Annotated in this window: 84 protein-coding genes, 1 riboswitch and 2 other annotated features; of the genes, 15 read left to right on the forward strand and 69 right to left on the reverse strand. The window is 29.3% G+C overall.

Annotation, left to right across the window (positions count from 1 at the left end):
- From PNO30_RS07675 to lysS, 11 genes are all read right to left on the reverse strand, one after another.
- On the reverse strand, positions 1-2,502 hold a 2,502-nt coding region (locus tag PNO30_RS07675), incomplete at its 3' end, for a Rib/alpha-like domain-containing protein (protein WP_271987808.1).
- Between the two features lie 377 nt (positions 2,503-2,879).
- Complete coding sequence (gene yajC / locus PNO30_RS07680; RefSeq protein WP_271965065.1) at positions 2,880-3,143, reverse strand: preprotein translocase subunit YajC; 264 nt, start codon at positions 3,141-3,143, stop codon at positions 2,880-2,882.
- A 90-nt stretch (positions 3,144-3,233) separates the two neighbouring features.
- Positions 3,234-4,388 carry a tRNA guanosine(34) transglycosylase Tgt gene (tgt, locus tag PNO30_RS07685; RefSeq protein ID WP_271965064.1) on the reverse strand — a complete coding sequence of 385 codons (1,155 nt, stop codon included), beginning with the start codon at positions 4,386-4,388 and terminating at the stop codon, positions 3,234-3,236.
- A 21-nt stretch (positions 4,389-4,409) separates the two neighbouring features.
- The gene (gene queA, locus PNO30_RS07690; RefSeq protein WP_271987810.1) at positions 4,410-5,438 is read right to left on the reverse strand and encodes a tRNA preQ1(34) S-adenosylmethionine ribosyltransferase-isomerase QueA; all 1,029 of its coding nucleotides are present in this window, start codon (positions 5,436-5,438) and stop codon (positions 4,410-4,412) included.
- A 319-nt stretch (positions 5,439-5,757) separates the two neighbouring features.
- Entirely contained in the window at positions 5,758-6,972 is a 1,215-nt protein-coding gene (locus PNO30_RS07695; RefSeq protein WP_271987811.1) for an FtsW/RodA/SpoVE family cell cycle protein, read from the reverse strand.
- A gap of 1 nt (position 6,973) precedes the next feature.
- The gene (locus PNO30_RS07700) at positions 6,974-7,258 is read right to left on the reverse strand and encodes a DUF1507 family protein (RefSeq protein ID WP_271965060.1); all 285 of its coding nucleotides are present in this window, start codon (positions 7,256-7,258) and stop codon (positions 6,974-6,976) included.
- A 10-nt stretch (positions 7,259-7,268) separates the two neighbouring features.
- Positions 7,269-7,469 (reverse strand): YqgQ family protein, encoded by a 201-nt coding sequence (locus PNO30_RS07705; RefSeq protein ID WP_003146438.1) that lies wholly within the window; start codon positions 7,467-7,469, stop codon positions 7,269-7,271.
- Between the two features lie 10 nt (positions 7,470-7,479).
- Positions 7,480-8,916, reverse strand: a complete 1,437-nt coding sequence (locus tag PNO30_RS07710) for a hypothetical protein (RefSeq protein WP_271987814.1) — start codon at positions 8,914-8,916, stop codon at positions 7,480-7,482.
- 39 nt (positions 8,917-8,955) lie between these two features.
- The gene (locus PNO30_RS07715) at positions 8,956-9,459 is read right to left on the reverse strand and encodes a PTS sugar transporter subunit IIA (protein ID WP_271965058.1); all 504 of its coding nucleotides are present in this window, start codon (positions 9,457-9,459) and stop codon (positions 8,956-8,958) included.
- A 282-nt stretch (positions 9,460-9,741) separates the two neighbouring features.
- Positions 9,742-10,806 (reverse strand): signal recognition particle-docking protein FtsY, encoded by a 1,065-nt coding sequence (gene ftsY, locus PNO30_RS07720; RefSeq protein ID WP_271987816.1) that lies wholly within the window; start codon positions 10,804-10,806, stop codon positions 9,742-9,744.
- Positions 10,807-10,956: 150 nt separating this feature from the next.
- The gene (lysS, locus tag PNO30_RS07725; RefSeq protein WP_271987820.1) at positions 10,957-12,456 is read right to left on the reverse strand and encodes a lysine--tRNA ligase; all 1,500 of its coding nucleotides are present in this window, start codon (positions 12,454-12,456) and stop codon (positions 10,957-10,959) included.
- A 358-nt stretch (positions 12,457-12,814) separates the two neighbouring features.
- Between lysS and PNO30_RS07730 the strand changes: the two genes are divergently transcribed.
- The gene (locus PNO30_RS07730; RefSeq protein WP_271987824.1) at positions 12,815-14,131 is read left to right on the forward strand and encodes an APC family permease; all 1,317 of its coding nucleotides are present in this window, start codon (positions 12,815-12,817) and stop codon (positions 14,129-14,131) included.
- Positions 14,132-15,316: 1,185 nt separating this feature from the next.
- Here PNO30_RS07730 and PNO30_RS07735 read toward each other — a convergent pair.
- Positions 15,317-15,964, reverse strand: a complete 648-nt coding sequence (locus PNO30_RS07735; protein WP_271965054.1) for a GDSL-type esterase/lipase family protein — start codon at positions 15,962-15,964, stop codon at positions 15,317-15,319.
- A 170-nt stretch (positions 15,965-16,134) separates the two neighbouring features.
- On the opposite strand from PNO30_RS07735, the gene PNO30_RS07740 reads away from it, so the two are divergent.
- Positions 16,135-17,040, forward strand: coding sequence for a cation diffusion facilitator family transporter (locus PNO30_RS07740; protein ID WP_271987826.1), 906 nt, complete (start codon positions 16,135-16,137; stop codon positions 17,038-17,040).
- 43 nt (positions 17,041-17,083) lie between these two features.
- On the opposite strand, the gene PNO30_RS07745 is transcribed toward PNO30_RS07740, so the two are convergent.
- The 21 genes from PNO30_RS07745 to PNO30_RS07845 all read right to left on the reverse strand — a co-directional run bounded on the left by PNO30_RS07745 (position 17,084) and on the right by PNO30_RS07845 (position 47,981).
- Positions 17,084-17,767, reverse strand: coding sequence for a YjjG family noncanonical pyrimidine nucleotidase (locus tag PNO30_RS07745; RefSeq protein WP_271987828.1), 684 nt, complete (start codon positions 17,765-17,767; stop codon positions 17,084-17,086).
- A gap of 86 nt (positions 17,768-17,853) precedes the next feature.
- The gene (locus PNO30_RS07750; RefSeq protein WP_271987830.1) at positions 17,854-18,900 is read right to left on the reverse strand and encodes an LLM class flavin-dependent oxidoreductase; all 1,047 of its coding nucleotides are present in this window, start codon (positions 18,898-18,900) and stop codon (positions 17,854-17,856) included.
- A gap of 62 nt (positions 18,901-18,962) precedes the next feature.
- Positions 18,963-19,370: a MarR family winged helix-turn-helix transcriptional regulator gene (locus PNO30_RS07755; protein WP_271987832.1), complete on the reverse strand. Its 408-nt coding sequence runs from the start codon at positions 19,368-19,370 to the stop codon at positions 18,963-18,965.
- A gap of 139 nt (positions 19,371-19,509) precedes the next feature.
- Positions 19,510-21,300, reverse strand: coding sequence for an ABC transporter ATP-binding protein (locus PNO30_RS07760; protein WP_271987835.1), 1,791 nt, complete (start codon positions 21,298-21,300; stop codon positions 19,510-19,512).
- Complete coding sequence (locus PNO30_RS07765; RefSeq protein WP_271987837.1) at positions 21,293-23,446, reverse strand: ABC transporter ATP-binding protein; 2,154 nt, start codon at positions 23,444-23,446, stop codon at positions 21,293-21,295. Before PNO30_RS07765 ends, PNO30_RS07760 begins: the two co-directional genes overlap by 8 nt.
- A complete protein-coding gene (locus PNO30_RS07770; RefSeq protein ID WP_271965047.1) occupies positions 23,433-23,897 on the reverse strand; it encodes a MarR family winged helix-turn-helix transcriptional regulator in 465 nt (154 codons plus the stop codon). Before PNO30_RS07770 ends, PNO30_RS07765 begins: the two co-directional genes overlap by 14 nt.
- A 156-nt stretch (positions 23,898-24,053) precedes the next feature.
- A complete protein-coding gene (locus PNO30_RS07775) occupies positions 24,054-25,499 on the reverse strand; it encodes an N-acetylmuramoyl-L-alanine amidase (RefSeq protein WP_271987839.1) in 1,446 nt (481 codons plus the stop codon).
- A gap of 1 nt (position 25,500) precedes the next feature.
- Complete coding sequence (dtd, locus tag PNO30_RS07780; protein ID WP_271965045.1) at positions 25,501-25,953, reverse strand: D-aminoacyl-tRNA deacylase; 453 nt, start codon at positions 25,951-25,953, stop codon at positions 25,501-25,503.
- An 8-nt stretch (positions 25,954-25,961) separates the two neighbouring features.
- The gene (locus tag PNO30_RS07785) at positions 25,962-28,139 is read right to left on the reverse strand and encodes a RelA/SpoT family protein (RefSeq protein ID WP_271987841.1); all 2,178 of its coding nucleotides are present in this window, start codon (positions 28,137-28,139) and stop codon (positions 25,962-25,964) included.
- A gap of 239 nt (positions 28,140-28,378) precedes the next feature.
- On the reverse strand, positions 28,379-29,875 hold the full coding sequence (locus tag PNO30_RS07790; protein ID WP_271965043.1) for an amino acid permease: 1,497 nt from the start codon (positions 29,873-29,875) through the stop codon (positions 28,379-28,381).
- Between the two features lie 86 nt (positions 29,876-29,961).
- Positions 29,962-30,140, reverse strand: a riboswitch (Lysine riboswitch).
- Positions 30,141-30,350: 210 nt separating this feature from the next.
- Positions 30,351-32,294: a fructose-1,6-bisphosphatase gene (locus tag PNO30_RS07795; RefSeq protein ID WP_271987843.1), complete on the reverse strand. Its 1,944-nt coding sequence runs from the start codon at positions 32,292-32,294 to the stop codon at positions 30,351-30,353.
- Positions 32,295-32,469: 175 nt separating this feature from the next.
- Positions 32,470-33,633: an ATP-grasp domain-containing protein gene (locus tag PNO30_RS07800; protein ID WP_271987846.1), complete on the reverse strand. Its 1,164-nt coding sequence runs from the start codon at positions 33,631-33,633 to the stop codon at positions 32,470-32,472.
- A gap of 21 nt (positions 33,634-33,654) precedes the next feature.
- Entirely contained in the window at positions 33,655-34,395 is a 741-nt protein-coding gene (locus PNO30_RS07805) for an esterase family protein (RefSeq protein WP_048803431.1), read from the reverse strand.
- A 32-nt stretch (positions 34,396-34,427) separates the two neighbouring features.
- Positions 34,428-35,258, reverse strand: a complete 831-nt coding sequence (locus PNO30_RS07810) for an alpha/beta hydrolase (protein WP_271987850.1) — start codon at positions 35,256-35,258, stop codon at positions 34,428-34,430.
- A gap of 350 nt (positions 35,259-35,608) precedes the next feature.
- The gene (dltD, locus tag PNO30_RS07815) at positions 35,609-36,775 is read right to left on the reverse strand and encodes a D-alanyl-lipoteichoic acid biosynthesis protein DltD (protein WP_271987852.1); all 1,167 of its coding nucleotides are present in this window, start codon (positions 36,773-36,775) and stop codon (positions 35,609-35,611) included.
- A gap of 2 nt (positions 36,776-36,777) precedes the next feature.
- Positions 36,778-37,011, reverse strand: coding sequence for a D-alanine--poly(phosphoribitol) ligase subunit DltC (dltC, locus tag PNO30_RS07820; protein WP_003145008.1), 234 nt, complete (start codon positions 37,009-37,011; stop codon positions 36,778-36,780).
- Between the two features lie 21 nt (positions 37,012-37,032).
- Positions 37,033-38,190, reverse strand: coding sequence for a D-alanyl-lipoteichoic acid biosynthesis protein DltB (gene dltB, locus PNO30_RS07825; RefSeq protein ID WP_271987855.1), 1,158 nt, complete (start codon positions 38,188-38,190; stop codon positions 37,033-37,035).
- 1 nt (position 38,191) lies between these two features.
- Entirely contained in the window at positions 38,192-39,694 is a 1,503-nt protein-coding gene (gene dltA, locus PNO30_RS07830) for a D-alanine--poly(phosphoribitol) ligase subunit DltA (protein ID WP_271987858.1), read from the reverse strand.
- A gap of 263 nt (positions 39,695-39,957) precedes the next feature.
- Positions 39,958-43,800 carry a PD-(D/E)XK nuclease family protein gene (locus tag PNO30_RS07835; RefSeq protein ID WP_271987861.1) on the reverse strand — a complete coding sequence of 1,281 codons (3,843 nt, stop codon included), beginning with the start codon at positions 43,798-43,800 and terminating at the stop codon, positions 39,958-39,960.
- 28 nt (positions 43,801-43,828) lie between these two features.
- Entirely contained in the window at positions 43,829-46,855 is a 3,027-nt protein-coding gene (locus PNO30_RS07840) for an SbcC/MukB-like Walker B domain-containing protein (protein WP_271987863.1), read from the reverse strand.
- The gene (locus PNO30_RS07845; RefSeq protein WP_271965033.1) at positions 46,842-47,981 is read right to left on the reverse strand and encodes an exonuclease SbcCD subunit D; all 1,140 of its coding nucleotides are present in this window, start codon (positions 47,979-47,981) and stop codon (positions 46,842-46,844) included. The genes PNO30_RS07840 and PNO30_RS07845 overlap by 14 nt, the downstream gene beginning before the upstream one ends.
- A 533-nt stretch (positions 47,982-48,514) precedes the next feature.
- Between PNO30_RS07845 and PNO30_RS07850 the strand changes: the two genes are divergently transcribed.
- Positions 48,515-49,138: a hypothetical protein gene (locus PNO30_RS07850; protein ID WP_271965032.1), complete on the forward strand. Its 624-nt coding sequence runs from the start codon at positions 48,515-48,517 to the stop codon at positions 49,136-49,138.
- A gap of 625 nt (positions 49,139-49,763) precedes the next feature.
- Here PNO30_RS07850 and rseP read toward each other — a convergent pair.
- The 3 genes from rseP to PNO30_RS07865 are packed head-to-tail and all read right to left on the reverse strand — an operon-like array spanning position 49,764 to position 52,604.
- Positions 49,764-51,056 carry an RIP metalloprotease RseP gene (gene rseP, locus PNO30_RS07855; protein WP_271987865.1) on the reverse strand — a complete coding sequence of 431 codons (1,293 nt, stop codon included), beginning with the start codon at positions 51,054-51,056 and terminating at the stop codon, positions 49,764-49,766.
- Between the two features lie 20 nt (positions 51,057-51,076).
- Positions 51,077-51,850, reverse strand: coding sequence for a phosphatidate cytidylyltransferase (locus PNO30_RS07860; protein ID WP_048803440.1), 774 nt, complete (start codon positions 51,848-51,850; stop codon positions 51,077-51,079).
- Positions 51,840-52,604, reverse strand: coding sequence for an isoprenyl transferase (locus PNO30_RS07865; protein ID WP_271987869.1), 765 nt, complete (start codon positions 52,602-52,604; stop codon positions 51,840-51,842). Before PNO30_RS07865 ends, PNO30_RS07860 begins: the two co-directional genes overlap by 11 nt.
- 257 nt (positions 52,605-52,861) lie before the next feature.
- Positions 52,862-53,075, forward strand: a binding site (T-box leader).
- Between the two features lie 44 nt (positions 53,076-53,119).
- Here PNO30_RS07865 and PNO30_RS07870 point away from each other — a divergent pair.
- The 5 genes from PNO30_RS07870 to PNO30_RS07890 all read left to right on the forward strand — a co-directional run bounded on the left by PNO30_RS07870 (position 53,120) and on the right by PNO30_RS07890 (position 58,183).
- The gene (locus PNO30_RS07870; protein WP_271987871.1) at positions 53,120-54,139 is read left to right on the forward strand and encodes a methionine ABC transporter ATP-binding protein; all 1,020 of its coding nucleotides are present in this window, start codon (positions 53,120-53,122) and stop codon (positions 54,137-54,139) included.
- Positions 54,129-54,809, forward strand: a complete 681-nt coding sequence (locus PNO30_RS07875; protein ID WP_271987873.1) for a methionine ABC transporter permease — start codon at positions 54,129-54,131, stop codon at positions 54,807-54,809. Before PNO30_RS07870 ends, PNO30_RS07875 begins: the two co-directional genes overlap by 11 nt.
- A gap of 20 nt (positions 54,810-54,829) precedes the next feature.
- Complete coding sequence (locus PNO30_RS07880; RefSeq protein WP_271987875.1) at positions 54,830-55,657, forward strand: MetQ/NlpA family ABC transporter substrate-binding protein; 828 nt, start codon at positions 54,830-54,832, stop codon at positions 55,655-55,657.
- 21 nt (positions 55,658-55,678) lie between these two features.
- The gene (locus PNO30_RS07885) at positions 55,679-56,860 is read left to right on the forward strand and encodes an aminotransferase class I/II-fold pyridoxal phosphate-dependent enzyme (RefSeq protein WP_271987877.1); all 1,182 of its coding nucleotides are present in this window, start codon (positions 55,679-55,681) and stop codon (positions 56,858-56,860) included.
- Positions 56,861-56,971: 111 nt separating this feature from the next.
- Positions 56,972-58,183 carry an OFA family MFS transporter gene (locus PNO30_RS07890; RefSeq protein WP_271987879.1) on the forward strand — a complete coding sequence of 404 codons (1,212 nt, stop codon included), beginning with the start codon at positions 56,972-56,974 and terminating at the stop codon, positions 58,181-58,183.
- 42 nt (positions 58,184-58,225) lie between these two features.
- Here PNO30_RS07890 and PNO30_RS07895 read toward each other — a convergent pair whose 3' ends face one another.
- From PNO30_RS07895 to PNO30_RS07965, 15 genes are all read right to left on the reverse strand, one after another.
- Positions 58,226-58,714 carry a LysM peptidoglycan-binding domain-containing protein gene (locus tag PNO30_RS07895; protein WP_271987881.1) on the reverse strand — a complete coding sequence of 163 codons (489 nt, stop codon included), beginning with the start codon at positions 58,712-58,714 and terminating at the stop codon, positions 58,226-58,228.
- Between the two features lie 16 nt (positions 58,715-58,730).
- Positions 58,731-58,907, reverse strand: coding sequence for a DUF6501 family protein (locus PNO30_RS07900; protein ID WP_003146501.1), 177 nt, complete (start codon positions 58,905-58,907; stop codon positions 58,731-58,733).
- Between the two features lie 45 nt (positions 58,908-58,952).
- A complete protein-coding gene (gene panF / locus PNO30_RS07905; RefSeq protein ID WP_271987883.1) occupies positions 58,953-60,407 on the reverse strand; it encodes a sodium/pantothenate symporter in 1,455 nt (484 codons plus the stop codon).
- Positions 60,407-60,652, reverse strand: coding sequence for a DUF997 family protein (locus PNO30_RS07910; protein WP_271987884.1), 246 nt, complete (start codon positions 60,650-60,652; stop codon positions 60,407-60,409). Before PNO30_RS07910 ends, panF begins: the two co-directional genes overlap by 1 nt.
- A complete protein-coding gene (locus tag PNO30_RS07915) occupies positions 60,645-61,247 on the reverse strand; it encodes a phosphatase PAP2 family protein (RefSeq protein ID WP_271987886.1) in 603 nt (200 codons plus the stop codon). The genes PNO30_RS07910 and PNO30_RS07915 overlap by 8 nt, the downstream gene beginning before the upstream one ends.
- A 1-nt stretch (position 61,248) precedes the next feature.
- Positions 61,249-62,331: an undecaprenyldiphospho-muramoylpentapeptide beta-N-acetylglucosaminyltransferase gene (locus PNO30_RS07920; RefSeq protein WP_271987888.1), complete on the reverse strand. Its 1,083-nt coding sequence runs from the start codon at positions 62,329-62,331 to the stop codon at positions 61,249-61,251.
- 2 nt (positions 62,332-62,333) lie between these two features.
- Positions 62,334-62,825 (reverse strand): pantetheine-phosphate adenylyltransferase, encoded by a 492-nt coding sequence (gene coaD / locus PNO30_RS07925; RefSeq protein ID WP_271987890.1) that lies wholly within the window; start codon positions 62,823-62,825, stop codon positions 62,334-62,336.
- Position 62,826: 1 nt separating this feature from the next.
- Positions 62,827-63,381 (reverse strand): 16S rRNA (guanine(966)-N(2))-methyltransferase RsmD, encoded by a 555-nt coding sequence (gene rsmD / locus PNO30_RS07930; protein WP_271987892.1) that lies wholly within the window; start codon positions 63,379-63,381, stop codon positions 62,827-62,829.
- Positions 63,382-63,473: 92 nt separating this feature from the next.
- Positions 63,474-63,740: a DUF2129 domain-containing protein gene (locus PNO30_RS07935; RefSeq protein WP_003146512.1), complete on the reverse strand. Its 267-nt coding sequence runs from the start codon at positions 63,738-63,740 to the stop codon at positions 63,474-63,476.
- 9 nt (positions 63,741-63,749) lie between these two features.
- Positions 63,750-65,837 (reverse strand): polyribonucleotide nucleotidyltransferase, encoded by a 2,088-nt coding sequence (pnp, locus tag PNO30_RS07940; RefSeq protein WP_271965016.1) that lies wholly within the window; start codon positions 65,835-65,837, stop codon positions 63,750-63,752.
- A 238-nt stretch (positions 65,838-66,075) separates the two neighbouring features.
- Positions 66,076-67,710, reverse strand: coding sequence for a Na/Pi cotransporter family protein (locus PNO30_RS07945; RefSeq protein WP_271965015.1), 1,635 nt, complete (start codon positions 67,708-67,710; stop codon positions 66,076-66,078).
- A gap of 217 nt (positions 67,711-67,927) precedes the next feature.
- Entirely contained in the window at positions 67,928-68,209 is a 282-nt protein-coding gene (gene rpmA, locus PNO30_RS07950; protein WP_003145565.1) for a 50S ribosomal protein L27, read from the reverse strand.
- The gene (locus PNO30_RS07955; RefSeq protein WP_271965014.1) at positions 68,209-68,544 is read right to left on the reverse strand and encodes a ribosomal-processing cysteine protease Prp; all 336 of its coding nucleotides are present in this window, start codon (positions 68,542-68,544) and stop codon (positions 68,209-68,211) included. The genes rpmA and PNO30_RS07955 overlap by 1 nt, the downstream gene beginning before the upstream one ends.
- A 2-nt stretch (positions 68,545-68,546) precedes the next feature.
- Complete coding sequence (gene rplU / locus PNO30_RS07960) at positions 68,547-68,855, reverse strand: 50S ribosomal protein L21 (protein ID WP_003144981.1); 309 nt, start codon at positions 68,853-68,855, stop codon at positions 68,547-68,549.
- A gap of 19 nt (positions 68,856-68,874) precedes the next feature.
- Positions 68,875-68,946 (reverse strand) — a sequence feature (ribosomal protein L21 leader region).
- A 136-nt stretch (positions 68,947-69,082) separates the two neighbouring features.
- Positions 69,083-69,976: a YidC/Oxa1 family membrane protein insertase gene (locus tag PNO30_RS07965; protein WP_271965013.1), complete on the reverse strand. Its 894-nt coding sequence runs from the start codon at positions 69,974-69,976 to the stop codon at positions 69,083-69,085.
- Between the two features lie 351 nt (positions 69,977-70,327).
- On the opposite strand from PNO30_RS07965, the gene PNO30_RS07970 reads away from it, so the two are divergent.
- Positions 70,328-70,624: a hypothetical protein gene (locus tag PNO30_RS07970; RefSeq protein WP_271987937.1), complete on the forward strand. Its 297-nt coding sequence runs from the start codon at positions 70,328-70,330 to the stop codon at positions 70,622-70,624.
- A gap of 71 nt (positions 70,625-70,695) precedes the next feature.
- The gene (locus tag PNO30_RS07975; RefSeq protein WP_271987894.1) at positions 70,696-71,928 is read left to right on the forward strand and encodes an MFS transporter; all 1,233 of its coding nucleotides are present in this window, start codon (positions 70,696-70,698) and stop codon (positions 71,926-71,928) included.
- A 99-nt stretch (positions 71,929-72,027) separates the two neighbouring features.
- On the opposite strand, the gene PNO30_RS07980 is transcribed toward PNO30_RS07975, so the two are convergent.
- The 14 genes from PNO30_RS07980 to PNO30_RS08045 form a co-directional block, all read right to left on the reverse strand.
- Positions 72,028-73,308, reverse strand: a complete 1,281-nt coding sequence (locus tag PNO30_RS07980; RefSeq protein ID WP_271965010.1) for a solute carrier family 23 protein — start codon at positions 73,306-73,308, stop codon at positions 72,028-72,030.
- Between the two features lie 254 nt (positions 73,309-73,562).
- On the reverse strand, positions 73,563-74,147 hold the full coding sequence (locus PNO30_RS07985; RefSeq protein ID WP_271987896.1) for a peptidylprolyl isomerase: 585 nt from the start codon (positions 74,145-74,147) through the stop codon (positions 73,563-73,565).
- A gap of 57 nt (positions 74,148-74,204) precedes the next feature.
- The gene (gene thrS, locus PNO30_RS07990; protein ID WP_271987898.1) at positions 74,205-76,148 is read right to left on the reverse strand and encodes a threonine--tRNA ligase; all 1,944 of its coding nucleotides are present in this window, start codon (positions 76,146-76,148) and stop codon (positions 74,205-74,207) included.
- A 339-nt stretch (positions 76,149-76,487) separates the two neighbouring features.
- Positions 76,488-77,687 (reverse strand): leucine-rich repeat domain-containing protein, encoded by a 1,200-nt coding sequence (locus tag PNO30_RS07995; protein ID WP_271987900.1) that lies wholly within the window; start codon positions 77,685-77,687, stop codon positions 76,488-76,490.
- Positions 77,668-79,236, reverse strand: a complete 1,569-nt coding sequence (locus tag PNO30_RS08000) for a hypothetical protein (protein ID WP_271987902.1) — start codon at positions 79,234-79,236, stop codon at positions 77,668-77,670. The genes PNO30_RS07995 and PNO30_RS08000 overlap by 20 nt, the downstream gene beginning before the upstream one ends.
- A 6-nt stretch (positions 79,237-79,242) precedes the next feature.
- Positions 79,243-80,205, reverse strand: a complete 963-nt coding sequence (locus tag PNO30_RS08005; RefSeq protein WP_048803463.1) for a glycosyltransferase family 2 protein — start codon at positions 80,203-80,205, stop codon at positions 79,243-79,245.
- A gap of 15 nt (positions 80,206-80,220) precedes the next feature.
- Positions 80,221-81,252 (reverse strand): L-threonylcarbamoyladenylate synthase, encoded by a 1,032-nt coding sequence (locus PNO30_RS08010; RefSeq protein WP_271987904.1) that lies wholly within the window; start codon positions 81,250-81,252, stop codon positions 80,221-80,223.
- A 25-nt stretch (positions 81,253-81,277) separates the two neighbouring features.
- Complete coding sequence (locus tag PNO30_RS08015; protein ID WP_271987906.1) at positions 81,278-82,063, reverse strand: energy-coupling factor transporter transmembrane component T family protein; 786 nt, start codon at positions 82,061-82,063, stop codon at positions 81,278-81,280.
- Complete coding sequence (locus tag PNO30_RS08020) at positions 82,056-82,943, reverse strand: energy-coupling factor transporter ATPase (RefSeq protein WP_271987909.1); 888 nt, start codon at positions 82,941-82,943, stop codon at positions 82,056-82,058. The genes PNO30_RS08015 and PNO30_RS08020 overlap by 8 nt, the downstream gene beginning before the upstream one ends.
- Positions 82,928-83,749 carry an energy-coupling factor transporter ATPase gene (locus tag PNO30_RS08025; RefSeq protein WP_271987911.1) on the reverse strand — a complete coding sequence of 274 codons (822 nt, stop codon included), beginning with the start codon at positions 83,747-83,749 and terminating at the stop codon, positions 82,928-82,930. Before PNO30_RS08025 ends, PNO30_RS08020 begins: the two co-directional genes overlap by 16 nt.
- 100 nt (positions 83,750-83,849) lie before the next feature.
- A complete protein-coding gene (truA, locus tag PNO30_RS08030) occupies positions 83,850-84,647 on the reverse strand; it encodes a tRNA pseudouridine(38-40) synthase TruA (RefSeq protein WP_271987913.1) in 798 nt (265 codons plus the stop codon).
- A 24-nt stretch (positions 84,648-84,671) separates the two neighbouring features.
- Positions 84,672-85,361, reverse strand: a complete 690-nt coding sequence (locus PNO30_RS08035) for a pentapeptide repeat-containing protein (protein ID WP_271987916.1) — start codon at positions 85,359-85,361, stop codon at positions 84,672-84,674.
- A gap of 156 nt (positions 85,362-85,517) precedes the next feature.
- Entirely contained in the window at positions 85,518-86,612 is a 1,095-nt protein-coding gene (locus tag PNO30_RS08040; protein ID WP_271987918.1) for an MGDG synthase family glycosyltransferase, read from the reverse strand.
- 11 nt (positions 86,613-86,623) lie between these two features.
- A complete protein-coding gene (locus PNO30_RS08045) occupies positions 86,624-87,226 on the reverse strand; it encodes a phosphatase PAP2 family protein (protein ID WP_271987920.1) in 603 nt (200 codons plus the stop codon).
- Between the two features lie 363 nt (positions 87,227-87,589).
- On the opposite strand from PNO30_RS08045, the gene PNO30_RS08050 reads away from it, so the two are divergent.
- The 5 genes from PNO30_RS08050 to PNO30_RS08070 all read left to right on the forward strand — a co-directional run bounded on the left by PNO30_RS08050 (position 87,590) and on the right by PNO30_RS08070 (position 91,546).
- On the forward strand, positions 87,590-88,681 hold the full coding sequence (locus tag PNO30_RS08050; RefSeq protein WP_271987921.1) for a serine hydrolase: 1,092 nt from the start codon (positions 87,590-87,592) through the stop codon (positions 88,679-88,681).
- 155 nt (positions 88,682-88,836) lie between these two features.
- Positions 88,837-89,493 (forward strand): LexA family transcriptional regulator, encoded by a 657-nt coding sequence (locus PNO30_RS08055; protein WP_271964995.1) that lies wholly within the window; start codon positions 88,837-88,839, stop codon positions 89,491-89,493.
- A 4-nt stretch (positions 89,494-89,497) separates the two neighbouring features.
- Positions 89,498-90,910 (forward strand): Y-family DNA polymerase, encoded by a 1,413-nt coding sequence (locus tag PNO30_RS08060; protein ID WP_271987924.1) that lies wholly within the window; start codon positions 89,498-89,500, stop codon positions 90,908-90,910.
- Positions 90,907-91,263: a hypothetical protein gene (locus PNO30_RS08065; protein WP_271987926.1), complete on the forward strand. Its 357-nt coding sequence runs from the start codon at positions 90,907-90,909 to the stop codon at positions 91,261-91,263. The genes PNO30_RS08060 and PNO30_RS08065 overlap by 4 nt, the downstream gene beginning before the upstream one ends.
- A complete protein-coding gene (locus PNO30_RS08070) occupies positions 91,256-91,546 on the forward strand; it encodes a DUF5960 family protein (RefSeq protein WP_271987927.1) in 291 nt (96 codons plus the stop codon). The genes PNO30_RS08065 and PNO30_RS08070 overlap by 8 nt, the downstream gene beginning before the upstream one ends.
- Positions 91,547-91,615: 69 nt before the next feature.
- On the opposite strand, the gene PNO30_RS08075 is transcribed toward PNO30_RS08070, so the two are convergent.
- From PNO30_RS08075 to PNO30_RS08090, 4 genes are all read right to left on the reverse strand, one after another.
- On the reverse strand, positions 91,616-93,208 hold the full coding sequence (locus tag PNO30_RS08075; RefSeq protein WP_271987929.1) for a YSIRK-type signal peptide-containing protein: 1,593 nt from the start codon (positions 93,206-93,208) through the stop codon (positions 91,616-91,618).
- A 207-nt stretch (positions 93,209-93,415) separates the two neighbouring features.
- Positions 93,416-93,727 carry a hypothetical protein gene (locus PNO30_RS08080; protein WP_271987931.1) on the reverse strand — a complete coding sequence of 104 codons (312 nt, stop codon included), beginning with the start codon at positions 93,725-93,727 and terminating at the stop codon, positions 93,416-93,418.
- A gap of 313 nt (positions 93,728-94,040) precedes the next feature.
- Positions 94,041-94,805 (reverse strand): class I SAM-dependent methyltransferase, encoded by a 765-nt coding sequence (locus PNO30_RS08085; protein ID WP_271987933.1) that lies wholly within the window; start codon positions 94,803-94,805, stop codon positions 94,041-94,043.
- Between the two features lie 61 nt (positions 94,806-94,866).
- The gene (locus PNO30_RS08090; protein WP_271987935.1) at positions 94,867-95,484 is read right to left on the reverse strand and encodes an SAP domain-containing protein; all 618 of its coding nucleotides are present in this window, start codon (positions 95,482-95,484) and stop codon (positions 94,867-94,869) included.
- Positions 95,485-96,005 lie beyond the last annotated feature (521 nt).

The raw sequence follows: 96,005 nt of genomic DNA on the forward strand, positions 1-96,005 counted from the left end.
TAGTTCTGGTTTCTCCTCTTGTACTAGTGGCTCACCTTTCTCACTTATTACTAGTTCTGGTTTCTCCTCTTGTACTAGTGGCTCACCTTTTTCACTTATTACTAGTTCTGGTTTCTCCTCTTGTACTACTGGTTCGCCTTTAGAATCTGTATATACTCTAATAGGTACATTAACTATGTCATTTGAACCATCAGAATATGTTATTCTTACCCTTGCATTGACATCTCCTAATTCTCCAAAATCTGTAGAATTTAATATTTCATAGTTTATATTTTGTGGGATATTATCTTTAACTATCTTATTAATTACTTCATTTACATTTAAACTACTTCCTTGATGTAATAATATCTTTTCATCATTTAAAAGTTTTGGTTCATATTTTCCTGCTTCTGTTAGTTCTAAGGCAGCACGTGAATTTATAACATCCAGTCCTAAGCTAGCTATTTCTCTAGTAATATTATTAATAGCAAGTTGTGGAGAAAGTGTATTCGAAATTGTAGCTTCCGCTTCTTTCAATTTTTCTGTTAAAGTTGATTTTGATAAATTATAATTTTCAGCTGATTTTTTAGTCTTATCTGATAAATCTACAACTGACTCTACTAATTTTTGAGCAGCATTGACTACAGATATCAGCTCTTTTTTATCTGCTTCATTTACTGATATAGGAATATTGATGTCATTACTACTATTATCATCTAAATATGCAACTCTTACTGTAGCATATTTCATACCCAAAGATGTTAATTCATCTTTATAAACTAATGATAACTTAGTATTAACTGGTAATAAATTTCTATTAACTTTACTGATTATATCCTTATCTTTAAGTTTGTCTCCTATCATTATAGATACTGGTTTATCATCTACTAAAGTTGGTAAAAACGTCTTACTCAATGTTCCATTTTCTGGATCAATTATACTTAAATTATTTATATTTTCATCACGATATCCAACTCCATCCATTCCTTGACGTTTTCCAAAATTAAAATCTGGATTTGAATTTACTCTATTTTCAAAATAAGACGTTGATGAATGAGCTCCTGCACTTTTACCTATGCTTATTTTATTATTAGGCTGAAGATTTCCAGGGATTATATTATCATTATCAGTATAATAATTTTTTATCTTCCCAGTTTTTGCAAGCTCTTCAGAAATTCTTACATCATCCTTAGGAACTCCCCATAACCAACCACTCTTAACTTTTGGAGCGTTAAACGTATAAGTTTGTTTATACTTCCCAAATTTTTCCTTTTCAGCCGTTGCCGTAGCTCTTAATGATAAATATCCACCTAATGAGTGTCCAGTGATATATAAATTTGTAATTGTACTATCATTTTTTATTTTTTTCATTAATTGAATAGCTGCTTCACTCTGATTTGATTCATTACCAAAGAATAATGCTAAATCGGCTTTTAAATCCCCTGCTTGCGCAACATTTGTGCCTGCAAAAGCAAGAACTTGGATATTATCACCTTTTAAAAATGGAAAATTATTAGTTGTTTCAAATAATACCGCGTCTAGACCATTATCCTGATGAAATGTTTCTTTTACTCTCCAATATGGTCCAAGCTCATTATTAGTCATCTTTTGAATATTGTTTGAAAGAGTACCTGCTGGAGCTTGTTTTTTAAGAATATCATCTATTTTTTTATCATTCTCATAAACTAAATTTATAAACATGGCCATATCTCTTGCTGATACATTCCAGATTAATTTATCTTTATCTTCTTTATCGTTTAATCCATCTCCATCAGTATCGGCAAGTCTTGGATGAATATCATACCCAAGATAAGTACGTCCGTCTTTTTTATAAATATATAATTCATCTTTATTTGCTATACCATCTCCATCATCATCTCCATCAGGATTTAATATTGCCTTTTTATAAATTAAACTATCGTACTTACCTCCCTCTAATCCTATATAACCTTTTGCTATATCTTCAGCATATTTGCTAGTAAGTCTAGAAATGATTTTTGTTCCTTTTTCTACAGGTTCTACAGTATTTTCTACTTCCTCAGTTGTAACTTTATTTTCTTCTAAGTTTTTATTAATTATCTTCGTCAGTAGATTAGCAATATCACTACTATCATCTATTCGTTTATCTAGAACATTTAAATTATAATTTGAAGAACTTGAGTTTGTTGTAACATCTTTTTTTTCAGGTTTTGCATTTACTGTAGTAGTTAAAGTTGAATCTGTAGCTAAATTCTTATTTTCTATATTATTTTCACTTACTGAGGATTTCGTATTATCATTAGAAATATTATTACTTTCTTTAGCAGTTTTATTTTCCAAATTATTAGTAGTTTCAGAATTTTTCTCTAAAATTTTAAGTTTTTCATGTACTGTGTTACCATCTTCATTTAAACTATTTTCATCATGGGCACTTGCTGAACCACCTAAAAATACTAATGTACCTATTGCAACTGATACTATTCCTAAACTAAGTTTCTTTATTCCATATTTTACTATTTTTTTATCAATATTATTTTTAAACATATTCCCTCCAAGATTCCATCTTAAATATATGTATTTAGAATTTAATTAACATTATTTTAAGTTAACTAATTACTCTATATTGTTTAAGTATACATGAAAATATCAAATATAACAAACTTAAATTCAATAGTATTTTTATATTAATTCACTTTTTAGAAGTGACGTAATTCTTACCTATCTAATTTATTTATTACAATTTTTATTTAGTTTTTATCTTTTCTTTATAATATTGCATTTATATACTAACAAATATACTTATAGAAATAATAACATTTCAAAATAATTAATACACTATGTACTTAACAAAACTCCCATAAAATTAAAAAATTTTTCCAAAAAAATAAGCGGATTATTAATATAATCCGCTTAAATATTTATTATTTTGCAGCTAAGCTACGAATAGCATTACGATCTATTTCGATTTCTACTTTTGGTGCAATTCTTACTTTTACTGTTACTGTCCCTACTTCAACGATATCTCCGTAAATTCCAGCGAAAGTTACGATTCTATCTCCTTCTTTTAATGAATCTTGTAGAAGTTTTAATTCTTTATTTCTTTTAGATTGTGGTCTAATAATCATGAAGTACATGAATCCAAAAAGAAATACTATCATAATAATATTAATATATGAACCTTGCATGTTTTACCTCCGTTTATTTATAATATATGTTTATTCTACTATATAAGAAGTAAAAAATAAACCTTTTATCATATTTTTTTTACTAGATTATTAGAAATTCTTAGGATTTTCTTGATTTAATCCATATTTTTCAAAGAATTCTTCTTTGAAATCTAGTAATCTATCTTCTCTAATAGCTTGACGAATATCTTTCATCATATTAATTAAGAAATGAATATTATGAGTAGTCGCTAGTCTAGCACCAAATATTTCATCAGCTTTAAATAAATGACGAAGATATGCTTTTGTATAATTTTTACAGCAATAGCATGAACATTCTGGATCAAGTGGTGTAAAGTCCTCCGCATACTTAGCATTCTTAACTACAACACGTCCAGCAGAAGTCATACATGTTCCATTACGTGCAATACGCGTAGGTAATACACAGTCAAACATATCTACTCCTCTAAGTACTCCTTCAAATAGTGCATCAGGTGATCCTACCCCCATTAAATATCTTGCTTTATTAGCTGGTAATAATGGCGTAACATGCTCTAAAACTCTGTACATTTCATGTTTTGGTTCACCAACCGATAAACCTCCGATAGCATAACCTGGAAAATCCATACTTACTAAATCTTTAGCACTTTGTTCACGCAAATCATTAAATCCTGCTCCTTGAACTATACCAAAAATACTTTGTGTTTTTGGATTTTTATGTGCTTCTAGACATCTCTCAGCCCAACGACTAGTTCTTTCTACTGATTGACGAATATATTTATAGTCATGATTATAGTCTGGACATTCATCAAAAGCCATCATTATATCTGAACCTAAAGCATTTTGAATATGCATTGCTTTTTCAGGTGACAAGAATAATTTTTCTCCCGACAGATGATTTTTAAAATGAACTCCCTCTTCCTCAATTTTTCTCATTTCACTAAGAGAAAATACTTGGAATCCACCTGAGTCTGTTAGGATGCTTCCATCCCAATTCATAAATTTGTGAAGTCCACCTGCTTTTTCAACAATTTCTTCACCAGGGCGTAACCAAAGGTGATATGTATTAGATAAAATAATATCAGCACCCATTCCTTTTACTTCTTCTGGTGACATTGCTTTTACTGTAGCTTGTGTTCCAACCGGCATAAATACTGGTGTTTCGAAGCTACCGTGTGGAGTATGAACAATACCTAATCTTGCACCTGACTGCTTACATGTCTTTATATGCTCATACCAAACTGCATTTTCTTTAACATCTCTCATTTAAAAATTTCCTTTCAATAACTATATTATTATCATCGCGTCTCCAAAACTGAAGAAACGATATTTGTTTTCAACTGCTATATTATATAATTCTAAAACTTTTTCTCTATCATAAAATGCACTAACAAGCATTATTAATGATGATTTTGGTAGATGAAAGTTAGTGATTAATCCATCAACACATTTAAATTCAAATCCCGGATAGATGAAAATATTTGTCCAACCTGATGCTGCAACTATTTTTCCATTATTGTCTCGAGCAATTGTTTCTAATGTTCTTGTTGAAGTGGTACCTACAGAAAATACTCTTCCTCCATTTTCTTTTGTTTTATTAATAAGTTCCGCTGTTTTTTCATCTAGAGTATAATATTCTGAATGCATATCGTGATCTTCTATATTCTCTACAGCAACTGGTCTAAATGTCCCTAACCCCACATGAAGAGTTAAATACGCAATATTTACGCCTTTTTCCTTAATTCGATCTAATAATTCATTTGTAAAGTGAAGGCCAGCAGTTGGAGCAGCTGAACTTCCTACTTCTTTAGAATAAACTGTTTGATATCTTTCTTTATCAGTTAATCTTTCTTTTATATACGGGGGTAAAGGCATTGTACCTAGTTCATCTAGTCTTTCTTGGAATATTCCTTCGTAAACAAATTCAAAATGTCTAAATCCATCATCAAGTACCTTTGTACACACCGCCTCCATTATTCCATCACCAAAAGATACAATATTTCCCTCTTTTATTCTTTTGGCTGGCTTAACTAGACATTCCCAATCATTATGTCCCAAGTTTTTTAATAATAATACTTCTATCGCAGCACCTGTATCTTTTTTTGCCCCATATAAACGTGCCGGCATTACTCTAGTATTATTTAATACCAAAGTGTCACCAGGATTAAAATATTCTATAATATCTGAAAAAACTCTATGTTCATGTGTAGCATTTTTTCTATCTACACACAGTAATTTACTAGTATCTCTTTTTAAAAGAGGAGTTTGTGCAATAAGTTCCTCTGGTAAATAAAAATCAAATTGTTCTAATTTCATCTATAATCTCCTTTAAAAGTTACCTTTACTATTATAGCTTGATTATTATAAGTTAGCAAGTCTCATCATAATAAAATATAAATTTTTCAATTTTAGGGGCTGACCCAAAAGTCCTAAAATTTTAACAAAGCTCGTATAAGAACTCATAGACGCAGTGGTTTATTGATATCTAAATTCGTTTTATAAAAGCTATTTAGATGTCTAATAAACTGTGCGGGAGTGACTCAACAAAATCGATTTCTACAAAATCATGATTTTCGAGTCACTCCCAATCAAAAAATCGGACCAATATTTAAAATATTAATCCGATTTATCATCATTATTTTTTATTACTTCTTAAGTATTTAACATGGGATAAAATATTAGTAGCTATTCCTAATCCAATACTTAATACAAGAATTGAACTACCACCATTACTTATAAATGGTAGTGGAACTCCAGTCATCGGGATAGAAGCCGTAACTCCACCAATATTTACTACTCCCTGTACTACTAATAGACTTGCGAATCCTAATGAGTACATAGCTGAAAAAGTATTTCTTGATTTTGTACCAGAAAATATTACTTTTCCAATGATAATTAATAATAAAGTAACTACGAATAAAACTCCTATAAAACCTAACTCCTCAGCTATAATAGCAAGTATAAAGTCTGTATGTGCTTCTGGTAAATAACCTAGTTTTTGGATAGAATTTCCTAATCCTCTACCGAATAATCCACCATTACCAAACGCAACATATGAATTTATTACCTGATCTGCTGCTGCAGCTAAGTCATCTGAAAATGGATTAAGAAAAACCTTAAGTCGATTTGTTCTATACGAAGTTCCGCTACTGAACAATGCACTCTTCAACATAAATAACATCAATACTGCCACACCTGCCACTATCGCTAGTGATAATATTTTTTTTATGTTTTGAGAATGCATATTAGAACATAAAGTCATAATCCCCATAACTGACAACGTGATAAGTATCATACCAGTATCATTTTGTAGAGCTATTATAGTAACTAATCCTAGCGGTATACCAAACATTTTTAGTAATTCTGAACTCGTACAAATTTGTCTTAATTTAACTTTTCTTGTCTCTAAAATATATGCCATATACATAATGATAAATAACTGTGCTAAAGTTGATGGCTGAAAACTGAACGCACCTATTCTTATCCAAGATCTAGCACCATTTATTGATGGCATAAATAAAGGTACAAATAGTAGAAACGCTATTACTAGATATCCATTCATTAAAAAGCTTTTATTTTTAAAAACTTCAAAAGGTATTGCAACAGAGAATACTAGAAACGCTATATAAGCTAGTACTGCCCACATCGCTTGTCTTCGTAAGAAATATGTTTCACCTACTGGAATACCTGATGTAAAGGTACCATATTTATTCCCTATCATACTAGCACTATAGACCATCATGCAACTTAAGATTAACAATACTAAAAGAGTTAATGCTACTACCCAATCTAATCTTACATGTCTACGCTCATGCTTAATTGATCTATGTATTCTTCTTACAAAATTCATATTAATTTGCTTTACTTTCTTCTTCTATATTAGAGTACATTTCACTAGCTTTATTTTCTAAATCAGCTAGAATTATGCGCCCAGCTTCTTGTGAAATACAACCTATTTCTACTGCTAAGTTTATTTCTTTAGTAAGACCATATATTTGAGTATCAATAACATCTTGATAAAGTGGACATTTTCTCTGACCTTTTACCGATACACAAGCATTAATCATTTCTTCAATCTTCACAACATCTTCTTCTATTCTTCTACGAACCTTAATAAATATTAGGTTATTTTCCATCTCTTATCACCTATCCTTTTGATAATTCATAATTAACTTCATGTCTTATTATAGCAATTGCTCTTATAAAATCTTCTTTTGAAATTAATTCTAATCGTCTTAATTCTCTCACTTCATATTCTACCATACTTAATGTATGTTTTCTATCCTTCATATATATAATTATACCAAATGATTTCAAAAATTGTTGTAAATCATAAAAATTTTTCATTTATATCACCTTAAAAATTACTCAATTCATCAACTAGGTTTTTATTAGTTTCTCTACCGTCTAATTCATAAGCTCTTTTTGCATACTCTTTTGCTTTTGAATAGTTACCTTCTTGGCGTTCAATTATTGCTAAATTATAATAAAGCGGTGCAAAAGAATCATCAAAATTTATTCCCTCAAGAAAAACTTTTTTAGCATCTTGTTTAGTTGCAGTCGTCATCTTCACCATACCTAACTCATAATAAGTTAAAGCTGATTTATTCTTAGAGTTTAATTCTGTTTCTAAATTAAATATATCTTCATCACTATATGTTTTTAGCAACCTACTATCAACCCTCGAAACTCTAAATCTGTTAATTGTACTTTTCGTATTAACACCTGCGAATAACAATATTTCACCAAGCAAACAAAAGACTACCATGCAAACTAGTGCTATATAAACTCTTTTCTTAACTAAGAATAATTCTATAAATACTCCTAATACAAAAGAAAAAATATATAAAACTATATAAGTATCAAATAATATTGAAACCAAGGCTAGATAGACAATTGAGATCGCACCAGAATACATGAATTTCAAATTATCATTCTTTTTACTAAGCTGTCCCATAAAAATAGAACCTAAAAGCGCAATATTTGAAACCAGGGCAATATCTAGCGTTCCTGAATATCCAAATATCAACAGGAGATTTAATACTAAAGAAACTATTAATAATATTCCAATGCTTTTTAATATGTTAAGAGACTTATTAAATAGTATTGAACTCACCCCGAGTGTTGCCAATATTACTAACAATTTCATAGAGTTATCTACTGTAAAAACACTGGTAAATACTCTATAAAATTGACCGCTTATAATTTTCTGATAACTATACTCGATATATTGGTATGCAGAGCTATGTCTATTCGATAAATAAATTATAAAATAATTTATTAAGAATAAAATTAAATAAAGACCTGATAAGATATTATACTTTACATTAAATACACTTCTATCTAAAGTCTGTCTCTTATATAATTCAACCACTCTATTTTTATATCTTAAAGTGTCAGGCGTTCCTTCAATAAAACTCTTATCTTTTTCTTTTAAAAACAACTTACTGTTTTTCTCATTATATAAAATACGTTCAATAATTAGGCTATTTGATATTCTATACTTTTTGTAATCTTCTATAAAATCATCAAATTCAGGAGAAACGTATAGGATTTTCATTTTTAAACTACTCAGTTTAAACATTTTTTTCAGTCTAACTTCATTTCTAATAACATTAGAAACAATACTGTCAATTTCTGTTGATTTAAAACTATCTCCGTATATAAATCTTATTAATTCATTATCTTCATTAATAAGCCATACATCTTTTTTTTCTGGACGATAATACAATATACTATAATTATATTTCGTTATGTACAGATATATAATCTTCCAAAATTTTTTATCATTCATAATTTCGCCACTAATAGTAAAACTTAAATAGACCTGGGTCTATTTAAGTTTTACTTTTGCTACTTCTTGTGAGAAATCAACAGTTTCATTAAATTTTAATACTTCGATATTTTCCACTGCATCCATGTTTGTGATAACACAAGGAGTAATAATGTCTTTAGCTTTTTCTTTAACTAACTCTAAGTCATAAGTTAATAAAGTTTGACCTACTTCAACTCTATCTCCTGCAGATACTGCTACATCGAAACCTTCACCTTTCATAGCAACCGTTTCTAATCCAACGTGAATAAGAATTTCTACATCTCCTGATTTAATTCCAAAAGCATGTTTTGTTGGGAATACTTGGATAATTTCTCCAGCTACTGGTGAAATAAGTTTCCCTTCTTCAGGAATAATAGCAAATCCATCTCCCATCATTTTTTGAGCAAATACTGGGTCCGGTACTTCTGTAATATCTACTACTTTACCTTTCATGTATGAGCTTAAGACAACCTCATTTACTTGCTCTTCTTTTTTTCCGAATAATTTAGATAAAAATCCCATCTCAATCCTCCATATATATTTACCTTCTTAATATATATATTATATACTTTTATTACAATTTTTTCAATTAATTTTCGGAAATAATTTCAAATTTAATACTAAAATATTTCTATTTAATTATTAATTTAAAATTAATACAAAAAAGAGAGATTTTCCAAATATGATTTTGAAAATCAAATTTATGAAAAATCTCACTTAACTATTTATTAAAGCTGAAAATTTAAAAAATCTTATAACTTTTTAGTTTTTTAAAATTTCATTAATCAAACTATTTCTTAATTACTATTCTGCGTCCAATTGTTCTTCAGTTTTCTCAGAGTTTTCTTGATAAAATAGTCCATAAATATATTGTTCAGGATCAAACACTTCTAAATCATCGATATTTTCCCCTAAACCTACAAGTTTAACTGGAATACCTAGTTCTTTCTTAATAGCGATAACTATACCACCTTTAGCTGTTCCATCAAGTTTAGTAAGGATTACACCTGTTACATCACTTACTTCTTTAAATGTTTTCGCTTGTAGTATACCGTTTTGGCCTGTTGTCGCATCTATTGTTAAAAGTACTTCCTGTGGTCCTTCTGGAACTTCTTTTTTAATTACACGGACAATTTTTTCAAGCTCTTTCATAAGATGATCTTTATTTTGCAGACGACCTGCTGTATCACAAAGTAATACATCATAACCTTTTGCTTTAGCAGATTGAATAGCATCAAAGATAATCGCTGCTGAATCAGCTCCCTCATGTGATTTCACAATATCTGCACCACTACGTTTTGCCCAAACATCAAGTTGATCAATAGCCCCTGCTCTAAATGTATCTCCAGCTGCTATAAGTACTTTTTTTCCTTCTTTCTTAAGGTTATAAGCTAACTTACCGATAGATGTAGTTTTTCCTACTCCATTTACCCCCACGAATAAGAACACTGAAAGTTCTTTTTCTGGTGCATAGTTTAATTCAGATTTTACAGTTCCTTCCATGTAAACATCTACCAACTTCTCAATAATCATACTTTGAAGCTCACTTGGTTCTTTTAGATTTTGTCGTTGTGATTCAACTTTTAAATAATCAACTAATTCTAATACGGTATTATAACTAACATCCGATTGAATAAGTAATTCCTCTAAATCTTCAAAAAACTCTTCGTTAATTTCTCTATATGAGCTAATTAAATTATTAAGTGCATTAGAGAAGTTATCACGAGATTTTTTTAATCCTTTTTTAAATTTTTCAGTTACAAACTGACTCTCGACGAACTCTTCATATTCGTCAAGTGAAATCAGTTCCTCATTTAATTCTTCCTTAGCAGAAAATTTTTCTTTTAATTTTTCAAAAAAGCTTGCCATTGGATACTCCTTATATATCTTTTTTATATAATAAAAGGGAGACTAAGCTCCCTTTAATTCCTATTAAAGCTTCCTAAATTTTAGGGAGTTTTAATTTTTGTTATTTCGAATAATATTCTTCTAATCAGATTTTAATAAATCAATATCGACTTATTTGTGCTTCATGTATGGGAATAACAGCACGTCACGGATTGAAGCTGAGTTAGTTAATAACATAACTAATCTATCAATTCCGATTCCTAATCCACCTGTTGGTGGCATACCATATTCTAATGCTTCTACGAAGTCTTCATCCATTTCATAAACTTCTTCGTTACCAGCATCTTTTTCATCCATTTGTGCTAAGAATCTCTCTTTTTGATCGATTGGGTCGTTTAACTCACTAAATGCATTAGCATGTTCACGTCTAACGATAAACAATTCGAAACGATCAGTAAACCTTTTGTCTTCTGCATTAGTTTTAGCTAATGGAGATACTTCTACTGGATGACCGTAAACGAATGTTGGTTGAACTAATGTTTCTTCTACAAATGTTTCGAAGAATTCATTAATAATGTGTCCAACTTTCATATCTTTTCTAACTGGAACATTGTGCTCTTTAGCTAATGCATGAGCTTGTTCATCTGTCATTTCTGGCCAGAAGTCAACACCTGTTACTTCTTTAATAGCATCAACCATGTGTACGCGACGCCATTTTGGAGTTAAATCAATTTCATCTTCTCCGTACATAATTTTTGTAGTACCGTGAATTTCATTACAGATATACGCAATCATAGATTCTGTTAAGTCCATAATATCATTGTAATCTGCATAAGCTTCATATAATTCAATCATTGTGAATTCTGGATTATGTCTTGTAGACACACCTTCGTTACGGAATGCACGACCGATTTCATATACTTTTTCTAATCCACCAACGATTAAACGTTTTAAAGGTAATTCAAGTGCGATACGCATGAATAATTGCATATCAAGTGCATTGTGGTGAGTCACGAATGGACGAGCAGCAGCTCCACCAGCAACTGAGTGCATCATAGGAGTTTCCACTTCTAAGTATCCACGTTCATTTAAGTAGCTACGCATAATTTGAATAATTTTAGAACGTAAGATAAATGTTTCTTTGCTTTCTTCATTCATAATTAAGTCTACGTATCTTCTTCTATAACGTTCTTCAACATCTTTAAGTCCATGGAATTTGTCTGGTAGTGGACGTAATGCTTTTGTTAAAATTTCGAATTTATCAGCTTTTACAGATAATTCACCTACATTAGTTTTGAACAATACTCCTGTTACACCAACGATATCTCCAAGGTCAAGAGTTTTGAAATATTCATAAGAATCTCCAACTCTATCCTGACGAACGTAAATTTGAACTTGACCACCTAAGTCTTGAACATGAGCAAATCCTGCTTTACCTTTACCACGTTTAGTCATAATACGTCCTGCAATTGTTACAGAAATATTTTTTTCTTCTAATTCTTCTTTACTAAATTTATCATATTCTGCTACGATTTGATCTGAAAGATGTGTTCTTTCAAATTTAGTTCCAAATGGATCTAAACCACTTTCTCTCATAGCTTCCATTTTTTCACGACGAACAAGCATTTGATCATTTAAATCTTGTACATCTACTTTAATTTCTTCTGTCATGTTAAATTCCTTTCTAGTATAATCTAGTAATTTTATTCAGATACTTCCTATTATAACACATTTTAATCCGTTTTGTTAAATCTTTAGAAAGAATTTTTCTAAATTTTTTAACATTTAATATTTGTACTATTAATTAAAATGTCCTAATTTCAATCTTTGATTTAATATAATATCATAAATAAATATAATGTAAAATTTTCTGACATAATTTGTTAAATTTTTCTTCTAAAACTATTGTTTAGGTATGAAAAATAAGATATAATAAGTACGCCTAGAAATTAATAGAAAAAACAACTATAAAAATTTTAAAAATTAAATATTATTTAAAAATATTCCATATTATAAGGGGGGATTCTTTTTGGAAAACTTAAAAAAAGAGATTGGATTTTTTGGAGCATTCTCTACAGTAGTTGGTGTAGTTATTGGATCTGGGGTATTTTTCAAAGCAGCCGTTATATATAAGACTACAGGAAATGTCAGCCTTGGATTACTTGCTTGGATTCTTGCAGGAATTATAAGTATTTGTGCAGGATTAACTACTGCTGAGCTTGCTGCTGCTATACCGGAAACCGGTGGTATGATAGTTTGGGTTGAAAAAGCTTATGGTAAAACAATATCATACTTACTTGGTTGGGCTCAAGCTGTAATATACTATCCTGCCAGTATAGCTGCCGCCGCCGCTATTTTTTCAACACAATTTCTAAATCTTTTTGGGGTAGATAAAAAATACTCAATACTTGTCGGGGCATGTGCTGCTACTACAGTAACAGGATTAAACTTACTTGGTAGTAAGGCTAGTGGTCGTATTCAAACTGTTGCAACTATTTGTAAACTTATACCTATTATTTCAATTATTGTTTTCGGGTTATTACAACCTAATCCTACAACAATTGAACTTTTTCCTACTAGTTCATCATCAACTAGTTCAACTCCTCTAGCCGCTCTTGGTACTGCAATGTTAGCTGCCATGTATGGTTATGACGGTTGGAGTAATGTTGGAACTATTGCTGGTGAAATGAAAAATCCAAAAAAAGATTTACCACGAGCAATTTTATATGGTTTACTTGTAATAACTGCAATTTATCTACTTATCAATGTAGCTTACTTACTTACTATGCCTATGGAACAAATAGCAGGTAACAGTAATGTTCCTAATGATGTAGCTACTAAATTATTTGGACCAAACGGTGGAAAAATAATAACTATTGGTATTATGATTAGTGTTTACGGTACTATGAATGGATTTACTATGACCGCTATTCGCGTTCCTTATGCAATGGCAATGAAAGATCAAATTCCATTTAAGAATTTTTGGATTAAATTAAATAGATTCTCAATTCCATATTTCTCAGCCTTAGTAACTTTAGTTTTAACTATTGCGATGATGTTTACAGGAGAATTTGATACTCTAACAGATTTTCTTTTATTTACAATTTGGATTTTCTTTATAGCGACATTTTTCGCTGTATTTGTCCTTAGAAAAAGAGAACCTAATATGCCACGTCCATACAAAGTACCACTATATCCTATAGTTCCTTGGATTTCTATAATAGGTGGAGCTTATATAGTACTAGCTGCTATTATAACTCAATTTACGTTAGCTATAAGTGGAGTTATTATTACATTACTCGGTTTAGTGTTTTACACAGAAACTCATAAAAAATTCAAAAAATAACTATTCTAAATAAAATATATCAATTTAAAACTCAACTAGAAATGGATCTTAAAAATCTTTCTTTAATAATGAAAGTCTTTTGAGGTCCATTCATTTTATTGATATTCAATTTTTTTTTTGATAAAATATGATTATAACTTCTTTCATTTTGTAAAGAGGGTTGAAGTTATCCCCCTAGCATTTTGTTACGGATAACTTCAATATTTTTTTGTGAAATTTTTTGAAGTTAAATAAGAATAAGGAGAGAGATTTATTTTGAATTTTATTCTAAAAAGAGAAACAATACTAACTACTTTTTATACAATCTCATTGTCTTTATTAATAAGTAAATTCTCAATAGAATATTTATATATGAATAAGTCAATATATGGATTCATTCATTTTTTATTGGTATTTATAATTTTCTTTAATAGTTGGTTACTGGAAGTAGTTCATTTAAATAGATATGGTAAAGATAGTTTTCTAAATTATTTCTTTTTAATTTCTCAAACTTTTGTTGTCTTAAATTTATTAATAAGAAATACATTTGATATTAAATTCATTCTTGCAACGTTAGTGCATTTATCCGTGATATTGAGTGTTCAACACATCACAGAGTACATCCTCACAGATAATAAACAATTAATGATAAAAAAGCTTACTGAACCATTTTGTTACATTCACACTGGACGAACATTAGCCCTCTTTTTAGGTTTAATATTCATTGATTATTGTTATTGGTTCATACTTCTTGCCTTTACGATAAGTCAGTTATTCCCTAGTTTTATATCTAGAAGTATTCATGTTCGAGATATTAATTTTAGTCATTTAACTAGTCATTTATTTATTATGACTAACTTTATTACTTTTTCTTTGGTATTAAGTGATTTATATCTTAATATTCCACCGGATAGATATTGGTTAATTAGTGTTATTTTTATTATTTTACTAAATATCTATTATAGAATTTTTAAAACTATCGATCGAACTTTAACTAAGCAATCTGGTAATACATACATAATCGGAATATATTTTACAATACTTAGCATAACTTTTACTAATCAATTTATTATTTCAGAATTCAATTTGATATATATGCTTCTAGCTATTTTAACTATATATATAAGTAAAATATCTTTTAAACAATATAAAAAACAAATCCGATGATAATCTTTCATATCTAGAAAGTTTATCATCGGATTCTTCTTATCTTGCTTCTTCGTAATCTAACACTTCAGATACTTTACTAGCAATATACTTCGCTAATTTTTCATGATTTTTTTCATCTAAGTGAATACAGTCAATTAATGAAGTCTCGGCTACACGCCCCGCATTTAAAAAGTCTACTTCATATTTATCACTTACCTCTTTAAATGTTTGAGCTAAGAATTTTGATTGTTTTAAACTGTTTTCGTCAAATTCCCCAAATAAGCTTTGTCTTTCTACTATTTCATCACGTAAAGGAACTGGTGAAACGATAAGAATTTTCGGAATTTTATATCCCGCGATTAAGTGTGGATTTCTTATATATTTAATATATTCTTCGACTCCTCTTGCTATATGTTTTGCACTCGGATTAAATTGTTTTTTCAAATCATTAGTACCTAACATGATTATTACCAAGTCCACAGGTACATGACTTAACATTAAAATTGGTAATGTATCAATACCACATCTAACCGGTACAATTGTATCTTTTGCAGTAACTGTTCTTCCGCAAAGAGCTTCTTCTATAATAGTATCATTAGGACGAAATTCTGCTAGTAATTTAGTCCAACGTTTGTCAGTTCTTACTCCATCCTCACCTGGGACATATCCCCAAGTGTTGCTATCCCCAATACATAAAATACGCATAATTTTCTCCACCTTTTTTCTTCTAAATTCTTCTTAATTTTATCAAACTAATATAAAAAATGCAATAGAGCCAGATGATAAAAGTACTAATAATTGTTATCAGTGCAGTATTTTTGTAATATCCTCTCTCTTAAATTATAATAACAATATTATAATTTAAGGAGGACAAAATGATACAAACAAATTTCCATCATAAAAAACATTATAAAATTCAAGCATACTCAAAAAAAGTACTTTATACAACATTAATTTTAACAATAAGTTTTGCATTATTAGAATATATCGGAGGGCTTCTATCTAATTCATTAGCGTTATTAGGCGATTCATTTCATATGTTTTCTGATGTTATTGCATTAGGATTCAGTTTAATAGCCTTACTATTCAGTTCAAAAAAGCCAAACAAAAAATACACTTTTGGTTTTGTGAGATTAGAAGTACTAGCAGCCTTTATTAATGGTTTAATGCTACTAGGTATTTCAATTTATTTAGTTTTCGAAGGATTTATGAGATTCTTCAATCCGAGAGATATTGATTTCAAATCTATGCTGATAATTTCAACAATAGGTTTAATCTTCAATATTGTAGTAACGATAATTTTAACAAAAAGTTTAAAAGAAGAAGATAATCTTAATATTCAAAGTGCTTTATGGCATTTCCTTGGTGATTTAATCAGTTCAATCGGAATTATAATTTCATCAACAATTATTTACTTTACAAACTATCAAATCGTTGACGTTATTATGAGTATTATTATCAGTATAATATTATTTAAAGGTGGATATAAAATTACTAAATCATCATTTGTAATTTTAATGGAAGCCACTACTTTAGATACCGAAGAAATTTACAATAAGATTAAAGAGATAGAAGGTATTGCAGATATTCATGAATTCCACATTTGGCATACTGATACTAATGAAATTAACGCAGCAATGCATATCCTTTTAAATGAGTATAATACTGCTAAAGATTATATAATAGTAGAAAATGTAAAAATTCTTCTAAAAGAACAATACGATATTGAACACTGTTTTATTGCTTTAGAAAATATTAAATACAATGATCATAGTTTATAAAAGGAGGAGTCTAAGTTGAATAAATATCAACTTAGACTCCTTTTTATAATTCCAATAAATCTATAGTTTTCGCTATTTTATACGTAGGTACTATCTCTGGATTAGAAGTTTTATGAATATCTACTAAACAACTATCTATTCCAACATTGTTAGCACCTAGTATATCAGATGTAAGAGTATCCCCTATCATTAAAACTTCATCCTTATTTTCTACATCTATTTCTTTTAAGATAATATCAAAAAATTCTTTATCTGGCTTTTTGCTACCAATTTCTTCGGAAATAAAAATTTTCTCAAAGTATTTATTAAGATTATTATTTTTTAGTCTTGTATGTTGAGTAATTCCAATTCCATTAGAAGCTACATATAATTTATGAGTTGATGTTAACTTCTCTAACATTTCAATTATTCCATCAAAAAGTTGATTCCCTTCAGCAAGATATCCTCTATATCTAATATCTACTTCATTACCATCAACTTTTCTATCAAACAACTTAAAAAATCTTATAAATCTCTCACTTGTAACTTCTTTATTTGATATTTCTCCACGTTCAAAACTTCTCCATAGAAATTTATTTATCGTTTCATATTGTTCAAATAACTCATCATTATATTCTATATTCTCATCTTCTAATAATTTTCTAAAAGCTAAAACTTGTGCTTTACCAAAATCTAACAATGTATCATCTAAATCAAATAATAAATACTTATACTTATCTAAAATCATCGTTTCACTCCATTTATGTATTATTTAATCATTATAACACAGAGAATACTCTTTTGAAAAATATAGCTTAATTTATCTCATAAAATTTATTTTTTATTCTTAAAATATTCTCGAACTCGTGGAGCTACTTCTTCTCCAAATAGTTTTATAGCTTTCATTATATCTTCATGTGGCATAGACCCAAGAGGTAGATGTAGCATAAATCTATCTAATCCTAATGTTTCTATCATATCAATAAGTTTATTGGCAACTGTTTCTGGACTACCTACCAACATAGATCCATCTGGCCCTACGCTATTTAAATATTGCTCGAAAGTAAGAGGTCTCCAAAATGGTCTATCTTTTGAAATTGCATCAACTACTTGTTTTGTTGGATGAAAATATTTTTTAATCGCTTCTTCATCCGTATCAGCTACGAATCCCCAAGAATGTGAAGCGACTTTTAACTTATCGTTACTATGACCTGCATTACGTCCTATAGCTCTATAATAATCTATTAAACCTTTGAAAGCTTTATATTGACCTCCTATTATTGCATAAGCTATAGGTAATCCTTTTTGAGCTATTTTAATAGTAGACTCCGTATTTCCTCCTGTCGCTACCCAAATTGGAAAATCTTCTTGAACACTTCTCGGATACACTCCCTTATTTTCTACCTTTTGTGTATATTTTCCTTCCCATGTTAACATTTCATTATCTTTAATTTTCTCTAACATCGCTAATTTTTCATCAAACAGTTCTTCATAATCACCTAAATCATAACCGAACAACGGAAATGATTCTGTAAAAGAACCGCGACCTACCATTACTTCTGCTCTACCTTTAGAAATAGCATCGATTGTTGCATATTGTTGATAAACTCTTACTGGGTCCGATGATGATAATACTGTTACTGCTGAACTTAATTTTATATTTTTTGTAACAGCCGCACCAGCTGCTAATAAAATTTCTGGTGCTGATACTGCAAAATCTTCTCTATGATGCTCACCAATTGCGTAAAGATCTAAACCAACTTCATCTGCAAGTTTCATTTCTTCTATCATATCTCTAATACGTTCATCATGTGCAGGTGTTATTCCTGTTCCTTCAATTTCTGTAGTTTCACCAAATGTACTAATTCCTAACTCTATCATTTTATGTCCTCCTATATTATCTCAATTTCAAGATATTTATTTATTAAAAAAGGCATAAGCCTCTAGTTTATTTTTTTTAAGATTTCTTTTAATATTACTAACTCTTTGTCATTTATTTTTTCAAAAATTTTCTTAGTATTTTTTTTATGCGTTGGAAATATGTCATCTATTAATTTCATTCCTGTTTCAGTCAATCCTATATAAGTTACTCTTTTATCCTTTTGGGAAATCTTTCTAATAACATATCCTTTTTTTTCAAGGTTATCTACAACATAGGTTGCACTGCCACTAGCAAGTAATATTCTATCCCGTATTTCTTGAATACTCTTCTCACCTTTACTATATAAAAATTCCATAACAGCAAATTCAGTCGCATTAATTGGATAATTCTTTAAAGTTCTCTTTAAATCATCTACTAATAAATTACTAGCCCTCATAATTCCAATAACGGCTTTAAACTCATTATTCATAAGGATTCTCCTATCTTATTTACACATATTCACATCATAATTATCTCGAATATGAGATAATTATACTTTATTAACTTTATATTGTCAAAGAAATAATATTAAAAGACATCTAGAGAGAGATCTCTAAATGCCTTTAATTTTATTCTGCAAATTGACTTTGATATAATTCTGAATAGAAACCTTTTTGTTCTAGTAATTCGTTATGGTTACCTTGTTCGATAATATCTCCATCTTTTAATACCAGTATTTTGTCTGCATTTCTAATTGTTGATAAGCGGTGGGCTATTACGAATGTAGTACGACCTTCCATAAGTTTATTCATTGCTTTTTGAATTAGTACTTCTGTACGTGTATCTACACTTGAAGTTGCTTCATCAAGAATTAATATAGGTTTATCAGCAAGTATTGCACGAGCAATTGTTAATAATTGTTTCTGTCCTTGCGAGATATTTGAAGCATCTTCATTTAATTCCATATCATATCCACCCGGTAAAGTTTTAATAAAGTGATGAATGTGAGCTGCTTTAGCCGCTTCTATTACTTCTTCATCTGTAGCATCCAAACGACCATAGCGAAGGTTTTCCATTATTGTTCCTTTAAATAACCATGTATCTTGTAGTACCATTGTAAAGTAAGAACGAAGCTCAGCTCTATCTAATTTAGAAATATCTTTCCCATCAATATAAATATTTCCACCGTTGATATCATAGAATCTCAAAAGTAATTTAACCATTGTTGTTTTACCTGCTCCTGTAGGTCCTACAATAGCAATCATTTCACCTTTTTTAACATCACTAGTAAAGTTTTTAATAATAATCTGATCTTCTACATAGCCGAATTTAACTTTATCAAATACAACATTACCCTCTTTATTAGTAACTGTTTCAAGTACTTCTGCATCTTCTTCATCTTTAGCATCTAAGAACTCAAAAACTCTTTCTCCAGCCGCAGCCATCTTTTGAATTTCTGACATAGACTGTGCTATTTGACCAATTGGCTGAGTGAAGTTTCTTATATATTGGATAAAGGCTTGAATATCACCTACACCAATTGTTCCTTTAGAAACTAATAATCCACCTGAGAAAACAATACCAACATAACCTAGGTTACCAACAAAGTTAATCACAGGGAACATTAATCCTGAGAAGAAGTTTGCTTTCCATGATGATGTATATAATTGTTTATTTTTATCGTTGAACTCTTTTACACTTTTTTCTTTATAGTTGAATGCTGCAATAATATTCTGACCTGAGAAACTTTCTTCTACTTGCCCATTCACATCAGAAAGCATTTTTTGTTGGCTTCTGAAATATTTTTGACTCCATTTTGTTATAACGCCTAATAGGATTCCCGAAACAGGGATTAAAGCTAACGCAATAAGCGTCATTAAAGGACTTATTGTAAACATCATTACCAATACCCCTAAAACTGTTGCAGTATTAGAAATTATTTGTGTAAAACTTTGGTTAAGTGATTGACCTAATGTGTCCACGTCATTTGTTACACGTGATAAAGTTTCACCTACTGTACGTTGTTCAAAGTATCCAACAGGTAAAGTATTTATTTTCTTACTTATATCTTTACGAATGTCATAAGTCATTTGTTGAGAAATATTACTCATCAACCAACCTTGAATAAACATGAATAATGATGAAAGTATATATAAACCTAATACAGTAAGTAAAATTCCTGCTATTTTCTCAAAGTTGATACTACCTTCATTACTAATCTTAGCTACTAAGCCTTCAAAAAGTTCAGTAGTTGCTTTCCCCATAATCTTAGGCCCTACTATACCAAATACAGTACTAGCTAATGCAAAGAATACAATCAATATGCTTGAGAGTTTATACTGTGTAAACATCAGTTTGATAATTCTTTTTAATGTTCCAGAAAAGTTATTAGCTTTTTCTATTTTTTGATCTTTAGCCATGATGTTTACCTCCTTTTTGTAATTCTTCTTCACTAAGTTGGCTTTCTGCAATTTCTAAATATGTTGGACAAGTTTCTAGAAGTTCTTGGTGTTTTCCGATTCCAACTATTTTACCTTCATTCATTACGATAATCTTATCTGCATTTAAAATTGTTGCAATACGTTGGGCAACTATTATAGTAGTTACACCAGCCATTTCTTCTCTTAAAGTTTTCCTTAATTTAACATCTGTTTTATAGTCTAGTGCTGAAAAACTATCATCGAAAAGAAGTATCTTAGGATTTTTCGCTAACGCACGAGCAATTGAAAGACGTTGTTTCTGTCCACCAGAAACATTTGATCCACCTTGTGAAATCTCACTATTAAATTTATCTTCTTTTTCATTGATAAATTCTATTGCTTGAGCAATTTCAGCAGCTTTTCTCATTTGCTCATCAGAAATATTTTCATCAGCAAATTTAATATTTGATTCAATATTACCACTAAATAATACTCCTTTTTGAGGAACAAATCCTAAAGTGTCTCTTAATTTACTTAAACTTATATCTCTAATATTGACTCCATCAATTGAAATTTCACCTTCACTAGCATCGAAATATCTAGGAATCAAATGAAGCAATGTAGATTTACCACTACCCGTACTTCCTATAATTGCTGTAGTTTTTCCTGCTTCTGCTTCAAAGCTAATGTTACTTAATACTGGACTATCAGCACCATCAAATGTAAAGCTAACATTATCAAATTTTAATGTACCCTTCACATCTTGAAGCTTACTATCATCAATATGTTTACTATCTACGACAGTAACCTCTGTTTCCAGTACTTCATTAATACGGCCTGCTGCAACTTCTGCACGAGGTAATTGCATCATTAAGAATGTGAAGAATAAGAATGACATTACTATTTGCATTGTATATGTAATAAATGCCATCATATCTCCAACTTGAATACTACCAGAATCTATATTTTTTCCACCAACCCAAATTATTAATAATGCAATTCCATTCATTATTAATATAATCATTGGCATAAGCGCTGACAATGTTCTATTGATAAAAAGTTGTTCATTTTTAAGAACAGTATTTTCTTTATCAAATCTTTCTTCTTCGTATTTTTCACGTCCAAAAACTCGGATTACAGAAATACCAGTTAATGCTTCGCGAGTCACTAAGTTAACTCTATCTATTAATTTCTGCATAATTTTGAATTTAGGCATTACTAAGAATGAGATTATTCCTATTGTTAACCCTAGAATACCTACACCTAATGCGATTATCCAAGTCATACCTGTATCTGTTTGTGTAACTTTGTAAACTCCGTATACTGCCATCATAGGTGCATAAATCGCAATAAATAACATCATATTTAAAGCATTTTGGATTTGTTGAATATCATTTGTACTTCTTGTAATTAATGAAGCAGTTGAAAATTTATCGATATCTTGTTTAGAAAATGATAGTACCTTGTTATACAATTTCTCACGCAAGTTATATGCTATTTCCGAAGAAATTCTACTAGCAATAAAATTCGAAATAATACTACCAATACCTGAAATAAATGTCACGATTATCATCATGATTCCTACTTCTTTAAGGTAATTTTTTCTAATTTCGTTAGTGTCGATACCTACATTATTTCTATATTCTTCTTTTACATAACGAATACCAGCCTGTTTTGTAATCATATCTGCTGAATTTCCTAAGTCACTAATTGATTTATTCTTTTGTTCAATTAAGCTATCTTTTTTAACTAAACCTAGTTTTACTCCTTCTGCAACCTTTGCTAAGTCTAGGTTTTCAGATTTTGCACCAGATACTACAGTCATAGTATTTTTTAATATATCATTTAATTCACTACGTTCTTGCTCATTAATGCTATCAAGTTTATAAACATCACCGTCTTTTGTATATTTAGATGTTACTTTCTTGATTTCATCGTCTGTCATGAATAATTCTAATTCATTTAATGACTTTTTGCTGATTTTTTCAGGAACGGAATCTTCAATACCACTTTGTTGAATACCTTTATCCACAATATTACTTGTATAGGTTGGTAATGCAAGCTCTGCGACAACACGAACTCCTAATATCGCAACTAAAAATATCATCGGTACTAAGAAACCTTTTAAATATTTAATTAGTTTCATTTTTTTCCTCCTTTTCTTGTAGTTCTTCTCTTAATACTAGATTTGTTTTTGTTAGCAATATATTAAATGCTTCCTTTTCTCGAGCATCAAATTTATTCCACATAGATTCGAACCAAGCTTCATAAGCTCTTCTATGTGATTCTATGCATGCGGCTCCTTTTTCAGATAAACTAAGATATTTTTTCCTTTTATCTTTTTCATCTGTACTTTGAACAACAAAATCTTTTTCTAGTAATTCACTTACAAGTGCTGTAACTCTAGGTTTTGTCACATGTAGTTCTTCACCTAACTCCTGCATAGTAATTTTCCCTTTACAAGATAAAAATAACATTGCTTGAAATTCAGGTTTTCTATACGGTGTATCACTTTTCTTATGAAATCTTTTCATTATCAATCTAAATTCTTCCATCATATCCATTGCTACGTGATATGATATTTCATTTCCACTCATTTTCTACCTCCTTTAATTTTATAAATTAGTTCACAACATTAACTAATTAGTTAACCTTGTTAACTATTATATTTTATTTTATACTATTAGTCAATAAAAATTTTGATTTTAAATAAAAAAGATTAACCTAGAAGTTATCTAAGTTAATCTTTATTTTTATTTACTAAATACCCAAGCTTGAGCAATATTATTTTTTAGATCATTTTCTGTAAAGCCATTATAACTTGTAAGTTTTACATCATCATCATTTGGATCATTTATATAGAATTTGTCATCTTCAAAGCCTCTAATAACTTTGTACGTCACTCTATCACCAAATACACCAGATTTTAATCTAACAAGAACTGGCTTATTATCTTTTATGGCACTTTCTATATTTTCGATTAATTTGTCCGTCTCAACTCTTTCAACCTTAAGATTATATTTATCTGCGAAAGCTGAAACAATTGTAGGTTGTGTCCCTTGATTTTTAATATAGTATTTATTTCCTGCCCAAGACGCAAGTTCTTCTACAGTTGCTTCATCTTTACCTATATACTTCGCAATCATAGCAAGTGAAATAATAGCATCTCCATTGGTTTCGATTGTTTTCTTACTATCTAATCCATATGAAATATTTTTATATGCATCTTGTTTCATATAATACATAGGAACAGAAAGACCTTTTTGAGGTAAGTTTAGTAACTGTTCTTTTCTCTTAGCATTATAATTATCGACATTTATTAGATAATATAAGTAGCCTTCGATTCCCTCTTTTAATGAATCTATATACTGTTTATTCACAGTTTCATTATTTAATAAGTCAACATCAACTTTTTTATCTAAATTTGCTGATATTACTTTTACTTGTGGTAATTTATCACTAAGTTGAGAAAAATTCCCTTGTTTTTCAGAAGATGATACTTTTGATAAATAGTGATCTGAAAGATTTTTCTCGATGCTTCTTGCTACTATTGAAGACTGTTGAGTTCCGTAGTATATCTTCACTCCAAAAGTATCTTTATTACTAGTGTTTGTAGTATCTATATCCATTAACAATTCTACTGAATTTTCAGCAGCAATTTTTGTTATTTCTTCCTTTGTAGGCGAAATATCATCATTATCTCTAGTTAAAATCACTTTTATACCATCTTTTTCTAACAACTCTTTTAGTTGTTTAGCTACTTTTAGATTATAAGACTTAGAGTGTACTCCTTTATAATCTACATCCTCATCTTGTTTCGTTACTGGATTTAATAATATTGAATAAGATTTTAACTTTTCTTTATTCTGATCTTCAGGGCTCTTCTGTCCACTTCCCAAAATGCTCCATCCTGGCACCCATCCAACAAAACTATCATTTGTTTTAATCTCATACCAAGTATCCGACTTACTTAGCATTTCAACATTATCCCCAGCAGTTACTTTTTTTAATACTGGATATGTATCATCCGGACCTGTTCTCAGCTCTATTTCTTTAGAAATAGTAATATTATTCTGAGCATCAGCCGAAGGATTCATCTTTTCTCCAATGAAGTTTATAAGCCCTCCTATTACTAATAATAATAGTAGCGCAAAAATTACTAATAATACTCCATTTCTATTTCTTCTTTTTATTCTCATATTAATTTCCTGCTGATAGTTTTTCGTAAACAATAGTTACTGGACCATCATTAACAATATTCACTTCCATCATTGTTTGGAAAATTCCAGTCTCTACCTTTACACCTTCTTCTCTTAGATATTCATTAAATTTTTCATATAACTCATTAGCTTTTTCTGCACCTGCAGCACTGGTAAAACTAGGTCTATTACCTTTCTTAGTATCTGCATATAAAGTAAATTGTGAAACTGATAATATACTTCCACCTACATCTTTTAGACTTAGGTTAATTTTATCATTTTCATCTTCAAATAAACGAGCTTGTGAAATTTTTTTAGCTAAATACTTTGCATCTTCTTCAGTAGACTCCTTATGTACTCCTACTAGAAGACAGTATCCTTTATCAATACTTCCCACAATTTTATTGTCTACACTAACGCTAGCTTTTTTAACCTTCTGCAATACAATTTTCATATTTTCACCTATTTAACTATTCTTTCTACACTATAAACATCTGGAATCTGTCTAAGTTTTTTAATCATAAATTCACATTCACTAACATTTTTCACATATATTCCAATAGTTATTACACACGTTTTATCAACTTTAGATTCAGAATTTAATTTTTTAATTTCTACTCTACTCTCACTCAATGTTAATAGTACATTTTGTAGTAATAAATCTCTATCAAAAGCATGTATTTGTAATGTAACACTATAACGACGAGCGTTTAAGCTTTCAACCCATTCAACTTCAAGTAGTCTAGCTTTGTCCTCTTCTGTTAAATTAGGACAGTTATGTCTGTGAACAGTAACCCCACGTCCTTTGGTAATAAATCCAACTATCTCATCTCCAGGTATAGGCTGACAACATTTTGATAATCTAACAAGAATATTATCAACACCTTTTACATAAACACCTGTTTCAGTCACTATTTTTTTAGTTTCTTCTGCATTGAAAAGTTTCTCAATTTTTTCTTGAGTCATCTTTTCTTTTCTAATTTTCTCAGTCAATCTAGCAAATACTTTATTAGCCGTAATTCCACCATAACCAATAGCAACATACATTTCTTCAAGATTAGCAAATTTATATTTATTAAGTGCAACTGCAATATTTTCATCTGTTAACACTTCATCAATATCAAAGTTATTTGCTTTAATCTCATCTTTTAATAATATTTCACCTTTAACTAAATTTTCTTCACGAGCAGCTTTTTTGAAGAATGCTTTAATTTTTGATTTAGTTTGTGATGATGTAGCTATTTCTAACCAAGAGCGTTTTGGCCCTGTAGAATTTTTACTAGTACGAATATCACAAATTTCACCAGTAGATAATACATAATCAAATGGTTCTATTTTATCATTTACTGTTGCCCCTACCATTTTATTACCTACTTCCGAGTGAATCGCATAGGCAAAGTCCACAATACATGATCCTTTTGGTAATTCTATAATATCACTATTTGGTGTGAATACATAGATTTTATCACTTAATAAATCTACTTTTAATGATTCCATAAAGCTTTCTGCTGTTGCTTCAGTTTCGTCATTTTCAGCGATTTTTTGGAACCAATTTAATTTTTCATAAAAGTTATTATTTTTATTTACTTTCTTACCTTCTTTATATGCCCAGTGTGCAGCAATCCCTTTTTCAGCAATTTCATGCATTTCATAAGTTCTAATTTGAACTTCTAAGGTTTGGCCATCCGGAGCAATTACCGTAGTATGTAGTGATTGGTACATATTAGGTTTTGGCATAGCAATATAGTCCTTGATTCTTCCTGGAATAGGAACCCAAAGATTATTTACCAACCCCAAAGTAGCATAACAATCAGCCACACTATCAACTAACACACGAACAGCTAATAGATCATAAATTTGGTCAAAAGTTTTATTTTGTTTAACCATTTTTTTATAAATACTATAAATATGTTTTGGTCTACCAGTAACTTGGGCTTTAATGTTGTTTTCAGCTAAAATCGAGGTAATACTTGAACATGCATCTTTTATGCTTTCTTCCCTAGCACTTCTTTTCTGTTTCATCATTCCTACTATTGAGAAATATTGAGATGGATGTAAATATCTAAGTGAAGTATCTTCTAGTTCCCATTTCACCGCACTAATCCCTAATCTATGAGCTAAAGGCGCATAAATTTCAAGTGTCTCACTAGAAATTTCACGTTGTTTTTCCTCTCTCATATATTTCATAGTTCTCATATTATGTAGCCTATCTGCTAACTTAACGAAAATTACACGCAAGTCCTTTGCTATAGATACAAATAGTTTTCTATGATTTTCTGCTTGTGATTGTTTTTTAGAGCGGAATTTTACTTTATCTAATTTTGTAACACCATCAACTATTACAGCTATATCTTCACCAAATGTTTCTTTAATATCATCAAATGTATACTTAGTATCTTCCACAACATCATGTAAAAATCCTGCACAAATTGTTGCATAATCTAATTTAAGCTCAGTTAAAATTCCTGCAACTTGAACTGGGTGTAATATGTATGGTTCCCCTGATTTTCTAAATTGTCCTTCATGAGCAACTTTTGCAAATTCATAAGCTTTTCTTATTATTTTTATTTGCTCTTCTGATAAATATTTACTCGCCATATCTTCTACATTTTCATAACTATATGGATATTCAAGATTCACAGAAATTCCTCCTTTATCAAAATTTAATCTACCCTTTATAATACCACAAATTAAGGAAAATTTCCCGTGATTTAACTAAAAATATTACAATTTTAAAGTATTTTCATAATTTACTTAATTAGCTATTAAAAACTATATTAGCAATTCAATTGATAGATATTCTCGACAATAAAATTATAATGTATCTTTTTACTTTATAATAAAAAAATTCTAGTTCAACACGAACTAGAACTTTTTTATTATTTAGTATCTACATCTTGAGATAAATCAACTTTATCTAAAGGAATTACTTTTGTTTTATATCTAATTTTGTGGTAAAGATAGAAGAATAAGAAGATTGGAACTCCCATATATGTTGTTAACATTCCACTCCAGTTTACCACACCTTTAGTAATAAGTTCTGTATCTTGTCCAATAATAACGATGATACATAATACTAAAGCGATAATTGGACCTGCTGGGAACCATTTAGCTCTATATTTAAGATCATTTAAATCTTTACCTTGAGTAACATATGCTCTTCTAAATCTATAGTGACTTAGCGCTATACCTAGCCAAGCGATAAATCCAGTTAATCCACTAGCAGCTACGATATAAGTATATGCATTAGCATTTGTAAGTTGGATTAAGAAAATAAAGAATACTACCGCTGCTGTTGCGATTAACGAAATAACTGGCGTTCCGTATTTAGTAACACGACCAAAAATTGGGAATGCTAATTTTTCTTTACTCATCGCATAAAGCATTCTTGTTGATGCATACATTCCTGAGTTACCAGCTGATAAAATTGATGTTAAAATTACTGCATTCATAACACTTGCTGCTAAAGCAAATCCTGCATTTTTGAAGACAATTGTAAATGGTGATTTAGCAATTTCTTCAGAGCTTGCAGCTCCTAATAAATCTGGTGAAGTATAAGGAATTAATAATCCAATAACTAAGATAGCTAGTACGTAGAAGATTAAAATTCTCCAGAATACTTGTTTTACAGCTTTTGGAATACTTTTCTCAGGATTTTCACTTTCACCAGCAGTAATACCGATTAACTCAGTACCTTGGAATGAATATCCAGCAATTAAGAATACTCCAAGTGTAGCAAGGATTTGGCTTGATAATGAAGTATCTTCTCCGATAAATGGTGCATCACCAATTGTTAAGTTTTTGAATCCAATATATTCTCCACCTAAAATACCAAAGATAGTTAAACATCCAACTACTAGGAAGATGATTACTACTACTACTTTGATAAGTGCGAACCAGTATTCACTTTCACCATAAACTTTAACACTAAGTGAGTTTAAAGCGATAATAATAACTAGGAATAATAAACTCCAAGCCCAGTGAGGAAGTACTCGCATAGGCTCCCAGTAACTAATTGCTAATGCAGATAACTCTACGTCAGCTGCTACTGTAATTACCCAGTTAAACCAATAGTTCCATCCTAAAGCAAATCCTAATGATGGATCCACATAACGTGTTGCATATGTACTAAACGATCCTGATGTAGGAAGATATGTTGCCATTTCCCCTAATGATGTCATTAAGAAGTACACCATAAGTCCAATACATAGATAAGCTACTATAGCTCCTCCAGGTCCTGCACTTTGAATTGCTTGACCACTTGTCATGAATAATCCACTACCGATACATCCACCGATAGCAATCATACTAATATGACGTGATCGTAAATTTCTTTTTACTTCTGTTGCATTATTGTTATTGCTGTTGTTTGTCATAATAAAAACCTCCTTGATAAAATAAAAAAGCATAACTTCTACCATATTTGCACGGAGTTATACTTCACATTATCTCTCCAAAACAAGATATTAGTAGCGCAACATAGCCTCACGACTATGACAGTCCTATACTTAGTTCAATATAGGCCCAACAATATTAACATAGGATTAATATCATTTCGGCGACGTTTCCTTTCAAGTAATCTCATCAAGCCCTACACTTTCAACTACCCTACTAATAAAAATCGCAACCTCTACCTCACTTATTTTGTGAGGTACATATTCAATTAACTAAAAAATAGTATAATATAATTTACTTATATTGTCAACAAAAAATTTTATTTTTTTAATATTTCCAATCAAATACATAATATACCTCACTAAAAATAGGAAACTCCCAAAATTTTTTATTAGATATTTTCTAATATTTTTATAAATACAATTAAAAGGAGATTAGAACCTCCTTTTAATTAACTTATCTCTCACAAATCATACCTTGTCTATATTCTTCTAACAAGATTTTTAACAATTCAATTTGTTTAAGTATCTTAACACCACTATCAGTATCAACAACTTTTTTACGACAAAGTTTATCTACAACTCTCTTTGTTGAAATAATATCCGTCTCATTTTTTATCGATTCTTCTTTACTTTTGAATATATCGTGACTCATTATCTGTAATCCATAAGAGTTATAAGTTAGAGTATATCCACCGTGCCCTGTTGTTTTATGGTATGCTCTAGACATTCCACCATCAATAACAATCGTTCTACCATTAGCTTTTATTGGATTTTCTCCTTTTGTTTCTTTAACTGGTGTATGTCCATTTATTATATGCCCCTCACTAGTTAGACCAAACTCATTTAATAACTTAATGCAAAATTCTTCATTATCTCTAAGTTTGTAATAAGCATTTTTCACTTCCTCATGAGTAGCCTTATCCTCGATAAAATATCTCTCGAAAGTTGTCATATCACATTTCCCAAATAGTGGAGAATATTGTCCTTGCCAAAGATAGAAGAATAAACCATTATCTTCTCTACAATCACAATAAAAAATACTACGAATTTTCTTATCAAAAAAGTCTAATAATTTTTTTCCAGAATATTTATGACCTCCATAAGAAAATTCCTGGAAGTTACCTTTCTCGTCAACTGGCATACAACCATGTAACAGAAGGTTTCCATTATAGCAACAATACATGCCACCTTTGTTAATGAATAATTCAACATGTTTTTTTAATTTTTCACTTGTTATGAATGATTCTTTTAATCTATTAATAATCTTCTCTTCTTCGTCAGTTAATAGATATGGATTTTTTTCATCAACCGTTGGAAAATAACATGAAGTTAATGGGTATTCTTTACCATTTATCTTTACTGTTTGTTTTTTGAAGTTTATCTTATCTAGTAATGCACGTCTTTGTAATTTAAATTCTGGATGTTTGTCGATAATTTGTTTTTCTAGTTTAAATTGAATTATCGCCATAGCTTTATGCATTCTTGCTATTTGCATAATTTCATGTTCACTATATTTTAACTCATCATTTTTAGATAGTTTTGGTAAAAACTCTTTACAATTATCATCTTTATAATGTGTTTCACTAAAATTTAATAAATTTCTAAGTGGAATTCCGTATCTATCTTCAATAATGTCCAAATTATCATATCTCGCACATATTCTTATAACATTTGCTAATGATATTCTATCTCCAAGATAAGCCCCTATCCATAGCATATCATGATTTCCCCATTGAATATCAAGCGAATGATAATTCAGCAATCTATCCATAATTTTATCTGGAAACGGACCTCTATCATAAATATCACCTACAATATGTAAATGATCTATGATTAACTTATGAATACTTAATGATAATTCAATAATGAATTTATCACCAGCACCTAATTCAATTATATTTTCAAGAATTCTATCATAGTAGTCATTTTTATCACTACTTTGCATTTTGTAAAGTAATTCTTCAATAATATACTTAAAATCTTTCGGCAAGATTTTTCTTACTTTAGATCTTGTGTACTTCCTTGCGGCTACCTGTGTTACTTCTAATAAACGAAGAAGAATAATTTTTTGAAATTCTTTATAATCACATACATCATATTCTTTTCTTAAAAGATTTAATTTTTCATCTGGATAATAGATTATAGTAGCCAGTAAATTCAAATCTTTTTTAGGTAGTCTGTTTCCAAACACTTCTTTAAGTTTTTCTTTAATAATACCTGAGCCATTTCTCAAAATATGATCAAAGGCCTCGTATTCTCCGTGAATATCACTTAAAAAGTGTTCTGTTCCTTTTGGCAATGTTAATATTGCTTCTAAGTTTATTATCTCCTTTGTAGTTTCATCAATATTTTTAAAATTTTGAGATAATAATTCTAAATGTTCCCTAGATATATTCATGTTGGTCTCCTTTTTTTAACTTTTTTCAGTTAAAGCTTAACATACTTCCAAATATAATTCAAGTATTATTACACGTTATTTCGTAATTTAAAACTTAATAATGTATATTAATAGAATAGTTTTACAAAAAAATAGAAATCAACTTCGAGTTAATTTCTATTTTATATATTTTACTCTATTTTAACTTCCCTACAAATCTTTCCATTTCTTTCATTTCTTCAAGTGTATCAGCTACAAGAACATACATTGTGTTTCCTTGAAGTTCAGCAAAGGCTTCTGGCATTCTTAGAACAGCTTTCAGTTTATCTTGATATTTTTCTCTAATTTCTTCATCAGAGTGTACATAATCTTTATAATCACGACGTGTTGAAGCTAACCCATATTTTTCATCAACATTAAAACCATTAAATGTTCCATTAGCCACCTCAGCATATACTCTGAAATAATCTGTTGAATGTGCAAAGTTATAAACATCTACAGCAAACGCTCCTGCTGGACGGTTATTATACTCTATTGCAATATAATCATCTTTAGTTTTAAAGAATTCAATATGGAAGAAACGTTCTTTCATTCCAAAGGCTTTAACAGAATTTTTACCATACTCTACTAATTTTGGATCTAAATCTTTATCAATGTAATATACCCAATCTAGAGTATTGTTATTCAGTAAATCTAATGGAGTGTGATAGTAAACAATACTTGTATAAAATACGATATTTCCTTTAGCATCTACTAATCCATCAAAAGTTACAATGTCAGAATTATCAACGAAAGGTTCTAAGAAGTAGTGCGTAGTACCATCCCATTCTTTTTTAAAGTTTTCTACATCTTTCTTATCTTTAAGTTTATAAGTTGCAGAAGCTCCTACTCCATTATCAGGCTTAGCAATTAATGGAAGTTTCAATTTTTTTACACCTTTTTCGATGTCTCCTTCTTTTTTCACTAAGAAACCTGGTACAACAGGAACTCCAGCTTTTTCAAAGTATTTTTTCATCTCTGATTTGTGTTTTGTTTTCTTAAGATCGTGTTCTTTTAAACCAAATACATTAAACTGAGTTCGTAAAGCAGCATCAAGTTCCATCCAGTGCTCATTTTGCGATTCTATTCTATCAATATGACCATGTTTGTGATATAAAAACGCCACTGCACGTTTAACTTCATCAGCATCATCTAAGCTATTAACTCTAAAATATTCAGTTAGAGCTTCTTTTAGTCTTTGATCAAGTTGTTCGTACGGTTCTTCTCCAATTCCTAGTACATTTATTCCTTGATTCTTTAATTCTATAGAAAACTTTTGAAAATTGTGTGGGTAATATGGTGATATAACTATATAATTCATAAATACTTTCTCCTCTTATTATTATAAATTTAATTTATCTAAAAAGTATGGCATTTGGATTCTCCACCAAGGCCAGTCGTGTGCAACATCATCGCCCCAAACATCAAACCATGCTGGAATATTTTTTTCTTCAAATGCTTTTTTTAAACTGTAAAATGATGGCAGTCCATCTTGTTCCCATGGCCCTAAACCAGTACAAACAATAATATCTGCATTTCTATAGTGATCTATAAACCATCCATCATTTTGATTCCAAATATTATCACTAGGTGAATTTCTGTAGATTAACTCATCATTACCATATTCACCTACGAAAAATCTAGCATCATAAACTCCACTTAGAGCAATGACTTTTCCAAATACATCTGGATGCTGTAAGAAGATATTAAACGAATGATATCCCCCCATACTACAACCTGTAGCCATCATTTGACCAAACCAACCTGTTTTATGCTTAATAAATGGTATGGCTTCTTCAATTACATACTTTTCATATTGTGTATGTGCTAATGCTCTATCATGACCATTTTTCCAATCACATAGCCATGATTCGCTATCGACACTTGATAATGTGAAAAATTGTACTTTCCCTTCATTGATAAATCTTTCACAAGCATGTATCATACCAAAATCATAATACTCATTGTGTGTTCCCCCAGATGATGGAAAAACAACAATCGGCAATCCTGCATGACCATATCTATTAAGAACCATTTCTCTTCCTAAATTTCCACTATAATGACTTAGATTCTCTATATTCAAATTAAATAACCTCCATTTTCTATAAAATACTTTTACCAGTTTTCACTAATAAACCTTAAACATTCCGGTAAATATTTAGCCCAACATTCTTCACTATGTCCACCATTAGCTACTACATTTAACTTAAGCTCACTAGTTGATAAACCAGCATCAATTAGTTGTCTATAGTAATCTAAACTTGCATCTATATATAGTTGTTTTAAATTACCATTTGCCAATTGTTTATCTGTATCATCACCTTCATTTGTTCCTACTTCAATATATACTCTCTGATCAGAAACTTTATGTTTTGATATATATCTATCAAATTCAGGTTTATTTAACCAGTTTGCTGATGAAAATACTCCTAGACATCCTACTACATCTTTGTGTTCTAATCCTATATATTGTGAAATATTAGCTCCTAAAGAACTACCAATCATCGCTGTGTATTCACGCTGTGGTTTTGTACGATATGTACTATCAATAAATGGTTTAACAACATTTACAAAAAAGTCTGCATACTCAGATCCTAATCCACCTAATGTTAAACCAAAATTTAATATAGGTAAACTTGAGAATTTCCAAGGTGCATATTCATTCATTCTTCCTTCATTATCATTATCAATACCAACTATTATCATTTTTGGCATATCTGGGTTTCTTTTTATCGCCGGAATTACTTTCCATGAGTGTCCACTAAAAGATTCTCCACTATAAAAAACATTTTGACCATCATTCATATAAACTACTGGATAATGTTTATGTTCATCTTGAGCATACCCTTTTGGCAAAAGAACTCTAATACGACGATTTTTCCCCGTATAAGGAACTTTTAACTCATGCTCCTTCATCTCTAAATAAAAATACGCATCTCTATTCATTAATTTTTTCCTTTTAAATTATTATTATAGCTATAATTCTACAATATTTCTCATATAAAATCAATCAATTGAGTGTTATTTTCTGTAATTTTTCTGAAAAATTAATTTTAACATATTATTTTCATAATAAATCATAACAGAATATGCATTTTAAATATAAATTTATTATAAATTGCTAAATAAAACAAAAACGGATTGCATAAAACAACCCGTTATTTTCACCTTAAAATTCACTGTATACATATTCTTGAACATTAGAAAAATCCGTGACAAATGAATATATTATTATTCCCATTATTATAATATAAAAGAAAAATATCCATATCATTAATTTCTGATTTTCATTCATTCTATTTTTTAAGCTTGTAAAGATCTCTTTCAAAATCAATCCATCCTCTCCAACCTAAATGCATTGCATCGTACATATAATATTCCTCATATTCTTTACTAGAATAATCCATTACTTCTATATTATTCTTTTTAGCAATTTCTTTCAAGTTATTATACGCAACCCGTCTTTTTTCACTATCTATTCCTATATAATCACTCCACTTACCATTAGCAGGAAGTATAGCGAATTTCATATTTAGATTCAAGTCTTTAACTATTGATAAAAGTATATCTAAATCATCATATTCCTTAGACTCATCATATTTTGTATTTTTAGAACTATTTTTCAATTGATCATATTTTGTTTTAATATACTTATCATAATAAGTATTATCAATTTGATAATCGTTGTTATTAGTTCTTTCTTTAGCTTGTTCAGTTACCTTTTCATCTAACTCTTTCCAGTTATAATCAGGTGTTTTTTCACCACTTAAGGGATAATTTTCCCTTCCTTTATTTTTGAAAAACTCATACTTATTCCTCAATTTGTAAAAGTAATTATCTAGTTTTAAAAATTCCCCTGTGATAAAGTTCCCTTGTTCCTCTACAAAATATTTTTTATAACTCCTATATTTCTTATTAAGAACTTTATTAGTTGATGAAAGTTCAATTACTCTATTGATAAATTTTTCTTTCGTTTCTTTACTAATTTTATCATTAGCCATAGTGTTATAAACATGCTCACTAGAAATTCTTGATAAAAATGCATCTTTTAAAATACCATTTTTATTATCGAACCACTGAATTGATTGAATCATGACAATTTCATTATTTCTTATATCATTTCCTATAGAACCAATCGTTGCTGCATGTATAATATTTTGAGAATTACCTACTCCTATTTGCATAATGTTAAAATCTTCATAGTTAAAGATTTTCTTTGGATGATAGTCTTCATTTATTGTTGTAGTTAATTCTGATGAACCTAATAATACTAATGTTTTAGGAGTAATATTCTCAAGGATTATATCCTTACTCTTATATTTCTCAAAAGCAGTACTATATCTAACACTATTATCATTTACTTTATAATAGTCTTCTATCTTTTTTATATACGTCTTATTTAAAATTACAAGTGTAATTAATACCAATAGTATTGATATTAAAAATGCTTTTAATCTTATCATCGTTACTTCCTATTTTCTATGTAAGAAATCACTTTATTTGGTGTATCGATTTCTTCGTATGTTACTTCAGTCGGTGCTATACTTAGTCCAAATATTTCTTCAATTTTAACCAACATTTCTACAAAAGCTAATGAGTCCATTAGACCTTCTTCTTTCATATTTATGTCTAAATCTTCTCTTACAACTTCATCTTCACAAATTTCTTCTAACATTTCTAATACTTGTTCTTTTATCACGCTTGTTCTCCTAACTCTATATTATTTTTTTAATACATGGCTTATTAGTTTATATGGTTCTCCTGAAAAGATATATAATCCTATTATTACTAGATTTATCGTTACGAACCAACTAAGAACTTTATACCATGTTTCATTTTTATTCTTCTTGTAAAATTTACTTTTCTTTTGGTAATATTCAAATCCTGCCATTAATAAACCGTGGTAGAATCCATATATTATATAACTTATAGTTAGACCATGCCAGAATCCCATAAGCACCATATTCACCATGTAAGCATACATCGCTGTATTTAGTCTCTTCTTAAATCTTTTCTTCTTTGTTGCTTCCATAAAGACTCTTGAGAATACGAAGTCTCTTAACCATGTTGATAGTGTTATGTGCCATCTATTCCAGAAATCTTTTATGTCTATACTTAAAAATGGTTTATCAAAGTTCATAGGTGTTTTTATCCCTAAGATATTACTACTTCCTACTGCCATTAAACTGTATCCTGCAAAGTCGAAGAATAGATAAAGTGTATATAGATACATGTATTTTATCGAATACATAAAGGCACCGTGGTTTGTTAAACCTACTAGATAATGATAACTCAGTGTTGAGAATACTACTTTATATAGTAACCCCAATATTAATCTATATATTCCTTCTCCTGCTAGTTCTAAGTATTCAGCTCTTGGCATCTTTTCTTTTATATCACTCATGAATCTTCTACTTCTATCTATCGGACCCGAGCTTACTGTTGGGAAGAATAATAGGAATTGTACATATTCTACAGCATTGATTTTTTCTTTTATTAAACCATCTGATATTTCTATCATAATTTGTATTGTCTTAAATGACATATATGATATTCCAATAAAAGCTAATAAATGTAAATGCGTTATCGCAAATATTTTATTTATTACTAGTGGTAATATTGATAACATCACTAATATTTTTAAGGATTTTTTACTTTCTGTTTTTTGTGCTATTAATACCAATATGTATTCATATAGGATAAAACCTATTAGGTACACTATCATTATTGTACTTTTTCCATATATAACTACGGCAAAGATAATCGACAACGCTAAGATGTAATACTCTATTCTTCTACCTAAATAGTTTATTATAAATCCTATAATTAGTGCTATAGCTAAGAAAAAGAAGAATTCTATTCCTTCAAAGTAGCTCATTTTATACTAACTCCTTTAACTTTTTCTTATCTATTTTCCCATTATTGTTTAGTGGCATTTCTTCTAGAAATACTATTTTTTTAGGTATCATATATTCCGGTACTAATTTTTTTAGTTCTTGTTTTATCTGTTTAGTTACTTCGAAGCGTTTTTCTATCTCTTCGTTATATACTATAAATGATATTAGTGATTTTACTTTTCCATCTTCATAACTTGGTACCGTCGCCGCTTGTCGTATTTTTTTGTTTTTAAGTAGATTGTTGTCTATATCTTCAAGTTCTATTCTATGCCCATGAAGTTTTACTTGGAAGTCTATGCGTCCTTCACAAAACAGCATACCATCTTTGAAATATCCTAAATCACCAGTAAGATAACTTCGTTCTTCTTTTCCATCTACTTCTCCTACGCCAAATTTTTCATTTGTTATAGCATCATTTTTGAAATAACCTTTTGCGACAGTATTTCCTGTAATTACTATCTCACCTTTACCTTCTTTATCAGGATCAGCTAAATGTACTTTGGTCCCCCATTTCACTTCTCCAACCGGTAGGTTCTCATAGTATTTTTTATTCACTTCTTTTGTTATTTCTACCCATGTGACCATTACAGTAGATTCTGTTGGTCCATATGTATTTATAACTTGAGCATTTTCAAAGTTTTCATGGATTTTTTCTACTGTTGTACTAAATAGTTTTTCTCCACAAAATACAAATTGTTTTACTTTTGGCATTAAACTTTGATTGAAGTTTTTATCTATAAAACACATTTCTATAAATGATGGTGTTGAAATCCATATTGTAGCATTTGATTTATTTAGTTCTTCAAACATTAATTTGAAGTTTTCTTGATGTTTTTTATCTATTTGTACTAAAGATGCTCCTAAATAAATACTTGGCCACAATGACATTACCGATAGATCAAATGAGAATGGTGGATGTCCTAAAAATACTAGTTCTTCTTTTTCATCATAATATCCTGTATACCAATGTAAGAAATTATTCAAGTTATTGTATGTAATACACACACCTTTTGGCTTTCCTGTACTTCCTGATGTAAATATAATATAGAACAAATCTTCATCTTTTACGTAGTGTTCTTTTGAAATAGTATTTTGAGTACTCGAGATTATTTCTTTAGCTGACTTAACATCTAGCATTTTTCTAGTCAGTTCTATTTTTTCCGTGACAAGTACTAGTTTTGATTCTACTGTTTCTACTATTTCTTCCACTCTGTCTTTAGGTGTGTTTATATCTACTGGGCAAAATGCTCTTCCTGATTTCACACACGCTAAAAAGTACACTAACATAAACGGATGTTTATGCCCATACACTACTATAGGATTTTTATCTTCTCCTAGTTTTTCTTCTAGATAAAACGCAAGTTTATCCGAATATTCTATTAAATTTTTGTATGTTAAATTTTCATCCTGATATATATTATTAATATATACTTCTTTAGAACTATTTTGATACTGTTCTAATTTTTCAAAAAAAGTTAATTTCATATTTATCTTATCCTTGCCTTTATCGTTATTATTTATTATCTAATACAATCTCTTACTTCTACGAAAACATATATGAAAAGAAGCTACTATTTCACTTATACTATTATAATATAAATCTTATCAAATGTAATTAAAATTTAATAAAAAAATAAAAAAAAAATAGAGATAATCCAATTAATGCATGTATTTTAGTAAACATTTTATCGAATTATCTCTAATATAATATTTTTTTCTTTAAAAGATTCTAATAATCGATTAAAAATCTATTCTTTCAACAACTTTTCTTTTAATTCTTTTGGTTTAAGACTAACCTTATTTTTATAATCTAATCTTGTATCGCTATTAGATGCAAATTTAAATAAAGTTTGTTTTTCAGAAAGATACTGATTATCTACTTCATAATTTTTTAGTGAGTAATCAAATGAAAATATCTTCTCTAATAAACACATCACATTGTGAAGATTTTTATTAACCAATCTTTCTAATTCTGGACTAGTATATGCTTTGTGTGCATCTGCTCCATGAATAGCGCCTTTCTTCGTAGTTCTAACATACATAACTTCTGGTGCAATTTCTAAAAAGTCTTCTTTTAATATTAAATCACTATTTGCTAAACCTCTTAACCTATATGTTTTTAAATCCTTTCCTAACTTGGCAATTTCTCTATAAAAAATTCCAAGAATATCCTCAGATTTTTTATCAAACATCAATTCACATGCTAACGAGTATGTTAAAATTTGAGAAATAAATCCTAGTTCTATACTATCTAGTGTAAAATCTGTTTGACTACTCTTATAGTCAATTATAGAAATATTTTTATCCAGAACATCAACCCTATCTATTACACCGACAAATCTAATAGGTGGAATATTATATTGTTGAAGTAACTCTTTCTTATTAATCTCACCAGTTTCAATATTTTCACACGTAATAATATTGTCTTCTATCTCTAAAACAAATGATTTTTCTAAGAATGTCGGCATAAATTTTGTTAAAGCAAAATATTTTATTTCGATTGCTATAGCTATTTCTAACCTTTGAAGCATATTAATTAATAGATATTTATAAGTATTTAATAATTCTATTAATTTTAGAGTTTCTAATATATCTTTATTGTCACTATTATAAACAACTTCTCTTACAATTTCTTTTATTTTAAATCTCCTTGCAATATCTTCATCTTCTTGAATGTCTATATCAATCTTACTTCCACATTCAGCAATAAAATTAACAATTCTTTCATCTGCCATCACTGCATGGAAGAATCTTCCTGAAACAAGATTATCAATATCTATATCTCTTTCTTCTGCTATTCCAAGAACTCGCTTAATAAAGAACTGATATGGATTTCTCTCAAAATCAGAAATTTTAGAAATACTAAACTTAGAGAAAGTCTCTTTTTTTTCTTCTAAAAATTCATTAACTGTTTTTGAATTAAGTTCAAACTTGTAATCTCTAATTATTTTAGCTAAATAATTTTTAATACTATTATCCTTAGAAAAGAATATTCTGTCATTTAACTCATCAAGTACTTCATAGCTTTCAAAATTTTCTGAAGGAAGAGACATTTGATAATTTTCTAAAAATTTAATCATTAACTCTACTAACACTTCTACTTCTTTAGTCTTACTATCTTTTACTTCCATAAATCTTCGATAGACTTTTGAAAACAAGTAATTAAATTCTTTCTCCGAAACAATTTCTGAGAAATTTTCTAAATAATAACTATAATCTGAAATAGAAAATTCTAATATTTTTGAAGTTTGTTTTTCTTCTAATTGTGGAAACAATGATTTTACTGTACTCAAATATGGAGAAGCAAAGTTTTCTTTAAAACTTTTATCCAATAAACTATAACATATAAATGTTTTCTCTTTAGCACGAGTTAAAGCCACATATGCTACAAATTCTTCATCAATAAGAGCCGCTTCTTTAGTTGGAGATAAGAAGATATCCCTTAAAATTAGTTCTTCCTTATCTTTATCGTCTATTAATCCTGTACTCTTCGATACTGGTAATACATCTTTGTTAAATCCAATAACAAAAACAACTTTTTTATTTTCCACCTTAGCTAAATCCATTGTAGACATAATTATAGAATTATTTATCTCAGGTATAGAACGGTACTTAATAGTAGTTAATCCAGCATTAAATAGTGTTACAAACTTTTGATATTCAAACTTATCATTACCAAAATTCTCATTTATATCATTTATATATTCCAAGATTTTTTTATAAACCTGTCTATCGATACTGTCGACTTTCAACTCTTCTATATCATCATATTCCCCATCTTCTTTATCTAGATACATTCTGATTTTACAATAATCAAATACATCAACTAGTTTTTTCACATAACGTTTAACTTGTAGACTATCTTTCATAGATACTTCAGAAACCTTAACAGTGAGTTCTAATAGTACCTCTTTACAAATTCGTAGTTGCTCTGTTGAATATTTAATTGTTTTTTCAACAAAATAATCTTTTAAAATATCATTAGAAGAATTTACCAATTTCTCATTTAGTATATTTTCAACATCATCTACAGAAATTACTCTAACTTTTTCTAACAAATCATTATAACTAAACTTATTAGTTGATGATATAATTAGGTTACTCTTAGAAATTCTTTCTTTGATCGTATCCACGTCTAATTCTGTTATTAACTTTTCCAATTGTTTTTCATTAACGCTTGTATCATCTAATAGTATATAAGAAATAACTTTTTGACGATAAATATTCTCAAAGTTTGTTAACCTAGTTTTTAGTAAGTTTAATAATCTAGTTTTAAAGTTTCCATCATTGAAATTTAGTACTTCCTGAATAAATTTAACTAAACGATGATTACTTGTCTCTATATTTTTATCTAAATGGACCTCTAGATTATAATCTTTAAATATATTTATATAGTTTTCATATGTATTATCACGATAAAGAATTGCTATATCATTATGATCAACACTTTTTTCTTCTTTTAATTTCACTATTTCACGCGCTACTTGTTTAACTTCTAATTCTTTATTCTTAGCACAAATAATTTCAATGCTATCATCAGTCTCATATTGTGCAGTAAAATTTTTATAATATTTCTCAGCAAGAATACTATTAGAAATCCCCGTGAATCGTCCATTTTTATCTTCTAGTATACTATAATTCTCTACTATACTATCCTTTATATCAAATTTTAATACACTAACATCTTTATTTTTGATAAAGGCTACTAATGAAAAATTAACATCTTTGTTGTTTTTCACGATTTCATTCATACTAGCAATAATTTCATGAGACTTTCTGAATATATCTAGTTTATATTTTTCTTTACTAAATAAATCTGAAAGATAAAAACTATTATATTTCATTTTTTCTAATTCATATCCTTGAATCAACTGCAAAAGGTCGAAGTTAAAATATCTATTTGCATCACTAATTACACTTATTATTAATTTTTTAGATTTCTTAGCTAATTTCTCTATATAATTATACTCTTGAGCTGTAAAGTTATAATAAGCATCCACATAAAATATATAATCACTTAAGTCAACATATTCTATATATAATAACAATTCAGTTATATAATCTACTTTATCAAATGTACTTTGTTCTTTTAATAACCTTGTGTATTCTACATATATTTCTAAAATTGCCTCTAGTTTTTCACGATGACTCTTTTCTAGAAGAGTATTTTTTTCTAAATACTCTTCTAAAGTATTTATACTTACAGTATATTCCTTTAACTCATTTATAATCTCTTCTACAACTTCTATAAAACTCACATCTTGTAGAATTCTTTTCACTAAAAAATTCTCACTATTATCTAAGTTTTTTGCAGCTCTATAGAAATAAAATGGTTTAATATTGTCACCTAATCTCTTAAGATTGTCGATTCCTAGTTGTTTAGCTAACCTTCTAGTTAAACTTGAGAAATTCATAACATCAATATTAAACGTTCCTCCGAATTTATCACATAAGATTTTTTCGAAATTAAAACTGTTCTGTTCCGGAGTCAATACTATTATTTTATTGTCTTTTCTATTTAAATCTATATCCTCTAATATATAGTTAGTTTTTCCAACACCACTTGGTCCTACTAATAATTCTAAATTCATCGTTTCTCCTTTCTTATATTATTTCAACTTATATTCCAGTCATTTTGACTTTTGCATAATTATCTTTGGTGTATACCTCAATTTTTGGTCTAATTCGTTCTTTAAGTTCACTAACATGAGATATTATACCTATATTTCTTCCATAAGACTGAAGATCTATTAATGTTGTTAATGCAATATCTAAAGTTTCAGCATCCAATGAACCAAATCCTTCATCGATAAAAATAGTCTCTAGAGAGATTCCACCACTCTCATTTTGTATTACTTCAGCTAAACCTAGTGCCAATGCTAACGAAGCTAAGAATAATTCTCCTCCAGATAAAGAACTTATAATACGTGTACTATTTAGATAAATGTCATGTATCTCTATTTCTAGACCTTGCAATCCTCCACCTTTAGATTTTTCTTCACGTCTAATAAATCTGTAACGATCATTTGTCATTTGTAGCAATCTTTTCGTTCCAGCAACAAGTATCAAGTCTAAATAATATCCTTGAACATACGTTTCTAATGATTTTCTATTTTCTGTTTTTCCACTAACAACATCACTTAATGCTATTATTTCTCGTGCATCTTTAGACGTTTCTAATAATTTAAGATACTCACTATGAATTTTTTCGTATAATTTTTTATTATTAGATAATCTCGTTGTAAGAATTGCCATTTTTTCTATAAAATTAGAAACCTCATCTTCTATATTTTGCAATTTCTCGTGTTCTTCTTCTAAATCAGGTTTTACTACGTTCATTAATTCTTCTTCAAGTTGTTTTAAAGAACTTAGTAATATCTTCTTAGTATCTTCAAATTCATCAATTTGAGTTTGATATTGTTCTAATTTTTCTAATTCTGTAATATTTTCTTTAGCCTGTTCTAAAGAACTATAGTATTTACTAAGTTTAGAATTCATAAAATTCGATATTATAAATTCAATCCCTTTTGTAACTTCTAATAAATTATCTGAATTATTCTTCTGCTCAGTTTCTATTTTTGTTTTCCTGATTTGCAACTCGTTATTATTTTCCTGGAATTTATTATAATTATTATCAAATTCATTAATTTGAACTATTTTATTTTCATAATAATCTTTAAAGTCTTCTAACTCAATATTTACATTATTTTCAAATTGATCAATTTTATTTTTGGCTTCCAATTGTTTTTGTTTTAACTGATCCTCATCTTTTAATAAAATTGACAGATTTTCTATCTCTTTTTCAAAGTTTTTTATTTTAACTTCCGATTTTTTTAACCCGTCAACCACTTCTGTTAAATTGATAGTTTCATGTTTTAATTCAGCTTCTAATTCAGTTAATTGTTCTAAGGCTTTTAAATTAATAAAATCTCCTAAATCCTTTACTGTTGTCGTTAGCTTTTGAATATCTTGTTCATCTTTTTGTAAAAGAGTTTCTAATTTTATTACTTTTTCAGTAATATCTTGTAGTGATTTTTCTATATTATCATCTACTTCTACAAGTGTAGTTATCTCAGGAAGATGCTCGATCTTCTGTTTACAAAGTGGGCAGTCGTCACCCTCATGCAACTTCACTAAAAAGATATTCAATACTTCTTGTTCTTTATTACTTTTTAGTAATAACACATCTCTTTCAATTTCTTCTTTAGTTACCTGCAACTCTTCTAAATGTTTTTTTGAAGCTTCATAATTAAGCTTTTTATCATTTAATTCGAATGATTTTTTTTCAAATTCTTTTAGTTTTTCTACTTCTTGTTCTTTCTTCAAAATTTCTAATTTTAACTTTCCTATACTACCATCAAGAATATTCTTTTCTTCATTCGATTCAAAATAGTTTTCTTTTTCAATTTTTAAACTACCTTCTATTTCTTTTATTGATTCTTTTTTTAGATTTAGTTCTTCAAGTTTCTTAGTAAATATATTTATATCACTTTTAGCCACTATCAATTCATCAATATTGTTATAAAAGAATTTTAAATCTGTTGTTTCTTTTCTAATTGATTCAATTTTGTCTTTCATTGAAGTAAGTTTAGTTTCTAGCTCAGTATTCGCAGCTAAATCTTTCTTATATCGCTCTTTTTCATCTAGCAGAGATTTTCCCTGTTTTGTTAATTGAAGTTGTTTATCTAATAAACTTACATATTCTGTTATTTTATCTTTACTTTTTTGCAACTCCGTTAATTTTTCTACCTCCGCTTTTAGTTTACTGAAGTAATCGTCTTTATTATTTAATTCATCAATTTTCACCTTATTATCTTCAAGATTTAAAAATTTATCGTTCAGTTTGCTTAATTCTATAAAATTCTCTTTTGATTTTATAAGATTTTTTTCTAATTTAGCTAATTCTTTTTTTTCTGTTTCTATCTCGTTTTCTTGAGATAAAATTATTTCATTAATCTCTTTAAAATTCTCATCTTTTAAAAACTCAAACTTTGTTAATTCTCCATCTATATCAAACTGTTCAAATCTTGTAATTAATTCTTTTTCTTTTTGTTTGTTATTACTATCTAATTTTTTTGCTTGTTCTTGTAATTGATCTACAAATTTTTGATAAAAATAAGTATTAAATAACGACCTTAAAGTTTCTTTCTTCTCACTTGATTTTGATAATAGGAATTCTTTAAACTTACCTTGAGGTAATATGATAATTTGACAAAATTGTTTATCATCTAAACCTATTAACTCTTCTACTTTTTCTTTAACTTCTTGCTCTTTTGTTGCAATAACTTCTAATTCTTCATCATTATATTTCATTAAAGCAACTTTTCCGGAAGTTAAATTTTTATTACCAGTCTTCAGATAAGCTAAAGTTCTTTCAATTCTGTATCTCTTTCCACTTAACTCAAAGTCAAAGTTCACCTGTGTTTTATCTTTATCGCTAGCGGTTTTCGTCCTTAAAGAAGATACATCTTTACCACCTGTTGTCTTATTGTATAATGCATAAGTAATAGCATCAAAAAGTGTAGATTTTCCCGAACCTGTTTTTCCTGTTATTAAAAATATAGGTTCATTTATTATTCTATCCCATTCTATTATTTCATCTTTATATGGACCAAATTCTTTTAATTCTAATCTAATTGGTTTCATCTTGATTCACCTTGTCTATAATATTTACCAGCACTCGTTTTTGCCCTACCGTTAACTCGCTTCCTGTTTGTTCATTATAAAATCCTTCTATCAATTCTAGTGGACTTTTAGTCAACATTTCTTTATCAAATTTAATTTCACTATCACTATTATCATTTCTTTTTTGTTTAAGTATCAAAGTATTTGGATAATACTCTTTAATTCGTGGTAAAGGATCTGTTACACCTTCCATGCCACTTAATTCCATACTGAAATAATCATTTTTACAATCAAAATTTTGTTGAAATACTTTTGTAAATACCTCTTCATATGTTGCACTAATATTATGTAATTTACGTTTTTGTTCCAAGGAAATAAACTCTTCAGTAAAAATTTCTTTTGTTAATTCTACTAACCTCATACCTTTTGTCTGTGTTGCTTCAGAGAATGAATAAGCCATTGGACTACCACTATATTTTATACGTTCTTCTTTTATAGCATTCGGATTATGAAGATGACCTAGAGCTACATAATCAAATTTTTCAAAAATTTCAACTGCTACATTTTCAACAGTTCCTACAGAAATTTCTCTTTCAGAATCAGTTTCTAGCCCTCCAGATACAAAAGTATGAGCTACTAAAATATTAGTTTTACTCATATCTATATTTTTATAAATTTCATCAATTACTCTTTTTGTCGCAGAATTATGAGTTGTAAGTGTAGCATCCTCAAAATATTCTCTTGCTTCAAAAGGTTCAAAATATGGTAATAAATATATATCCGTATCTTCAAAAGTAATCTTATCAAAACTTTGATCTAATCTTGTGTGAAGATAAAATTTATGCTTGCTAAACCAAGCTTCTCCTATAGCTAATCTCTCTCTACTATCATGATTACCACTAATTGCAAAAATTGGTATATTGCATTCTATGTTAATTTTTACTAGGAGTTCCTGTAAAAGTGTTGTAGCTTCTTTACTAGGAACACTTCTATCATATAAATCACCTGCAATTATTAAAAAGTCAGGTTTAGTCTCATCAATTTTACTGATCAAATTATTCATTACATATTGTTGATCTTCTAATAAATCTTTTCCTTGTAATTTTCTTCCAATATGCCAATCTGCAGTATGTAAAAACTTAACCATATAATCACCTTTTTTCTATAAATTATCTCTATTATATTATAGCTTAAAACGAAATAAAATAATAGAGAACAATTAACTAGGAATGACTTATAGTGTTACAATTAATGTGAGACAAAATATAAAAAAAGAAGAGTAAATCCTATATAATGAAATTAAGACAAATCAAAAAAAGGAATTTACTCATATGAACATTATAATACAAATTTTTATCAAAAACATAGAAAATACTTTAAAAATTTTTTCAGAGGATATCTTATCTTCCATCCATACCTATGTAAACAGAAGTCTAAGATATAATAAAGTAATAGTTTCTCTTTTTTATTATAACTAAAATAATTGGAATAAAAAACTCTAACCACTTTATTATATCATACTTTTAACGTATTTTTTAGAAAATATATTATCATTAATTTCATATTGTTTCCATCAAATTTTCATAGTATATTTAGGATAAATGTAAGTATATACTTATTAAATTAATATGTAGTTGCAAATACATATTTAAGTTTTATTTCATAAAGGAGGTTATTCTTATGAAAAACAAAAAATTAAAAACAGCTACTTCAATTATGTCTTTAGCAATATTAATTACTCCTATCTCTACTTTAACTAATAATTCTAATATTGCTAATGCTAAAACAAAAATACAAAATAAAAATATAAAAGAAAACAATACATTTACAATAACAATAGACTTATCTAAGATTAATGTCGAAAATGAATTACTTAAAGCTAAACAATTACTGAAAGAAAAAAAAATAACACAAGAAGAATATAAAATAATTAAATCAATATTAAAACCTGAAATTAATAATATAAACAGTCAAGATAAATTTAGAGCAGCTCCACGTGCTTACGGACCTTATTATCCAGCTAGAAAAGTTGCATATATAAATAATTGGGGTGTAAAAGAAATGTATAATAATGCACTACGTAAATCTAAAGGTTTAGGTACAATAATTAGTTTCATTACGGATAGACTAATTGGAGGCCCTTATGGTTGGGGATTAGGAGCTTTAGGATTAATTCAATCTTTCAGTAGTCCAAGTGCATTTGAACAAGCTATACAACATGCATATTGGCAAGGTAAAGGTATTGACGTATATTATCATATAAGTAGAAGTATAATGAGCTTAATATCTTATGTTGTGATTTAATCATGAATAATAAATATTACGATATAATATTTTTAATAATTTTTCCTATTTTATACTTTTCTTATATAAAAAACACATTAAAGATAAACATAGACCAAGAACATATAAAAACCTTTGTTATACTATACTCAATAATAATCCTAACTATAATTATTCAAAATTCATATGAAAAAATTAAAAATAAAAAAAATAAAAAAAATAAAAAGAATAAATAGATTGAAAAAAGACGACTAATTGGTCGTCTTTCTTACAGGCTATTGACTCATGCATATTTTACATTTATCAACAACCTGATAAAGAAGCTACCCAAAAGTCCTAAATTTCAACAAAGTGCATATGAGAACTCATAGACGCAGTGGTTTATTGATATCTAAATTAGCTCTATAAAAACTTTTTAGCTATCAAATAAACTTTGCGGGGGTGACTCGACAAAATCTTGTTTTCTCCAAAATCACGATTTTTGAGTCACTCCCTTTATATACAAATAGTTTAATAGGTATTTAATACCTATCGATATTATATATTAAATTTATTAAAATTAAAAGCGATTTCCTATTACTAAATCTCTTTTATCAATATAATAAAAAACGAAGAGGAGTCAATCTAAACTCCTCTTCATATCTATCTATTTTCCAAATAATCTTTGAACATCGTTCCACGTTACAGCTAACATTAATACTACCATTAATAATCCGAATGCCACAGTTAAGTAATATTGGGCTTTTTTATTAATTGGTTTTTTGAAGATTGCTTCATAAATTACGAATATGATACGTCCCCCATCAAGAACTGGAATAGGAATTAGGTTCATAAGACCTAAGTTAACACTTAAAATTCCTGTCCATTTTAAGGTTGTTAGTAATCCACTTTGTGCAGCAGCAGAAGACATTTCGTAAATCGCTACAGGTCCACCCAGTTGATTTAAGCTAAATCCACCACTGAATAATGAAGCAAATAAATTAACAATTCCCATAAAAATCATTGTTCCGTAGAAAAGAGTTTGTTCAAAACCATTCTTAATAGAACCTACTAAGTCTTTTTCATAAGCTTGATTTATACCAAGTTTATAAGTTTTAACTTCTTTTCCTTTTTTTACTGAAATCTCTCCTTTTGGAGTTACTTTAATCTCTTGTTGCGAACCATCACGAGAAACTTTTAATGTAAGTTCAGAACCATTAGAACCAACGATTTCTTTAGTCATTTCATTCCATGTACTTACACTCTTACCATTTACTTGCTCAACTACATCACCTTCTTTTAATCCAGATGAGTAAGCTGGGTAATTGGCCGCTATTTCTCCTAAACGAGTAGTATTTGATGGAACACCACTATAGATTGAAATACCTAAGAAAATAGCTAAAGCTAAAATAAAGTTCATCAATGGTCCCGCGAATAATGTCCAGAATTTTTTCCCCCATGAATGTGAAGAAAACATTCTTTCAACTGGAGCAATTTGTTCTTCCATACCACCAAATGCAACACATGCATCTTTTCTTACTTCATAACGTTCTATCTTATCTCCAACGAATCCTTCAACAAAAAGTTTTTCTGTTAAATCAAATTCATTCAATTCTAATGGAAGTAAATCCATATCATTAGTTTTATCTAAAACAATTTTTTCTACTTTATCATTTTCATCTAGTTTTAAACTAACTTTCATTCCTTTTTTAAGATCATATACTGACATATCATTGTTAAAATCAAAAACATTGTCAGGCATTTTTACATATCCACCAACAGGTAGAAGTCTAATAGTAAAATTAGTTTCTCCTATTTTTTTATGGAAGATTTTGGGTCCCATTCCTATTGCGAATTCCTGGCATAATATTCCAGATCTTTTTGCAACTATAAAATGTCCAAATTCATGAATAGTTACTACTACAAAAAATATTAATATAAATGCTATAATACCTTGCATCTAATACCCCTTTCTATATTCTAAAATAAACTAAGTAATAATATTAAACATGGAGCTGATAATATTACAGAATCAAATCTGTCAAATATACCACCATGACCTGGTAATAAATTACTACTATCTTTAACTTGATATTCTCTCTTATATGCTGATTCAATTAAATCACCAAATTGTCCGATTACACTTACTATTAATGTTACAACAATTGCAACTAATAAATTTGAAAAGATATTTGTTGTAAAAAAGAATAATAATGCTATTGCTATTGATGATACACTTCCTATAACTGAACCTTCAATTGATTTATTCGGGCTTATATTCGGAGAAAGTTTATTTTTCCCGAATTTCATACCGCCAAAGTATGCAAAACTATCTGTGAACCAAATTGTAAGTAATAAATAAGCTACATGGCTTAAACTTAAATTTCTCAACATAAATAAACAATAAAACCCTACAAATATATAGGCAGTCACGAATATAATCGAACCAATTTCAACTAATTTAATCTTGTGTCCAGTCATAACAACAGTACCTAACATACCAATTAATATTAAATAAATTATAGAATACTGTACCAATGTTGAAACTTCATTATGTAAAAATAATAGTGCTCCCGCTAATGATGATAAACTTAAAACTACGATGTTAGTTTTCTTAAAAGTCATTCTAACAATTTCATACATAGCCATCACACCAAGTGCAAAAGTCGTAAATTTGAAATAATCTCCACCTAAAAATAATAAAGGTAAGAAAACAATTAATGCTACTATAGCCGTTATTATCCTAGTCTTCATTTAAACCTCCAAACCTTCTATCTCTACTTTGATATTCTAATAAAGCGTGATAGAATTCATCTTCATTAAAATCAGGCCAAGCTACTTTTGTGAATAAAAACTCACTATAAGCAATTTGCCACAGTAAAAAGTTTGAAATTCTTTGTTCTCCAGACGTTCTTATTAATAAATCAGGATCTGGTGTATTAGAAGTAAATAGATTTGCACTAACATGCTCTTCAGAAATTTCTTCTGCACTATATTTATTATCTTGAACATCTTTTGCAATTTGTTTAATTGCCCTTAACATTTCGTCTTTAGAACCATAATTCAAGGCAAAAATTAATTTTAATCCTGTATTATTTTTTGTTTGTTCAATTGCATCATTAACAGCTTTTCTAGTATTTTCTGGAAGTTTTTCTACCACACCTATAACTTCAACTTTTACGTTATTTTCCATAAGTTCTGGCATAAAACTACTAAACATCTTCTCTGGAAGATCCATTAAATAACTAACTTCTTCCTTCGGTCTAGCCCAGTTTTCCGTAGAAAATGCATATAACGTCAAATATTTAACACCTAATTTTGAAGCATACTTTGTGATTTTTTTTACAGTTTGCATTCCTTCATAGTGTCCTTTAATTCTAGGCATATTTCTTTTTTTAGCCCAACGTCCATTACCATCCATTATTATAGCAACGTGTGTCGGAATTTTTTTTAATTGTTGTTTTTCAGTTTTTTGTACTTGTTCAGTTTTTCTAAAAAATTTAAACATAATTCCTCCTATGTAACATCCTTCATTATATCATAAAAGACCTAATGCAACAAACTTTTAATAGAATATGAATTTTAAAATATTGCATCCATTTATTAGTTAATATATGATATTAATCTTTTAAAACAGTTAAAATCAGTTTTATTTTTTTTAGTTAGAGATAGTTATTATCCCGAAAATTAACATTCTTTATGTAAGCTTTTGAATTTTTTTGTTGCATTGTCAGAAAATTTATGCTAGAATATATTCATTAACAATTTTATGCGTTGATAAGTAGAATCTTACAATCTACTTTTAGAGAGTTCTCGGTTGGTGAAAGAGAATAGTTAGATGTAAGAGAAATGGACTTTGAGCATATAGTTTTTACTACGGTATTGCCCGTTATAGCAAAAGTTATGTTTGTAACTTACTGAGGTACAATAAGTGATTATTGTATAAATAAAGGTGGTAACACGTTAAGACGTCCTTTAGCAAAAGCTAGAGTACGTCTTTTTATTATAAGAAAGGAGAAATATATGATTAATCTAAATAATGTTAGCAAAACCTTTTATCAAAAAGGTAAAGAAATTAAGGCGTTAAAACCTACTAATCTTCATGTAAAAGCTGGTGAAATTTTTGGAATTATCGGTTACTCAGGTGCTGGAAAAAGTACCCTTCTACGATGTCTTAACCTATTAGAAACTCCTTCTGAAGGAGAAGTAATTGTAGATAACCAAGTTGTTAACAAACTAAACAGAAAGGATTTACGATCATACAGGCAAAAAATTGGAATGATATTCCAACAATTTAATCTTCTTAGTTCTAAAACTGTAGGTGAAAATATTGCATTCAACTTGAAGGCTGGAGATGTTGATCCAAAAGATATTCCTAAAAGAATAGATGAATTGTTAGAACTTGTAGGACTTTCTGATAAAAAGAATGTTTATCCAAGTCAACTTTCTGGTGGTCAAAAACAACGTGTCGGTATTGCAAAAGCCCTTGCAAATAATCCAAAATTATTACTTTGTGATGAAGCAACAAGTGCATTAGACCCTGTTACAACTAAACAAATATTGTCTTTATTAAAAGAAATTAATCGTAAATTAGGAATCACAATTATTCTTGTTACTCATGAAATGGAAGTAATAAAACAAATTTGTGATAATGTAGCAGTAATGGAAAATGGTGAAATTATCGAATTAAATTCTGTTTACGAGATTTTTTCAAATCCAAAAACAAAATTGATGCAAGAATTTATAGCTAATCTACACAATGATGAAGATTTTGAAGAACATCTAGCTGAACATTATAAAAATGAAACTGTAATAAGGGTTATTTTTAAAGGTGAAGCAACTAAAGAGCCTTTGATTCAGACATTAGCAAATAAATATAATGTTACTACTAACATACTTGCTGGTCGAATTGAATACATTCAAAACAAACAATTAGGAAGCTTAACTTTTTCAGTAGTTGGTGAACCTGATAACACAGAGAAATTTGTAAATTACTTAATTGATCAAGTTAATGATGTGGAGGTGAATGTATATGGAAAATAATCTAAGTCTAATAGAACAATGGAAAAATCTTCAACCAGAATTAATTAAATCATTTGCCGATTCATTATACATGATAAGTGTTTCAATAATAATTACAGTAATTGTCGGATTATTTTTAGGAGTAGTTTTATTCTTAACTAGTAATAGACTTCTGTTCAAAAATGTTATTATTTATAAAACGGTAGATTTTCTAGTTAATACAATTCGTTCTATTCCATTTATTATTCTTTTAGTATTCTTGATACCATTTACTCTATTTTTATTAGGAAAGTCAACTGGACCTACTGGAGCAATAGTTCCACTTACAGTTGCAGCTATACCTCTATTTACGAGATTAGTTGATACTTCACTAAATGAAATAGACTATGGTGTTATCGAGTCAGCAGTTGCTTCTGGAGCTTCTCTAAAATTAATAGTTAAAGAAGTTTTAATACCTGAAGCTATGTTCGGAATTATCCAATCTATTACACTAACTTTAATCAACCTAATTGCTTTTTCAGCAATGGCTGGTGTTGTTGGTGGCGGTGGAATTGGAGACCTTGCGATTAGATATGGTTATTATCGTTTTGATAATTTCACAATGTGGATTACAGTAATTCTATTAATTATCTTAGTCCAAATTACACAATATATAGGAAATTCAATTTCAAAAAAATTCAAAAAAAATTAATTTAAAGGAGATTTATATTTATGAACAAACTAAAAAAATTATTAACGGTTGTTTTTACAGCGTTTTTAGCTATTACTCTAGCTGCTTGTGGAGCTACAAGCTCAAGCAATAAAGGTGGTGGAGAGAAAAAAGAAGTAAAAATAGGTGCAACATCTGGTCCTTATGCTGATATGGTAAACAAAGCACTTAAACCTCTTCTTGAGAAAAAAGGATATACAGTTAAAGTAACTGAATTCTCAGATTACATCCAACCTAACAAAGCTTTAAACAGCGGTGAATTAGATGCAAACTTATTCCAACACAAAATTTACATGAAAAAATTTGCTGAACAAAATGGAATGGACTTAACAGCACTTGTTCCTGTTCCAACTGCACCAATGGGATTATATTCTGATAAAGTTAAAGATCTTAAAGATTTACCAGAAGGTGCTGAAGTAACTCTTCCAAATGATCCTTCAAACGCTGCTCGTGCTTATGCATTATTAGCTGCTGCTGATTTAATCAAAATCAAACCTAACACTGATGTACTAAAAATCACTAAAAACGATGTAGTAGAAAATCCTAAAAAACTTAAATTTACAGAATTAGAAGCTGGTCAACTTGCTAGATCATTAAGTAGTACTACACTTGCTGCAGTACCAGGAAACTTCGCACTTGCTGCTAAATTTGACTTAACAAAAGCATTAATCTTAGAAAAAATGAACGAAAATAACCGTAACAATGTTGTTGTAACTACTGCAAACAAAGACAAACAATTTGCTAAAGATTTAGTAGAAATCGTTCAATCTAAAGAATTTGATGAAATCATCAATAAAGATTTCAAAGGATTTGACAAACCTGGAAAATAATTAACAAGGACGTGATTAATTATGAAAATTGAATTATCAAATACACTTAAAAATATTCCTGAAAATGTATTCTACCCTATTTTCAAATTAATCTCTGAGGAAAGTTCAAATGGTAATCCATTATTAAATGCGGGTATCGGAGTTCCAGACTCTGATACCCCTGAACTTTTACTTAAAGAATTAGAAACAGCTGTAAGAAAACCTGAAAATATGCGATATGGAGCATTTGATGGGAAAGTGATATTATTAAATGAAATATCTCAGTGGTTAAAAGAAAACTATAATATTGACGCAGATCCTAAAAGTGAAATTGCTTTAGTGTTTGGTACTAAATCTGGATTATCAAGTATTCCTTCAGTACTACTAAATCCAAATGATACGGTGTTATTACCAGTACCAAGTTATCCCGACTATATTCAAGGAATTGCATTAGCCCAAGCTAAATATGAAGAAATAGAATTGAAACAAGAAAATAATTATTTACTAGATTATTCTGATATTTCTGAAGAAGTGCTTAGAGATGCTAAACTTATATTTTTAAACTATCCTTCTAATCCCATTGGAGCAGTAGCTACGAAAGAGTTTTACGAAGAAACAGTGAAATGGGCAGAAGAAAATAATATAGTAGTTCTTCAAGATCATGCATATTCTGATTTCTATTATAAAGAAGGATATTCTCCAGCATTTATGCAAACTGAAGGAGCTAAAGAAGTAGGAATTGAATTTTTCTCATTTTCTAAGAACTTCTCAATTTCAGGTCTAAGAATTGGTTTTGCTGTTGGGAATAAAGAAATTATTCGTGGCCTAAAAGAATATAATACAATTTTTCACGCTAATATCTATGGAGCAATTCAGGATACAGTTATAACTGCGTTAAAAAATTATAAAACCTTAACTAGTCATATAAAAGAAACTTATTCAAAAAGAATAGATAAAATAACTTCTAAACTTGATGAATTAGGATATTCATATTTTAAGCCAGAAGGTGGAATTTTTATTTGGTTAAAAGTTAAGAATGGATATGACAGCCAAAGTTTCTTTGAATTATTACTAAAAAAATATAGAATTGTTACTATGCCTGGACATGTATTTGGTCAAGGTGGTGAAAACTATATTAGATTAAGTCTGAGTCTTTCAGATGAACAAATTGACATATTAATAAAAAAATTAGAAACACTAAATAATGATTTCAAGAATAATTAGAAATATTGATATCATTATTAAATTTCATTAATATTCGACTAATCTATTGATTAGCCGAATTTTTAATGTTCACTTTTAAGTTTACATAAATATTTTTTAAAGGATGATTAAATGAAAAATAATGCGAGATGGACTGTCTTATTCGCCTCAATGGCAATTTTGTTATGTGCAGGATCACTATATTCTTTTAGTGTTTTTGCAAAACCTCTAAGTGTTTCAAAAGGATGGAGTATGCCAGATGTTATGTTAGCATTTACTATTAATGCTGCTATCGCTCCTATCCCTACTATTCTTGGAGGTTTTATTACAGATAAAGGAAAAGCAAATATTTCTATAATTCTAGGAGGAATACTATTTGCTGTGGGATTTATTCTTACTGGATTTGCTACTACAAAAGGAATGCTATATTTTAGCTATGGAGTATTATCAGGTGTTGGACAAGCATTCGCCTATTCTGGATGTATAAGTAACGCTCTTAGATTCTTCCCAGATAAAAGAGGATTAGCTGCAGGTCTAATAACTGGTGCTATGGGTGGTGCTAGTGTTATTGCTGCCCCAATAGCTCATAGTCTTATAGCAAATTTTGGGGTTCATAGTGCATTTATTTACTTAGGAACAGCATACTTATTAATTATTATCGTTGCTCTATTCTTTATTAAAGTTGCTCCTGCAAATTATCAACCTGAAGGTTGGGTTCAACCTGTGGCTGAAATTAAGCAAGAAGCTGTTAATAAAAACTGGAAACAGATGCTAATGAGTTTATCATTTTACTTCATAATCTCAATGTTTGCTATCGGTGCATTCTCTGGTCTTATGGTAGCATCAAATGCATCAGTTATTAGTCAAACTATGTTTGGACTAACTGCTTCTGTTGCTGCAACATTTGTTAGTATATATGCATTATCAAACTGTTTAGGACGTATCGTCTGGGGAATAGTTTCGGATAAAATAGGTCATGAAAAAACTCTTATTGCTATCTACTCAGTAATCGCTATATCTTTATTAATTCTAGTTAATATAAGAACTACTCTTGGTCTTACAGTCGGACTTGTTCTCCTTGGTTTATGTTTTGGAGGAACTATGGGAGTCTTCGCACCATTAGTAATGAAAACATTTGGTCCAATTAACCAAGGGGTAAACTATGGAATTGTATTTATAGGATTCTCTACTGCTGCATTTTTTGCTCCAAAATACGCTGCAGGAATTGCAACAAAGCATAACGGTGACTTTACAGATGCATTTTATGTAGCAATAGCTCTAGTTCTTGTTGGATTAGTGATTAGTGTGATATATTCTATTTTTTCAAAACGCAAAGCATTTTAACAAAAAGAAATCATCTCAAAAATTAATGAGATGATTTCTTTTTTATATTTTCGGTATTTGAATTTTTTGCCCAGCTGCAATATTATTATTACTAATATTATTAGCTTCTTTTATTTTTTCTACACCATTTTGAGCATTCGCTTCTCCATATGCTTTAGAGGCGATAACAAATAATGAATCACCTGATTTGATCACATAATCTTGACCTGCTACAGGAGTTGTACTTACTACACCTGAAGATTCACTCTTTTCAGTATTAGTATCAGTATTATTATTATTATTTGTTGACTCTTTTTTAGAAGTAGTTCCTTCTGTTACTTTAGAATTACTAGCCTTAGGTATATTATTATTACTTTCAGCTTTAGTTTCTTCTGGAACTTTAGCCGTTTGTTGTTCTGTAGTTTGAACTACCTTATCTTTAGATTTTCCACCAAGTGAATTTCCTACGGTTGTTACCCCTACAAGAATAAGTGGTGCTAATATTATAAATAAAACAACTAGAACTGTATTCTTTATAGTATTATTTTTCATAATATTACCCCTTATATTATTTTACTTCTTCGAAATAATCGTGGTAATAACCACCAACTTTACCGCTGTTATCTACTACAAATACATATTCTTCTGTTTCATTTACTACTTCATATTCTTTTCCTACAGTAAGCATATTACTTACAGTAAATTTTTCAGCATCTGTATGTTTTACAATAACTTTTTTTGACATTGTCCTACCTCCTTACTCTATCATTTTTATTTTATTACAATATAACTATTTTTTCAATTGTTTTTTACCAGCTATTAATGAAACCATCATAAATACCACAAGTGAGATTAATAATGATATCACAACAGGTTCAATAAATTTAATTACATAAACTGTTTTTATTAGTATATAACTAAGTAGACCTACTACTATCGAACTTAATGCTCCATATTTTTCAGCTTTTTTCCAGTATAATCCTAATAATATAGGCCATAAGAATGTCGCTTCTAATCCACCAAATGCAAATAGATTTACATTAACTATTAGACTAGGTGGTCTCATACTTAATAACATTATAAGTAAAATTACTAAAATATTTACCCCATAAACAAATATAGGAACTTTTTTACCAGTAATTTTTTCTTTTATAGACTTGTTATTAAATAATAAATCCTTTATCAAGGCCGATGATATTAATAAGAATTGAGCATTTACTGTTGTTATTATAGCTGCCATAGGTGCTGCAAGTACTAACGCAGCAAGATACCATGGAAGTACTTTTAATGTAATTATTGGGATTACTGAATCATAGTCTTTTATGTCTGGGAAAACTCCTCTAGCCATAACTCCAATTAGATGAACTCCAAACATTACGATAAATATTACTATTGATCCAACGATAATAGATTGTTTTAAACTTCTTTTATTCTTATATAACATTGAATTGATAGCAATCTGCGGGATACCTATAACCCCAACTCCAACTAATACCCAAAACGAACTAACATAACTAGGTGTTAAACTTCCATTAGCTCCAAAAGGAGTTAATATCTTTTCATTAATATTAACCAAGTTCGCTGTAATCTGATCAATTCCTCCACCATAATTAATTACTGCAAATAGTAGAATTATTGTAGAAAATATCATTATTAAACCTTGAATCATATCGGTAATTAAAATATTCTTTAATCCACCGAATACTACACAAAATATAATAATTACTGAGATTAGAACTATACCGGTTTTATATTCAATCCCCATAAATGCTGCTAATAATTTTGCTCCTCCAACCCATTGGGCACTCATCGCAGCAATTAGAAATACTATCATAGCTAAAGTAGAAATAAACGCAACTAATTTTGAATTATATCTATTTCTTAAATAATCGCTTATAGTTATCGCATTAATTTTTTGTGCAGCATTTTTAAATTTTTTCGCCAAGACTAATAGTACAAAATAGCCAGTTACAACTTGGATTACAGCTAGAAGAACCCAACCATAACCAAGTTTATACGCTACTCCTGGACCACCTAAAAACGTTGAAGCTGATCCGTATGTTGACATTAATGTTATCGCAAGTACTATTCCACTTACTTTTCTATCTGCTAAATAGTACTTTTCGAAAAAACCACCATGTTGTTCTGCTTTACTCATACGGTTCATCATTAGCGGTAATAAAATTATCGCTAAAAATATTATTGCAAATAAAATTAGTATTTTGTAATCTAATGTATTCGTCATTATTTTTCCTCCTCTTTTATTTCATCATTAAGTAAAAGATTTGTACAAATAATAACTACTAGTATTATTAAAATACTTACTACTATCGAACTGTAAAAAAACCATTCTGGTAATCCTAAAATATACTTATAAGATTTCACATTGTTTACATCAAATCTGACATATGCGAAATAATACCATAGAGCAAAATGAATTATTGCAATAATGATTGCAACTATACCCTCTTTATTTTTTAATCTATTCATTTGTTTTTCCTAAAACCCTCATTATTAATTCATAAATATTTACATAATAAACTTTCATAAAGTCTACTACTAAACTTCCAAGTAATAATCCTGCAATAACATCACTTAAAAAGTGTGCACCTAAAACCATTCTTGAAATTGGTATTGCAATTATTGCAAAAGTAGCAATTACTTTTAAAATTTCTTTTTTATTTATTACAAAGAGTAATGCTAAGAAAAATAATGCTACAAAAGTAGAATGTCCACTTGGGAAACTAAAACCATCATGGATCTCAGGAAGAGGTCTAACCCTTTGGATGCTATATTTTAATGCAGATAAGAAGAATCCACCTAATCCAGCACTAAAGAAAATAAACACAGCTTTTTTCAGTTCTTTTATCCATACTAGAAATACTGATAAAAGAACCATTATTAATAATAATAGTTTATCATTAAAAACTAATGAGATTATTTTCGCTAATGTTGCCAATGATTTAACTTCAATTAAATCAGCGATAATTCTATCTATATCGTTATTCGGGAATTTAATTGCTACAAATGCTAAAAGAATCAAAATCAGAAGTTTCAAGTAAAAAGTAATTTTTAATCTGTTCATACTATTTTTCACCTCCTATTTTTTCAATTATTTTATTATAAAATTCACTTACGTCATTAATAACACGTTTTTCCTTTTTATACTCTTTCATTGAATTTTTATAATCATCAAGTTTATCATAAAAATCAAAGATTTGATCAACAGGTAAATTGGTAAAATCTTCTTCAGCAACAACTTTTGCGAAACCATTTTTTTCAAAGAATTTCGCATTTTCTATTTGATCTCCTCTACTCTGATTAGTTCCAAGTGGCACTAAGATTGGAGGTAAATCTAAAGCTAAAAATTCATACAAGGCATTAGCTCCAGCTCTCGAAACTGCAAAATCTGTAATTTTCAGTACATCAAATAGTTCTTTAGCTAAAAATTCATATTGCTTATAACCTTCTTTTTCAACACTATCATTTAATAATCCTTTACCTACAAGGTGAACTATCTGATACTTTTTAGTAAGGTCATCAATATTATTCCAAATATAATCATTTAGAACTTTCGATCCTAATGATCCACCCATAACAAGCATCACAGGTTTTTCTGATGTAAATCCAGTTAGTTCATAAGCTAGATTAGCATCACCAGTATAAATATCATCTCTTACAATAGCACCTATTAGGCTAGCCTTCCCTTTGGGTAAGAACTTTTGTGTATCTTCGAATGTTGTAAATATATGATTACAGAACTTTATGTTTATTTTGTTTGCAAGTCCTGGAGTAAGATCCGACTCATGTAATACGACTGGGATTTTAAGTAATCTAGCTGCAATACAAACTGGAACACTCACAAATCCACCTTTTGAAAATACAAAATTTGGTTTCTCTTTTTTTAAAACTAATAAAGAATCTACTATTCCTTTTAGTACTTTAAATGGATCAATAAAATTCTCCCATGAAAAATATCTTCGTAACTTTCCTGAACTTATTTTATAATACTTTACCTCTGGAATTTTACCAATCATCTCATTTTCTATACCAGTTTTGCTACCGATATACGAGATTTCATATCCATTTTTTTTGAATTCTGGAATTAAGGCAACATTAACAGATACATGACCTGCTGAACCCCCTCCAGTAAACAGGATTTTTTTCACCTTTATCCTCTCTCTTTCGTCTTTTTTTCTAAGCGTTCTTCAACATGTTTAGGTACAAATTTCGACAAATCTGCACCAAAACCTGAAACACCTTTTACAATACTAGAACTAATAAATGAATATTGTTTATTAGCCATCATATAAAATGTTTCAATATTTTCGTCTAACGCCTTATTCATAAACGTTAACTGCATCTCATACTCAAAATCAGATACCGCCCTTAATCCTCTAACAATGACATTTGAGCCTACCTGCTTTGCATAATTTACTAATAATCCTGAGAATGAATCAACCTTAACGTTTGGAATTTCTTTAATTGTTTCATTTATCATCTCCACTCTCTCATCAAGTGAAAATAAATATTTCTTGTCAGGATTTACCAAAATAGCTACTATTACTTCATCAAATAATTTAGCACTTCTGTTTATTATATCAATATGCCCATAGGTAATAGGATCAAAACTACCAGGTACAATCGCTATTTTTCTTTTCATTTTATTTCTCCATATATTCAAAAATTACTATGTCTGTAATTCCATACTGTTTTTCTTTTATTACTTCGATATTTTCATTTATAATGGTGATTTCTTCTGTATTACTCTTCTCACAGACAATTAAAGCACCATCATGACATAATTGATTATCAAAAATATTTTTCAATGCATCATCTATTAATCCTTTATCATATGGTGGATCAAGAAAAATCAAATCAAATTTTTCTTCCTTCTTCCCGAAAATCTTCAAAGCACGTTTGAAATCATTTCTATATAAAGAATAATCATCATTACTAATTCTACATTTTTCAATATTACTTTTAATAACCTTAATCGCATTATTACTACCGTCAATGAAAGTAGCATGTTTAGCACCACGACTTAAAGCCTCAATTCCTAAACCACCAGTTCCACCGAAAAGATCTAGTACTTTACAATCATAGCAATCTATCATATTAAATAAATTTTCTTTTATTTTATCTGTCGTTGGCCTTGTATTCATACCGTCAACAGCATTTAATTTTATAGATCTATATTTTCCTGCTATAACTCTCATGTTTCCTCACAATAAATATATAATATATTACTTATTAATGATTTCTTTAAAATAAGGGAGAATATGGCTTTCGCCTCCCCCTTATTATAATATTATTGTTTTGTTTGTAAATTACTATCTAAATGCTCAAAACATAAATGTAAATTTGACATTTCTGATAATTCTACTTTTTTTACGAATTTCTTCTTCTTAAGGTCTGCTACAATACTTTCTATTCTAGTTTCATCCACATAAATGCATGCATACCTACCTCTTTTAGAATAAGAAATAAAGTTCCCATATTTTTCTAATTTATTTAAGTCTTTAAAACTTTTAAAATAGACATAGATTCCACGTCTTTCTTTTTCAAATAACTCCATAAGTTTCTCCTAGAAATGAGCTGCTGCGTCTACGCGACCTTTCTCATCAATTTTAATTACTTTAACTTTAAGAGTGTCTCCAACTTTTACAACATCTTCAACTTTATTTACTCTTTCTTCAGCTAATTTAGAAATATGTACTAAAGCATCTACTCCTGGGAATAATTCAACGAATGCACCAAATTTTTCAATACGTTTAACTTCAGCAAGATAGATTTCACCAACTTCTGCTTCACGTGTGATGTTTTCGATAATTTCGATAGCTTTATTAATTCCTTCGATTTCAGGTGAAGAGATAAATACATCTCCATTTTGTTCGATATCAATTTTAACACCAGTTTTTTCAATGATTTCATTGATAACTTTACCCCCTGAACCAATAACATCTTTAATTTTTTCAGGTTTAATTTTAATGATTTTAATTTTCGGTGCAAATGTAGAAACTTCTTGGCGAGGTTCAGAGATAATACTGTTCATATGCTCTAAAATTTGTAATCTACCAACACGTGCTTGTTCTAATGATTCTTTTAAGATTTGTTCACTTAAACCATCAATTTTAATATCCATTTGAAGAGCTGTAATACCTTCAGATGTACCTGCAACTTTGAAGTCCATATCCCCAAGGTGATCTTCCATACCTTGAATATCAGTTAAAATAGTATAGTGTTCATCTTTTTTAACTAATCCCATTGCAATACCAGCTACTTGAGCTTTAATTGGAACTCCTGCTGCCATAAGAGCCATTGATCCAGAACAAATTGTAGCTTGTGAACTTGATCCATTAGATTCTAAAATTTCTGATACAATACGGATTGTATATGGGAAATCTTCTTTAGATGGGATTACTTGTGCTAATGCACGCTCACCTAATGCACCGTGACCAATTTCACGACGTCCTGGCGCACGACTAAATCCAACTTCACCAACTGAGAATGCTGGGAAATTATAGTGTAACATAAATCTTTTGTTTTCTTCTTGAGTTAAATCATCAATGATTTGTTCATCTGATAAGTTACCTAATGTTACAACACCTAAAGACTGAGTTTGTCCACGAGTGAATAGTGCAGATCCATGCGTTCTTGGTAATACATCAACTCTTGAAGCTAATGGTCTAATTTCTGTTAAAGCACGTCCATCTGGTCTGATTTTATCTTCAGTGATTTCACGACGAACTTCATCTTTTACAATTTTATCTAGTGATAATTTTGCTTCTTTTACAATATCAAGTTCATCTTCATCAGTTGCTTTTTCTTCAAATACTTCAAGAACTTTTTCTTTAACAGCTGAAATAGCTTCATCACGTTCTTGTTTGTCTTTAATAGCAATAGCTTCTTTCATTTGAGATAATGCCATTGAAAGAACTTCGTTATAGATTGTTTCATCAATAACTTTTAATTCAACAGCCATTTTTTCTTGACCAATTTCATCAACAATTTGTTGTTGGAATGAAATTAAGCGTTTGATTTCTTCGTGTCCGAACATAATTGCATTTAACATAATTTCTTCAGACACTTCTTTTGCACCTGCTTCAACCATGTTAATAGCATCAATTGTTCCAGCAACTTTTAAGTCAACTGTAGAACGTTCCATTTGTTCAACTGTTGGGTTAATTACGTATTCTCCATCAACATATCCTACAGTAACACCAGCAATTGGTCCTTTGAATGGAATATTTGATACTGATAATGATAGTGAGCTTCCTAGCATTGCTGCCATTACCGGATCACAATCATATTCAACTGATAATACAGTTGAAATAACTTGTACTTCATTTCTGAATCCATCTTCGAATAATGGTCTAATCGGTCTATCGATAAGACGAGCAGCTAGAGTAGCTTCAGTTCCTGGACGTCCTTCTCTACGTAAGAATCCTCCTGGTATTTTCCCTACTGCGTACATTTTTTCTTCATAGTTAACTGTTAGCGGGAAGAAATCTACATCTTTTGCTTCTTTTGAAGCAACTGCAGTTGTTAATACAACAGTATCTCCATATTTTACTACTACTGCTGCATTAGCTTGGCGAGCCATTTCACCTAATTCAACTGTTAATGTTTTTCCAGCCCATTGCGTTGTATAAACTTTTTTATCTTGAAACATGTTTATTTCCTTTCAATATTTTTCTTAAACTTTATATAAATCGACTACCTTATTATATCACGAATACTAGCATTTACAAAGAAAAAAACGAAAACATAGTAGAAATAACATTGATTTCTCTACATTTTCGTTTATAATTTTTATCCTAATTGTATTTGATATAATTTATATAAAACTAATATTATTAATAACATAATAATAAATAGAATTATAAGTATTTTTTGTTTATTAGACATGATTACATATGACCTTGAATTTCTTTTTCAAGAATGTTTCTTGTGTGCTCACAAACACGAGTAAAGTGTTGAATTAAGTCCATATAAACTACTCCAGCTGGGATTTCACAATCCCCATCTTTCATACGTTGAGTATGTTTTTTACGGGCAGCTTTCTCAAGTGCATATATGTTTTCACATGCCGCTAACGCAGCTCCAGCTAAAGCTATATTGTTTTCTTCTAATGATTTAATAGTTTTTAAAATTATATCATTACAAAGATCAAACATCTCTTGTACTTCTTCTTTTGCACCATCAGAGAATTTCAATTTTTTTCTAATTTGATAATCTACTGATAAAACAATATCTCTAGCGTGGTCACCGATTCTTTCAACATCACGAGTTCCATCTAATAATGTTGAAGCAATTAGACCTTCTTTAGGACTTAATTTTTCCCTAAATAATAAAGTTAGGTAATCAGTCATTTGTTCATCAAAATTATTTATCGCATCTTCGTAAGTTTCACCTTTTTCTCGTAGTTGCTCTTCACGATTCATGAAGTACTCTACAGAGTTGCGTAAACTTTTCTTAGATAATATTAACATTTCTACAAATTCTTTTTGAACTTGACCTAAAGCTACTGCTGGCGCACTTGTAATAAGTGATTTGTCAAGGTATTGTGTACTGTATTTGATTTGTTCATCTTCTCCCGGAATAAGTTTCGTTACTACGACAACTAATAAACTAATAAATGGGAATTGTAATATTGTATTTAGTATGTTAAATGTACCATGTGCTGATGCAATTGTCATCTTAGGTTCTAGACCTAACGTAGTTTCTAAATACTGAATAAATGCTCCGTAAGGAACTAAAGCAATTAAACAGATTATAGTACCGATAACATTAAACAATACGTGTGATGCAGCAACACGTTTTGCTGCAATATTACTTCCTATCATCGCTAATGCTGCAGTCGTAATCGCTGTTCCGATATTATCCCCGAATAACACAGGTAGAGCACCTGTTAAACTTAAAGCTCCATCTGCGTATAAGTTTTGTAAAATAGCTATAGTTGCTGCAGAAGATTGAATTAATACTGTTAAGAATGTACCTACTCCTACCCCAACTACTGCACTATCATTAATATGCTCTAATACATTTTGGAACCAAGACATATCTTTCATAGGCCCCATAGCTGTAGCCATCATTTTAAGTGCATAAAAAATTCCACCAAAACCAAATATTACACGACCTATATTATTTACTAATTTAGCACGAGTAAAGAATAAAAACGCTGCTCCTAAGAAAATTAAAGGAAGTGCATATTTAGAAATATTAAACCCGATAATGAACGATGTTAATGTAGTTCCGATATTAGAACCCATAACAATAGCAATTGCTTGTTTCGTTTTTAATAATCCTGCTCCTACTAAACTGATAGTAATTACGATAGTTCCTGTACTTGATTGAATAAGTATCGTAACAATAATCCCGGCTAAGACAGCCATAAGTGGTTTAGATGTGTATTTATCTAAAACATATCGCATTTTCTCCCCGGCTATTAATTGAAGTCCGTCCCCCATGTACTTAATACTGAATAGGAATAATCCCAGACCTCCTAAAAAAGAAAATAAAATTTCTTGCCAAAGTGCTGACACTTTTTTGTCCTCCTAGTATATGTTGCGTGTATCTTTAAACACACAAATAAATTTTACCATATAAATTTTAAAAGTACAACAAAAATCTAAAACTAGAAATATTAAAATATTATTACAAATTCTTACATTAATTACATAAAATTTGTTAATAACACATTAATATTTTTCAAAAATAAAAAAGGTATCTACAAATTTGTAAATACCTTTTTCGTGCTTATTAAGCTTGTGGATAAACAGAAACTTTTTTACGGCTACGTCCGTATCTTTCGAAACGCACAACTCCGTCAACTAGTGAGAATAATGTATCATCTCCACCTTTTCCTACGTTAGTTCCTGGCCAAATTTTTGTCCCACGTTGTCTGTATAAGATAGAACCTGCAGTTACGTACTGACCGTCAGCTCTTTTAGCACCTAAACGTTTTGATTCAGAGTCACGTCCGTTTTTAGTAGAACCTACCCCTTTTTTAGATGCGAAGAATTGTAAATTTAATTGTAACATCATGTCAATTTCACCTCTCTTACTTCAATAGTTATATAATCTGAATAATTTTCTTCAATTGTTTTTAATGCAACTAACATTGCATTTAGTAGAAGTTGTTCTTTATCAGTAGATTTTAACGATCTATATGTTAAATGTCCAGTTACATCCTCATTAGCTGAAATGTCAAATTGAACATCTTCATCTAGTGCATCTACTGCATTTATTAAACCGAATACTACAGCAGAAGCACCTGCACAAACTATATCAGAACCATGTTCTGCATAATCAGCATGTCCATCAACTGTTACTTGTTTAATAACTTCAACTTCTTTTATGATTTCCACCTTAATCATGATTAAGCGTTAATTTTTTCAACTACTAATTTAGTGAAAGGTTGACGATGACCTAATTTACGGTGATTGTTCTTTTTAGGTTTGTATTTAAATACTGTGATTTTTTTACCTTTACCTTGAGCAACTACTTTAGCTGTTACTGTCGCACCAGCTACTAAAGGAGCACCAACTTTTGTTGTTTCTCCACCTACTAATACTACTTCGTCAAAAGTAACTGTAGAATCAACTTCAGCTGCTAATTTCTCAACTAAGATTGTTTGTCCTTCTTCAACACGTAGTTGTTTCCCACCTGTTTTAATTACTGCGTACATATCTGCACCTCCTTAAATATTTTTTACTAAGACTCGCCATATAAGGTGGATTTCTCTCTTGTTTACCTTATACGTGCGGTTGTAGTAGCTATTTTAGGAGCTACACAACAATTCAATTCTAACACATATATACCCTAACGTCAACTATATTGATAACTTTTCTTACTTTTTTTTCAAAAAAACTAGGTCAGTAAACTATATTTCTAAAGTTCACTGACCTCGTTTAATTATTTACGTTTTTTCTTGTTAGAAACTAATGTAACTTTTTCCGGATCAAACGTTTGTTTCTTTTGCTTTTCTGGTTTATATGGTGGATATAATGCATGTCCTAGGTATGTTTGGAAAATCATGAATATCCCCCCCACGATATAATACACGGCAACTGCTCCAGCTACGATGAATGAGAACCCTGTAATCATTATCGGTGATAACCATTGCATCATTTGCATTTGACTTTGCATTTGCTCTTGACCTGGTTGAGTTGGTGTCGGCATTAGACTCATTTGTAATTTTGTTTGGATAGCATATACAGCAAACGCGATTAATGGTAATGTATATGAACGAGTACCAAGACTGAATACTCCAAGGAATGTAGAATCAATAATTCCAGCAGAGTATAATGGATTAGATAACGTATAGAACAATCCAGTTAAGAATGGAAGTGGAATAAGCATTGGTAAACATCCACCTAAACTTAATGGCATTGCATCATATTTTTTCATGATAGCCATTTGTTCTCTTTGTAATTCCATAAGTTCACTACGAGCTTGCATTTTCTCTTCATTAGAAATTGCTCTAGCTTCTTTTTCTTTAGCAGCTTTTTGCTTCTTCTGAACTACTTCTAATTCTGGACGAGCTAATTCTTGTCCTTTTCTCGCTTTATTTTGTACTTTATAGTTGTTTAACATAAACGGAAGTACTAGTAATCTAATAATTAATGTAATAATTACAATTGACCAACCCCAACTTCCAGTATATTCGTGAATTTTCGCTAAGAATATATCCATCGGTTTTACAAACGTTTCATAAAATGTTCCAGATCTATCATATGCTGAACATCCCGATAGTGTAACTACTCCAAGCAAACCTAATAAAATTGCTGATAGTTTTTTCAATTTCATTCTCCTTAAATTTTTTATTTCTAATTTGTAATTTTAGTAAATTGTTACTAATATTATACCTAGTAAATTATATCAAAATAAAAAGAGTGAGTCAAACTATTGTTTAACTAAACTCCATTAAATTTAATAAAGTTTAAGAATAATATTTTTTATAACGTTCAAAATAAATTGACAGTATAACTCATTAGTTGTATAATATTGGTAAGAAAGGGATGATTATTATCAAAAATATACAATATATTACAGATATCGAGAAACTAAAGATTATTTCTGATCCTTTAAGAATCAGTATTCTTACAACACTCGGTACGGAAAAAAAAAAACTCAAGACAACTTGCAAAACTTTTAAAAATTAATAGAACTAAAATACACTATCATCTTAATATTCTAGAGGAAAATAATTTTATCGAAGTAGTAGATACAGATTCAATAAATGGAATAGTCCAAAAATATTATCTACCAACAGCACAAGCATTCGTACCTTCACCTAGTATCTTTAACGACTTATTTAACAATACTTCAGTTAATTTTAATGTAAATAAAGAAGATGTGAAAGATTTCTGGAATGAAATTAAAATACTAGAAAAAAAATTCTCCTCAAAAAATAAAAATAGTGTTAGTATTAGTATTATTTCTACAGCTCGCTAAGAGCTGTAAAAAAATGTATTAACGGTCAAATATTTTTTATCGTTAAAATTTTCACAAAGGATGTGTACTCAATGTTTAAAAATAAAAACTTTTCAATTTTACTATTCGGTAGATTAATCACTAACTTTGGCGATAGCATATATTCAATAGCTGCTTTAACTTTAATCTACTCTTTAACTAAATCTACTTTTTATAGTGGTATTACCTTGTTTTTAATCTCATTTACCGCTATATTACAAATATTTATTTCGCCAATAATTAGCAAATTTAATGTGAAGTATTTTCTAATTATTTCACAGTTACTTCAAGCGATAATATTACTAGTTATTACCTATCTAATCTTCATTGATAAACTACATATTACTATACTAATAATTTTTATCGTTTGTATTAGTTTCATTAATCAAATAGTTTATCCTATTCAACTTAGTTTACTTCCAAAAATAGTTAAACAACAAGAGTTAGTTAAAGCAAATTCATTATTTTCCATAGCTTATCAAGGGAGTGACGCTCTCTTTAATTCAATAGGTGGATTTATTATTACAGTTTTTGGAACAATATTTGCTTTCATCATAAATAGTTTTACTTTTTTTGTTAATAGTATATTATTTATTTTTCTATCAGACGACTTATCTAAAAATGAAAAAACTACTAATTCCACACAAGAAAACTATCTTTCAAAATTAAGTAATGGTATAAAAATCTGGAATGCCCCTCTATTAAAACCATTGTTAATTGGAATAATAATAATTAATTTTTCTACCAGCTCTTTACTAACGGTACTTCCTGAGTATTCAGAAACTAGCTATTTTTATGGAATTTTACTTAGTGCCTCTGGACTTGGTATCTTAATAGGAGCCTTTCTTTCTAACAAGAAAATATTACAAAACATAAAGTTAGGTACATTATATATTACATTTGCATTTGGTGTCGCTGTTTCTTGGGGAGCACTTAGCATTCTTAACAATAATTCCATTACAAACAAAATAATCAATTTTTTACTATTTCTAATTGGTTGGATTCTTATAGGGATTTTGAATACATATTCTCAAACAATGATTCAATGCATTGTAAATAAAGATAAATTAGATGTTGCTATGTCTACCATGATTGGCTTATCAATAGCTTTTAGTCCTCTAGGCGCTCTAGTAGCTGGAATATTAAGTATAAAATTCAATACTAAGATTATTATAGTTTTTACTTCGTTGTTAATTTTAAGTATATTTCTATTTTGGTTATTCAATAATAATATTAGGAAATTACCTAGTTTTTCTAATTTAACAGAGAAAGATAATATTCTATAATCCCATCTATAACGAAGTCCTATTATTTATTAGACTATGTTTCAAAACAAAAAATAGCTAGTAACTTGTTTTAAAAGTTACTAGCTATTTTGTTAAATACTATTTTTTATCTTCTTTTGGTAAAAATGCATTTAATAGCACACCGCTGATAGCCGCAAGTGCCATTGCTGGAAGTTCGAAGTTAATGCTTTCGAATTTAAGCATTGCTCCTCCTACTCCTAAAACGATGATTACTGATGAAATTACTAAGTTTCTGTTAATACTTAAGTCTACTTTTTCATCTACTAACATTCTAAGTCCACTTGAAGCGATAATACCGAATAGTAAAATCGATACACCACCCATAACTGGTGATGGAATCGTAGAAATTAGAGCTGAGAACTTACCTACAAAACTTAAGATAAGTGCGAATACCGCTGCTCCTCCTAACACGAATACAGAGAAGATACGTGTAATAGCAAGAACCCCAATGTTTTCACCGTATGTTGTACTTGGCGGCCCACCTAAAAGTGATGCAAACATCATCGCTGTTCCATCTGCTAAAATTGAACGGTGTAATCCTGGATCTTTTAGGAAGTTTCTTCCTACTACTTCAGATAATACCATTTGGTGACCGATGTGTTCGTTAATAGTTACTATCGCGATAGGTACCATTGCTAATGCTGCTACATTCCAATGTGGTGTATATGTCACAAAAGGAATTGTGAACTTCGGTAAACTAAACCAAGGGGCATCGATAACTGGTTGGAAATCTACTAATCCTGCGAATACTGCTACGATGTAACCAAAAACAATTCCTAATAATACAGGAATTTGTTTAGCAAATCCTCTTAAAGCTACGCAACAGAAAATAGTTGCTGCTAATGTGATAAGAGCTACTAAGAAGTATTTCAAATCATAAACTTTAGCTCCATCTACTGTTTTATACATCGCCATGTTAATTGCTGTAGGAGCAATTCCAAGTCCAATAACAATGATAATAGGTCCAACTACTACCGGTGGTAAAAGTTTAAGCAACCAATTTACACCAAATTTGTAAATTAACATTGCTACAACTCCATAAACTAAGCTGGCTAAAAATGCACCAAGCATTGCTGTTTCAACATTGTGTGTTGTTGATAATACAATAATAGGATTAATAAAGGCAAATGAAGATCCTAAGTATGCAGGAATTTTACCTCTAGTTATTAATAAATACGTAAGTGTTCCAATACCTGATGTTGTTAAAGCTGTACTTGCTGGTAATCCTGTTAAAATTGGTACTAACACAGTCGCTCCAAACATTGCGAATAAGTGTTGTAAGCTTAACGTTACCCATAGAGCTAAGTTAGGCTTTTCATGAACATCAAGAATTGGTTTTACTCTTGTTTTTTCTGCCATTCTTTTTCTCCTTTTTTTATATTCAAACTTTCATAATTATATCACATGAATAGTCAATTTGAAAGTGTTTTTTTTTATTTTTTTCGAGAAGAAATTTAAAATAATTAATAATATTTTATTATTGGAAAAAAGTTTCCTCTGTTCTTTAGTTTATATTAATTTTTATTATCTAAATTCTAAAATTATATAATGATTTTTTTCTACTACAATATATAAAAACGCAAGATTAAATCTATTAACCTTGCGTTTTATAATTATTTAACTTCTACATCAAGTATTACAACTTCTTCAACTGGTTTATCTTGTGCTCCAGTTTTTACGGCTGCAATTTTTTCTAAAGTTCTCGCACCTGCAATAAGTTGTCCAAACACTGTGTGACGGTGATCTAAGTGAGGAGTTCCTCCTAGTTTAGCATAACCTTCAACAGCCTCTTTTGGCCATCCACCTTGTTCAAGCGCTTGTAAAGTTCTAGCATCTACATGAGAATTTTGAACTATAAAGAATTGACTTCCATTTGTGTTTGGTCCAGCATTCGCCATACTTAACGCACCATAGAAGTGGAAATAATCCATTGAGAATTCATCTTCGAAACTACGTCCCCAAATTGATTCTCCTCCCATACCTGTTCCAGTTGGATCTCCACCTTGAATCATAAAGTCTTTAATTACACGGTGGAAAATAATACCTTTATAGTATCCATTTTTAGCATGAGTTAAAAAGTTCTCTACTGCTTTTGGAATATCTTTTTCAAATAATTTGAAAGTCATATCTCCATGAGTAGTTTTAATTTTCACTCTAACTTGACCTTTTTTTACATTTTTTGTTAATTGAGTTAACATTATATCTCTCCTTATTATAAGAAGGGATGAACTTCCACCCCTTCTCTTTTTATTTTACTATGCGTTTTTCTCGATTAATCTTTCGTTAATTTCTCTTAAGATATTTTCTTTAAATTCAGCAAAGCTTTCTTCTTTTTGATCGTGTGAACCAAATGTTCTTACGTTAACATTTCTGTTTTCAACTTCTTTATCTCCAATTACTAAAGTATATGGAATTTTTTTGCTTGCTGCTTCACGGATTTTATATCCTAATTTTTCGTCTCTATCATCGATAGCTACTTTAACACCAGCTTTTTTAAGTTCTTGCATGATTTCTTTAGAATAGTCATAGTGGTAATCGTTGTTTACTGGAATAATACGTACTTGGTTTGGTGATAACCATGTTGGTAAGTCCCCTTTGTACTCTTCTAATAAGAAGGCAACCATTCTTTCCATTGTTGATACAATACCACGGTGGATAACTACTGGACGGTGAGCTTTTCCATCTTCACCAATGTATTCTAGTTCGAATCTTTCTGGTAATAAGAAGTCTAATTGAATTGTAGATAATGTTTCTTGTTTTCCGATTGCTGTTTCTACTTGAACGTCAAGTTTTGGTCCGTAGAATGCTGCTTCTCCTTCAGCTTCAACATAGTCTAAACCTAATTCATCGGCAGTTTCTTTTAACATTTGTTGAGCATTGTTCCACATTGCATCATCGTCGAAATATTTTTCAGTGTTTTCTGGATCTCTGTAAGATAGACGGTAACTGAAGTTTTTAATACCTAAATCTTTGTATGCTTCTTCGATAAGTCCTACTGTAAGTTTGAATTCATCTTTAAGTTGGTCTGGGCGTACGAAGATATGAGCATCATTTAGAGTCATACCACGAACACGTTGTAATCCGCTTACTGCTCCACTTGCTTCATAACGGTGCATCATTCCAAGTTCGGCGATACGAATTGGAAGTTCACGGTATGAGTGACGTTCATTTTTATAAACCATCATGTGGTGAGGACAGTTCATTGGACGAAGTACCATTGTTTCGTGGTCCATCTCCATTGGTGGGAACATATCTTCTTGATAGTGGTCCCAGTGTCCACTTGTAATATATAAATCTTTAGATCCCATAATCGGAGTATAAACGTGGTCATATCCTAATTCAACTTCTTTGTCAACGATATATCTTTCGATTGTACGACGGATAGTAGCACCATTTGGTAACCATAATGGTAATCCAGCACCAACTTTTTGACTTGTTGTGAAGATTCCTAGTTCTTTACCTAGTTTTCTGTGATCACGTTCACGTGCTTCTTGTAATCTCACTAAGTGTTGCTCCATATGATCTTTAGTGAAGTAAGCTGTTCCGTAAATACGTTGTAACATTTTATTATCACTATTACCTCTCCAGTATGCACCAGCTATAGATAATAATTTAAATTCTTTAATTTTTGAAGTTGCACTTACATGTCCTCCACGACAAAGGTCAGTAAATTCACCTTGTGTGTAAACTGTAATTACTTCATCAGCTGGAAGATCATTAATTAATTCTACTTTATATGGATCTTCTTTGAAAATTTCTAAAGCTTCTTCTTTACTTACTTCACGACCTTCAATTGCGTAATTTTCGCTAATAATTTTCTTAACTTCTTTTTCGATTGCTTTGAAGTCTTCTTCTGAAACTTTGTATTCAGCATCAAAGTCATAGTAGAATCCACCATCGATAGCTGGACCAACTCCGAAGTGCACATCTTTACCGTATAATCTTCTTAAAGCTTGCGCTAATACGTGAGCTGATGAGTGACGTAGTACGTATAAACTATCTTTATCTTCATCATCTGCTACGATAAGTTTTAAATGACCATCTTTTGTTATTGGTTTGTTAACTTCGATGTAATCCTCATCTAATTTTGCAGAAATAACTTTTTTCTTAAGACTAACACTGATGCTTTCCGCAATTTCTAAAGGTGTTTTATTATCATATTCTCTTACATTTCCATCTGGAAAAACTAATTTAGCCATATTAAGGTCTCCTTCTTTTTTATATACTTAGTCTAACTTACTTAGAAATTAAAAAAGCCCCTTCTCTAGCCGAAACTAAAGAAGGGACGAATCTTTTCGTGGTACCACCCAAATTCGAAGTAATTTTACTTCCTCTTTGTGAATATAGCTCACTAACTATGTTAATACTATTAGTTAGGTAGTAACATATATTGCTTATAGGTATTTTCAGCACCATACCCTCTCTTAAATAAGTTAAATATATATCTTGTCCTAAGTATACGTTGATTTATTTCATTAATGTAATTCTAGCACAAAGATATATGAATTTCAAGGGGAAACTCATATATCTTTTTCATTTTATTTATTTTTTTTCCAATAACTTCTTATACCACTAAAAGTAAAAATTAATATTAGCAACATAAAAATATAATTTTTTACACTGAAATATTTCGCAGCTTCTGTTTTTACTACCTCTAGTTTCTTATCTATGTTATTAGATTTTTTAACTTCTAAGTTATTTTTTTCGAATGTAGTTATATCAGTTTCACTAACTTTAGTATTTTTTAAAGCTATATAATAAAGATATTTTGCATCCTTTAATGCTGAAATATCAGTCACCGCTGTATCAGATATATCTACACTAGAAATATTTGGTACATCTTTTAACGCATCTATATTTCTCAGACCTATATTTTCGTTCAGCATCAATCGATATAAATACTTTTTATCTTTCAACGCATCTATATTTTCAATATTGTTTTTATACAATAGTAATTCTTCTAAGCTTGATAAATCTTTAAGTGCTGTAATATCACTAATACTATTTCTATCTAAATACAATACTCTTAATGATTTTAATTCAGTTAATGGCGTTATATCCTTAATAGCATTTTCTTCAGCAACTAAGCTCTCAAGTTTTGTAGCATTTTTTATAAATGAAATATTGTCTAAACCTATACCAGAAATATTTAGACTCCTTAGATTTTCAAGTTTCAAATTATTTGGAATATAATCTTTTAAAATACTATTCATCGAAATATCTAATGATTCTACTTTTAAATCATTTAGAAAATCTAAGTTATTCATTAGATTTTTTCTAAGCACTAATTGTCTTAATTTAGTTAATTTCGCTAAACTCTTTGGATCTTTTATTTTATTATTTGTTAGATTTAAATCTTCCAATTCTACTAGTTTTTCTAAAGGTGTAATATCTTCAATAAAGTTATTTGATAGATTTAAATTTTTCAAATTAACAGCATATTCTAAACCTTTTAGAGAAAAAATATTTTTCCAGGGTAATGATAGACTTGTAAATTGTTCCATCATTCCTATCGTTACTTCTTCACCTTTATAGTCTTTATTAATATGAAACTTATAATATTCTAGTAACGCTTCTTTAAGATTAAGATCATCGAAATCTATTTTTTGACTATTTTCAATTTCTGTAAATTTCTTTTCTCCAAAGGGTACATAAACATCATTAGCTTTTATCGTTGGAGTAGATACAGCTAGTCCCAATAATGTTATGACAAAAGCTTTATATATTACCTTTTTCATCTTTGTCCTCTTTATTTTTTTTATACTCAGTTATTTTATTTTGCACAATTATTAATCCATATGCAGCAAGTGGAATTAAAAATACGAAATACGGGAATACATATCTGCTTTTCGCTTCCCAAATCATATGAAATAATGTTCCACCAATAAATGCAACCGGGATTATCGTTAGTATTTCTTTTTTCTTTTTATAGACATTCACTGCAAAAACCACAGAAAATACATACACAAATACTTGAAATACCTTCATAATAAATGAAATTACATCATGAGTTCCATCAAAGTAAATTTGTTTTATAAAAAAGTCTTTTACTTTCTCCAACTTAGTTTCATTATCAAAGTTTCTTTGAGGTGCTGTGACCAATAAACTTTGGAATGTTGGTTCTATAAATTGATTTTCATACTTTCTTTGATAAAAATCTACAGCATATCTAGGATTTTTCTTAAATACCTCTACTCTTTGTTTTATAGAATCTTTTGAAATATCAGTTATACGTTTTGCATCATAATCTTCTTCTGGCATTATGTCATAATTGAATCTATTCCACCAACCTGCTTCACGATCTCCTTCTTGCATCCCCATCGCTATCCATGTAATTTTCGGAACACCCTCAGCGATTGTCTTTTGACTCTTAACTTCATAATAATTATAAATTAGACTCTTAGAAGCACTCATTAAAAATAGACAGCTAACTATAAAAGCAATAACTTTTTTATCTCTAACTCTAATAAGATAAATTATGGCTGCTGAGAATATTGCCAGCATATGTATTAAGTTATTACCTATAAATAGAATTGCAATATTAATGCTTAAAGCACTTATTACCAACGTATACCATTTTTTACACTTAATATACTTTATAAAATAATAATAAGCGACTAATGTTAAAAACATACCTGGCAGCAATCCGTAGACAAATGCAACATAAAATACTAACGGGAAACATAGTCCACTAAGAATTATAACTAAATAGTTTGTATCTTCATCATCAAACATTATATTAGATATTTTATATAACATAAAAATTATATAACTTATCGAAAAACTTTGCATTATATATAAAATAAATGTTGCTCTACCAAATAATGACAGTATTATTTGGAAAAGAAATACTGTTGTAATTTGGTGTGAATATATATATAAATAGTTATTTCCTTTATCAAGACCACTATAGTTCTCTCTTATGAAATTATTAGCTTGATCTATTACATTAAATGGATCAAATTGCACATAATCACGTCTCAATATCGCAAATAATATACTAATAATAAATGTATAAATCATTACAACTAAAACTAATCTTTGAACACTTATTATTTTTTTCAAATATCTTGCTAATATTAAGATAACTATACTAAATATTATAAGAAATATAATATTTAGTATAGCACTATCATTTTCATAATATAAAGTTTCTTGATAATCTTTCGGAAATATCGCTGTTTTTGTTAACACTAATAGTGAATTCATCCCCATAAGCATCATAAAAATCACAGCTATGACTTTTACTAAAAAGTTAGAAAATTTATTTAATATTTCCTTATTCATTGCCAATTATTCCTCTTCGTTTTTTTCTTCGTTTAAGAATTGTTCAACAATGAATCTTGGGCGACCTTTTGTTTCTAAGTAAATTTTACCTACATATTCACCTACAATACCTAATGAAATCATAATCATTCCACCGATGAACCACATCGATATCATTAAGCTTGACCACCCCGGTCTTGCAAATCCTGCAAAGTAACTATATAAAGTGTAGAAGAATACTATCGCAGCAATAAATATCATCAATGCTCCACCTATAGTAATAAATCTAATTAATTTTACAGATAAAGAAGTAATTCCTTCAAAAGCAAATGCTAACATCTTAGATAATGGATATTTACTTTCTCCAGCAAATCTTTCTGCACGTTCGTATGTTACAATATCACTTGGATATCCTATCATAGGAACAATACCACGTAGGAATAAGTTTACTTCTTTAAATTGAGCTAATCCTTCTAATGCACGTTTACTCATTAAACGATAGTCTGCATGGTTGAATACTGTATTAGCTCCTAGTTTTTCCATTACTTTATAGAATGCCTCTGCTGTGAAACGTTTAAAGAATGTATCTGTAGTTCTTGCTGAACGAACACCGTAAACTACATCAGCACCTTCAAGATATTTTTTCATCATTTCATCCATAGCGTTAATATCATCTTGTAAATCAGCATCCATTGAAATACTTACATCACAGTGATCCTTAACAGTCATAAGTCCTGCTAATAAAGCATTTTGGTGACCTCTATTTCTACTTAAGTTAATACCACTGAATAATGGATTTTTTTTATGAAGTTCTTCTATCATCTTCCATGTTTTATCTTTTGAACCATCGTTCACTAAAACAACACGGCTATCTTTTGAAATTAAATCTTCTTCTATCATAGAATTCATTTTAACTTCTAATCTTTTTGCAGTTTCGTTTAATACCTCTTCTTCATTGTAACAAGGTATAACTACGTATAACTTTTTCATTACAAATCTCCTATTTTATTTTTTACTTATTGCTTTATTAAGTCTATTTAATAAAGCTTTATTCTCTTTTGTCTCTTCAATCGGTAGTATAAAAATCTCTTCTACCTCTTCTTCATCAAACTCCCTTAGAATATTATATAAATTTTTATTAGATTGTTCAACACTTTTCTCATTATCCGCTAAATATTTTACAGAAACATTTAAAAAGTCAACTTCTGATTCCATTTCTTTATATGTAATAAAGCCAGTTTTTTTATCTCTTTCTTTTAAAATACTTATTAATTTCTCAAATGAATCATTAAACAACACTAATTCCGCTTCTGGAGAATAATGTCTATATTTCATTCCAGGGGCGATAGGAGTCTCATTTTTTGTTAGTATTTCTTCATTATATTTTACACTACCTTCTCCTAGTACACCTTCTATATCTTCTTTTGTAATTTCTCCAGGACGTGCAATAACAAGAGGATATCTCGTACAATCAATAACTGTACTTTCCAAACCAATATCAGATTGCTCATCTTCGATTATTACATCAATTTTCCCATTCAAATCATGGTAAACATGTTCAAATTTTGTTGGAGATGGTTTACCACTTGTATTAGCACTTGGTGCTGCTAATAAAACTTCAGTTTCCTTTAATATTTCTCGAGCAGTAATATTAGAAGGCATCCTAACAGCTAATGTATTTAATCCTGCAGTAACCTTTTTAGAAACGCCATTGTTATCTTTAGCATTTAAAATTAACGTCATAGGTCCTGGCCAAAAATTATTTATTAGTTTTTTTACATTTTCATCGTTATAATCGACTATGCTATCCAATTGGTTCATTTCATAAAAATGAACAATTAATGGATTGTCACTAGGGCGTCCTTTAGCTTCATATATTTTACTTACCGCTTCATCGTCCATAGCATTAGCACTAAGTCCATATACCGTTTCTGTTGGAATAGCTACTAACTTCCCATCTTTATAATATGTAGTTAATTTACTATATATTTCTTCTTTATTTTCACTTTTAGAAATATTAATTATTTCTGTTTCCATCCTATCTCCTTTCTTTGATTTAACACTACAATATTATTAATATTGTAATGACTATTATTAATATATAACTTAAATAATCTAGATTACTATATTTCAATACTTTATACTTACTTCTTATTCCAGTTGTGGAATACCCTCTTACTTCCATTGCAGTAGCAAGTTCATCAGCTCTTTTTAGAGTAGCTATAAATAAGGGGATTAATATTGGAATAAACTTTCTTACTTTCTGCGCTAGATTTCCCTCATTAAAATCTGAACCACGAGAAACCTGTGCATTTATTATTCTATTAGTTTCTTCTAATATAGTTGGAATAAATCTTAGTGAAATTGATAATACTAATGCAAAAGTTGAAATTGGAATTCCTACTTTCTGTAAAAATCCAAGACTCTTTTCTATAGCATTAGTTATCTCAGTTGGTGAAGTAGTAGCCATAAAAACCACCATTATCATAACAACTAAAATAAACCTAACAGTTATCAATGCTATTCCAAAAAGTGCTCCACTATAAATCTTCCAGCCCAACACCTCTAACAATACTTCACCTTTTTTATTAAAAACAAGATGAATAAAAGAAGTAAATATTATCAATACACTAATTGCTTTCACACTATTTATTAAAAATGCTAGACTTGTTTTCGATAATATCACTATCATTATCAACATTAAAAACAAGATAGAAAACTCTAGAACATTATAAGCAATAAAGACATCTACTAAGTACAAAATTACAAAAAATATTTTCGCTCTAGGATCTAGATTATGAATAATTGTATTCAATGGAATATATTTACTTATTAATGAATTATTCATTTACACTACTTCCTATCTTATTTTTTAAAGCACCTATTAAATCTTCGTATTTCCTAGGAAATACATCTAGCTTAATATTATTTTCTTGCAGCTTATTATAAAATTTTAGTAATTCTGGTTGTTCCAGTGAATTTTCTTTAAGAAGCTGTTTATCTTCAAAAAGTTCCTCTACTGTTCCTTCAAAATTAATTCTTCCATTTTTCAAAACAAAAACTTTATCTGCATATTCTAATACATAGTTCATATTATGAGATATAAGAATTATTGTCATATTAAGTTCGTCTTTAAGTTTTTTAACCATGGTCATGATTTCTTCACGACTCTTATAATCTAAAGCTACTGTTGGCTCATCTAATATCAATACTTTTGGTTCTAGAGCAAGTACTCCACATAGAGCGACTTTTCTCATCTCTCCACCAGAAAGTTCAAATGGTGATTTATCTAAGTAACTCTCATCTAATCCGACTAACTTTATTAATTCTTTAGCTTTAGAAATGGCTCTTTCTTCTGATATACCGTAGTTTAATGGTGCAAAGATAATATCTTTTAATACACTTGTTTCAAATAATTGTTGCTCAGAAAATTGGAATAATACGGCAACATCTTGTCTTAATACTTTTAATTTTTTGGCCAGTTCACGCTTTTCTTTTTTACTTTTCGGATTAGTAATTAGTACATTATTTACCAATACTTCTCCTTGTGTAGGTAATAATAAACCATTAATATGCTCTATAAGAGTAGATTTACCACTCCCAGTCTTACCTATTATAACTGTATAACTTCCTTTTTCTACGTTCAAGTTAATATCTTTCAATACTTCTCTTGCATAAGGGGTTTTATAATTATAAGTATAGCTTACATTTTTTAAACTAATTTGCATATTTTTTTCACTACACTCTCCTCATCTTCTTCTATTTCAAATATATCTTGATTTAGGTAATTATTTATATCTTTTTTTACTCTTTCTACAAAAGGAACTTCTAAACTATATTTTTCGAGTATTGTCGTATCAGAATATAATGTAGTATAGTCTCCATGATAAACTATTTCTCCACCTTCTAATATAACAATATCATCCGAATAAATACTCTCTTCTGCATCATGAGTAATTGATATTATAGTTATTCCTTTTTCTCTATTAATTTTTTTTATATACCCTAAAATGGACTTTCTTGCCTTTGGATCAAGCATACTCGTAGCCTCATCCAATATTAAAATCTCAGGCTTTAAAGCTAGTGAAGATGCTATTGCAACCCGTTGTTTTTGCCCACCTGACAGTGATGACGGCTCATATTTTCTGTAGTCACTCATATCTACAATCTCTAAAACCTCATCTATTATTTTATCCATATCTTCTTGTGGTATATTCCTGTTTTCAAGCCCAAAAGCAATGTCTTCTTCTACAGTAGAACCTACAAATTGGTTGTCAGGATTTTGAAATACTATAGCTATTTTATTTTTTATATCATCATAAATTTCTTTACTGTATTCTTCATTATTAAATAGAACCTTCCCAGAAGTTGCTAGATTCTGACCGTAAATCAACTTCATTAACGTTGATTTTCCACTTCCATTTTTTCCTAAGACACTTAGCCAATGCCCTTCTTTTATTTCTAAATTTATATTTGATAATGCAGTCTTTTTAGAACTAGAATACTGAAAAAAAACATCTTCAAATTTTATCATTTTATTACCTAATTTTCTATAGAATATCTTTTTATTATACCAAATATCACGATTTTTCTCAATCTAAACAAGAATTCATCCTTAAATATATTAATATAAATTATTTATTACAATAACTCTGTAAACTATTTTTAATAAACTCATTTACCTTATCATCATCATATACTACCTCTTTTAGGTATAATCCTGCAGCATCTGCCTTAGGACCAGCAAATTGACGTTCTTTTTTATCTAATATTTCTTTTATATAGTCCGCTTCATATTTACCAGCAGCTACATTTTGTATAGTTCCAATAATTATCCTAACCATATTATATAAGAAACCATTCCCTGTAATTTCAAAGTTTACAATGTTAGGGTTAATCGGATCTTTTTCCATAGTTAAACTATATATCGTCCTAACCTTATCCTCAACACTAGAGTTTTTCGAACAAAATGATGAAAAGTCGTGTTCTCCTATAAAATACTTCAGTGCCTCTTGAGCCTTTTCAAAATTAAAATCAAAACTATGTTTACCTACATAATTTAATAAAAATGGATCAACTTCTCTTCCGATGTATAATTTATAATAATATGTTTTTTGTGTACTATTATATCTAACATGGAAATCCTCTGAAACTGTCGTTGCTCCCACTATTCTAATATCTTTTGGAATAGTAGCATTTAAAGCCTTAACCCAGGCAACATCTGGAATATTTAAATCAGTATCAAAATGTAATACCTGCCCATAGGCATGAACACCACTGTCCGTTCTTCCACTCATATAAAGTCGCACATCTTTTTTATTAATTTTCTTTAAACTCTTCTCAATTTCTTCTTGAATTGTATTATTATTTGGTTGTATTTGAAATCCATGGTAATTGCTACCATCATATCTACAAAGTAAAGCTATTCTCACTTTTATCTCCTACATCTTTTATTTTTAATATTTTTTTGCCTCTTCTTCTATCATCCAAAAATGAATACCTCCGGTTGAATCATACCATCGATCTTCATTGAAATTTCCTGCATAAACCCACTCTCCAAGTTTATAACAAAAGTCCTCAGCAACAGTTGACCATGCTTCGTCATAAAAAATAGTACCTTCAAAATTTTTTATTTCTAATACCTTAGCCTTATCACATCTGCAACAGTTTCTAGTTGAAGATACTCTTTTTGAATCACTTGGTATCAAAAGCTTTATAATTCTATTATTAAGTCCTTTTTTATAAGCAATAAACGCTCCTTGTTCAGGACAATATAATTTAAAATACTCCGTTTTATTATCAAAAATAATATTTTTTAAATTTGCACCTTCTAAAACAGCTGCATATAACTTGGCACCCTTAATATTGGCATTTTGTAAATTCACCCTTCTCATCGATGCTTTTTTTAGATTCGAATTAACAAAAAGAGCATTTTTCATATTACAATCATCTAGAAGACAATTTTCTAGATTACTATCTGTAAAATCTACATTACTAAAATCTACATTGATAAAATTTGAAGAAGAAAAATCTAATCTCGATAAATTAAACCCTTTTAAATTCATATCTTCAAAAATCAAGTCATTAAAATTCTTTTCCCCGTGTTTTAATCGTTCACTAAATTCCTCATACGAAATTTTTTTCATATATTAACACCTCTATATGATATTATAGCATATACAGTGACTTTCTATAAATTTTATCTGAATAAAATATTTTAAAAAAATACCGATTCAAAAATTAGATTCTCTTCTAACTTTTAAGTCGGTATCTAAATATTTATAATTATCTAAAATATAATTTTATATTGAGTCTAAATAACTCATTATATCTTCACATATATTGTAACTAGCCTTGGGTAAATAATTCCCCCTCATATTGGACTTCATTTTTTCAATGTTATCTTTCGATAATAATTGTTCTACATATTTCAGTACTTCCTCTTGATTTTTAGCAATTTTGGCCATATTATGTTTCTTGAAGTATCTAGCATTCTCCATCTCCTGACCTGGTACTGGATTAAAAAGAATTAATAGAATATTACTCGCTAACGCTTCAGATATAGTTACTCCCCCAGCCTTTGTTATAAGTACACTAGAAGATTTCATCCACTCACACATATTCTCTGTATATCCAAAAATCTTAACATCTTTATCTCTACTGTATTTATAATCTAACTCGTTTTTCAACTTCTTATTTTTACCACAAATTACTACTACTTGAACATCGTTACTTTTCTTTTTCAATTGCTCGATAAGCATTGCAAAGTCAGTAGATACCCCGAAAGCTCCGGCAGATAATAAAACTGTATTTTTTGTAGTACTTAGACCGTTATCTTTTAACCAACTATCAACATCAAGAATATCATCAAATTTTTCTGCAATCGGTATACCAAATTTTTTAATCTTGTTTTTTTCTACCCCTAATTTCAACAACTCTTTTTCAGTATCATTAGTCGCAACGTAGTATCGAAACGCTCCTTTTGTTAGCCAACTTTTATGAAAATGATAATCTGTTATTATATTTACTATTGGTATCTTTTTATTTTTTAACAGAGATAATGCTGGTGTCGGAAATGTAGATATAATAATGTCTGGTTTAACTTCTTTCATTAATCTTTTTAAATACTCATAACTAAAATACCTGTAGACAGAGATATCACTTTGATTCCTACCAGCATAATATAAATAGCCATAGATATCTCTAAAATACGAAAAGCTATATAGATACAACTTTTTCAAAACAGGCGTTAAATTCGGATGTGCCTGTAAAAATAAATCAGACTCTATTACTGTCACTTTATCACCATAGTACTTTTCAAATATTTCTCTAACGTTTTTTGAAACTTGCAGATGCCCGTTCCCAAATGAGCCTGTTATCAATAAGATTCTCTTCATACTGTTTCACCTTACTTCCTACTATAATAAATTAGATTGTAAATTAGAACTATTGCACTCCCTAAAGATACCCCCGCTATCGTATCAGTTGGATAATGAACTCCTAAATAAATTCTAGAGCTTACTATAAATAAAATTCCAACTGTAGCTACAAGAATTGGAGTATATGTAGTTTTCTTCATCAATTTTATAGATATTAAAGCTATCGATAAATATAATATTGTGGCTGAAGTTGAATGTCCACTAGGAAAACTTAAACTATTCAACTCTACTAATCGATGAATATTTGGACGTGGACGATTAAATATTGTTTTAATAAAATCCATCACTATACCGCATGTTCCCATTGTAAGAGTTAAAAATAAAGCCTCTCTTTTAAACTTCCTTGCGAATAATATTATAACTATCATAACTGTTATTATTGCACTTTGTTTCATATCTGCTATATTGGTCATATTTAAATATATACTAGTAAGTACTGAATTCTCTAATCCTTGAATAAAATTAATAATTGCATTATCTAAAGGTTTTAAGAAACTATTATACCCACTAGCCATTAAGATAAATATTCCAATAAAAAATATAACTAAGTTCACCTGTTTTCTTTTTGTCATTTGATCTCCTATGAAATTACTTACTTTATAATTCCTATAATAATACCATAATTTAATACATATAGATAGTAAAATAAAATTCTCTCTTTCTCTTAAACTCTATAAAATTCATTTCGAATTTCCACGTGACCACAATCCACTAATAACGTTCTCCTCAAAATTTTAAAATTAATGTGTTTCCGTTAACTATTTCAACATTAATATTATGCTATAATTTATTACTCTTTTTCTATAACTCTATCAAATTTGACTACATTTAATTTTTAAAAATCCACCCTAATTCCCCTTAGATATTACTTGAAATTTCGCATTTTATCATTTATAATTATTAGGTTAACGAAATAAATATAAACAGGAGAATTTATGTCGAAGGAACCTATGTCGAAAATTAAAAAAATTATAATATTATTATCTTCTCTATTTTTAATATCCATAGCTGCTCTTTATTATTTAAATAAAAAGCATATTGTAAATTTAAATAATATAATATCTTATTGGCATGCTAATAAAACAGATAATACAAACGAACAAGCTAATGCTGAACAAAATGATAATAAAGACGAAGCAAAAGAACCAGAGAAAAAAGTTAAATCTTTAGAAGAAAAACAAGCTACGATGGCTGCTGATGCGGCAACTATAAAATCACTAGGTTTAAATTTTGATTATGTAAATATGACTCTACCTGAAGTTGTCCAAGCTTACCTAAAAGCAAATGGAATTAAAAATTCTCAAGTAGCTTTCTCATATAAAAACTTAAACACTGGGGAACTAATAGAAATGAATGAGACTCAACCAATGACTGCTGGTTCAACTTACAAACTTCCACTTAATATGATAATTGTCGATGATTTTGATAAATATAATTTATCAATGACCAAACGATATGATATAACTAAAACAGAGTATGAATATATCGGAGAGCACGATGCATATGTTAGAGCTTTTAATGGGGCTATGACTATTCCAGAAATGCAACAGTATTCATTAGTTTATTCAGAAAATACTCCAGCATATGCTCTTGGTGACCGCTTAGGCGGTATGAGTGAAGTATATAAAATGTATAATAGATACGGAGAGTCTAAAGGAGAACTAAAAACTTTCAGTACTGATAACAAAACTACAACTAATTATTACATCCAAGTTCTTCAACATCTATGGGATGGTAAAGAAAAATATAAGGATCTTCGTCGATATATTGGAGAATCATTCCCAGGTGAATACTATAAACGATATTTACCAAATCTCCAAATTGAACAAAAACCAGGTTATGTTAATGATGCACTAAACGTTGATGCAATAGTTTATGAAAAAACACCTTATATTATTGCTCTATATACGGCTGGTTTAGGTGGAACAACTCCTGCTACCCAAGAAATTAATCTTGTTGGTTTAAACCAAATTGGACAACTTTCATATGTTATAAACGAATGGCACCGTGTTAATATGAATATGTAATCAAATAATATTTAATGCTAATTAATTATCTAGAATTGGCCAGAAATAAAAATTTCTGAGCCAATTCTTTTTATTTATACTTTGACAAATTCTATTTTTTAATTTATAATATTTGTAAAGTTATAACTTTACAAATATTATAAACGGAGGTAGTTATGTTTTGCAATAATAGATTAAAATCTTTGCGTACTAAAAGAAAAGTTTCTCAAACTGCAGTAGCTGAATATCTTGGTGTTACTCGTGCTGCCTACAATAGTTGGGAAAAAGGTAAATATGTTCCTAATAAGAAAAATTTAGAAGAACTAGCTCTTTATTTCAATGTAGAAACTACCTATTTTGAATCAGAATACGAAATAGTTAATAAATATCTACAGTTAAACGATATAAATCAAAAGAAACTTTTGACTATAGCGAATAAACTATATATTTCTCAATTACATAAATATCAAGTTCACGCAAAATTATCAGCTGGACTAGGAAATTTCTACTATGAAAACTATGATTTCGATACAGTTTATTTTGATAAAGATATCCCTTATGATATAGCTTCATGGATTGATGGGGATTCTATGGAACCTAAATACCATAGCGGAAATGTCGCCCTAATTAAGAAAACTGGGTATGATTTTGACGGATTAGTTTACGCTGTAGTCTACAATGAAGAAACATACATAAAAAAAGTTTATTTGGAGGGCAATATTGTTCGCTTAGTTTCTATCAACGATAGTTATAAAGACATAATGGCTCCTATAGAAGAAGTACATATTGTAGGAATAGTCACAGATTCGTTCAAACCAATAACAGAGGTGTAAATCCATGGGAATAATTGACTACACATTAGAACCTCATTCTGACATAGCGTTTATAGACATGAAATCTTTTTACGCTAGTGTCGAATGTGTAGAACGTGGACTTAATCCGCTAACTACCTCACTTTGTGTAATGAGTAGAAGTGATAATTCTAATGGTCTAATCTTAGCCAGCTCTCCTATATTTAAAGAAGTTTTCGGAAAAAATAATGTTGGAAGAAGTTACGATCTGCCTTTTGATATCAATACACGACGTTTTTCGTTTTATAATGCAAAAAGACAAGGGCTTAAAATAACTCCAGAATATATTAAACACATTGAATCTTGGGCTAAGAAAACATTAATAGTCCCCCCAAGAATGACTCTATATATTGAGAAAAATATACAAATACTCAACGTACTAAAAAATTATGTTCCAGACGAAGATATCCATCCCTACTCGATTGATGAAGGTTTTATCGATTTAACTCAGTCCCTTAATTACTTCATAAAAGATTCTACTAAAACAAGAAAAGAAAAATTGGACATAATTTGTGCGAAAATCCAACATGATATATGGAAAAAAACAGGAGTATACTCAACTGTGGGCATGAGCAATTCTAATCCACTTCTAGCAAAACTTGCTTTAGATAATGAAGCTAAGAAAACTCCTACTATGCGAGCAAATTGGTCATACGAAGATGTTGAAACAAAAGTGTGGAGTATACCAACTCTTACTGATTTTTGGGGTATAGGAAAAAGAACAGAAAAAAGATTAAATAAATTAAAAATAGATTCTGTTAAAGATTTAGCAAATGCTAATCCTGATATACTAAAAAAAGAATTTGGAATTATCGGAGTTCAGCTATGGTTCCACGCAAATGGTATAGATGAAAGTAAGCCCTCAAAACCTTATAAGCCAAAATCAAAAGGTTTAGGTAACTCCCAAGTCCTTCCTAAAGACTATAAAATAAAATCACAAATAGAATTAGTTTTATCTGAAATGGCTGAACAAGTCGCCATAAGACTAAGAAGAATTAAGAAGAACGCAAAATCCGTACATATTCATATTAGTTACAGTAGAATTGAAAATAAAAAATCTATTAACGCATCTAAAAAGATTAATCCTACTCAAAGCACAAAGCAACTAACCGATTATGTTTTAGAACTCTTTAGAAGTAAATATGATGGTGGTGCTGTACGTTCTATCGCAGTTAGATACGATAACTTAGTAGATGATAATCTTACAATATACTCTCTATTCGATGATATTGAAGCTATTGAAAAACAAAGAAAAATAGATAAAACATTAGATAGCATACGTGATAAATATGGATTTCTCTCTGTACAAAACGGAAGTATGTTGATGGAAGGTTCACGTGTTAAAGAAAGAAGTAAATTAGTAGGAGGACATGCCGGTGGCATGGATGGAATAATATGATAAACAGAAATTATCTCCCTTATAAATCCGCAAGAGAATATGCTGATCGTGGTATGGCAAAATGGATGGGATTTTTCATCTCAGAGCATACTACCGCAATCAATACACAAGGTGACACCATAGACTTTTCCAATAATATGGATAAAGATGAAAAAAGATTGTTACTAAATCAGCTATATTTCTTTAAAGGACTAGCATATTTATATATCCTCAATCAACGTGAACCATATCTAGGGAAAGTTGTTGATTGTGGCAAAGATACTATTTATTTTTCTACTAAACAAAACATATTACAAGTTTCAATTAATGATATTCTAAAAGTTTCACTAGCAGAGGAATTAGACTATGAATAAACTTAATCAACACGAAGTACAATTCGATTATTTTAGCAGTAACTATGATCAATTTGAAAAAGATTTCTATAAATATTCCGCATTAAATATTCCTCTAACATTTTTAACAGATGATATTTTAAGTTTAATGGTAAATAACAATAGCAATTTTTTCAGATTAACCGCTAATAAATCAAAAGATAAAAGAGACCACTACTTCTTTTTTAAAGTTCAAACTCCTTTAGAAAACAAGATGGTGAGAATCTTTCAATATACTGGACATAAATTTATAAACCAAAAATAAACTCGAAACTAGGATAAGCTCCTAATTCGAGTTTATTTTCTATATCTAAGTGTGATAATTTCTTAGATTTTATTGATTTTGTTTCCTTCTAATTGCTATTGCAGCCCCTAAAGCTAATAACGCAAAAGTAACAGTTTGTCCTGTTTCTAAACCAGTTTTCGGTAGTTGTTCATTTTCTTTTGTATTATTTTCTTTTGTATCACTATTAGTTTTATTACTATTCGTTTTATTACTATTATCAGACTCTTCTTTTTTGTTCTCAGGCTTATATTCAGCTTTTACCGATGTCACTATTTGAACACGACTTTCTAAATCCTTAGCACCTACTCTGATTCTCTCTAGAATAGTAAATTTACTAAAATGATTTATTTTAAATTGTATAAATCCTTCACTAAAACTACTTTCAACTTTTTCTAGTTCATTATTTTCCGCAATATGATATACTTCTAGTTCTGCATCATCATTTTTTACAACAGACATTTTAACTGTACGTTCTGCATCACTATCTAGCTTTTTCCCATCTTTTTCAAAATGAATTTCAAATACTTCCACAACTTTATATTCACTACCTAATTTTTCGATAATAGTTTTATTTAGATTTTCATCATTAATTGATCCTACAAAAACATTATCAGCTTTTATTTTATCTTTATCAAATAATACAGCTACATCACGTCCTGAAAGTTTCGCTGATAAAACATTGTTTTCTACCTTAGCAGTATTTGTTGGAGTTTCTTGTTTTTTATCATTAGTTACTTCTTGTTTACTTGGAATCACTTTTGAAGTTTCTTTGCTAGGAACTTCTTTCTTGTCTCCAGGAAGAGCTTGCTCTTTAGGAGTTTCTTTTTTATCTTCTTTTACTTCGTTTTTTTCTTTCTTATTCTCAGAAACTTTGTTTTCTTTTGGAGTTTCCTTCTTATCAGTCTCTTTAGTCACTTCTTTATTTTCTTTTTTTTCACCAGTAACTTTTTCTTCTTTAGGGCTATCTTTTTTGCCTTCTTTTTCAACTGAAGGTTCATTCTTTAAAGTATTTTCTAAAATAGATTTCACTTTTTTAAGATTTTCATTATTAGGATTAACTGCTAACAATTCTTTAACTTTAACTAACCAGACAGTTTTTATTTCCTGTTCTTTCTTTTTATCAACTTTAATACCAGCTAATAGATAATTTACAAATTCTTTTTCATCAATTGAATTCCAATCAACCTTATCTTCTAAAATAGATTCAACTAATTTCTCTTCTTTGTGAACTTTTACCACTGGAGCCGGTGTAGTTACCACAGGTTCTGTAGTTTTTGAAGTTTTTTCAAGAGAAATTTCTTCTGTTTTAGATTTAACTGAAATAGTTTTATCTGTTACACCTACACTATGATGTTCTATAATTTTTCCTTCCTGTTTACAATCTTCGCACACAGTAAGTGCATTAGGTTCTGTAGGCCTTGGAGCCGAATCAGCTTTAGTTTTTATTTTTTCTGTTTTTTCTAAAACAGGTTTGTTTACATGTTCTAAATTAACATCGTGAGTAACTTCAGAATTTACAACAATATTATTTACATCTTCGTGCGCATAAGCTGTTCCAAAAGATCCTGCAGTAATACCTATTAATACACTAGCAATACCTACTGAAACCTTTCTTATCGAATATTTTCTCTTACTAAACATAATTTTCTCCTTATCAAATTGTTTAAAAATTACAATTCACTCATTATACTATCTTTATAATTATATTATATCTATTAAAATTGAGCAAGTATGAACCTATTTTAATAACTTATAATATTAAAATACCAGAATCAAAAGCTTAGTATTCTACTTTACTCTTTTGATTCTGGTACATAATAATAATATCTATAATTTTCAAATCCTATATTATCTAATTTGATGTTTATTCATTTTCTCTTGGAAAATATTTGTAATAACTTTACGTAGCTCTTCTTTTTCTTTTTCTGGCCATTCACCTTCTTGTTGAGCCGCTGCATAAAGTTCTGGATACTCAACAGAAATTCTCTTTACTGTACGTGTGTTAGCATGTTTTCTTACGAAAAATGGAATCTTCTTCATTAATTCTTCAGGAACTAATGAAAGTATTCTATCAGCAGTTTCTCTATCACTAATTACTGAAAAAGTAAGACCTTTCTTTATCTGTTTTTGTTCCTGTTCTGTAAAATCTTCTAACTTCATTCTTGTTCTCCTAAATATGTATATCTCTTAATTAAAGATTATATACTAAGAGTTAGGAAACAACAAATATATTCTACTGATAGAGATTATCAGTATTATAATGTTATCTACTAATAACTACCTAAATTTTAAAAATAATGATTTCTTATATGAAATTATATAATCTGAACAGTAAATTTTTTTGACTTACCGTTTAATAAATGGCTATTTTATAGCGTTTTATTTGATTATTTGAGTTAGACAGACTAGGATTTAGATTTTAACTCTTATGGAAAATAACAAGGGCTATTCTCCTAAAGTATGTTCTATACCATTATAGTTTAATGCAAAGTGTAGCTATATAGTCGTTTCCATAACGTGATAGTCTATGTCTTTTGTCACACGATTCATAAAAATCTATCATAGCAAGACCATTTTTAAGTTGTCCTCTAATCTGAGTTTCTAAGGTATGGCTAAATTCATATCCATATTCTGGGTTTATAGTTATCTTGCCTTCCTCTTCAAGCTCTCTCGAATTAAAAGGTATTGAGAATTTTAAAAGTAATTCTTCATCGGGTTTGTCCCATACAATGTCAACATCATACATGTATATCCAAGGATTCATAAATCCAACCATTAACAATCCACCCTTTTTCAATACTCGAGAGGCTTCTTTATATATATTTTCTAAATCTTCTACATATACATTTGAAACTGGATTAAAAATAATATCAAATGTTTCATTTTCAAATGGAAATGGTTTTGTCATATCGCTTTGAACTGTGTTGATATTTAAGCCTTCTCTTTTAGCAACCATTTCATCTCTTTGCAATTGTGATTTAGAAAAATCCATTATAGTTACATCATAACCTTTTACAGCAAAAACTGGGCCTTGCTGACCACCACCACAAGCTAAACCTAATATCTTTTTCCCGTTTGCTTTTTCAAACCATTCTTTTGGAACTTTTTTCCCAACAGTTAATGCAACAGAAATTGGATTATTTCTAGCTTCTTCTAATTGTTCGTGTGTCAACGGCTCGGTATAGTCATTTTTTACATTATTCCATCTATCTTCATTTAACTTTATATAACTATTCATCTTATAATCTCCTCGTAATTTTTCAAATGTGAGCTATCGTTAAAAAATATCCGATATATTTTTATTTGCGGTACTCCTCTAATTTGAATCCATATTCATTTAGAAGTTGTTTTGAATAAATTTTTTCATTTTTTGAATTTCTAACTTCTTTCCAAAGGATAGCTGCAACTTTTAACTTGTTAGAATAATTATTGCTAAATTCATCTGCACAAAAATCTTTTAGAAATTGATTCCACTGACAAGTCGAATTATCATACTTTGCATAATCTGACTCTCCATAATATATTTTTATCATATCTTGAATTGTAAATTCTTTATTGTTATCACTTTTTACTTTTCTCCAAGCCGTTGCCATATCAGCATTGAATTTAAACGGGCTAACTCCTGTTACAGCTGAAAAATAATCTCTAAATTTTTGGTTAAAAGAAAAACCACATTCTAGCAATGGTGTATTTAAAGATATTACTTCGGCATGTTTTTTGTTTACTTTTCTTGTAGACTTTTCTATTCTATTTCCCTTGAAATATTGTTCAATAATATAGTTCAATTCTTTCTTTGTACATCTATACTCTAGTCCAAGAGACTTACATATTTGTGAAAGTTCCTCTCGATACCAATAGTACTTGTTAAATTCCTCAAATGATTCTATATCTTTAAAACTAGGTCTAATTTCTATCACACATTCACCTCCGAAACTTCAATTATATATTTCCCTCTTAATCAACTTAATTTATTTTATTATACAATACTCCTTAGATTTCGTAAATTAAAATAAAGACTTACTCCAAGTTACCAATATCCTTTAACGATAACCTTAGAATAAGCCTTTATTTTCTACACTTCATTTATTCACTAGTTACAACTTTTGACATTAATACTACACACTCATCGATTCACTGTTACCTCATCACTAACGCTCTGCGATAACTATCTCATAAAGTATTCGTAATTAATGGCTTCAGCCTACACCCTTGTCATTAAAACGACTGCTTCAACATAGCTCGGTTCTCCAACGAGTAACGCATTTCATATCCACTGTACACAGGAATGGTAGAACGCCTATTTTCACCTTAAAATGGGTATGTCAAAACGATACCAATAATGCCCCCTGAAAAGGGGTGGTTTTCTCTTCGGGTATAACCCTTTGTTACTAACACGCACCTCAAGGCGCTGGCTTTCACATTCGTTCAAGCCCTATTG

This window comes from Gemella haemolysans (assembly GCF_028308085.1).
In the GTDB taxonomy this organism is placed as follows: Bacteria; Bacillota; Bacilli; order Staphylococcales; family Gemellaceae; genus Gemella; species Gemella haemolysans_D.

Bases quoted from the DNA above. Each gene is read 5' to 3' on its own strand.
- yajC (WP_271965065.1), bottom strand. From the start codon at position 3,143: ATGCAAGGTTCATATATTAATATTATTATGATAGTATTTCTTTTTGGA.
- tgt (WP_271965064.1), bottom strand. From the start codon at position 4,388: ATGAGAGATGTTAAAGAAAATGCAGTTTGGTATGAGCATATAAAGACA.
- queA (WP_271987810.1), bottom strand. From the start codon at position 5,438: ATGAAATTAGAACAATTTGATTTTTATTTACCAGAGGAACTTATTGCA.
- PNO30_RS07695 (WP_271987811.1), bottom strand. From the start codon at position 6,972: ATGAATTTTGTAAGAAGAATACATAGATCAATTAAGCATGAGCGTAGA.
- PNO30_RS07700 (WP_271965060.1), bottom strand. From the start codon at position 7,258: ATGGAAAATAACCTAATATTTATTAAGGTTCGTAGAAGAATAGAAGAA.
- PNO30_RS07705 (WP_003146438.1), bottom strand. From the start codon at position 7,469: ATGAAAAATTTTTATGATTTACAACAATTTTTGAAATCATTTGGTATA.
- PNO30_RS07710 (WP_271987814.1), bottom strand. From the start codon at position 8,916: ATGAATGATAAAAAATTTTGGAAGATTATATATCTGTACATAACGAAA.
- PNO30_RS07715 (WP_271965058.1), bottom strand. From the start codon at position 9,459: ATGGGATTTTTATCTAAATTATTCGGAAAAAAAGAAGAGCAAGTAAAT.
- ftsY (WP_271987816.1), bottom strand. From the start codon at position 10,806: ATGGCAAGCTTTTTTGAAAAATTAAAAGAAAAATTTTCTGCTAAGGAA.
- lysS (WP_271987820.1), bottom strand. From the start codon at position 12,456: ATGACAGAAGAAATTAAAGTAGATGTACAAGATTTAAATGATCAAATG.
- PNO30_RS07735 (WP_271965054.1), bottom strand. From the start codon at position 15,964: ATGCGTATTTTATGTATTGGGGATAGCAACACTTGGGGATATGTCCCA.
- PNO30_RS07740 (WP_271987826.1), top strand. From the start codon at position 16,135: ATGATACAAACAAATTTCCATCATAAAAAACATTATAAAATTCAAGCA.
- PNO30_RS07745 (WP_271987828.1), bottom strand. From the start codon at position 17,767: ATGATTTTAGATAAGTATAAGTATTTATTATTTGATTTAGATGATACA.
- PNO30_RS07750 (WP_271987830.1), bottom strand. From the start codon at position 18,900: ATGATAGAGTTAGGAATTAGTACATTTGGTGAAACTACAGAAATTGAA.
- PNO30_RS07755 (WP_271987832.1), bottom strand. From the start codon at position 19,370: ATGAATAATGAGTTTAAAGCCGTTATTGGAATTATGAGGGCTAGTAAT.
- PNO30_RS07760 (WP_271987835.1), bottom strand. From the start codon at position 21,300: ATGGCTAAAGATCAAAAAATAGAAAAAGCTAATAACTTTTCTGGAACA.
- PNO30_RS07765 (WP_271987837.1), bottom strand. From the start codon at position 23,446: ATGAAACTAATTAAATATTTAAAAGGTTTCTTAGTACCGATGATATTT.
- PNO30_RS07770 (WP_271965047.1), bottom strand. From the start codon at position 23,897: ATGAGTGGAAATGAAATATCATATCACGTAGCAATGGATATGATGGAA.
- PNO30_RS07775 (WP_271987839.1), bottom strand. From the start codon at position 25,499: ATGAGAATAAAAAGAAGAAATAGAAATGGAGTATTATTAGTAATTTTT.
- dtd (WP_271965045.1), bottom strand. From the start codon at position 25,953: ATGAAAATTGTATTGCAGAAGGTTAAAAAAGCTAGCGTTAGTGTAGAC.
- PNO30_RS07790 (WP_271965043.1), bottom strand. From the start codon at position 29,875: ATGACAAACAACAGCAATAACAATAATGCAACAGAAGTAAAAAGAAAT.
- PNO30_RS07795 (WP_271987843.1), bottom strand. From the start codon at position 32,294: ATGAATATATCTAGGGAACATTTAGAATTATTATCTCAAAATTTTAAA.
- PNO30_RS07800 (WP_271987846.1), bottom strand. From the start codon at position 33,633: ATGAATTATATAGTTATATCACCATATTACCCACACAATTTTCAAAAG.
- PNO30_RS07810 (WP_271987850.1), bottom strand. From the start codon at position 35,258: ATGAATAGAGATGCGTATTTTTATTTAGAGATGAAGGAGCATGAGTTA.
- dltD (WP_271987852.1), bottom strand. From the start codon at position 36,775: ATGATAAGATTAAAAGCATTTTTAATATCAATACTATTGGTATTAATT.
- dltB (WP_271987855.1), bottom strand. From the start codon at position 38,190: ATGAGCTACTTTGAAGGAATAGAATTCTTCTTTTTCTTAGCTATAGCA.
- dltA (WP_271987858.1), bottom strand. From the start codon at position 39,694: ATGAAATTAACTTTTTTTGAAAAATTAGAACAGTATCAAAATAGTTCT.
- PNO30_RS07835 (WP_271987861.1), bottom strand. From the start codon at position 43,800: ATGAATTTAGAATTATTAGTAGGACCAAGTGGTGTTGGAAAAACTAAC.
- PNO30_RS07840 (WP_271987863.1), bottom strand. From the start codon at position 46,855: ATGAAACCAATTAGATTAGAATTAAAAGAATTTGGTCCATATAAAGAT.
- PNO30_RS07845 (WP_271965033.1), bottom strand. From the start codon at position 47,981: ATGGTTAAGTTTTTACATACTGCAGATTGGCATATTGGAAGAAAATTA.
- PNO30_RS07850 (WP_271965032.1), top strand. From the start codon at position 48,515: ATGAAAAACAAAAAATTAAAAACAGCTACTTCAATTATGTCTTTAGCA.
- rseP (WP_271987865.1), bottom strand. From the start codon at position 51,056: ATGCAAGGTATTATAGCATTTATATTAATATTTTTTGTAGTAGTAACT.
- PNO30_RS07860 (WP_048803440.1), bottom strand. From the start codon at position 51,850: ATGAAGACTAGGATAATAACGGCTATAGTAGCATTAATTGTTTTCTTA.
- PNO30_RS07865 (WP_271987869.1), bottom strand. From the start codon at position 52,604: ATGTTTAAATTTTTTAGAAAAACTGAACAAGTACAAAAAACTGAAAAA.
- PNO30_RS07870 (WP_271987871.1), top strand. From the start codon at position 53,120: ATGATTAATCTAAATAATGTTAGCAAAACCTTTTATCAAAAAGGTAAA.
- PNO30_RS07875 (WP_271987873.1), top strand. From the start codon at position 54,129: ATGGAAAATAATCTAAGTCTAATAGAACAATGGAAAAATCTTCAACCA.
- PNO30_RS07880 (WP_271987875.1), top strand. From the start codon at position 54,830: ATGAACAAACTAAAAAAATTATTAACGGTTGTTTTTACAGCGTTTTTA.
- PNO30_RS07885 (WP_271987877.1), top strand. From the start codon at position 55,679: ATGAAAATTGAATTATCAAATACACTTAAAAATATTCCTGAAAATGTA.
- PNO30_RS07890 (WP_271987879.1), top strand. From the start codon at position 56,972: ATGAAAAATAATGCGAGATGGACTGTCTTATTCGCCTCAATGGCAATT.
- PNO30_RS07895 (WP_271987881.1), bottom strand. From the start codon at position 58,714: ATGAAAAATAATACTATAAAGAATACAGTTCTAGTTGTTTTATTTATA.
- PNO30_RS07900 (WP_003146501.1), bottom strand. From the start codon at position 58,907: ATGTCAAAAAAAGTTATTGTAAAACATACAGATGCTGAAAAATTTACT.
- panF (WP_271987883.1), bottom strand. From the start codon at position 60,407: ATGACGAATACATTAGATTACAAAATACTAATTTTATTTGCAATAATA.
- PNO30_RS07910 (WP_271987884.1), bottom strand. From the start codon at position 60,652: ATGAATAGATTAAAAAATAAAGAGGGTATAGTTGCAATCATTATTGCA.
- PNO30_RS07915 (WP_271987886.1), bottom strand. From the start codon at position 61,247: ATGAACAGATTAAAAATTACTTTTTACTTGAAACTTCTGATTTTGATT.
- coaD (WP_271987890.1), bottom strand. From the start codon at position 62,825: ATGAAAAGAAAAATAGCGATTGTACCTGGTAGTTTTGATCCTATTACC.
- rsmD (WP_271987892.1), bottom strand. From the start codon at position 63,381: ATGAGAGTTATAGCAGGAAAATATAGATCTATAAAATTAAATGCTGTT.
- PNO30_RS07935 (WP_003146512.1), bottom strand. From the start codon at position 63,740: ATGGAGTTATTTGAAAAAGAAAGACGTGGAATCTATGTCTATTTTAAA.
- pnp (WP_271965016.1), bottom strand. From the start codon at position 65,837: ATGTTTCAAGATAAAAAAGTTTATACAACGCAATGGGCTGGAAAAACA.
- rpmA (WP_003145565.1), bottom strand. From the start codon at position 68,209: ATGTTACAATTAAATTTACAATTCTTCGCATCTAAAAAAGGGGTAGGT.
- PNO30_RS07955 (WP_271965014.1), bottom strand. From the start codon at position 68,544: ATGATTAAGGTGGAAATCATAAAAGAAGTTGAAGTTATTAAACAAGTA.
- rplU (WP_003144981.1), bottom strand. From the start codon at position 68,855: ATGTACGCAGTAATTAAAACAGGTGGGAAACAACTACGTGTTGAAGAA.
- PNO30_RS07965 (WP_271965013.1), bottom strand. From the start codon at position 69,976: ATGAAATTGAAAAAACTATCAGCAATTTTATTAGGTTTGCTTGGAGTA.
- PNO30_RS07975 (WP_271987894.1), top strand. From the start codon at position 70,696: ATGTTTAAAAATAAAAACTTTTCAATTTTACTATTCGGTAGATTAATC.
- PNO30_RS07980 (WP_271965010.1), bottom strand. From the start codon at position 73,308: ATGGCAGAAAAAACAAGAGTAAAACCAATTCTTGATGTTCATGAAAAG.
- PNO30_RS07985 (WP_271987896.1), bottom strand. From the start codon at position 74,147: ATGTTAACTCAATTAACAAAAAATGTAAAAAAAGGTCAAGTTAGAGTG.
- thrS (WP_271987898.1), bottom strand. From the start codon at position 76,148: ATGGCTAAATTAGTTTTTCCAGATGGAAATGTAAGAGAATATGATAAT.
- PNO30_RS07995 (WP_271987900.1), bottom strand. From the start codon at position 77,687: ATGAAAAAGGTAATATATAAAGCTTTTGTCATAACATTATTGGGACTA.
- PNO30_RS08000 (WP_271987902.1), bottom strand. From the start codon at position 79,236: ATGAATAAGGAAATATTAAATAAATTTTCTAACTTTTTAGTAAAAGTC.
- PNO30_RS08005 (WP_048803463.1), bottom strand. From the start codon at position 80,205: ATGAAAAAGTTATACGTAGTTATACCTTGTTACAATGAAGAAGAGGTA.
- PNO30_RS08010 (WP_271987904.1), bottom strand. From the start codon at position 81,252: ATGGAAACAGAAATAATTAATATTTCTAAAAGTGAAAATAAAGAAGAA.
- PNO30_RS08015 (WP_271987906.1), bottom strand. From the start codon at position 82,063: ATGAATAATTCATTAATAAGTAAATATATTCCATTGAATACAATTATT.
- PNO30_RS08020 (WP_271987909.1), bottom strand. From the start codon at position 82,943: ATGCAAATTAGTTTAAAAAATGTAAGCTATACTTATAATTATAAAACC.
- PNO30_RS08025 (WP_271987911.1), bottom strand. From the start codon at position 83,749: ATGATAAAATTTGAAGATGTTTTTTTTCAGTATTCTAGTTCTAAAAAG.
- PNO30_RS08035 (WP_271987916.1), bottom strand. From the start codon at position 85,361: ATGAAAAAAATTTCGTATGAGGAATTTAGTGAACGATTAAAACACGGG.
- PNO30_RS08040 (WP_271987918.1), bottom strand. From the start codon at position 86,612: ATGAAGAGAATCTTATTGATAACAGGCTCATTTGGGAACGGGCATCTG.
- PNO30_RS08045 (WP_271987920.1), bottom strand. From the start codon at position 87,226: ATGACAAAAAGAAAACAGGTGAACTTAGTTATATTTTTTATTGGAATA.
- PNO30_RS08050 (WP_271987921.1), top strand. From the start codon at position 87,590: ATGTCGAAGGAACCTATGTCGAAAATTAAAAAAATTATAATATTATTA.
- PNO30_RS08055 (WP_271964995.1), top strand. From the start codon at position 88,837: ATGTTTTGCAATAATAGATTAAAATCTTTGCGTACTAAAAGAAAAGTT.
- PNO30_RS08060 (WP_271987924.1), top strand. From the start codon at position 89,498: ATGGGAATAATTGACTACACATTAGAACCTCATTCTGACATAGCGTTT.
- PNO30_RS08065 (WP_271987926.1), top strand. From the start codon at position 90,907: ATGATAAACAGAAATTATCTCCCTTATAAATCCGCAAGAGAATATGCT.
- PNO30_RS08070 (WP_271987927.1), top strand. From the start codon at position 91,256: ATGAATAAACTTAATCAACACGAAGTACAATTCGATTATTTTAGCAGT.
- PNO30_RS08075 (WP_271987929.1), bottom strand. From the start codon at position 93,208: ATGTTTAGTAAGAGAAAATATTCGATAAGAAAGGTTTCAGTAGGTATT.
- PNO30_RS08080 (WP_271987931.1), bottom strand. From the start codon at position 93,727: ATGAAGTTAGAAGATTTTACAGAACAGGAACAAAAACAGATAAAGAAA.
- PNO30_RS08085 (WP_271987933.1), bottom strand. From the start codon at position 94,805: ATGAATAGTTATATAAAGTTAAATGAAGATAGATGGAATAATGTAAAA.